A 115,343-nucleotide genomic window follows, 5' to 3' on the forward strand; every position below is an offset into this window, starting at 1 on the left:
GCCTTAAAAGATTGCTCTAAACCTACCTTCGGGATAAGACTTCCCGAAAAGAAAAGGGTGAACAATAAAAGGGCTAACGCGTTTTTCATAGCTCAAATGTAGAAAAAATTCGAAATTTAATTGGATATTTAAGCTCCCATTTTAAAAATTAATGGGAGGAAGGCTAAACCCCGCGCTGGGTTTCAGAAAATATGGATGAAATAAATCTTTTGTGGCATCAGCTCACGGACTCAGAAACGATTATTCGCTCTGGCCTTCTGGTGATTACCCTCATTGTCTTTGCTGAAAACGGTTTATTTTTTGCCTTTTTCCTTCCGGGAGATTACCTCTTATTTCTTACCGGGGTTTTTGGCGGTACAGGTGTCCTTAAAGAACCCTTGTCTACCATTATGATAAGTATTTTCCTCGCGGCGGTTATCGGTTCACTTTTGGGTTATTTATTTGGTCGGTTTTTTGGAAATTCCCTTCAACGCAGACCAGATAGTTTCTTTTTTAAGAAAAAACATCTTGAGTCAACCCGTGATTTTTTCGAAAAATACGGCTTTATGGCCTTAGTTATTTCACGCTTCTTGCCTGTTGTACGAACTTTTACCCCCATTTTAGCGGGCATTAGCCACATGCCTTGGTATAGTTTTATTGTACTCAATATTGTTGGCGCCGCGATGTGGGTAGGTATTTTAGTCGCAGGCGGTTATTATATGGGGCAACATTTCCCTTGGATTATCAATTATGTCCAATACATCATATTGTTTTTCTTGGGGATCACTACATTTACAATTGTCAAAGGATATTTAAAATTTAAAAAAGTAACATGATTGAGCAGTTCGGTTATGTGGCCGCATTTATTTTGGCTGGCATATTATTTGTGGCCATTCTGCTGACGCTGGCTCGGCTTATTCGCCCCAATCGGCCGAATGAGGAGAAATTGAGCACGTATGAGTCGGGTGAGGCGCCAACTGGCAACGCAAATACGCGTTTTAATCCACGCTTTTACGTCGTCGCTTTACTATTTGTCCTTTTTGAAGTGGAACTTGTATTCTTATTCCCTTGGGCTGTTGTATTTCGTGACAAATCACTTACCGCAGCCGCGGCTGGCTGGTCTACTTTTGCACTAGTTGAAATGTTGATATTTGTTGGAATTCTTGCCCTAGGACTCGCTTTTGCTTGGAAAAGGGGCTATTTAGATTGGGAAAAACCGGATATTAAATCCACTGAAATTGAAAGCCCAGTGCCAAACGAAGCCTACGATTCCTTTCGTAAAAGTTAATAAGCAGGATTCGATAAGAAAATCCGATTCCTAAATTTCATCCCCAATACAATTTCGTGCGAGCCCATCGACTGACGCGCATATCCGTTGGAATGCATTTCATACACATAGGTCAAATTCAATGAATTTGAAAGATGCGCACCCACCATGATTCCAATCGCATCTTTATGGCGATACGTACCGCCCACCCAGAATTGCTCATCATACTTCACGCGCATATTGGCCTCCGCCACTAGCGTCGCCCCTTTCATGTATTTGACCAAAACCGCAGGGGAATAAGTCCAATGTTCACCAGACGTGATATCGAGGCCAGCTTGGAAAAAGACGGTGGGAGCGACCGTTCCCATCCATTGAGTGGCCCCATTTTTCTTGAAATTCAATTGGGCTAATAACCAAAGTTTTCGATCCGGATCAATCGTCTCATCTGCTGAAACCTCATTAATCAACGGATCATAAATAGCGTTACGTGTTTCTTGTCCATTATCACCGCTCTTGTTGGTGTAAAAGAAATCCCCAAAAACCGGTTGGTTTGCGGAAAGGCCCACATAAAATTTACGCGTGTAATATAGGGCACCTACATTGATCAACGATTGACCGCCGGAAATCCTCCCCATAGGTAAATTAGACGAATTCATATAGGTAATAAACGGATCCCCAGCATCGCGAACATTCAAATTTGACATATCTATTACCCGTTGGTAATACCCAATCGACCCTCCGGTAGCTAATTTTCGCTCCCCACCCAAAGACAAATGATACGCATACGTACCGCTGAGCGACATGCTGGTGATGGGACCAATTTGATCCGAAAGTAATTGCATGCCTACACCCTGGTGGAAATTTACTTTGCGCGTTTTCTTGCGAATGTACGTAGGTGAATAGTTCCGACGAATCGTCTTGGACATATAGGGCGTTATGCCGGTAGACGTGCGATCTGATTTGTCAAAAGCGAAATTAGCTGTTGTATAAAACGTCCGATTTGCCGTATTAATCCCTGTCCATTGCGTCCGGAAACCTGTTTGTACATCCCAATAATCCTCAAAACCTGCAAAGGCCGGGTTATACAAAAACCGATTCATCATGAATTGGGAAAACTGTGGGGTTTGTTGGGCAAACCCACAAATCGAAGCCAAGAATAAAAAAAGGATGATTAAAAATCTCATTCGCGCTTAATAGAACCACAAATTTCGGCTAAATATATTTAAATTCGTTAGAACTTTTCGGAAATATGCGGGGTTTTTAAAATTAACGCAACAACACCATTCGATATGCCTATTCAAAGCTACCCGCTACAACGCGTTCCAGGCTTCTCAAAATTACTCCTCGATTACCTAGCCGGCAAACCTGAGCTGAAACCTTTATATGGAGAAACGCCTACCTTGGAATCTTTCCGCGCCCAAATAGATCAAAAAAAATCAATTAATAGGCAGGTGCTCGTTGACGTACTTACCGAACAATACCAAAACATTTCAGATGCCCCCAACATCGCCTGCCTAAGCGACGAAAAAACATTTACGGTGACGACTGGGCACCAATTAAACCTGCTCACGGGTCCACTATATGTAATTTATAAACTAGTCTCTACCATTAATTTGGCCCGAAAATTACAGCAGGCCTATCCCGAGTTCAAATTTGTACCTGTCTATTGGATGGCCACCGAAGACCATGATTGGGATGAGATTAACCACTTGCATTTATTCGGTAAAACATATACCTGTACAAGTAAGCATACAGGGGCCGTTGGACGTTTTAAGACAGCCGACCTAGCTGAATTGATCAGCCTGTTACCATCCGGAATTCCAATTTTTAAAGAGGCTTACCAAAGCAGCGAAACGCTAACTGAGGCCGTACGAAAATACATGCATGCCTTGTTTGGCGCTACCGGTTTAGTCTGCATCGATACGGACGATGCCCGTTTAAAAGAATTAATCAGGCCGGTGATGGAGATGGATGTGCTCACGCAAGCCCACCAAAAACCCGTCGAAAATACAGACGCGCAGCTAGTAGACCTCGGCTATAAACCGCAGATTCACGCACGTGAAATCAACTTTTTCTACATGAAAGGGGATCTTCGGGAGCGTATTGAATACAGAAACGGAAACTACCATGTGTTAAACACAGATATCCGTTTCAGCGCAGAAGCAATCAAAGCGGAGATTGCGACTCATCCGGAAAACTTCAGCCCTAATGTTGTTTTAAGGCCCTTGTATCAAGAAATGATCTTGCCAAATTTAACTTATTTGGGAGGACCTGCTGAAGTAGGATATTGGTTTCAGCTTAAAGGGATTTTTGATTTACATCAAGTTCCTTTCCCTATTTTACTGCCGCGAAATTTTGCGTTAATCGTTCCTCCTTTGGTAGAAAAAAGATTGGAAAAACTGGAGTTATCCATATTGGATTTATTTCAAGAGCCGCACGTACTACGGGCGAAATTCATCGATAAGCACACAAAAAATTTATTGGACTTAAATGATGAGCACGAACGATTATCAACCCTAATGAACAAAATTGCGCAAAAAGCTCAGGCGATTGATGAGACATTGGAAGCCGCGGTTCTTGCAGAAGAAACGCGCTGGCAAAAAGGATTGGAACGTTTGACAAAGAAAATGCGCAAGGCAGAGGAGCGAAATCAGGAGACGGGGTTGCGCCAACTAGCCGCCGTGAAACAGGATTTATTTCCCGCGGGTCAGTGGCAAGAACGGCATACGAATTTTCTGGAATTTTATATGGCTAATCCAGCTTTTTTGGATGCATTATTTGCCGCACTTGATCCACTTACCTTTGAATTAACTGTACTCAACCACTAGATGCCTGAAAAATTAGATCCAAACGCATTTGTTACGGCCGCATCCTTGGGGCCGATTCTCGACGTGCGTTCGCCGGGCGAATTCCAACAAGCACATATTCCAGGTGCAATTTCATTTCCACTATTTACGGATGAGGAGCGAGCACGCGTTGGGACAACATACAAACAGGTAAATAAAGATGCTGCCGTTGAACTCGGGCTTGAATTCGTTGGCCCTAAACTTGCCCAATGGGTCAAAAAAGCAAAAAAACTAGCGGTTGACAACACCGTCTACGTGCACTGCTGGCGCGGCGGCATGCGCTCCGGCAGCATGGCATGGCTCTTGGAAACAGCCGGAATACAAGTCAAACTCCTTGAGGGGGGCTACAAAGCCTACCGAAATTTTGTCCTTTCCAAATTTGAAGAGGCCATCCCTTTACGTGTTTTAGGAGGTAAAACAGGTAGCGGCAAGACCGAAATATTGCTTGAAATGCAGCGACGTGGCGTGCAAGTTATTGATTTAGAAGGCATTGCGCATCATCGAGGTTCTGCTTTTGGGCATTTAGGATTGGAGCCGCAGCCTAGCTCAGAACATTTTGAAAATATTTTGGCGAGCCAATTAATTCAAATGGATTATGCAAAGCCCATTTGGGTTGAAGATGAGAGTCGGCACATTGGAAAAGTATTTATGGGCGAATCTTTTTATAACCAATTACGTGAAGCGCCTGTCCTATTTTTGGATATTGAAGCGCAGTACCGATTGCCACACTTGGTTGACGTTTATGCCCATTATCCCAAAGAAGATTTAGCGCAGGCGATTGATAAAATCAAAAAACGACTCGGAGGTGACCATTATAAAAATGCACATGAGGCTTTGGAAGCGGGTAATTTCGCTGAAGTAGCTGCGATAACATTGCATTATTACGATAAAGCCTACGTGCATGGATTAGAAAATCGGGCTACCGAAAAAATTCAGCGTTTGGTGGTTGACACCTGCGACCCCATACAGCAGACGAATGCTGTCATGGCCCATTCCCTTTTTACAAACAACAGATGAACGACGCATTTTTAAAGCAAATATTAGACCGACATGCGCAAACGAAGCCTTTTCCGGCGACGTCTGACATCAAGAAGCTATTTACTAAAATAGTCCTAACACTTTTTCCGGAGCAAACACGGAAACAAGTGGTGAACTTGGCCGACCTGCAATTGGTTTGGGAAAGCATCGAACATGGACTAGAAAGTATCCTGCATACGATGAGCAAAGATTTACCTGGGATGCCGCAAGAAATCACAAAAAGCTATATGGCGCGTATACCGGAGATTTATGCCTTACTTCTAACGGATGTGCAAGCGATGGTGGATGGAGATCCGGCTGCTACGACAGATTATGAAGTCATACGAACCTATCCGGGATTTTATGCGATGGCGTTTTACCGTTTGGCACGTGGATTACATCTGGAAAAAGTACCTTTGATACCACGTATTTTAACTGAATATGCGCATTCTAAAACGGGAATTGATATACATCCTGGCGCGGAGATTGGGCCTTATTTCTTCATGGACCATGGAACGGGCATTGTGATTGGCGAAACGTGCGTGATTGGCGAACGTGTAAAATTATATCAGGGAGTAACATTAGGTGCATTATCCGTTACCAAATCAATGGCCTCCACGAAACGTCACCCAACAATCGAAGATGGTGTGGTGATCTATTCAGGCGCTACGATTTTAGGTGGGGAGACCGTTGTGGGTAAAAACGCGATTATCGGTGGAAACGTATGGCTAACTCGCTCGGTCGCCCCCAATACCAAAATTTACCACCAAGAGAATTTAAAAGTAATCGAAGAATAGGATGTCTACATTATTGGATTTAGTGGGCAACACGCCGCTTGTTGAACTAACAAAATTGCATGCGAATCCGCGCGTACGCATCCTTGGTAAACTTGAGGGAAATAATCCCGGAGGTTCGGTGAAGGACCGCGCGGCCAAAAACATGATTGAATCCGCTATAGCACGAGGAGAAATCAAGGCGGGGACCAAATTAATTGAGGCAACTTCGGGCAACACGGGCATCGCCCTAGCGATGATTGCACGGCTGTTTGGACTGGAAATCGAACTGGCAATGCCTTCTAATTCCACCCGAGAGCGCATACTAACGATGGAAGCTTTTGGTGCCAAAGTAACGCTAACTGAAAGTATCGAATCTGCCCGAGATTATGCCGTAGACAAGGCTGCCTCAGGCGAATATATTTTATTGAATCAATTCGAAAATCCGGATAATTATTTGGCCCACTATAAAAGTACGGGGCCTGAAATTTTTCGTGATACGGATGGGAAAATCACCCATTTCGTGAGTTCCATGGGGACAACCGGAACCATCATGGGGACGTCGATGTACCTAAAAGAGCAAAATCCTGCGATTCAAATTATAGGTTGTCAGCCCACCGAGGGCTCTAAAATTCCGGGGATTCGTCGGTGGCCGATTGAATACCGACCAAAAATTTACCAACCGGAACGTGTGGATCGGATTATGGATATTTCGGAGGAAGAGGCGACAATTATGACGCGCCGACTAGCACGCGAAGAAGGTGTATTTGGTGGGATGAGTAGTGGTGGCGGTGTGGCTTCAAGTGTCCGGTTGGCTTCAGAACTTGAAGAAGGCTTGATCGTGTGCATTATATGCGACCGAGGGGATCGCTATTTATCCAGCGGTTTATTTGGGGAGTAGGATCCCGACCATTTGATAATGGGTAGGCGAACCCCAGCGCATCCGCTGTGTGCCTTCGATGGAATAGGTTTGCACCTTACCATCCGAAAAATTCATGTGCATTTTCTTCTGCGTGTCAAATAGGAAATTCGTCTGAGACATCTCAATTTCAATGGATGCTGGACGGTCGAAAGCGTCCAACTGGATCTTCAATTTTTTCACGGGTAATTTTTCTCCAATCTTCAAAGAATACCAACGAAACCCATCGTCAGATAGTTTGTCATAGCTTTTATCAAAGGCCGGTTTATTTAAATCGGACTCAATAAAGAGCGCCCATTCCTTTTCCCACGCCAAATCTGACAGGACCTTAACCTCTGATTTCCCATCCAAAATCACGGTTTTATGGACCCGCTTAGGATGTTTTTGCAACTGAACAATTTCTTGCTGCAAATAGGTCGCTAACGGAAAATAAAGTTGTTTTTGTGTAGGGGCAGATTCCTCCTGACAGGCACTAGTCATCCACAGAAAAGGGAGGAGAACAAACAGAAAACGAGTGCGGGATTGAATTTGCATAGCAGGCATAAAGGTAAAGAAAAATCCTTGAAGTCGGCCGACTCCAAGGATCGTTCACTCAAGCGGTTAGCATTTCCTCAATGGGAATACTGAGTACTTTTGTCAGATTAAATAATTTTTTTGCGTTGGGATAATGCTTGCCAGATTCCCAGTAATTATAGGCACTTTGACTGACGCCTACGGCTCGGGCTACTTGGTTCTGGGTTAATTTTTTCGATTGCCGCGATTTAATCAACAGCACCGAAAAGAGGTGTTTGGTTTTCATGTATTAGTTGGGTTAGGTAAAAATTTCAAGGAAGATGTCTGCTTGTTTCGAATAAACCAATCATTTGATAAAAAAATACCAAAGAATATAAGCTTACTTATAGCGCCTGTCGCTACGTTGCACGGGAATGCACTGCGATGACAGCATCTGTCGCAATTGGAAAGTTCAAAAAAAGGTCAGCGAGAAATTCCCACCGACCTTTTCAAACATAAACTTGATTACAAATTTCGTTTTTTCAATTCACTAACAGCGAAATCAGCTGCACGAGCTGTCATCGCCATATACGTTAATGAAGGATTCACGCAAGAGGCAGATGCCATCGCGGCGCCGTCTGTCATAAATACGTTTTTCACTTCATGTACTTGGTTATTTTTATTAACGATGGAATTCTTTACTGAAGTCCCCATCCGTGCCGTACCCATCTCATGGATACCCAAACCGATATGCGTATTTTGACCGTTGTAAGCTTTGATATTTTTGAATCCGGCTGCCTCTAGCATTTCGGCAGCGTCATTCATCATATCTAAACGCATTTTCAATTCATTTTCACCAAAATTCGCTTCAAATGAAAGAACAGGTAAACCCCACTTATCTTTTTGGTCACTAAGCGTGAACCGGTTATTGGGATCTGGTAAGATCTCACCAAAACCACCAAAACCTACCGTCCATTGGCCTGGATGTGTTAAGCTTTCTTTGAAATCAGCCCCAAAACCATCTTGGCTTACGCCACGGCCCCAGCCTTCCCGACTAGCGCCACCTTGGTAACCAAAACCGCGTGAATATCCACGCTTATCCTTGCCCCAGTTGCGGTAGCGTGGAATGTATAAGCCGTTTGGCCGACTGCCAAACATATAGTCTTTATTGAATCCATCGACGGTTGCACTAGCGCCCACGCCCAAATGGTGGTCCATGATGTTACGGCCTAATTGGTCCGAATCATTCCCTAAACCATTTTGATAGCGGTTCGATTTCGAGTTCATTAAGATTGACGTAGAACCAATCGCTCCCGCATTCACGAAAATTATTTTCGCAAAATACTCTTTGGACTCGAGCGTATTTTGATCAATTACACGAACTCCCTTTGCTTTTTGTGATTTCTCATCGTAGATAAGTTCCGAAACAATGGCGTTGTGAATCATCGTCAAACGGCCTGTACGTTGTGCCGCAGGCAAAGTCGCCGAAAGTGAACTGAAATACGCGCCATAAGGACAGCCGCGCATACATTTGTTTCGGTAATTACAAGATGACCGACCTAAATCTGTTTGTTGCTTCCCTGGTTTTGTTAAGTGAGCTACGCGGCCAACCGTCACGGGACGACCTAATTTTTTGTTCACTTCATTTTTAAAATGTACCTCGGGAGCAGTCATTTGCATGGCTGGCTGAAAATCAGAATCAGGCAAGACATCTAAGCCTTCTGCTTGACCTGAAATACCTGCAAATTTCTCTACATAGGAATACCAGGGTGCTAAATCATCATAGTTAATAGGCCATGGTGTTCCGATTCCCTCTTTCTCATTGGCCAAGAAATCCTCTCTGTTCCAACGGTACGTCTGGCGACCCCATAACAACGATTTACCTCCCGTGTGGTAGGCGCGAATCCAGTCAAATCCGCCTTTTTTCTCAATGTATGGGTTTTGCTTATCGTTTTCGAATAGGTAGCGATGCTCTTCGTTCGGTGTATATCCGGTACGCATGCCTGCCCAATATTCTTCGGCAGCCATGTTGCTAGGCCGACCGCGGTGGTCGAATTCCCATGGATTTTTATTTGCTGTTTCGTAGCCTTCGATGTGTTTGATCTCGCGACCACGTTCCATCACGGCAACTTTAAGTCCTTTTTCAGTTAATTCTTTCGCGGCCCAACCACCCGAGATTCCGGATCCGATGACAATAGCGTCAAACGTTTGGGTCTTGATTGCATCTATATTTAGATTCATTTTTTGTGTCTTTTGGGATTAATAAGCGAATGATTTTTGATCTGGCTTCATGTCGGATATAACTTCAAAACGGCCTGGAACCGGTTCGTAAACAAAGGAACCTTGTATGCCTTTTTCTGACGTATAATAGCCCAACAGCGTTAACTCTTTCATCACGCGCCAGAATGGAACACCGCCCACGCCTTCTAGAACATCTTTGTCTACGTTGTCGCCAACCTTCACTTTGCTCACAGAATAGCTTCGCATTAATTCGTTGGTGTCTGCTTCTAACAATGTCAACATCGCTATTTGGGCATCGCTTGATTGGTTCAGGAATTTAGCTTTTGCCAAATTATCTACCCCTTTTTTGAAACTAACGTGTTCTGGTTTTTTGTAGCAATCATTCAGCATCATTTCGATGAAGGCAGGAACGCCAGCATCAATCGCGCCAGCCGTTGTTGTTTTCGGAATAATGTGTTCAGCGACAGCAGCAACGACATTACGTTGTATGTCGGTCAGCGAAAATGTGCCCGGTTCAGCAATTAGGCCGGTATTTTTTGCCTCCATGGCGTAAAGGGTTGGTGCGCTAAATACACCGCCCACTAACATCGCAATGCGGGAGACAGCATCTCTTCTCTTAAGCATAGTTATTAAGTTAAATTGTTTAGGCCAAATGCCTATATCAGGTTGAGTTTTGACAAGTAACAAAATTAATCAGTTTCTTCGTTTTTCAAGGAAATATTTAGCTTTTTCATGCTATAACACTAAATCTGCCGATTAGTTAAATCGTTATTTATCAATTAGATGGCTATTTTAATCAGTTTAACAATAGGATTTTAGCGCGTTTTTTTTGTTTTTTGTATCGCGACGAGCGGCGAGACACGCTGCCGAGGTCCCACTTAAATTTTCGTTTATGCAAGAAAGTGCGCCTATTTTTGACAACAATAAAATCCCCGTTAAAAAGCTTTGGCAAGTAATTATCGCCTCATCCGTGGGCACCGTGATTGAGTGGTATGATTTCTATATTTTCGGCAGTTTATCAGCCATCATCTCCCTTTCCTTTTTTCCCAAAGAAGACCCAACTGCCGCGTTTATTTCAACGTTGGCTGCTTTTGGCGCGGGCTTTGTGGCTCGGCCATTTGGTGGGGTGATTTTTGGTAGATTAGGCGATCGCATTGGTCGGAAATACACCTTTTTATTGACCCTCCTCCTCATGGGCGGATCCACATTCGCGATTGCGTTCATCCCTTCCTACTCGGAAATCGGCCTAGTAGCTCCGGCCATTTTACTTTTACTCCGCATTATTCAGGGGTTGGCATTGGGTGGTGAGTATGGTGGCGCGGCTACGTATGTGGCTGAATATGCCCCGGATGCCGAGCGCGGAAAATATACAGCTTACATTCAGACGACAGCAACACTTGGATTTTTCGTGTCCATCATCGTGATTTTGGTATCGCAAAAATTGATGGGAGATGCGGTATTTCGGGATTGGGGCTGGCGCGTACCATTCGCATTATCAGGGATATTAGTAATCGTTTCCTATTTTATTCGTCGGAACATGCACGAATCTCCCCTGTTTTCGAAGTTGAAAGCGGAGGGTCGCTTATCTGAAAATCCGTTGAAGGAAGCGTTTGCGAGTAAAGAAAATCGCCGACTGATGTTGGTGGCCATGTTTGGTGCGATAGTAGGCCAAGGGGTGGTTTGGCATACAGGCCAATTTTACGCACAGATCTTTATCAATAAAATTCTGAAGGTGGACTTCACAACAACGAATCTCATCATTGCGGCTTCGCTTGTCATCGGAACTCCGCTTTTCGTGTATTTTGGAAGCCTATCAGATCGCATCGGTCGGAAAAAGGTGATGCTGGGCGGAATGGCGCTAGCTGCCATTTTCTACTATCCACTCTTCGCGTGGATGTCGGACATCGTGGATCAAGAAGGAACCCTCGTAGGTGACGCCTATTTCTTAACGATGACGGGCAAAGTGCAATTGGCCTTTATTTGTACCTGTTTGGTTACTTTCGCCGCCATGGCTTATGGTCCAATTGCCGCATTTTTAGTTGAATTATTCCCAACCAAAATCCGATATACCTCACTCTCCATCCCCTATCACTTTGCGAATGGGGTGTTTGGCGGATGCGCGCCATTTGTAGCAACGTGGTTAGGCGCCGTGACGCATTCTAATTTTGCGGGGCTTTTCTATCCGATCGGACTCGCTGCCATGACCGTAATTATAGGAGTCATTTATTTGCCAGAGACGAAGGGAAAGGCGTTAATGGATTGATTAGACGCTGGACGTTAGACGCTGGACGTTGGACGTTAGACGCTGGACGTTAGACGTTAGAAATTTAGGCAGGAACACAATTATCAATCTAGTGACCAGCGTCTAAAGTCTAGTCTTTGACGTCTATTTTAAGCGTCTTTCAAGGGCGTGCGTAGGGTAATTTTTGCACCAAATTCATTTCGTAATACGAGGAAAGACCTAACGAAGCCACGCTTCCTGCCATATCTAAATTCAAAAATCCATCAGTTTCCATGCAGGTAGGATCCACAAAGGCATGCTGCAAAGATCCGATCACCAAAAACGTGTTGTTCAGTTCGATAGGAATAATTTGCTCCAATTTCATGGCGTATTGCACCGGGCTCCCACCAACGAACGGCACGGGAAAGTCGGCCTGATACATGGGCTCTAAACCCACTTCCACAAATTCACTCACGCCATCGGCGTATTTGGCACTGGTCTGATGTGCTTGAGAAATCTGGTCTACTGCAATGTGATTGATCGTATAAAACCCTGTCGCCTCTATATTACGCAAGGTATGCGGCGCGGCCTCCAGCGGACGATTCACGAAAGCGATCAAGGCAGGATCTGCGCCGAGGTGCACGATATTACTAAAGATGGCGAGGTTCAGATTTTGGTCTTTATCCTGCGAGGAAATCAGGGAAGCGCTTTTAAACCCAGAAAGCGAGTTCACAAAATTTGCACGCGTAAAGCGATCCCAATTCGCCAAATCGGCTAAAGAAAAATGTTTCATGTTGTCCTAACGCGTTCCCGCCCTTTTTGTTTACACTTTAACAGTCCATTTTAAATACGTAAGCACACGCAAAATTCCACACCATATCACCAAATATATCACCGCTCCCGTCAACGACGCAACGTATGGGTTAGATACATGTCCCGCAATGGTTTATTGGTACTTCCACCCCACAAATCCCTGATCGCCTATTTTAATCATATTCAATGCCCGTGGAATAATCCCCGAAAAGAAAAACACGAGCATCGGATGCATCCCAAATAACAATATGGGGGCAATGAAGGTTGTTAGGTTTTTCTCATCCACGAGGTAGCACAAAATGGCGAAACTCAGTAAGGCCCATCCAGCCGTTACGCCAACAAATGAACTTGTCCACAAGGCTTTGTTCATCGGGAACGCAAGGTCCCAGACAAATCCAATAACTAACAAAATGAGCCCTTAAATGCCTAAAAGGCACGTTTTTCGGAGCTGAGTACCTGCAATTAGTCCGATGATGCCTGTCGCAATCGCGGGAATGGTACTTAAAATTCCTTCAGGATCCCAAGTTTTGGACACCGCCCATAAATGTCCGGGCAGTACTAAATTATCCACATACGCCGCCAAATTAGTTCCCTCGGTGCAGCCATGCCATTTGGCATGTTCAAAAGGCGCATAAATATGTCCCCAATCGCCCGGATTATTTACCAAGGTCATCAACATCACAGTAAGGCCACGAAAAACATCTAGGGAGATGACGCGGTTTTGCATAGGTAATTCAGTTAATTTGTGGGTAAAGCTAAAAAAAATGATTTTAATAACTATCGCCGTGGCCATCCTGAGTTCGCACACACCGGATTCGTCGGCAGTCAACTTGCTCGTAGGTTCGTATACAAGCCAAGGAAATCCTGGCATCGAGATCATCGATCCGCAAACTCAAAAAACGGTAAACTCCATTGCGCAGCCACAGGCCTCTTTTCAGGCCTTATCGAAGGACCAACAATACTTATTTTCAGTTCACGAGGAAGCGGACAGGAAAGGTTCAATTAGTTCATATAAGCAAGAAAAGGGCACTTTTTCACGTCTGAGTACCCAGTTGACACAAGGCGACGCCCCCTGTTATGCCCTATTTCGAGAGGCCAGCCAAACCCTCTACGTAGCGAATTATTTAGGCGGAAATCTGAGTGTATTTCAAACGAAAGCTGGATACATTCAACCCATCAGCCAAAACATCATCTATCCAAAACCGAGTCATGCGCACATGGCAGTGGTCATGCCGGATGGGGGCCAACTGGTCGTAACGGATTTGGCGGCGGATAAAATTCACGTACATGCCTTACTATCCAATGGCCTTGTGGCGACACAGTATGAGGATGTCGAATTGCCCAAAGGAACGGGGCCGCGGCACATGGTATTTAATTCATCGGGAGATATTGCTTATGTACTTGGCGAATTGAGCGGGACGGTGGATGTATTTCGAATTTATGCGAATGAGTTTACGCACCTACAACGGATTGTGATAGACCGAAGTGCCGGGAATCCGAATCATGCCAGCGCCGATTTGCACCTGTCGCCCGACGGAAAATGGTTACTCGCATCGAACCGTAAAACTCAAAATTCAATTCGTGTATTGGCCGTATTACCTTCAGGTGAATTGCGCGACCATAAAGAGATACTCGTTGGGAAGATACCCCGAAACTTTCAGTTTGACCCGAGTGGACGATTTGTTTATGTGGCGAGTCAGGGAGAAAATCGAATCCAAAAATTTACCTTTAAGGATGGAGAATTAAGCGATACGCAGGAGGATATTGAGGTGAAACAACCGGTGGCAATCTTGTTTTTGAGGAAATAAAAAGCCCCAGAATTTCTTCCGGGGCTTTAATCAATATCTTGCTTGGGCCAGCTTTGGCAATGCATATAGCTTTGCCAAAGCGCAAATCTTACTTTCCGAACGAATACCGCAACGCGATCTCATGCGACTGCACACTCACGCGGCTTAGCTGAGACGTTGGCATCTCGAATACATAACCTAGGTAAATGTTCTTTACAGCTTGAATACCTGCGCGGATGCCCCAACTGTCTTGATTGCGGTAGTTGGCTCCTAAGTCAAACCTTCCCGCCAAGTTCACTAACACGTTGGCATCCCAGCTCAAAGGAACACCTGAAGCCGTACGTACTAAAGCACTTGGGTAGATCGTTACTTTCTCATTGGCCTTAATCTTTGTCCCGACCATTCCATAGAAGTAAGCTGCGTCTTTAAAGCCTTCGCCTAAGTCATACTTCAATAATCTCGGTTGCGATATGCTCACAAAGAATCCGTCTCCTTTGGCAATCTTTAATCCCCAACCGGTATTAAACTTCATCGACGAGCGATTAATGAATGTTGGGTCTCCTTGGTGTACTAAGTTCGTCTCATCAAAGTTCAAGGCTAAATTAGCAAGTCCCGCACGGATACCTCCGGAGAATGACCATGCTTCCGAAAGTTTCGTATGGTATGCATAATCAGCACTGAAGGTTGTGATTTTCATTGGGCCGGCTTGGTCTAGCATCGCATTCACACCTAGTCCACTTTGAGCGCCGTACTTGAAGTTACCTGAAAACACGTAGGTCTTTGGGGCTCCATCAATGCCTAGCCATTGCTGGCGATTCATTAAGGTCACTTCACTCGTAGCTGTGCTACCTGAGTGCGCAGGTGAAATAACTTGTGGGTTGAAACGGTACATCGAATAACCTGCTTCTAGCTGACCATACATCGTCGATACGCTCAAAACAAGCAGGGACACAAGAGCCAAAAGGCCCTTGCTCCACTTGAATTGATCTACTCTCTGTTTAAAATCTATGTTATTTTTCATGTCTGTGTTACTTTTGATTTGCGTGTTAAAACGACTCTTTATTTATCTAAACGGTTGATGTACAAATAAGCCTTCAAGTTCGTTTTACGGCCTTTGTAATCGATGATGTAGTAATACGTACCATCTGGTAAATCACCACCGTTCCAATCATTTAAATAGTTTTCTTTCTCGTAAACCAAGTTCCCCATACGGTTGTATACATACAAGGTATATGGAGGAGGTGTCGCTAATAAACCAGGAATAATTAAGAAATCATTTCTACCATCGCCGTTAGGTGAAATTCCTTGAGGAGCAAACACAGGACATGCATCCGCGTCAACACGGTTAGATACCCCATCTCCATCGCAATCCGTCAAACCACCTAAATTAATGTTGTCTTCATTTAAATCTGACGTACCATCATTATCGGCATCGATATCTCGGAAGTCAAAAATACCATCTTTGTCCGTATCTAAAGGTGATTTTGGATCATTTCCTGCCTCTAATTTATCTGTGTAGCTATCGTTATCTGAATCCAAATCACGGTAATCTGGAGTTCTGTCTACGTCTGTGTCAACTGGATTTTTACCATCTTTACCAGCCTCAATCGAGTCTGGAATACCATCGCCATCCGAATCTGTATCACGGTAATCCGCAAGGCCATCTCCATCCGTATCCACTGGCTTCGTTAAGGTGATTGCTTCAACAGCGTCTGGAATCGAATCGTTATCTGAATCTAATTCACGGAAATCAAAAATTCCATCCGCATCAGCATCGGCAGGTTTCGTAGGATCAGTCCCTACTTCAATTTTGTCCGTCAAGCCATCACCGTCTGAATCCAAATCACGGAAGTCGGCCACGCCATCCTTATCCGTATCCACAGGGCTTACGGCATCTTTACCCGCTTCGATTGTATCTGAGATACTATCTCCATCTGAATCTAAATCACGGAAATCGAAGATTCCATCCGAATCTGTATCTACTGGTACTTTCGCATCTTTTCCTGCTTCAATCGCATCTGAAATACCATCATTATCTGAATCCAAATCTTTCGTATCTGGGGTACCATCTTTATCTGTATCTACTGGACTTTGAGGATTAGCACCTGCTTCAATCGCATCTGGTATACCATCATTGTCAATATCAATATCACGGTAATCTGGATCGCCGTCATTATCTGTATCAACAGGTTTCGTCGGATCTGGACCTGCTTCTACAGCATCTGGTACCGTATCATTATCAGAATCCCTATCGCGGAAGTCAAAAATGCCATCTCCATCCGAATCTAAAGGTTTAGTCAAATCATTACCTGCTTCAAATGCGTCTGGAATTTTATCACCATCCGAATCCAAATCACGGTAATCTGGCAAACCATCGCCATCTGTATCCACTGGCTTGGTAGGATCAGCTCCTGCTTCAATGGCATCTGAGATTCCATCTCCATCTGAATCTAAATCTTCATAATCAGCACCTATTTCTGAACCATCATTATCTGTGTTTACTGGCGTTCCACAAGTAACTGCTTCAACAGCGTCTGGAATGGTATCACCATCCGAATCCAAATCACGGAAATTGGCAATGCCATCTTTATCTCCATCACGACCTGATTCAACCGCATCTGGAATACAGTCGGCATCTGAATCTAAATCCAAGAAATCCGGTATTCCATCTTTGTCGGTATCAATAGGTGCAGGAGAATTAAATTGCTTACGATCATCAAAACCGTCTCCATTTGCGTCTTGCAAAACATTACATGCCGCACACTTATCAGCACCTTCCCACGAATCCATAATACCATCTCCGTCTGAGTCAGCGTCTAAATAATTTGGCACACGGTCACCATCAAAATCATTTGTTCCCTCATACCCGTCAGCTACCCAGTCTCCATCAGAATCTAAATCACGGTAGTTGGCAATGTTATCACTATCCAGATCACCAGTCAATTCCACTGAATCTAAAATTCCATCGCCATCTGAATCACGGTCTAAGTAATCTGGCTGTCCATCGCGATCTGTATCTGGCACACCAAAAGGTAGACCACCTGCACGAGGATCAATTCCATCGCCCAAGCCATTGGCATTAGCATCTGACGTAGCGCCATCCAAAAGACCATCGCCATTCCGATCAAAGCTTGCACGGAAATTTTCCATACCTTCGATAACGTCAAAAATGCCATCGCCATCCGAATCTAAATCTTTGTAATTAGGAATGCCGTCGCCATCCATATCGCTTACTTTCTCGCGAATATCTGGAATACCATCATTATCTGAATCTAAATCTAAATAATCCGCATCGCCATCACGGTCTGTATCTACTGCCTTTTCATAGCTATCATTGATGCCATCTTGATCTGAATCAATATCGAACATATTTAAGATTCCATCAAAATCGAAATCTGCATTGTTTGTCCCTCCATTAGTCTCTAATAAGTTAGAAATACCATCTCGATCACAGTCATCTGCTTTCCAAGCGTCACTAACCAACGCTATATTTTGAGAACTTAACTTAAAATCACACCCACTGTTAACGTTCGTGCCATCGATTACCTCTTGCGTAAACATGACACCATCCCCATCGTAATCCGTATCAAAAACAACATTATCAAAGCGGTGATTAAATCTAGCGCCCGATGGAATGGTGATGATTACACGATCTACATTCTTAAACGAGTTACTGAAAGTCTCCGAGGGACTATTTGGATTAGGATATTTAGTTAATGACCCCGAGGCAATATCCGCAATGGATACTTGAGCTACTTGAACACCTGCCCTGAATGCCGTAAATTGCAAAACAGTACCAAATCCAGCACTACTCTTTGGCACAAATTCAAGTGATTTAAAATCAAATTGCGCCCCATATCGATCAACAATATTTAACGTATCTGGAGCTCCACTAGAACCTGAAACGATGTCAAGGACATCGAGATTAGGCGTAGGTGCCGTGGCAAATGTCATCGCATTAGCACTATTGAAGGTGAACGTGTAATTCCGATTTCCAACTCCACCATATGCGTGGAACTCAGAACCAGGAACAGAGATGAACTTGCCATCAAATCCAATTTTGCCTTGTGCAAAACCGTGGTGCCCGCTTAAAAGGCCAAGGATCAGCAAGAAACAAGATAGCACTTGCCCTATTTTAAATCGATTCATAAAATATTATTTAAGAGTAGTTCGCTAAATTATAAAATAAAAATGAAAACAAAGTGATAATAATCAGGTTAACCGACACAATTTTTAGCAAGTGGTTGATAATAACCACTTAATCACTAATATAAAGCTGATTTAAGCAAAAAAATATTCCTGAAATTGGCCGTATTTGGGGCTTGGGCGAACAATAAAAAAGACGTGAAGTTTCACGTCTCATTTGTTTTGTAGCGACGCAATACGTTGCGTCTTTTTTAAATAGATACGAGGTGTCACAGCTCTTACTTTTAGACGCGAAGTTTCGCGTCTCTACTGTAAATTACTTTCCAAACAAATACCGCAACGCGATCTCGTGAGACTGCACACGCACGCGGCTTAGCTGGGAGGTTGGCATCTCGAATACATACCCTAAGTAAATGTTCTTTGTCGCCTGAACACCTGCGCGGATTCCCCAGCTATCTTGGTAACGGTAGTTGATACCCACATCAAGCTTCCCACCTAGGTTCGCCATCACATTTGCATCAAAACTTAAGGGCGCGTCTCCCGCCGTGCGAAACATGACACTCGGATATAACGTAATTTGCTCTGAGGCTTTTACTTTGGTGCCAACCATCGTGTAAAAATAGGCGACGTCCTTAAATCCAGAACCTATGTCATATTTTAACAAACGCGGTTGCGAAACGCTAACAAAAAAACCATCGTTCTTTTGAACTCGAAGGCCCCAACCGGTATTAAACTTTAAACCGGAAGAACGATTTGTAGCAAATAGGACATCATCCGTTTGAGAAAGAGCCAAACCCGTATAGTCTAAATTTAAATTTGCTAGCCCTGCACGAATACCCCCCGAAAATATCCAGTCCCCGGTCAACTTCGTATGATACGCATAATCACCACTGATAGTTGTGATTTTTAAAGGGCCAGCTTGGTCCAACATCATATTAACTCCAATACCACTTTGCTGTTTGAACTTGAAATTGCCCGACAAAACATATGTCTTTGGCGCACCCTCGATTCCTAACCATTGCTGACGACTCATCAAAGAAATCTCACTTGTTTCCGTACTACCTGCATGTGCAGGCGTAACTATTTGAGGGTTAAAACGATACATCGAATACATCGATTCGATTTGGCCAAATGCCGTATTTCCGAAAACCAATAGGGATGCAAGAACCAACAGGTTCTTGCTCCACTTCAATTGATCTACTCTCTGTTTAATGTTTATGATATATTGCATCGTCCTTATTTGTCTATACGGTTAATGTAAATGTAGGCCTTCAAAGTAGGCTTGCGATCCTGATAATCTAAAATGTAATAATAGGTGCCGTCAGGTAGAAGGCCGTCGGTTGCCAACAAATCAAACGCTCTATCAGTTTGACCACCCCACGTATTCTTGTAATCCGCACTTTCATATACGATATTACCCCATCGATTAAAGATTGTCAGTTTGTTTGGACCAGGTGTTGCCAATAAACCTGGGATAGCTAACACATCATTCTTGCCGTCTCCATTAGGTGAAATTCCCTGTGGAGCTATCGATGGACAAACGTCCGCATCTAAGCGATTTGGTATACCATCTTTGTCACAGTCTAAAATATTACCTAATCCTAAGTCATCCTCATTCACATCCAAAATACCATCATTATCCGCATCCGTATCACGAAAATCAAAGATGCCATCTTTATCGGTATCCAATGGACTAGCCGGATTAGTGCCCGTTTCTTCCCGATCGAGTAAGCCATCGTTATCGGAATCCAAATCACGGTAATCGGGTCTGCCATCTCGGTCAGTATCCACTGGAACACGTGGATTAGGGCCCGCCTCAATTCGATCTGATAATCCATCACCATCCGAATCAATGTCTTGGTAATCTGGTTTCGCATCACCATCCGTATCCACAATACCCTCAACTGAATCTGGAATGCTATCATTGTCAGAGTCCAAATCGCGGAAATCAAATATACCATCTACATCCGTATCCACCGGTTTCTTTGGATCAGCTCCAGCTTCTACTTTATCTGAAATCGTATCGTTATCAGAATCTAAATCACGGAAATCATAGATACCATCCCCATCCGTATCAGATGGATTGATTGGGTCTTTACCTGCTTCAATCGCATCTGGAATGCCATCATTATCTGAATCCAAATCGCGGTAATCTGGTGTGCCATCGCCATCTGTATCTGTTGGGTTATTTGCATCTTTCCCTGCTTCAATCGCATCTGGAATACCATCGTTATCTGAATCCAAATCACGGTAGTCTGGTAAGCCGTCGCCATCCGTATCCAACGGATTATTGCCGTCTTTGCCCTTTTCTACGCTATCCGGAATACCATCATTATCTGAATCACTATCACGGAAATCAGGTATTCCATCGCCATCCGTATCCGACGGATTATTTCCATCTTTTCCTTTTTCTACGGCGTCTGGGATTCCGTCATTATCTGAATCTAAATCACGGTAATCTGGTAAACCATCACCATCTGTATCTACAACACCTTCGATGGTATCAGGAATACCATCATTATCTGAATCTAAATCGCGGTAATCTGGCAGACCATCTCCGTCCGTGTCCACTACCCCTTCAATCTTATCCGAAATGCCATCATTATCGGAATCTAAATCTTCAAAATCCGGCTTCCCGTCATTATCCGTATCAATTGGTGCGCCGCAAACAACCGCCTCCACTTGATCAGAGATACCATCATTGTCGGAATCCTCATCCCGGAAATTTGGTTTATCATCGCTATCCATGTCCGCACCTAGTTCTTGACGATCTAAAATACAGTCATTGTCTGAATCTAAATCTAAAAAGTCTGGCGTACCATCTTTATCTGTATCTATTGCCATTGGATTTGGGAATTGCTTGCGATCATCCCAGCCGTCACCTTGGTCATCTTGTAAATTTGTACAAGCGACACAACGATTTGCGCCTTCCCAACTATCCATAATTGTATCTCCATCAGAATCCAAATCTAAATAATTTGGAATACCATCTCCATCAGCATCATTTCTGCCTTCAATACCGTCGCCTAACCAATCCCCATCGGAATCTAAATCACGGAAATTCGCAACGTTATCTTTGTCGGGATCTCCAGCTCCTTCGAACGAATCTAAAATTCCATCACCATCTGCATCTAAATCCAAGAAATCAAGTGCACCATCGCGATCCGTATCTGGAATGGCTAATGGGCGGGCACCTGCAAAAGAATCAACGGCATCGGGCCATCCGTTCGTATTGGCATCTGTTGTGCCTCCGTCTACGCGGCCATCGCTGTTACGGTCAACCGCTGCACGGAAATTTTCAGTGGCTTCAATCACATCCAAAATGCCATCTCCATCCGAATCCAAATCTTTGTAGTTCGGAATACCATCGCGATCCATATCACCTACCATCTCGCGGCGATCTAAAATACCGTCGTTGTCTGAATCCAAGTCTAAATAATCCGCATCGCCATCGCCATCCGTATCGATATTTTTTTCGTAACTATCATTAATGCCATCCTGATCCGAATCCGGGTCAAACATGTTTAAGATGCCATCTCCATCAAAATCAGCATTATTGGTGCCTCCATTTGTTTCTAAGAAATTAGATATCCCATCATTATCACAATCCCCTCCTTTCCAGAAAGCACTAACCGCAGCCAAATTTTGACTTGATTTCTTAAAATCACATCCACTTGCAGGGGATGTGCCATCAATTCGCTCTTGCGCATCAGAAACTCCATCGCCATCTGTATCTGAATTATCAGTTGAAACCGTGATTGTAAATGAAGACGTCGCCGTTAAACTTCCACCGTCGGTTACCGTCAATGTGATTGTCGACGTTCCCGTTTGATCAACTAAAGCGTTGGCGGTTACGGTACGATTCGCACCTGAGCCACCTAATGTTATGTTGGCCAATGGAATTAAAGCTACATTACTTGAAGTTACCGTTAAAGTCAAACTTCCCGCTGCCGTTTCTGTATCACCTACCGTTACTGCCAGTGCGCCTGTAGAGGCAGTGCCCACTACGTTTTGATTAGCAACCGTGGTGATCGTAGGTGGTGTGTTTGAATTATTAATGGTGGCAACAACTACGGAACGAGCGAGAGATACACATGATGTTGTCGTATTTCTTGCTTCGGCATAATAATTTGTTGTCGAAGAAATGCTAGGGGTAACAAATGATAGCGTCCCTGATCCATTAGCTTCCACTGAACCGCCTGTAGCAGCTGCATACCAATCTAAGGTTGCGCCTGAAGATGCTGTACCCGTTAAAGTCACAGTTCCTGTGCCAGTACGAGAACCATCAACAGTTGAAGTCACAGTTGGCAACGCATTAACTGTAGCCGAACCTGTGGCAATTGTTTGAGTTATTACACCTGACACAGCGCTAACATTTCCACCATCACCATTTGTAGCATTTGATTTCAGGCGGATGTATATTGTCGTAGAAGCAACTGCTGAACCTGATAAAGTCAAGGTAATACTATTAGTGAATCCAGAACCAGATGTAGTTGAGATCTCATATCCAGCAGGTGAGGTAATCGTAATATTATTTGATAAAGCCGCTCCTTCAATGGTAAAACTCTGTTCTGCTGAAGGGGCTCCTGCACAAGCGGTAAATGTGCTCAGGGTTCCGCCAATAAAGATATTGGGGGAATCGTTGTCGACAATCGTCAAAACCGCTGTTGGGTCTAATATCGCTGCGCCAACCGGATCTTGTAAGGTGATGTTGATGGTTTCATTCGCTTCCGAGTCAACATCATTGGCGATTGTAACATTAAAAGTTTTTGTGAGATCGCCAGCCGCAAAAGTTAGCGTACCTGAAGTAGTCGTGTAATCAGTACCTGCCGTAGCAGTTCCATTAGATAGAACATACCCAACAGTTGTCGTAGTAGATGCCGCAGCACTTAAGCGAACGGTTACTGTGGCAGTGCCCGCAGCTTCGTTTATAGAAAGGTCAGCTACGGAGAATTTGGGTTGGGAAGCTAAGTAATCATTTAAATCCCCAAGAACACCAGCCGCATTTGTACTAATATCATCACCATCAGTGAATGTTAACGTTTTTCCGTTAAAAATTAACCCGACGTAGTTGAGATTAGAGATTAATTTAATTGTATTGTCTCGATTAGCTAAAGTGGCAGAGCCGGTAGGTTTAAAGCCCATGGCCAACACATTACTTCCGTCGGTAACTCGTATCTGAATGAAACCTGCAATTGAATGCTCTAAACCTAAAAAGTCGGTAATAAGAATATTACCCGGAATATCATTTCCTTGCGCCGTGAAAATAGTTGAAGAGGAGTTTTGACTAAACTGAACATTGGTCCAACCATAAGTTGTAAAACTTGTTGAATTTAGAACTTTATTACTTCCAACACCACCTATAAATCCATTTGAAAACGAAACGGAAATATTGTTTTGCGAAAAGAGAAGTGGGGATGTCACTAACAAGATTAGTAACGATTTAAATAGAACCTGTACGAACTTCTGAGATACTCGTACGCCGGCTACTCTGAGCGAGTTAGTCATTTTAAATGTATTGGTTGAACAAAGAGTTATAGTAAGTATATGGTAATCGAACAATAAACTAAAATCCAAAGCTCATCTAGTAACAAATGAAATTCAGCAAACAAAAAAAAGAAATTAAAAAATAAGACTGCTACCAAGTCAATATGTAGTTGTCCTGTTTTCAATAAAAAGGACAAATTAAATTTTGGTACATCCTCAACAAAAAAAACCAGGATTTCTCCTGAGGCGCTTATTTATATAATTTTCGGTCTGATTTTAAAAATTGATGCCAAATCAAAAAATATACGCTAGACATTAGACTTCGGACTATTTCCCTTCGGACATATTCCCTCCGGACTATTTCCCTTCGGACTATTTTCCTTCGGACCCCGGACTTTAGACTCCGGACTTTAGACTTGTCTCTTACTTTCCAAACAAATACCGCAATTCAATTTCATGCGACGCATAGGCACGCGGATCAATTGGCGACGAATACATCTCGAATACAGACCTTACTTAACTATTCTTAATAGCTTGGATACCTACGCATACTGCTTAAAAGTCGTGATTTCGATAATTAATTCCTAAGTCAAAGGTAAACCTGACGTGTTAAATAAACTTTATCACCAATCATTTGTTAATAAAATAAATTAATTCAAATGCTTATGTCCAAGCTATTCCTTCATTCCGTACTTTTACACTGTTTTCATAAACCCTATCATGAAAAATAGCTTCATCACGTGCTTACTATTGATAATAACTTCCCACGCTTGGGGACAAAAAATCATTCGCGGGCCCTATTTACAAATGGCAGGGCCAACCACGATGACCGTTCGCTTTCGGACTGACGGCCCCGTGAATGCAGAAGTAGGCATTGGTACAGATGTCAAAACATTCACTCGAACAAAAAAAACAGGGACCGCAAGTACAGAACATACCATTCTGATCGACTCCCTCACAGCGAGCAGAACCTATTATTATCGAGTTAAAACCGGCACAAATACACTAGGCGATTCCACGTACTTCTTTAAAACGGCCCCAGCCGTAGGTTCGTCAGAAAAATTTCGTTTTTGGTCCCTAGGTGACATGTATCCCGGAGTGACGCAGGACCGTGTCTATGAAGCCTTTCAGAAATATAACGGAGCTAACTATACGAATTTTTTATTGACCGTGGGCGACAATACCTACAACGGTGGTTCGGATGGAGGTTTCCAAAGCAACTTCTTTGATGTCTATCAAAAAGGAACATTCTTGCGCCAAAGTCCCCTATTCATGGGCATAGGTAATCACGATTACGACGGCTATGCGCAGATACAAGATAATCCTGAGGTGGGTTATTTTCAAATTTTTAATTTGCCTACGAAAGGAGAATTGGGTGGAGTCCCGTCCGGATCTGAGGCTTACTATTCGTATGATTATGCCAATGTCCACTTCGTTAGTCTTGACTCATATGCTCGGGGCCGCGATGGAAAATTACTAACCGATGCCGGTTCTGAACAAATGGCCTGGCTAATTAAAGACCTACAAACCACCAAGCAACGCTGGAAGATTGTCTATTTCCACCATCCCCCTTACACGAAAGGAACCTATGATTCAGACGTTTGGGAGAACTTAAAACAACCGCGCCTAGTTGTCACTCCTGTATTGGAAAAATATAGCGTTGACCTTGTCTTATCAGGGCATAGCCATGTATATGAACGCTCAAAACCGTTGAAAGGGTTTACGGGTTTGGCGGCGGAGTTTAATCCGGCGGTCAACTGGACCCAGACAAGCTCCGGGAAATACAATTCGACGGCGAACTCTTGTCCCTATATGTACACGAGCAGCCTAGCAACGAACGGCGTTGTGTATGTCGTAAATGGTGTGGGTGGAGCGACGGGAGCGATGCGCCCAAGTGCGCCACATCCGGCGATGGAGACGAGCCAGCCGGGTATCGGGGGATCCATGATTTTTGAAATTGAGAGCGGACGGCTCGATGCCAAATTCCTAACGGAGAATGGGACCATCACGGATCAATTTACCATTTTCAAAGATTTAATCGTGACTGATCCGGCGGCGGTGACTGTGAATTACCAAGGTTTGGTCAATTTAACTGCTCCGTGGCAAGGGGAATATATTTGGAATACGGGAGATAAAACGCGTGTCATCCAGAAGAACCCGATTGAGACCCAAAAATTCACGGTTAAAGACCCGCAGAACTGCTTGCAAACGAATTATCAGGTAAATGTGATGCCGCCTTTGGGTATCGACGAACTTCCAGATGACGCTTTTGAGCACTTGAAAATCTATGATTTCAACGGTCGATTGCTGCGTGATATTCAGACACCTGGGAAATTAAGCCAAGTTAATTTGACTGACCTGCCTAGTGGACGCTACATACTTCAACTTCACACAAACGGTCATGACCAAATTATTAAGTTGGCTCGCTAGTTTCCTCCTTTTCTCCCTCCATACATTCGCCCAAGACACCACGCAACATCGGGTTCCTGGCCGGGTAAATTCCCCGGATCAACTTGCAAAACCGTATGTGATATTAATTTCAGCGGATGGGTTTCGGTCGGATTTTGCGGATAAATATGACGCCGAGTTTTTGAAGTCAAAGCGGTCTTTGGGGGTTTCTGCCCCATCAATGATTCCTTCGTATCCGACTTTGACTTTTCCAAATCACTATACTATTGTGACGGGATTATATCCGGCGCATCATGGGCTTGTGAATAATCGGTATTATGATCCGGCGTCACGGCAAGAATACAGTATGGGGAATAAGAAAATGGTGAGTGAGGGGAAATGGTATGGCGGGACACCGCTGTGGGTTTTGGCAGAAAAGCAGGGTATGCTCGCCGCGAGTAATTTTTGGGTAGCCTCGGAAGCGGACATCCAAGGCGTGCGCCCCAGCTATTATTATGTCTACAATGAGGTCACCCCGATTGCGCAACGTATCCAGTCGGTGAAAGACTGGCTAAGTCTACCCGCTGAAAAACGGCCGCACTTCATCACGTTTTATTTCCCGGAGGTTGATCATGATGCCCATGAATTTGGGCCGGAGGATCCGCGCGTAAAGAAATCGGTACAGTTTGTGGATCAGGCGATTCGTGATTTACAAGCGGCTTTAGATCCGTTGAAATTACCGATCAATTATGTGTTTGTTTCGGACCATGGGATGGTGACGGTTGATTCGAAAAATACGATGGGTTTGCCGGCGGAGATAGATACGGCGGCCTTTCGTGTTCCCTCTGGGGATGCGCTTTTGCAAGTTCATGCCAAAGACCCTTCACGCATCACTTCCACCTATGAAGCCTTGAAAAAAAATCAAAATTTCGATACCTATCTAATGTCGGAAACGCCGGAGCATTGGCATTTCCGCCCAACGGATGATCGTTACAATCGCTTAGGTGCCATCTTGCTCGTGCCGAAGCTTCCACGTGTTTTCAACTTAAGTCGCTACCCAACTAACCAAGGTAAACATGGGTTTGATACACGTTTGCCGGAAATGCAGGCGAGTTTCCAGGCTTGGGGACCTGCGCTCAAAGTGGGGAAGCGGATTCCACCGTTTGAAAATGTGGATATTTATCCGCTTGTGGCGCGCATGTTAGGGCTGGAGTTTGATCCCTCTGCGATCGATGGACATCCAGATACGTGGAAAAAGGTTTTACTTACCTTTGCCAATCCTCCAAGGTTTGGCAAAGGTAGGGGGAAAAAGTGATTTTCCCAGTCTAAAAACTGATAAAAACGAGCTTACAAAATCGGCTTAACAACCTCCACATCCACCGAAATTCCCTTAGCCGAAATAACCTTATACTCCTCCGAAGGGAAATAAATCGTGGTCATGGCAGTTAGCCCGCCATCCGCAAACATTTCCGCAGACGCCACATCGGTAATTACTTGGAAATCGATGGTAGCAGATTGGCTTATTCGAGGGGCATAGTCCCGACTTGAAAACTTCGAGCTAAATGAAAAATCTCCTGACTGCCGACGGTCCACAAAATAACGATTAGTTGATTTTTCGTATCCCATGGTCACCTGCTCGCCTTTGGCATTTGCTAAAACAATGGAAAAATCCTGAACAGCTTGCCCCTTTGCGGAAATGCGCAACAAGGCTGAAGAAGATTTCATTGATTTGCCAGATGCTAATTTTTTCACCGACTCCACGGGCAAATCGATCGGAGTGGACGACACAAAATATTTGCCATTGACAATTCTCAATGCTAAATCCCGAGGTAACGTATTCGCACTTCGCCATGATTTCGTAGGCACAACCGTCGCATAATCCCAGTTTGTCATCCAGCCTAAAAAGACCCTCCGTTTCCCTGTTTCATGGAAAGTTACGCCCGCATAATTATCCCGACCATAATCAATCCAGCGCGTTTCCGCATCCTGTGGCACAAACTGATGCCCATCAAAATCCCCTACAAAATACTGCGTACCCGAACCGCCATTTGGGGCACCCGGATTTATGCTCACTAACAAAACCCATTTTTCCTTACCGTATACCTCCATCGAAAATAAATCCGGACACTCCCAAACTCCGCCATGCGCACCAATGCCAGCGCCAAAATCACTTTCCCGCGTCCAAGTTTTCAAGTCCTTCGATGAATAAAATGTCTCACGGTCCTGCGTAGCCAAAGCCATAATCCACTTATTTCCTGGGGCATACCATGAGACATTCGGATCTCGAAAATCTGCAATACCCGGATTTTTCAAAACAGGATTTCCGGCATATTTAGTCCACGTATATCCATGATCGTTACTAAATGCAATGCTTTGATTTTCGCGATCAACACGTCCCGCTTTTTCCCATTCCATATTGTGCGATGTGAAAATGGCAACAAGAGCATTTTCCCCAAAACCAGTCGTATTTTGGCGATCAACCACAGCCGACCCCGAAAAAATCAATCCAAGCGAATCGGGATACAAAGCGATTGGTTGGTGTTTCCAACGCAACAAATCCGTACTAGTCGCATGTCCCCAATGCATCGGACCCCAAACCGTACTTTTCGGATAATGTTGATAATACAAATGATATGTTCCATTTTCATAAATTAAGCCATTAGGATCGTTCATCCACATACTCAGTGGGGTGAAATGAAGGCGTGGACGGTGTTGTTCTTGGGCGAAAGTAGAAAATGCCAGCAGGCAAAAAAGGACGATTTTTTTCATAAAAAAAGGGTGGCCCATGTGCAATGAGACCACCCAACAAAAGTAAAGAAATTATTACAAGCTTTTCAAGTACTGGATGCTCAAAGGAACATATTCCAATTCTTTGTCACTTTCATCTTCAATGAAGCAATGCTCGATGCCATTTTTCTTGGCTAATTTGATAATGGCTTTCCAATTACCCTGACCCGTTCCCACCGGAACATCATTTTCTGCAGGCGTACCACCAGTCAAATTCCCCACCACGCCTTTGCGCAAATCTTTTACGTGCATTAGTTTCCAACGGTTTGGATATTTCTTCAATAATTTCACCGGCATATCCGCGCCACCGCCATGCATCGTCCAAAGCACATCCATTTCAAAGGAAACATATTCCGGATTTGTATTTTTGATGATGTAATCCATCAAGGTCCCGTCCTCGTAAGCATGAAATTCATAGCCGTGATCGTGGTAGCAAAAAGTAATACCATTCTCCTTAAAAACCTTTCCAGCCGAATTGAAAAGTGCCACCGCTTTTTGCGCGTCTTCCAAAGTGAAGTCGGTGCCTTTGTGCGGAATCCAAGCACACATAACAAATTTCACCCCAAGAATTTTAGCCCGTTCTACGGCCGCTTGCGGATTCGCAAGTTCACTATAATCTACTCCTGTGGATGGGATGCTTATGCCTCGATCAGTACATAATTGCTTGAATTGTTCCGGCGTGTAGCCTTTCGGAGCGCCGCCTTCCAGCTCCTTAATTCCCATGTTTTTAATGATGTCCAATGTTTTCTCTGTTCCATTAGGAAAATGTTTCCGGAAAGTATAGGCCTGAACACCCATTGGATAAGTGTATAATTTTTGTGCCAATGTGGGCAAGCTGACCACGAGGGCCAAGAGTAACATGTTGATTTTCATAGTCGTTGGTTTTTTGTAAAAATGCGTGTTTTTTTTGATATTCAAACCAAGGCCTCCCCTGAATTTTAGTATTTTTGTCGGATGGAAAAACCGTACGTCGCCGACCAGCTTTTCGAAAAATGCACTTCGCTTGCCTATGCGGAATATGAACATTGCACCTTTCGTTCGTGCAATCTTGAGGGTGCTGATTTAAAGAATTTTCAGTTTGTGGATTGTCGGTTTGAGGACTGTAATCTATCACTGATTAAGTTAGGCGGTGCTTCGTTACAGCAGGTAGTATTTGAGGGATGTAAAATGCAAGGGCTTCATTTTGAGGCTTGCAACCCGTTTTTATTAGAATACCAATTCACGCAATGTGTCCTAAATTTATCCTCTTTTTATCAAACTAAGAGTAAAAAAACAAGTTTCCAGGACTGCGTATTACATGAAGTTGACTTTACCGAAGCCGATTTTTCAGAGGCGAAATTTGACGCATGTGATTTGGCTGGGGCTTTGTTTGATCGGACGGTATTGGAGAAGGCCGACTTCCGTTCGGCGGTTAATTACACCATTTCCCCGGCATTGAATCGATTGAAAAAAGCCAAATTTTCTTCGGATGGCTTAGCAGGTCTGCTTAGCGACATCGGAATCGAAATCAGTTAGTTGATAAATTTTTTAAGAGGTATTTGAAATTGTTTTTTTCCCTTTAGCTTTGTCAAACCTCAAAGGATTGACAAAGCTTATGTCGTTCTAAACCTATGAAAAAACTAATCTTATTCTGCCTTTTAGGCATGATCGCGCCTTGGGCGCAAGCTCAGCAGATTGAACAATCTGCATTTATCTACGAAAGTGCCCCGTTTCCTTCGTGTCATGCGTCTACTTTGGTGGAAACACCAGCTGGGATTGCCGCTGCTTGGTTTGGGGGAACCCATGAAAAACATCCGGATGTGGGCATTTGGTTTAGCTTTTTCCGCAACGGGTCCTGGACTACGCCGGTAGAAGTTGCCAATGGTGTCCAAGATACTGGTAAACGCTATCCAACTTGGAACCCTGTTTTGTTCCAAATGCCTGGCAAAGAACTCATTTTATTTTACAAAGAAGGACCTGCTCCGGACACATGGTGGGGTATGTTAAAGCGTTCCATCGATGGCGGAAAAAGCTGGTCGGCAGCGGAGCGACTACCAAAAGACATCTACGGACCTATTAAAAATAAGCCCGAATTAATGGCAGATGGCACCTTATTGTGTCCTTCGAGTTCGGAAGATCATGGCTGGCGACTGCACATGGAGTTTACAAAAGACGGGGGGAAAACATGGTCGCGTACGGACGCGTTGAATGATGGGGTGACAACATCCGCGATCCAGCCAAGTATTCTGAAATTACCAAACGGAAAACTACAGCAGGTTTGTCGGTCCAAAAACGGCTTCGTTCTACAATCCACTTCAGATGACAATGGGAAAAGTTGGACAGCTTTAACGCCCACCAACATGCTCAATCCAAACTCGGGTACTGATGCTGTGACATTGCGGGATGGCAGGCACATCATTATTTACAACAAGACAAAAAAGGGACGCAGCCCATTAAACGTCGCCATTTCGGCTGATGGCCAAACCTGGAATGACGTTGCCATTTTAGAAAATGAGCCGGGTGGCGAATTCTCCTACCCAGCCGTTATCCAAGCTTCAGATGGAAAAGTTCACATTACATATACATGGAAACGGAAGAAAATCAAACACGTTATCATGACCCTTTAATATGTCAAATCTGGACCTAGCCATTATCGGAATTTACCTCCTCAGCATGATTGGGGTGGGGGTTTACTTCTCTCGGAAAAATAAAAGTTCGGAACAATTTACAACGGCATCTGGGAAAATTCCTGGCTGGGCGCTTGGATTAAGCTTTTATGCCACATTTTTGAGTGCGATTACCTTCTTGGGGGATCCGGGAAAGTCATTTGGAAGCAATTGGAATCCCTTCGTTTTTAGTCTTTCTATTCCTTTTGCGGCACTTGTAGCCACTAAACTTTTCGTTCCTTTTTACCGAAATGGAGAAGCGATCAGCGCCTATTCACACTTGGAAGAGCGCTTTGGGGCTTGGGCGCGTACGTATGCCATGGTTTGTTTTATTATGACCCAATTGGCCCGAATGGGGACTATTTTTTACGGATTAGCGCTGACGATTAATGCGTTGACGGGTATTCAAATGGAGGGAATTATTCTTGTTTCTGGCTTTGTGATCATCTGTTACACGGTATTGGGGGGAATGGAGGCTGTCATTTGGACGGAGGTAATTCAGGCTATTTTAAAAACATTGGGGGCGCTTTTGATTCTAGTCATCATTACGAGTCAAATCGGCTTTTCCGATGTACTTACAATTGGGCAGCGTGATGCCAAATTTAGTTTAGGTAGCTTTTCCCCAGATTTGACCACGAGTTCATTTTGGGTCATTTTGAGTTATGGGTTTTTTATTAATTTAACCAATTTTGGGATTGACCAAAACTACATTCAACGGTACCATACGGCAAAAAATACACAGGATGCCGCCAAAAGTATTTGGCTTTGCGTGCTTTATTACTTACCTGTTTCCTTTTTATTTTTCTTTATAGGAACGGCCCTTTATGCCTATTATGACTTAAATCCAACCCTTATTTTAGAGTTAAAAAAGCAGGTCGCTTTGGAAAGAAACATGGGCGTAGAGGCGTTGAAGGCCACTGATTATGCGGATCAGGTATTGCCTTTCTTCATGAAAACACAAATTCCCAAAGGTCTGCTTGGTCTTTTGCTAGCTGCGCTTTTATCGGCAGGAATGAGCACGATGAGCTCGGGCATGAATAGTTCGGCCACGGTGTTTTTGAAAGACATTTACTTACGGTATGTACAGCCCGATTTGGCGCCACAAAAACAATTGCGTGTATTACTTATTTCCACGGTGGTCATGGGCTGTTTAGGGATTGTATTTGGTATTTGCATGATTGGAGTAAAAAGCCTGTTAGACGTTTGGTGGAAACTATCGGGCATATTCGCAGGAGGCATGTTGGGTATATTTTTACTTGGTTTTTTAGCGAAACATGTATCGAACATGGCGGCAAAAATCGCGGCGATCGGCGGTGTTGTCGTGATCGCTTGGATGTCGTTTAAGGATTTGTTGCCTGCCAACTACCAAAGTCCGCTTGACGCCAAATTAACTGTAGTTGTAGGGACATTAACGATTGTAGGACTGGGACTTTTTGCACAATTTTTCATGAAAAAAAGATGAGAATACCGAATGGATTTATACCCGTAATGTTAACGCCATTTACCCCTGAGATGGCATTAGATATGCCTGGATTACGCCTATTAACTGAATTTTACCTTGAGCAAGGCGCGGTGGGGCTTTTTGCAAATTGCTTATCGAGTGAGATGTATGAACTAAGTTCAGCAGAACGCTTGTTGGTGATCGACACTGTTGTCAAGCAAGTGGCAGGCCGCGTACCCGTTGTCGCGACGGGAACTTTAGGCGGCAGTATCGAGGAAATGGCTGATTTTTCAAAGCAAGTATATGCGCTTGGGGTTGATGCCGTGATCATTTTAAATAATCAGTTTGCGTCTGCTGAGGAGTCAGATACGGAATTTTTGGCGCGCGTCCATGCCTGGTTAGACTTAACTCCGGGCATTCCGTTTGGTATGTATGAATGTCCTGTTCCCTATAAACGATTGATAAGTTTACCGGTTTTGGAGGATTTATTGTTGACCGGCCGACTATGCTATCACAAGGATACGTCGCTTTCACTCACCGATGTTCAAGCGAAAATTAATGCGGGGAAAGGGCATGTTTTTGGGGTATATGACGCGTACATTGAACATGCGATAGCCTCGTTACAGGCAGGTTCAATGGGGCTTTCTTGCATTCAGGGCAACTATTTCCCAGATCTCATTGTTGAATTGTGTCGGACACCTGAGCAGGGACAACACATTCAAAAATTTATGTGTAAACATATGCAGCTGATGCATGATGTGTATCCTACAAGTGCGAAATATGTATTGGCGAAAATGGGATTTCCAATCGGATTAGAAACTCGTAGAGATGTGGGGAAATTAACCCCAGAATTATGCGTGGCATTAGATAAATTAATTGAAGAACGCAAAAATCTATTGGATTGATAGACTTTTATTTTTACTTTAAACCGATATTTAGTTTGTTGATGAAGTATAGTTCAAAAAACGCTGTCTGAAATTCGGATAGCGTTTTTATTTTTTCAGTAGGTCTCGAGCGATTTTCAGGTGATGTTCTGTGTGAATCACCAAAAACTGGATGGTTTTCCTTTGATTTAAATCACCAAACATGGGGTGTGAGAAAAACTGATTTTTCTCTACGCTCATCAGGTTAATTATCGCAATACTTGCTCGTTCAAGCGCTTCCTTTAAATCCATGTCTTGCGCTGGTTCAACGACTTTGGGGGCTTTCACTTTCCCGCGAGGAATGCGCTTTGTTAAAAATATGACCCATTTAATAAATGTTTGCTTTGGTCGGTAAAGTGCAGGATCTGATATCGCAACGGCGGAAATGACTTGATTGATCACTAAGATATTGTGAGCAAGATGCCAGCCGACGGAGCCATTCGAAACAGCCAAATTTTCTACATGGGCATCTGGAATCATGGATTCCATTTCAGCGAGTTGTTGGGCGAGTTGTTGGATCATAAGCGCATTTGAAGAAATAAACCGTGATTTGATTTTTCGGATTTTAGTGGGCCATAAGCATCGAAGTTGGAGCCTAGGCCAACAGTATATTTATCAAACGTTAGGCCAGCGCGAAGCGTGACGCCACTACGCGCGTGAACTCCACGTTCAATGTCGCGAACAAATAACCCTTGAAGACGCGTATAAAAGCGTAGTTTATCGGATAATTTGGGTTTGAATTCGGCAAGAGCAACCGTTTCAATGGCTGGTCCAGGTTTAAAATTATAGGTGGGGAAAATGACAATTAAATAATCCGGACTGGCCTTCAGAAACTGAAAGCCGACGGTTGGCACAAGCCCTAATTTATAATGCCATTGTAATCCTGATGCGGCAGAAAACCCTTTTCCGAGGCCGTAGGTGATCGAATTGTTAATTACCATCTCCGTTTCGGACGGCGTATTTTGATAGTCGGCCGCTCCCACCGTCACATTGAAAAAATTGAATTTCCCGGCCGCGTCGATAGGCCGATTGATGATAATGAGTAGGTTGGCGCGGTTATTGCCGGCCATCACTTCAACTGGCAAAGGGGCCTTTTGGCCTAAAGCAGGATATAACAAGCAGGTGCAAGCAATTAATATTAAGAAATTTTTCATGGCCACAAAAATACAAAAAGGTTAATTGACAATTCTCTTTTGCGACCAAAATGCAAAAATCGCCGCTGTAATAAACATGATAAGGCTATACATGACGGCGGGAATGGTCATGGTTCCATTGTGCAAAATGCTGAGTGCGATGTAAATCGCGAGTGAGCCGTTGTGAATTCCCACTTCCATGGAGATGGCGACGGCTTGTTTTGGTGGGAGCTTGAAAAGGCGTGGGATACCGTAGCCGATTCCAAGACAGCCTAGGTTAAAGAGTAGTGCGGCACCTCCAACAATCCCAAAATCTTCCCATAAATGATCAATTTCTTTGAGGCCAGCTAAGATAATAAGGAGCGCCAAAAACGCTCCAGAAGCCATTTTTACATACTTTTCAGCTTGCAGTGCCTTTGCTGGGAAATAGAATTTTAGGATCATTCCAATCGCAATAGGAGTCACGATGAGAATAAAAACTTCAAGTAATTTTTGGAATTGCAGAGGTACGTAAGTGTCAGCTTGCATGAAATAGGCCATCGAAAAATTGACGATTACCCCGATGGAAATGATGGATAAAAGACTATTGAGTGCGGTAAGTGAGACGTTTAGTGCCACGTCGCCATTAGCCATGTGGCTATAAAGATTCGCGGATGGCCCACCGGGTGCAGCGGCTAACAGCATGAGACCTACGGCGAGTTCAGGGGGAAGGTTTGTTATAAGGGCAATGCCAAAACAGAACGCAGGTAGGATGATCATTTGGGTAATTAGGCCAACGATCATCGCTTTGGGATAATTAAAAATCCGTTTAAAATCGGCTAAAGTCAGCGACAGACCTAGGCCAACCATAATAATAGCGATAGCTAGGGGTAAAAGGACAAGGGATAGAAAACTTGCTTGCATGCGGAAAATTTTGAACCTTGCTGGAAAATAAGTTAAAATTTGATTGCTATCCTAAAATTCGTGGCGCGTCTTGCTTTGTGGATTTTCTGTCCGCGGGTTCGGATTGAGGGTGCGGAGTTGATGGCGGCGCGGGGACCTCTGCTGATCGTAGCTAATCATCCTGATTCGTTTCTAGATGCTGTGATTTTAGGTGCATATTATCCGCGGAAGCTTCATTTTCTGGCCCGCGGGGATGTGTTTCGAAAACCGTTATTTGGATTTTTATTACGGTCGATGGGGATGATTCCGATTCATCGGGCTCGTGAGGGCCGCGAGCATTTACATTTAAATGAAGGTACGTTTCAGGAATCGGTCGAAGTGCTTAGTCGGGGAGATGGGCTGTTGATTTTTATCGAAGGGATCTGTTTATTAACCCATGAAATCCAACCCTTCAAAAAAGGAGCTACTCGTATATTGGAGTCGGCTCAAGCCACGGGCATTCAGCCCATGGTGCATGTGGTGGGATTGGGATATTCGAATTTTAGGTCATTTGGAAAAGTGATTCATGTGGCGATTGAGTCTTTTTCGGAGGAAGCGATTTTTGATCATGCGCGGCATCGGTTGGATTTTAATGCGGCCGTGCGGGAGCAAATGGTTCGTTTGGTTCGCGTGCCTGATGAGGTAGTGGTACTTCGAAAAGGGCTGTTTTACTACCTAAACCTACCTTTATTTCGTTTGGTCAGTAATTATGTTTGGAGTCGTACGGCGGGTACCGTTTTTTATGATTCGGTGCTATTCGGGGTTTTGTTGGTTACGTATCCCATATATTTGGTTGCGCTTTCAGCTCTTTTTCATGGGCTATTTTCCATCCCGATAGTCATGACTATGCTGGCACTTCCGGTGGGGTTTCGTTTGACTGGGATTAGAGTGGTTAAAAAATAATCAATAAACGCATGAAATAGGTTTGCGTATAGAGCACATTCCCCCTTACCTTTGCCAAACCTTGGAGGATTGGCAAAGGTAGGAAAAGATGGGTTCGTTGAAATGCGAAAATTAGCTAATTTTGACATTGAATAATTGAACAACATGACTAAAAAGTATGATTTCCTGATTGTGGGCGCTGGATTTTTTGGCAGTATTTGTGCCCGCGAATTAACGAATCAAGGATATTCATGTTTGGTCATCGAGAAGCGCGAACACATTGGCGGTAATTGCTACACCGAAAAACGGGACGACATTAACTTACATGTATATGGTGCGCATATTTTCCACACGTCAAATGAGCGCGTTTGGAAATGGATTAATCAATACGCGACTTTTAATCATTACACGAATCGGCCAATTGCGAATTACAAAGGGGAATTATTTGCCTTGCCGTTTAACATGTGGACGTTTAACCAACTTTGGCAAGTAAACACGCCGGAAGAGGCCCAAAAAATCATCGCCGAACAAGGAAAAGATATTGTAGATCCACAGAATTTAGAAGAACAAGCCATCAAATTAGTAGGTAAAGACATCTACGAAAAATTGATCAAAGGCTATACAGCCAAACAATGGATAAAGGATCCAAAAGAACTTCCAAAAGAGATCATAAAACGTCTTCCTGTTCGTTTTACCTTTGACACAAACTATTTCAACGATCGATTTCAGGGAATTCCAGAAGGTGGATATACGCAGATCTTTGAGAAATTACTAGATGGAATTGAGGTGCGCTTGAATGTGGATTATTTAGCGGATAAGGAAGCATTTAACACACTGGCAAATAAAGTAATTTATACAGGCCCAATTGATTCATATTTCGACTATCAGCACGGGGAATTAGAGTACAAGACCACGCGTTTTGATCATGTTAAAAAGGAATATCCCAATCACCAAGGTGTTGCGGTTATGAATTATACAGATGCCGAGGTTCCATATACACGCATTATTGAGCACAAACATTTTGAGTTTAATGAGACTGAAAAAACCTGGATTAGTTACGAATATCCAGAGCCGTATCAAGCGGGAAAAACGGAGCCGTACTATCCGGTGAATGATGCCGTAAACAATGAGTTATTTAGTAAATATCAAGCATTAGCCGCTGCAGAATCGCAGGTGTATTTCGGTGGGAGACTTGGTGAATATAAGTATTACGATATGCACCAAATCATCGAGCGTGCATTAACGATGGTGGAGACTTTTACCCCTTAGTTTTCACTACCTTTGCCAATCCTCCAAGGTTTGGCAAAGGTAAGGGGGAAAGCCTACCCAAGCAAGGCCTTCATTTTTTTGCGAATGAAATTCGTGGCAAATTCAGGGGCGATTCGGCATAAAATATCCATGAATTTCGAGTCAGACCCCACAAAAACATGAAACTGATTATTTTCCATACCCGCTAAAATAATCCGTGCGGCATCCGTTGCAGGCAAGGCCACCATCGCTGAGGAACCCGGAGAAGAAGGACCCTCAACCCCAGAATTACCCGTAATATTCGTCGCAATCGCACCAGGAAAGACAACCGTAACCCGAACGGAAGTCTCTTTCAGTTCCGCATATAATCCTTCTGAAAATAACTTGATAGCGGCTTTGGAGGCACCGTAGATGCTTTGGCCGGGAACGGGCAGAAAACCACCCATACTAGAAATATTTACGATATGCGCCTCAGGGCGAACTAATAAATGTGGTAGAAATGCCTTTACCACCGCCACACTCCCATAAAAGTTAACATCCATCAGGCGCTCAATCGCGTCAAAACTTAACTCATTCACCCGCACAAAAGGCTGAATGATCCCGGCATTATTGATAATTCCATCCACATGCCCAAAATGAGCAATCACCTGATCTGGTAAAGCAAGCACAGCAGCTCGATTGCTAATGTCCGCTTCCAGCGTTAAAAAATTAGCGTCATCCGCCGAACAAATTTGTTTTGTCTCCAGCAGCTGAGGCAAGTGTATGTCCAATGCAGCAACTTTAGCCCCTTTGGCGATGAGCTGGTGCGCCATTTCGCGCCCCAGCCCACTGCCTGCTCCTGTGAGCAAAAATACTTTTCCGGCGATTTGCATTATTCTTTCACGCGCATCCCCTTCGCCTCAAACATACCCATCAAAGAGCCTTTCAAGTTGTCAGAATCAACTTTCGTCAACTCTAAATTCACATCGTACCCTTGAATTGTGAAATAAACAACAACTTTATCCTTGTCATCTTCCACTTTCGCAATTTGAATAGGCTCTGCTGCAGTATCACCAACAATCTTTAAGACACCCGTTAACGCGCCATCTTTACGAACCAAATCCGCGGAAAAAGTAGCATCACCATTTGGGGTGCCTAAAACTAGAAACTTCCATTTCCCAGCGAAAAAATCAGTTGGATCTGGAAGCTTAGCAAACGATGTTGCAGAACACAATGACATTAAAACAAACACAAACGCAACTAACTTTTTCATTTCATTAAAATTTAAGGGTTTATACTAAAAGCAAATATAGAAACATTATTAATATTGTCTAATCTTGATACAATATGAATTGGCCAAAAAGGACTTCATGCTTGAGCTTTGGCAAACCTGACAGGTTTGCCAAAGCTAAGGAGAAAAAAGATCCTTTGAACCTAAAAAACTGATAAATACCCAATCAAATTTATCCATCCACTTTAAAGCAAGTACGCATATTCCCAAACATTGGGCGTACCTTTGCGCTTTCAAAAATTCCCCCCAACATGCTTACTTCTGCGAACCGCACGAAAATTATCTTAATACTTGGCATACTTTCGGCGATCGGGCCATTGTCCATCGACATGTATTTACCTGCTTTCAAAAATATTGCACACGCCTTAAACTGTTCACAAGAGGAAATGGGCTACACCCTTTCCAGTTTCTTTTTTGGAATTTGTATGGGCCAATTAATTAGTGGCCCCTTACTGGACCATTTTGGCCGAAAAAATGTCTTATACATCGGGCTTTCAATCTACGTAGTAAGCTCCATTGCCTGTGCATTTGCCCCCTCTGTGGAAGCATTAACCATCTTTCGCTTATTTCAAGCCTTGGGCGGTAGCGTGGGAATGGTTGCCCCAAACGCCGTCATTCGGGAAACCTTTGAGGAAAAAGAACGACCAAAAATCATGTCTTTCATGATCTTAATTTTAGGGGTTTCGCCCATTCTTGCTCCCTCACTTGGAAGTTTATTATTGACATTAGCCAGCTGGAAAGCTATTTTTCTTGTTTTGGCAGGAATCCTATTAGTCATCATATTCTTAATCAAGTCATGGCTTCCAGAGAAAATTAATCACGAGAAAAAAGGGGCATTCAAAATAACGACCATTGCCAAAGCATATCGCGCACTTTTTAAAGAAAAAGAATACCTGATTTTCGCTTTTACCGGCGCAATTGGCGCAGGAAGTATTTTTACTTATGTTGGAGGGGCGCCGTTGACATTTTTAAACTACTATGGAGTCAGTGAATCGAAGTTTGGATTATTATTTGCGATTGTGGCATCGGGGATTATTTCGGCGAGCCAACTGAACCGCGTAGTTCTTAAAAAGTACACAAGTTTACAGGTGTTACGCGTTACATTGCCTACGCAATTGGCCTTGGGACTCTTATTGTCGATTTTAGCCAAATTCGAATTGCTGAACTTGGAGCTCAACATATTCCTATTGTTTTTAATTATGGGTTGCCAAGGATTCAATTTTCCAAACGTAGCCACATTGGCATTACGCCCATTTCACCGGGGTGCAGGTACGGCATCAGCTATGCTAGGATCCATTCAAATGGCCTGGGGAGCGGTGTGCTCGGTAGTCGTTGGGTTGTTATTTGACGGGACACCTTTCACCATGTCAATCATCATTTTTAGCTGCGCAGTTATAGCGAATACCATCCTGTTTGGCCTAGGAAATAAAATCATTTTGACACCAAATACACATGCGTGAAAACCAGCGATGTAACTACCCTCAAATTTAACTCAAAATGGTCCAAAAACATATAAGGATTATAAAAAAAATTTATGATTCATAAGTAGCTATATAACGTCTATTACGTAAAGTATTTTTAATTTTGTACTTCAACAATTAAAAAATGGCACCATCCAATCCGTTAAAACGAATTGCCCAACTTGTCAAATTGCATAAAAAAGAAGTCGTTTCTATCTACCTCTTCTCCATGCTCAGTGGTCTAATCAATTTAAGTTTACCCTTGGGCGTTCAAACGATCATTGGTTTAGTGATGGGTGCGACGATGGTCAGCTCCATTTATGTACTTATTTTCCTCGTTGTCTTGGGCGTATTTTTGGTAGGTATTTTACAAATCAACCAGATGAAAATCATTGAGACGATTCAGCAGCGCGTCTTCACAAGTTATGCCTACACATTTGCTGACACGATACCTCGCATGGACTTAAAGAAAATGGACCACTATTTCATACCCGAAAAAGTGAACCGATTTTTCGATACGGTAAATATCCAAAAAGGATTTGCCAAGTTACTTCTCGACATACCTATTGCCACTGTTCAAATCGTATTCGGAATTTTACTTCTTTCCCTATACCACCCGCTCTTCATTTTATTAGGTATTTTCCTTATTACACTTCTCCTTCTTATTTTTAATTTTAGTAGTAATAAAGGGATTTCAACTAGTATTGAAGAATCAAATTACAAATACGAGGTAGTTGGCTTTTTTAACGAAATGGGCCGTACGTTAAAATCATTTAAATTTAGTCAAGGAACTCATCTGAACTTGGAAAAAACAAACGTTCACACCCGAGGATATTTGAACGCACGTACGCAACATTTTCACGTGCTATTATTTCAATACAAAACATTGATTTTTTTCAAAGTAAGTTTGACACTTCTGATGTTAACGTTGGGGACATTTTTATTGGTCGAACAACAGTTAAACATTGGGGAATTTATTGCCGCTGAAATCGTCATCTTAATCGTGATTGGGGCTGTCGAAAAACTAATTACTAGTTTAGATAGTGCATACGACGTGATCACCGGACTAGAAAAAATTGCTAGCGTAACCGAAAGCCCCTTGGAGCAATCCGGAACGATGGAACTGGGCGTCGACAAAGGATTAGATGTGCAGTTGGCCGACTTCTCTTTTTCATTTGACTCAAGTAAAAAAATACTTGATTCCATAACACTTCGATTTACGCCAGGCCAAAAAGTAAGTATTTTTGGCCCTGAAGGTTCCGGCAAATCCATGCTACTCCGCATATTGACTGGAAATTACCAAGATTTTGAAGGCAGCTTTCAAATCAATCACTTCCCCATACAAAATTACTCCTTACAAAGCCTTCGCAAATACACAGGTATTTTACTTCACGGACAGGAAATATTCGGTGGGAGTCTGTGGGAAAATATTAGCTTAGGGAAAAAGGAAATTACAAGTGAAGTGATTCTCCAAAAAGCAAATGAACTTGGATTTGATGATTTATTAACTCATTTTCCTTTGGGTTTCAACACACTCATGGAGCCCATCGGGAAGAAAACGCCACAAACCATTATTCGCAAAATTCTCTTACTTCGTGCACTTTGCGGAAATAAAAAACTACTACTACTAGAAGAGCCTTGGGCAGGTTTAGAGCCAAGCAACAAAGAGATAATTAAAAAATACCTTTTGAATTTACCTGCTGATACGACCGTGATTGTCGTTTCAGATGATGCCGATTTTAATAAATTGACAGACCAACAAATTAACATGACCCATGGAAAAGTTTAACTCGTTTGACCACATCTACCAAGAAGAGAAAGGCACGGCAGTTAAACCTTGGTTATACACCTTGCTTTTTCTTAGTCTTGCGCTTATATTTTTACCTTGGACTCAGAACATTCGTAGCAGAGGAAATATTACAAGCCTTTTTCAAGAACAAAAACCTCAAAAAATTTATAGCCCAATCGCCGGGAAAATTTCTAGGTGGTGGGTCAAAGAGGGGGACACTGTTCGGGCTGGAGATACCCTTGCCAAAATCACGGAGATTAAGGGCGAGTACCTTGACCCTAATTTGATTGCACGTACACAAGACCAATTGAATGCCAAAGTGGGATCCCTCAGCTACTATGAACAAAAGATTTTAGCCACCGATGCCCAGATTAAAAACCTGAAACGTTCATTGACCCTGAAACAAGAGCAGGTAGGAAACAAAATAAAGCAGCTCCAACAAAAAATTACGGGAGAGCGGGCCGAATTAGAGGCGGCTAAAAATGACTATGCTTTAGCCAAAGACCAATTTGACCGAAACCAGAAAATGTACCGGGAAGGCTTGATTTCGCAGACGCAATTCCAACAAAGAAATGTGGCCATGCAAAATGCCCTGGCGAAAAATACAACGGCGGAGAATAAGGTAAATCAAACCTTGCAAGATATAGCAAACGCACAAATTGAGTTAGGGGGTATTGACCAAGAATACCGCGAAAAAATCAATAAGGCAGAGAGCGAACGGTTTCAAAGTTTAGGACAGGTGGAAACCAACAAAGGAGATGTGGCCAAACTAAAGAATTTGGTAACCAATTATACCATTCGAAATGGCATGTATTTCATCATCGCACCGCAAGCCGGTCAGATTATACAGGCAACAAAATTCGGACTTGGTGAAATTATTAAAGAAGGAGAAGACCTATTGACGATTGTTCCAAACGTTAATAATGTTGCGGCGGAAATTTTCGTCCGTCCCGTAGATTTACCCCTCATCGTACGCGGGGAAGAAGTCCGTTTAATTTTCGATGGTTATCCCGTAATTTTATTTGCTGGAGGCTGGCCTAATCAAAGCTTTGGAACCTTCCCCGGCAGAATTCGCGCAGTGGAAAATACCATCAATGAGCAAGGACTGTTTCGCGTCATTGTGGAAGAGGACCCGCAAGGAAAAAGATGGCCCAAGCAACTTCGAATCGGTGCGGGCGCTCAAGGAATTGCCCTACTAAACGACGTGCCTGTTTGGTATGAATTGTGGCGAAATATTAATGGATTCCCTGCCGATTACTACCGTGGCAAAACAGCAAAAAAGGAAAAGAATGAAAAATAAAGTCTTGCTTTTTCTGCTGGTTTTCAACGTCAGTTTTGGCCAACAAAAAACGCTGAGCTCGACGGATTATTGGCAAATTGTTCAAAATTTCCACCCCATTGTCAAGCAAACTTTGATTGAAATTAAACAATCGAATGCCTCGCTGACGATTGCACGTGGCGCTTTTGACCCTATATTGGAACATTACAGCACACAAAAAACGTTGGATGGCAAAAATTACATTGAATATCACGCGCCATCCCTAAGTATCCCTACCTGGTACGGCATCGAGTTCAATGCAGGTATAGAAAATATCAGAGGTTCGCGGCTTGATGAAAGCCAAACTATGGGCCAGACGAGTTACCTCGGTGTTCAAATTCCGTTAGCTAAAAACCTGCTCATGGATAAGCGACGAGCTGTACTTCAGCAGGCTAAAATTATGCAAAAAATGGCAATTCAAGATCAGCGTAGCGAACTGAACAAATTACTGTTAGATGCCATGGAAAGTTACATCTCTTGGGTGAGGAACTACCAAGCTTTTCTATTAGTAAAGGCTAATTACCAAAATGCAATCAATCGATTGGAGTTCGTAAAAAAGAGTGTCGAATTTGGAGATAGACCCGCAATTGATACCCTAGAGGCGCTAACACAAAAACAGACTTTTGAAAATATGTTGACCACAAAGGTCTTAGAAGTTGCCAATGCCCGCATCGGCCTGTCTGCTTACCTTTGGAATGCAAATAATAATCCCGTTGACCTAGCCGAAGATGTAATCCCAACACCAAACGATGAAGTTCGCTTACTTACCAATGCCGACCTTAATCTGCAAAGTCTCATTGAAAAAGCCATGCAAAATCACCCGGAACTTAATAATTACCGAAATAAATTAGATGTATTGGGGATTGAAAAAAGGTTAAAATTTCAAAGCTTATTGCCTAAACTAGACCTAAGCTATAACCATTTGTCACGAGGTGGCCCATCACTTTTGGGAGCTGCCTTCTTAGAGAATAATTATAAATACGGCGTTAAGTTTGAAATCCCCCTTCGGCTTTCCGAAGGTCGCGGTGCGTATCAAGCGGCCAAGTTAAAACTCGAAAATGAGCAACTTAATTTGAATCAAAAACAGGTTCAAGTTGAGATCAAAATCCGAAATTACTTCAATGAATTCGAAGCCTTACAAAAACAAATTAGAACACAGGAATCTGCTTACAAAAATTTTCAATCGCTTGTAAAGGCTGAGGAACTACGATTTGATAATGGAGAGTCTTCGTTGTTTTTAATCAATAGTCGGGAAATGAAATCCCTAGAAGCAGCAGAAAAGTTGGTGGACCTAAAAGCCTACCTACAAAAAACCACCTTTGCCATGCAGGCGAGTGCGGGTATCTTATATGAAAACTAGATTTTTCGGTTTTTGACCTGATCAAAAGCCGCATCATAGTCAGTTCGTATCGTTCCCATCACACGGTCCCAAAACAAGGTATATAAACCGTAATTCCCCTTAAAATATTTGTGGTGCTGATTGTGTGCCACGGCTGTATTTACCCACCGACCGATCTGCGTTGTATTAAATCCTTTGGGATATAATTCCCAACCCATGTGTCCATAAATATTGTAGATAATGGAAAAAAGGAAAAAGATTGGCACATGTGTAACATGCATGGGTAAGGTGAAATAAAACAAAATGATAATCCCATTTTCCAGAATCGCTTCCAAAGGGTGAAAGGCATACGCCGCCCACGGCGAGGGATTCGTAGATTTATGATGCACTAAATGAAACCATTTGAATAATACAGGATGGTGCATCATTCGATGAATCCAATAAAAATAGGTGTCATGTATCACAAACATGATTGGGAAAGCGAGTAGATAATAAGCCAATCCGTATTCAGCAATTTCTCGGTAAATCGTGGTATAAGGCCTTACGGAAGGATTGAAAACGATCGCTGTCACAATCAAAGAAAAAATGATCATACTCGAGAGCGAGTATATCATTTCGCGGAGATAATCTGTGTTTTTAGGAAAAGAGACTTGAATTTTTTTGGCTGCTATTCGATTTCGCAAGAAAAAATAACATAGGATAAATATGATGCCTGCCAGAATAAAATAGCGACTGCCTACATTACGAAGGATTTCAAGAAATTTATCGGTGGAAAAATTCATCGTGCAATATTACAAGAAATTTTTCCTTTTTAGAAATATCCAATTGTTCCGCATTAGATTTAAAACAATTCATAAAAAAAGGGCGCCTTCACAGGCGCCCTTCCATTACTTTAATTTCATATTGACAGGGTCCCACTGGATAATCTTCTTGCTGAAATAACTTTCATTACAAGCCAAAGCAGGCGCGGCCGCTCTAAATCCAAAGGTCGCGTCTTCCACCACTTGCTTACCCGTACGAATCGCATCAAAGAAGTTTGTGAAGTGATCCACATGTTCATCGTAACCCGCTGGCGCTTTGAAAATCACATCTTCTTTGATCGGGCGCTTGCGTTGAGACTCCGACCATTTGGCATTGTATTCCTTCGTCATCTCCTCCTGCATACTTTTCGGGAACGTAAATACCGAATCATATCCGCCAAAACCTGGCGCCTCTGGCATGATGCTATGAGTCACAGTTATCGTATTTCCCTTCACGTTCATCACTCCTTCTGAGCCGATCAAACGAGTCACCTCTTGACCACCCGTTCCGCTGACAAAGTTCACCTGCAAGGTCAATTGGAAGGCAGGGTGTTGAGGAGTATCCGGATATTGCATAACACCCGACATTACATCTGGTAAATTGCGCCCATCTTTCCAATAGCTAAATTGACCCGTAGAGAAGATGGTTTCTGGACCATTTGAGTTCGTCATGAAGTGGGTTCCACTCAATAAGTGAATAAATAAATCACCTGCAACACCAGTTCCTACTTCTTTAAATGCACGCCACCAGAAGAATTTCTTCGCGTCAAATTCCATTTTGGCCGTTGCTTCGATGAAACGATTCCAATCACACGTAGATGCATCTGCATCTTTTGGAATGGTATATTCCCACGCACCGATGGAGCTTTGGCGATCGTATACGGCGTTAACCATGTTGAGCTTTCCGATTTCGCCTTTGGCCAACATCTCCTTCGCTTTTGCTAAGCCTAAGCTGCTAACGCGCTGGGAGCCTACTTGTAATACCTTATTGTATTTCTTTTGCGCATCGATCACGCGTTGTCCTTCGCTGATTTTGTAGACCATCGGCTTCTCTATATACACATGTTTTCCTTTAGCTAAGGCATCGATGGTGATGCGTGCATGCCAAACGTCATGCGTCGCAATAATGACCGCGTCGATATCCGAACGGTCTAACAACTCTTTATAGTTACGGGTGGTATATAAATCTTTGCCGTAAAGTTCTTTGGCATTTTCGATACGACCCGTGTATAAATCACAAATTCCGGCTAATTCTACGCCTGGAACTTTTAGGGCAGATGCTAAATCGAAATGGCCTTGTACGCCAAAACCGATAACGCCCAGGCGGATTTTATCACCAATGGATATAGGTTTTTCGTAACGTAAAATTCGTTCTTCAGCTTTTTGCTGTGCTGCGAATGATTGTAAAGGTGCCGCGGCGGCTACCATACTTGTTGCACCGATTTGCTGCAGGAATCTTCTGCGTGATGCGGAACTGTTATCTTTCATAAATAGGTTATTTTTTCGAGTGCTAATTTACAAATCTTCTAATGCGTAACGCACATAGGCGAACTTTTTCCCATCAGGACTCCAAGATGGAACATTGATCGTGCCCTGTCCGCCATAAAATTCCTCCGTCAAATCTCTAATTTTTTTCGTTTTCAAATCTAATAAGCGCAATTTAATTTGTCGGCCAAACGGATGTGACTGAGCCTGGTCTTTCATATAGGTAATGATGGTCGCAACTTTATTATTGGGTGCAATATGCGCAAACCAATTCGAGTAGTTGTCAAATGTCATTTGTTCCGGCTCAGATCCGTCAGGTTTGATTCGCCAAATTTGCATCATGCCTGAACGGTACGAATTAATGTAAATGTATTTCCCATCGGGCGAATATTCGGGTCCATCATCCAACCCTTCCGTGCTTGTCAACCGAATTTCTTCGCCGCCATTCGTCGACATGGCGTATACGTCAAAATTACCATTTCGTTCTGCGCAATAGACCATCGTTTTCGCATCTGGCGATACACCGTGCCAGTACGATGGCGTCAAAGGGGTTAACTGAACTGGCTCTCCTCCCGCTGCGCCAACCTTATAAATGAAGGACGATCCGCCTTTTATCTCCGGTTTCCCGCTCGAAATAAATAAGGTTTTCCCATCAAAGGTATACCCATGATCATTGTTGGCCTTCTGCACCGTCCCCGTATTCAGCCCGCCTAATTTCTCCCCTTTCGGGCTGATTTTTTCCAGTTTTCCGTAGGCGTTTATCAAGAGGAATTTTCCATCGGTTGACCAATTAGGTGCCTCAAAATGTCGTTTTTCTTCTAAAATTTTCTCTGATTTACCGGACTTGAGGTCGTAAATGTATAAGGAGCTGATGACTTTTTTACCCGCGGGAACCTGTGCCGAAAGCGAGCTGGCGATGAGCGCCAGGGCGAGGATTTTTTTCATGGTAGGTTTAGATTCACGTAAGTTTACGCAGAATCGGAAAAGATTCCTATCCTGACTTTCCCCCTTACCTTTGGGACCCCTTACCTTTGGCAATCCTCCAAGGTTTGCCAAAGGTATGGCTTTGGGGGCTAAATTTCACCATGAAAACTGATAATCGAAATCAGTTTACTGGAAATAAAATGCCAGCGGAAATACAAAACTTACGATCGCTGCCCAAAGTGCATAATAGGGCAAAAACCAGGTCATTCCTGCCTCTACATCAGCGAGATTTTTTTGCCCTTTGAGCAATCCGAGCAATTGGCGCGTAACAAAAATTAAGTTCAACAAAACCAGTACATTACTACCTAGAACAGCCAATCGATTTGGCGTAACCCCCAATTCATACAATCGAAAGACGATAGCCGAAAGCGCAATCCCATTATTGATAATCGCAAGGCAGGCTAAGCCAATCAACGAAAAACGTTGAAATGACGAGGCTGAATCTTTCGTCGCTTCGCTGACTGAGAATAACAACAAAGCCATCACCCCGATCAAAATCCCATTAAAAATTAGCAGGAACTCGCGATCGTTGTAGGGATCTTTTCCCGCGTAAATGAATGCCGCGAGGAAAATCACCAACATACCCGTAACTAATGGCGTAAAGATCCGCGCAATCACGGGGGAAATTCGGCTAACTAACGAAGGGTTTTGTTGGATTACTAATGTGGCCAACAAAGGCACCGATGGAAGCGCGGAAAGGACTAAATAACGGAAGTAAAAATCCTCGATTTTGATGTCGATCAAATTGAAGAGATTAATCGTCAAAGCTGTGAATAGGCCCCCCGCTAAAACAATCACGGCACACATCACCAATAAATCTCCATGAAAACGCAGAAATTCAATTCGCTTTGAGGTGATAGACAAATTTGCCCCACTGTAAATAAACCCTACTAACATCCACAGTAAAATTGGCAAATGAATACAACTTAAAACCAAGGTGTCACTGGCCGGACCAACAGGCAATACATTGATAAATACCATCGAGAAAAGCAGAATCCCTACAGGTGTAATTAAGGATTTAAATGGCAAGCCTTGTTTATATGTCAAATACGCTGCCATCCCCGGCATCACAATAAAGGCCATATTTCGTGGAAAATAGACATCATGTGAGATGGAAAGTATATCCGGTAGCTGCATAAAAAACGCCACAAAAAGCGCGATAAGACCCACAAAAATCCAATCCTTTGAACTTCCCCAGCTGATTTCATCTTGCGTATTTCGAAGGCGCTCATGCCATATTTGAGCCGTTAATTCCGTCTGAATTTCAGGATAAACCGCATGAAATGCGCGCGTAAATGCAACAGGATTCGACCGGTATAATTGCTCCAAATTTGCCGGATTCGTTAAGTTATCGGTAATATGTTTTATCATAGAACAACAATTTTACTATATAGCCGACGAATTTAAGTGTTTTTTCACTTCGACGGTAATCTCATCGGCTAAACGGTTGATAATATTCCATTTGGCATAGGGACGGTAGTAACAAATACTTACCTCCCGCTGTAAGGATCCGTCGACGATATCAAGTAAATGTTGCCTCCGCGATTCGCTCAACTGCCGTACATACAACGAAGGCAATAAGGTCATTCCCTGAAACGTATCGACCAGATTCAATAAGGTATCAAAGGTATTCGACTCAACAGACAAATTCGTAGGTAAGGATTTATTCTTCTTCAAATCGCACAATTGAATAATTTGATCGCGTAAACAATGACCCTCCTGAAGTAAAAAAATTCGCTGTTGGCTCAAGGCCAATTTACTTATTTGCTTCTCCCCACTACTCATGTAGCCATACAGCAGCAAATCTTCCACATACAATAAAGAGGTCTCCAAATCCGAGGCCGATATGGGCGTACTTAAAATCCCGACGTCCAATTTCCCCTCTCGTAAATCTTTCACCAACTGATTTGTCGTCACCTCATGAATTTCCAAATGCAACAGCGGATATTTTTCCACCAATGGTTTCATGATCAAAGGCAAAACCGAACTGGCGATCGTTGGGATAATTCCCAACTTCACCTTCCCCTCAATTTTCTGATTAATGGCTTTAGAGGACGAAAGTAGCGCATTGGCATGTGCGACTACTTGTTGGGCCTGCACCAATACCTCCCGCCCATTTTCCGTCGTCGCAATCGGATTCGCCTTCCGATCAAAAATCACGATATCCAGCTGCTCCTCCAGCTTTTTCACCATCGCGCTCAAAGTCGCCTGCGTAACATGACAATAATCAGCTGCTTTGGAGAAGCTTTTTAATTGGTCCACCGCCAGTATGTACTCTAATTGCTGTATATTCACCGTTATAGATTTTATCTATGCCAAATATAGAAAATTTCAGTTTTCTCTATTCAATTGCTTCACCTAATTTCGAAACCTAATCGGAATAAAATCAACACAATCATGAAAAAACTACTTATCCTTTGCGGCTTGTTAGCTTCCACTGCTACCATTGCCCAAGACTACGCTAACCCACACGGTGGTGCGGCTGCTAATCCTCATGGAGCTAACCCGCATGCGGCAGCTGGCACAAATCCACACGCAGGCATTAACCCACACACGGGAATGAAGACGGCCAACACGAATAAAGACTGGTGGCCTAATCAATTGAACGTAGGCATGCTTCGCCAAAACTCAGAGAAGTCAAACCCAATGGGCCCAGACTTCAATTACATAAAAGCATTTAAGAGTCTTGACTACTTTGCCTTGAAAAAAGACATCGCGGCAGTTTTGACAAAATCACAAGATTGGTGGCCGGCCGATTTCGGTAACTATGGTCCACTTTTCATTCGTATGGCTTGGCACAGTGCAGGAACATATCGTACAGGTGATGGTCGTGGCGGTTCTCGCGCAGGTCAACAACGTTTCTCTCCATTGAACTCTTGGCCGGATAACACAAACCTAGACAAGGCACGTCGTTTGTTATGGCCAATCAAGCAAAAATATGGTGATAAAATCTCTTGGGCCGACTTAATGGTCTTAACTGGTAACGTATCACTAGAGCAAATGGGCTTCAAGACATTTGGTTTTGCAGGTGGTCGTACAGACGTATGGGAGCCAGAAGCGAACGTATATTGGGGATCTGAGAAGAAATGGTTAGACGATAAAAACCGTTATTCAGAAGGTCGCAAATTAGAGAATCCTTTAGCAGCAGTTCAAATGGGCTTAATTTATGTAAACCCAGAAGGACCTAATGGTGTGCCAGATCCGGCAGCATCAGCAAAAGATATCCGTGAGACATTTGGTCGTATGGGTATGAATGATGAAGAAACTGTGGCGTTAATCGCGGGTGGTCACACGTTTGGTAAAACACACGGCGCTGGTCCTGCAACAAACGTAGGGGATAATCCAGAGGCAGCTAGCATTGAGAAGCAAGGAATGGGCTGGGAAAGCACCTACAAATCAGGTAAAGGTAAAGATGCGATTACGTCTGGTTTAGAAGTGACATGGACATCAACGCCTACCCAATGGGGTATCGGATACTTGCATTTATTGTTCAACAATGAGTGGTCTTTAGAGAAAAGCCCAGCAGGCGCAAACCAATGGATTGCGAAAAATAGCGCAAACATCATTCCAGATGCATTTGACAAAAATGTCTTCCATAAGCCTACGATGTTGACAACAGACATCGCTTTGCGCGTAGATCCAGCTTACGAGAAAATCTCTCGTAACTTCTTAGACAACCCAGAAGTATATGCGAAAGCATTTGCCAAAGCCTGGTTTAAATTAACGCACCGCGACATGGGTCCTAGCTCAACTTATTTAGGACCAGAAGTGCCGAAGGAGCAATTGGTTTGGCAAGATCCAATTCCTGCATTGAATCATGAGGTGATCAACGCAGCGGACATCGCAGCTTTAAAAGTTAAATTGTTAAACTCAGGTTTATCGATCAGCGAATTAGTAGGAACTGCTTGGGCTTCTGCTTCAACGTACCGTCATTCAGATCGCCGTGGTGGTGCAAACGGAGCACGTATCCGTCTTCAGCCACAACGCAGCTGGGAAGTTAACAACCCGAAGCAATTGGAAAAAGTATTAGCGGTTTTGGAAAAAATCCAACAAGATTTCAATACTAAATCAGGTAAGAAAAAAGTATCTATCGCTGATTTAATCGTCTTAGGTGGTTCTGCAGCGGTAGAAAAAGCAGCTGCAAACGCAGGTGTTAAAACAACTGTTCCATTTACTCCAGGACGTATGGATGCAACACAAGCGCAAACAGATGTAGCTTCTGTAGGCTTATTAGAGCCAATGGCTGATGGTTTCCGTAACTACTTGAAAACACAATACACATTATCGACGGAAGAATTATTCGTAGATAAGGCGCAATTATTAACCTTGACAGCGCCAGAAATGACGGTATTAACGGGTGGTATGCGTGTGTTGAATACGAACTACAACGGTTCGAAGCACGGTATTTTCACGGATAAAAAAGATGCGTTGACAAATGACTTCTTCTTGAACTTATTAGAGATGGGAACGACTTGGAAGCCAGCAAACGCAACGAAAGAAGAGTTCGCAGGAACGAATACAAAGACCGGTGCAGCAGTTGCGACAGCAACACGTGCCGACTTGATTTTCGGTTCGAACTCAGAGCTACGTGCACTTGCTGAAGTCTATGCAACGAAGGATTCACAAACTAAATTTGTGAAGGATTTCGTAGCAGCTTGGACGAAGGTGATGAACCTTGACAGATTTGATTTGATGTATAAATAGATTGTTTAAAGGTTTGAAGAAAAGCCGGCTCATTGGGCCGGCTTTTCTTATTGCTTCGCCTTCAACTTATCATATTCGCTTTGCTCTAAGGACTCACTAATCGGGTGGTACGCTTTAAAGTATTGAATCACTAATCCAATACCCCAGCCCAACATAGGCCAAATAGGCCATGGTATAGGATTTTGGTGGGGAAATGAGTTATCAGGAAAATACCAAATAGCCCATAAAACAGGAATGACAAGTAAATAAGAGCCAAGGCTCCGCTTAAATTTGGCACGCATACGCGCAAGCTGCCATAATTGTTGGTCCGTACTTTCCATGATATTTCGTTTTTCGGTTTCATCATCCGGAGCATACAACAAGGTCAAATTCACACCAAGTACTTCGCCAATCGAATTCATCGAATATAAGCTAGGCTTACCTTCATTACGTTCCATGCGTTGCACGGTGCGTAGGGCGATGCCTGACTTTTCCGATAACTCGTTTTGCGTAAGGCCCTTCGATGTGCGGATTTCCTTGAGTTGTTCTCCAAAATTCATGGGGCAAAATTGAGGTTAAAAATGGTAGTAACAAACGCCTTTTATATGACTTCTTTGCGTCATCGCTTAAAATTCTCGATGGCTCTATGCGACCCATCACAACTTGGTTTTCGCTTTGTTAAGCCACAAATACAATCGGTGATACCAATACCTCTCAAGATATATTTTTCATTTTTCTCGATACGTGCGGTGCGTGTCGCCGACTGCTTGCCGTCAGAAAAATGCATGAGATAAGCGCGCTGTCTACCGGGGGTGAGTTTTTCAAAAGCCATTTTTACAGCAGGATTTTTTTCAAAAATAGCTGTTAATTCTTCTGGATAAGGGATTTCTTGCGGCTTTTCCATTTTCAATCCCAGTTTCTCTACCTCGATGGATTCGTAGACATAGGCTTTGATGAAGTCTTCTTTGGCCAAAATCTCCTCCACCGAACTAAACTTCATCCAGCGACCCACTTGAGTATATGTGCCGGGTTTAATCAACATCCCCTCTTCGTCCTGCAACAACGCACCGTTAAAAAAGCTTAATGCGCAATGTCCCTTTAAACTTCCAATGGCAATGATATTTTTCGTGCCTACCATATACACCGGCGTCCGCCACTTATAGGTTTCTACTAGCAAGCAGTCGAGCAAAATGCGTCGCAAACAAGCCATTTCTGCAGACCAATGGTCGGCACTTAGGATGAATTCGTCTACATTCGGGTCTTTCATATGATTAGAATTGGCTACAGATATGCTTTACCTTACAAAGAAAGAAAAAACCCATGAAATCACGAATGCTTGTTGCGCTGCTTTTTGCTTCTAGTTCGATTCTAGCCCAAACGCAGCCCGTCCTTGTCGCCATGAAAACGCCTACGCTTCGTGTAGGAAAATTGTCATTTAAAGATCTTAACAAGAACAACAAACTTGACAAATACGAAGACTGGCGATTGCCAGTTTCTGAACGTGCGAAGGATTTAGTTTCGCAGATGACAATCGAAGAAAAAGTAGGCTTCATGCTAATAAGTACGACTAGAATGGGTGGAGATAATGCCTTGGGAGGAGGCCCTCAGGCTGGTCCAAGGGCCCCAATTACGGAAGCATTTACCGAGGAAGATCAGGTTCAAAGTACCAATATGTTTACCCGAAAACCATTAAGTATGCCCAATATGGCAGCCGCGGGGACCACTAAAGGGGTCAAACAATTTAACTTGCGCCATTTTATTTTGCGCGCGAACGCCTCCCCCAAGGTAATCGCGAAATGGTCCAATAACTTACAAGAACTCTGCGAATCAACACGACTAGGAATCCCTGCAATAGTCGCTTCAAATCCGCGAAATCACGTGACTACAGATGCTGCCGTAGGACTAAGTGTGGGTGTTACCGCATTCTCTAAGTGGCCGGGCGAATTAGGTTTGGCGGCGATGCGCGACTTTGCACTTACTCGAAAATTTGCTGAAACGGCTTCGGTTGAATGGCGAGCCGTAGGGATTCGCAAAGGCTACATGTATATGGCGGATTTAGCAACGGAACCTCGCTGGGGACGTGTCGAAGGAACATTCGGTGAAGATGCAGATTTGGCATCAAAAATGATTACGGAAATTGTATTGGGATTTCAAGGTAAAAAAATATCAACTACCTCAGTAGCGATGACCACGAAACACTTTCCAGGAGGTGGGCCGCAAGTAGACGGACAAGATTCCCATTTTGATTGGGGAAAATTCGCACACTATCCGGGAGGAATGTTTGACTACCATGTGAAACCATTTAAAGCAGCGATTGCGGCTGGGACTTCAGCGATTATGCCCTACTATTCCGCACCCAAAGGCAACGAATTTGAGGAGGTAGGTTTCTCGTTCAACAAAGCAATGATAGGCGATTTATTGCAAGGCAAATTAGGGTTCAGCGGAATCATCAATTCCGATACCGGCCCGATTGAAATGATGCCTTGGGGCGTAGAAAATTTAACAATTCAAGAACGCTACCAAAAGGCTTTAAATGCTGGTGTAGATATTTTCTCGGGATCAGCAGACCCCACAAACTTGATTGAGGTAGTGAAGAAAGGCTTAGTATCAGAAGACCGAATCAACCATTCGGTTAGTAAATTACTAAAGGAGAAATTCGATTTAGGGCTTTTCGAAAATCCATATGTCAATGTCGAGGATGCAGTGAAAACGGTGGGAAATAAGGAGGCAGTTGCGGCGGCTGATTTGGCCTTGCGGAAATCAATTGTGCTTTTGCGCAATGATGAAAAGCGTTTGCCACTAGCTAAGAAAACTAAGGTTTATTTTGAAACCTACTTCCAATCCGGGCGTAATGCAGGAGAGGCCATCAAAGTTTCGAAACCAGTATATCCGGGTCTTGAGTTTGTGTCAACGAAAGAAGAGGCCGATGTCGTTTTACTGTGGTTGGTTCCTACAGCCGGTGGATTATTCAGTTCCCAAGGTTCAAAAATCGACCTGAACTTGTCTAAAAACCGCATTGACGTTAATCATGTTAATGAAGTTTTGAATGCTAAGCCAACGGTCCTTGCGATTAATTACACGAATCCATGGGTGATCGAGGAAATCGACAAGGGTAAAGCTTCATCCATTATTGCGACTTTTGGTACGACCCAAGAAGCTTTGTTGGACATCGTGACGGGGGCCTACAAGCCAACGGGCAAAATGCCATTCACGACTCCTGTGAATCAGGCGGCTGTTGAAGCGAATAAATCCGACGTTCCGGGACACATGGAAGGTCCGGGATATGGATTGTTTGCCTTTGGGCATGGGTTATCCTTTTAGAGATTAAATCAGAAATGTTTCCATGAATCTTCTTCTACGGAGACGAATTGACCTTCTGAATTATAACGAAAAATATATCGCGTAAATTCATCTTCGATTTTAACCCGTATCACCTGATCGTTTTGGCTAATGATTTCAAAGTGCATACGTGTTAATTTCAGAGATAGCTCATTCAAAGATAAGTGGGTAAAGTTTCCCATAGTCCCCAATTCGGAATACCTATAATATTTATAATTAAACCAGGAACGGGTTCGGGCCAGTAGGTTAAGCATGAATGTTTATTTTAAAACTTGTTTGGTAAAAAAAGTTCAATACTTCTAGAAAGTAAAAAAATAAACCACCTAATATGTCCGAAAAATTTATTTTTGAACTTGATTCATAAACTAACCAACATGTCAACTGAAAAGGAACGAAATCGGGCGAATAACTAGCCTATAAATTATATTTCAACCCCACGGTACCAATCACCTGACCATCTGTGATTGTATAATTGCCAAAGGCTTTGGCCTGAAAATGCTTGTTGATGTCATAGGAAATCGTCTTAGCAACACCGGTTAACTCACCCACCGACAAATAATATCCTTGTGAGAAAAAATTCCATTTCTTGTGATGGTAGTTGGCATTCCCCGACACCAGCGTCACTTTAAAATCCGTATTTCGCGCATTGCCATTCAGGATAAATGAGCCCACATTCCAGGAAGCGTTTACCGGGTAGGACAACGTTAATTCCCGACCATAGAAACTCGTTACCTTATACTGCTCTGTCATTTGAAAAGCTGGAATATGTATGCCAGCTGTCGCTTTAAATTTCTTATCAATAAATCGATAACGTGTAAATAAGGCCACCGTGGTGGGCGTCATACTTTTCATCCGCATCATGTACATCAATGATCCGGTCAGCCTTCTTTTCGGATTCGTACTGGCATTGATAATCAAATTGGGCTCCTTTGACGTAAACGCAGGAATAAATGAGAAACCACCAGTACTCATTTCAATACTTCCGGTTTGTGCGCTTAATGTAAATGAGGCTAAAATAAGGCCTATAGCTGTCAATTGTTTCATTTTGATACATTAAGGGATTTGAAGGCACAAAAGTAGCCCTTTTCTATTCTGAAAACAACCGAAGGCTATTTTCAGTTTACATAATATGCCTAAATCTACCATCAATATCGTCTGGTTTAAACGTGATCTCCGCTTTACGGACCACGAGCCTTTGTGCCGAGCATTGGAGGGAGATATTCCGGTATTGTTGGTCTATTTTTTCGAGCCATCGATGATTTCATTCCCGGATAGCGATGTGCGTCATTGGCGATTTGTGTATGAATCACTTGTTGAAATGCAGGGGCGTTTGGAAGATCGAAATGGTATTTTGTATCTCTTTCATTCCGAAGTACTGCCTGTTTTTCAGGCTTTATCTGAGCAATTTAGTATTCACCAAATTTTCTCTCACGAGGAAATTGGAAATGATTTAAGTTATAGACGAGACAAAGAAGTAGCTGCTTTTTGCAAACACGAAAAAATTACTTGGAAAGAGACGCCAACGGGCGGCGTGATTCGCCGTTTGAAATCACGCAAAACTTGGCAACAACGCTGGCAGGAAACGATGCGGCATGAGCCCTATTTAGTTCGCGAGGATAACTGGAACTTGCTACGTTTCCCCTCTGAATTTTACACGGCTATTAAAGGTCCAGAACTACCCATTGAATTCAAAACGCGTAACCCTGTTTTCCAAGAAGGGGGCGAATATTGGGGTTGGAAATACTTGAAAAGTTTCATCGAAACCCGGCATCCCGCGTACAGTTCGTCCATCAGCAAACCTGAGGCCAGTCGGCGCGCATGCAGTCGCATTTCACCGTACCTAACCTACGGAAATATCAGCATGAGAATGGCTTATACGTTCACGATGCAGCATTATAAAACGGCGGCCAACAAACGAGCGCTTTCAAATTTCACATCCCGACTACATTGGCAGGGGCATTTCATGCAAAAGTTTGAGGATGAATCTCGGATGGAATTTGAACATGTAAATAAAGCATATCAAGGCCTTGAAAAACAGCGCGATGAGTCGTTGATACAAGCTTGGCAAAACGGCCAAACCGGCGTTCCGCTCATTGATGCCTGCATGCGTTGCGTGGTTGCGACGGGCTATTTGAACTTCCGCATGCGAGCGATGGTGGTGTCATTTTTCGTGTTTAATTTATGGCAGGATTGGCGGGATTTGGCACATTTTCTGGCACGTCAATTTCTCGATTACGAACCGGGTATTCATTACCCGCAAATTCAAATGCAAGCCGGCGTCACGGGTATTAATACCATCCGGATTTATAACCCAATCAAGAATTCCTATGCCCACGATCCAGAAGGAGTCTTTATTAAAAAATGGGTGCCTGAATTAGCGGCGGTTCCTTCTACCTTAATTCATGAACCCTGGAAATTAAGTGACATGGAACAAACGTTATATGGAGTCAAAATCGGGGTGGATTATCCAGCGCCGGTGGTGGATTTGAGTGCCACACGCAAAACGGCATCCGACCAAGTTTGGGCGATGCGGAAAACGAAAAAGGCCCGACAAGAGGGGGCGCGAATCCTTGAAAAACACGTGAATAAATGAGCGCATTCCTAATCTTTCCACACCAATTATTTGAGCAAACGCTAACTCAGGAAGCGGATGTTTTCTATGTGGTGGAATCAACTCTTTTCTTCAAACAATACGCCTTCCATAAACAAAAGCTAATCTTCCACCGGGCTAGCATGCGGGCTTTTGCGGATCGACTACGCGCCGCAGGGAAAACCGTAGAATACATTGATGCGCAGGATCCTCGAGCTTCGGAAGTCGCACTGGTCTCCTCCATCGAAGGCGCGATAATGTTGTTCGATCCGAATGATTATTTGTTGGAACGCCGACTTCGCCGAGCGGGTGATATTCATTTTTTAACAAGCCCAAATTTCCTAAATACCGACACCTCACTACTCGGAACCCGCAAGCCCTATTTCCAAACAGCCTTCTACACCCAACAGCGAAAAGATCGCGGAATATTGCTCGAGGAAGATGGAAAACCGATGGGCGGCCAATGGACTTTTGATGCAGATAATCGCAAAAAGATTCCTAAGAATTCATTCATTCCGGCGCCCTTTCCGGAGACACCGACTAATAAATATATTCTTGAAGCCGTCGATTATGTTTACACGTATTTCCCTGCAAATCCTGGATTGAGCGAAAAGCCTTTTTCAGGGGCATATTATCCGGTAACTCATGATGAAGCACAGGGAGCATTGGACCAATTTATTCAAGAGCGAATACACTTGTTTGGCGATTATGAGGATGCGATCAAGGCGCAAGAAAAGACCTTATTCCATAGTATTTTAAGTCCGTTGATTAATGTGGGATTATTGAATCCGACTCAGGTGATCGAACGTGTCGCGGCCTCCGCTGCGCCATTAAATAGCGTGGAAGGTTTCATTCGCCAGGTTGTGGGGTGGAGGGAATTTGTGCAATTGTTGTATCGGAAAATTGGGGTCCAACAGCGCACCACAAATTACTGGGGATTCACCAACGAAATTCCTGCGGCCTTTTACACAGGAACAACCGGATTGGAACCCATCGACCAAACGATTCACAAACTTCTAAAAACCGGTTATAATCACCACATTGAACGCCTGATGGTGTTGGGGAATTTTATGTTATTGTGCGAGATAAAGCCTGACGCAGTTTACCGTTGGTTCATGGAAATGTACATCGACGCATACGATTGGGTGATGGTTCCAAATATCTACGGCATGTCGCAATTTAGCGATGGCGGTTTGATGACGACGAAACCCTACATCTGCGGATCCAATTACATTCTGAAAATGAGCGATTATCCGAAGGGCGAATGGCAGGAGATTTGGGATGGCTTGTTTTGGCGATTCTTAGATAAACAGCGGGAAACTTTCCGCAAGAATCCAAGATGGGCGATGCTGATTAGTACCTGGGACAAAATGCCTTTAGAGAAAAAGTCAACCCACTTAAACAACGCTGAAGCGTTTCTAGCTAAGCTGTTTACTTAGCTTATTCCAAAAAGAAAAGAAGCTATTGAACTCGCCTACTAGGCCAGGGGCAAGTGAGGGGTGTGCCTCGCGAACCCCATTAAAATGGGTATTGATGGGGTGGTCACGGAAAATTCCACTTACGTTAAGGGTGGCATATTCCCCGTAAAAAACTTGAATCCCAGGGATGTTTGCGGCTAAATCCAATATGAATTGTATAGTCTTTGGCGCCATCGGATGTTTCGCAAAATGACTAGGCTCTAAGACTAAAATTCGATTGCCCTCTTCGCCTTCGTGGAAGGTTGGGTCGAGCGTGTAATGGGTATAAATAAACGTAGGTACTCCTTCCTGTAAAACCGGTGTTTTTGTCGCGGGTGGAGTAAAAACTAGTTCGGCCTCCACGGAACTACGTAAAACTTCGGGAACAGCCTGAAGAGGCAAATCCTCATAATCAAAATCTAAAAAAGATCCTCTTTGGTCGCTACCCGTGTACCGATTTATATTTTCTTGATTGGCATAATACAGCTTATTGCTGAAGGTACCGGCGCACCATTGCCAACTCAGCGCATTGCTGGCTAAATCACCGTCCAACAAATGGTAATACATCCACTGAGCAGGTTCCAACCAATGGTATTTGGCCACATTACAAATGGTACCGGAGAGATACATTCGTAAATGATTATGTAAATATCCTTGAGCAGAAAAAGATGCCAAATGTTTATCCAACGCTTCTATTCCAGTCGATGCTGTTAAAATAGCTCCTGGAATGCCAAAACGCTCAATTCCCTCTTGTGGGTGGCGAATATCTTCAAAAATACCATCGCCCTTTTGAAACCAGGTGCGCGTATAAAACTCACGCCAAGCTAATTCTTGGATGAATTTCTCAGCTTGGTCCAAACCAATTCCACGGTCTTTCAGTCGCTGAACGACCTGAGGAACGGTGATAAAACCCCGGGATAAATACGGAGAAAGGTAAGACACGCCGCCCGTGATAAAATTACGTGAGCGCGCGTATTTCTGTGTATCGAATCGGTCGATTTGGGCATAGACCTCCTCGCGTTTTGTGGAAAATTTCATTAGCGCTTACTGATTTTATTCATGCTGATTCCACGCTGTAAGGTGCACTTAAAGCGTGGGTCTAAAGCAACACGCTTTTGTAGATGTTTCGTATTTCGACCGGCCATTCGTTTACGCCACATGCGGAAACTGGACTCTTTGCTATTCAAGCGCATAAATTCGATGACCTCTTTTTCTTTCAGGCCAAACTGGAATTCGATGGCCTCAAAGGGCGTACGATCTTCCCATGCCATTTGAATGATTCGGTCGATGTCTTGATCGGTAAACTTATTTGCTACGTCTGCACTTTTCACCACAGTAGATGATTTGGTCCCAATTCTTTTCCCATTTCTTGCGCCAGGCGAATGGGCGATTGCAAACGGGACAGGTTTTGGAAGGTAAATGTTGTTTTTTAACGCCTTGCATAAAAAAAGGGCTTGCCTACAAAGCAAACCCTTTTCTTTAAAAAATGTTTAGGCTATACTAATTTCTCATCTGTAGGAGTAGCACCGGCTAAACGAATGTAAACCGTTGTTTGACCTCAAATGTGCACGTAATTTTGACAATAGATAAAAAAATCAAAGGAATTATTTACGCAACCTCCTCGTAAACCGAATCTAAATAATCGTAAATCAGATTAAAATAATTAACCGCCAAATCTCCTGCATCGTTGTCATTTGACAAGTCGAATACATTCGATTGAAAAATACACGTTTCAAAAATTTGATCAATATAATAATCGACATCAAAAATCGATTTAACCCGAATTGAGTACGATTCAAAAACGGCTTTAACAAGCTCCATTTGCGGTTCTGAAAGACTTAAAGCTAATTCCATAGTCTATTTTATTTAGGTGATTTTCTATTCAAAAATAGGGAAATAGCTCAGTCTGAATTTAATCAAATGGTTAAGGAATTAGGTGATATCTGTTAAAAAAGTAGAAAGTTTGGACCCCCTATTTTTGGCCAATTTTGAGACTTTAATCATTAAAATATTGTCTAATTTATCTTAATGTGTATATGCAAAATTTAACAATTCGATTACATATATTCCAGGTAAAAATGGGAGATTGCTTGCTTATTCAAACTATTAAAAAAATGAAAAAATTAGTTCTATTAATGACCGTATTTTTTGCCGTCATCGTTCATGCAAATGTTCATGCGCAGTATGCATCGATTCAATTAACGAATGAGTCAGATACCATCCGTTTGGGAGACAATCCTAAGACAACTATATCACGTTTATTAACTTTTACATATGATCCGAAAATGGAAGCAGCCTTTGCACAGGTAAGTATGGATGCGCATCATATCAATCCATTTGACTTGCCTGAAATAATTGTTAACGGCAGAGCAATTCATGCAAACATCTTCTTTCCAGTAGTTAATCAAACGGCCAAATTCTATTTCTTTAAAGTCAAAGGAATCAAAGACCTTATTGTTAATTCCCCTGTTGGACAAAATAGTGCTAAGTTGAGTTTTTTACTTAACCCTGCCGATCTTATCCCTGGAAAAAATTTCATCCGTATCACTATCGGAAATCGTTCGATTGAAAATTTAGATGATTTCGCGTTAACAAATCCAAAACTTGAAATCAGAACGAAAGCTGCCTCTGATTTATTTACCGATTTTACCAAGTAATTTCATTGAAACGACTACTCTTTGTTTCACTTTATACGTTATTCTGTTGCGGAACGATATCCTTCGTTTCCGCACAGGTAACAAATAATCAATTGCGTATTTCTGCACACCGTGGAAATACGGGATTGGCTCCTGAAAACACATTGGCTACCTTCGAAAAGGCCTTAAAGCTTCATGTTAATTTTGTCGAAATAGATGTGCGAACTACGGCTGATGGGGAGTTGATCATTCTGCATGATGGGTCTCTCAATAGGACAACAAATGGGGAAGGCCCAGTAAAAAATGTGACCTTTTCTGAATTGAAAAAACTATCGGCAGGAAAAGGCCATGTAGGATTTGAGGAAGAAAAAATTCCAAGTTTAGTAGAGGTTTGCCAACTCATTTCTCGTTGGAATAAATGGCACTCGAAAAAAACGTACATCTATGTAGATTGCAAGGAAGTAGCACCAAAGCCTTTGGTGGAAATTTTACAAAAATATGGTCTAGCGAAAGAATCCTGCTTTTACGGAAGTGATGCGTTTCTCCTATCGTTAAAAACTGAATTCCCAGAAGCTCGTCTAATGCCAAGTCTCCGAAAAAAAGAAGACATTGCGCTTAAAATCGCAACGCTTCATCCATTTGCCTTTGATGCCAGTTGGCTTACATTAACACCTGAAATAATTAAGGAAGCGCATGCGAATGGCATTCAGATTTTTACGGATTTATTAGGCCCCTTAGATCAAGAAACGAATTATCAAAAGGCTGCCAAAATGGGCGTAGATTTAATTCTGACTGACAAGCCTACCCTAGTCCTTAAAACCCTTCACCGTTAAATAAATCCCCAACGAAAACTCCCAAAGGGCCGACCACTTAGATTCAACATGCATTATAATCCGCTAGTACGCTTAAGGAAAGTTTTCCTTTTATTTCACTACCGTAATCAATCCCGGAATCTCGACCATTTCGTTCGCCTCCGCTGCGTAATCTACGCCATCAAAACCGAAGCCAAATAAATTAGAGAAATCCGATTTATATCCATTTAAATCGCCGATCGCCGGAAGGTTTTCTGTCGTAGCGCTTTTCCACAATTCAGCCACTTCTTTTTGAACTGCTTCATCCATTTCCCAATCGTCGATGCGGATACGTCCTTTCTCGTCCACTGGAATAGAACCATTCATATATAACCGCGCACTGAATAAGCGTTGGATCTGCTCGATACAACCCTCATGCGTGCCTTTAGCTTTCATGATTTTATACAACAACGAGATGTACAATGGAATCACAGGAATCGCTGAACTCGCTTGGGTTACCAATGCTTTATTAACAGAAACAAATGCTTTCCCTCCAATATTCGCTAAGCCTTCCGTGATCTTAAACGCTGTTGATTCCAAATGATCCTTCGCCATTCCGATCGTTCCCTTACGGTAAACGGGCTCGGTAACTTTTGGCCCAATGTATGAATAGGCAACCGTCATCGCGCCATCCGCTAGAACGCCGGCATTCAATAAGGCATCCATCCACATCTGCCAATCTTCGCCACCCATCACGGCTATCGTATTGGCAATATCTTCTTCGTTACAAGGTGTAATTGTCACCTCAGAAACAATACCCGTATGAAAATCAACCGTTTTTTCCGTAAAGGTATCGCCGATAGGCTTCAAAACCGAACGGTGCAAAACGCCCGAAACAGGATGCTGACGAACTGGTGAAGCCAAACTGTAAATGACTAAATCGATTTGGCCTAAATCAGCTTTAATTAAATCAATTGTTTGTGCTTTTACTTCATTTGAGAATGCGTCGCCATTGATGCTCTTCGCATAAAGACCCGCTTTGCCCGCCGCTGCTTCGAAAGCATGGCTATTGTAATACCCTGGAGAAGCTGTCTTGCCTTCTGCAGGTGCTTTTTCAAAGAAAACTCCGATTGTCGCTGCATCTGAACCAAATGCACTCGTAATGCGAGAAGCTAAACCAAAACCCGTCGAGGCTCCGATCACAAGCACTTTTTTCGCCCCAGTAATTTTGCCTTTGGACTTCACATAGTCAATTTGATTTAATACGTTCTTTTCGCAACCTTTTGGGTGTGATGTCAAACAGATAAACCCTCTCATTCTAGGTTCAATAATCATAGTGCTCGAATTTTGTTTGTGCAAATATAGTCAAAGCCCCTAATTATCCATAGTAATGAGGAAAAGGTCCTACGGTTTGATAAATTTGCGAATACATTTAAAATATTACTAATGGCTTTCATTACTGTAGAAACTATAATTAATGCCCCCTTAAAGTCTGTTTGGAAAAAGTGGACTTCCCCGGAGCATGTCCAACAATGGAACTTTGCATCGCCGGATTGGCATTGTCCAAAGGCGACAATTAACCTACAGGTAGGTGGCGAATTTCATTACGAAATGGCCGCGAAAGACGGCTCGATGAGCTTTGATTTTTGGGGGACCTACCTTGAAATTAACCTGGAAAAATCACTTCACATATTTATTGGAGATGGCCGCAATATGCAGGTTATTTTCGCCTCCACCGAAATGGGAACGAAAGTAACCGAACACTTTGAGCCCGAAAATGAAAACCCCGAGGATTTGCAAAAGGAGGGCTGGCAAATGATTTTAGATAACTTCAAAAGCTACGCCGAAAGCGCTACTTCTTAGGATTCAAAATCAAACTTACACGCTCCAAACAATCATCTAGATGATAGCGTACTTCCTTGTCCGCATACTTGCCCTTCGCTAAAGCTAAACTCGCCTGAAGCGCCTTTAACTCGCCACGAACAATCGAGCGTACGTCCGACTGTGCCACCGGATACGTTTCCCGCGGAGGTCCATAAGAACTAGCAGGAGGTGCTGGCGCTTGATCTGTCATCAAAGCTTTCAGTCGTTCGATGTATGCTTTCTGTAAATTCCGACGATACCGATCGATGTTTTTCCCTGCAGCTAATTCAGTCCAAATGCCTCCACGTAAGTCTTGAAAAAGCTCAATCGTCTTGTAGTTATTTGGCGTAGTCAAGCCACTATTATCCAAACGCGCAAAAGTCTCTAAACTCAACATGCGGTTCAATGGGCTAACCTGCAGACTACGAATACGATCCGTATAACCTGCCATGTGATGCGTGACTACTTCTTTGTTAATCAACCAGTCAACATTCGTGAATACATTGGTAATCAACCAGTTGACAGCAGCTTGTTGGCTCGCCTTTGGAACCGGATTGTACGACGAAATATTTTGATTTGGCTTCGTATATTGCTCATATACACCACCCACCATCGTCGTTACATGTCCCACATAACGTGACCATGAACCTAAAAGCTCATCATTTAATTCAATCAAATCTTCGTAATCATTTGTCTTTTTACTTGTCCAATCAGCCAAATTCTTAGCCACATATTTCAAGTTTTTCACCGCATACGTACTTGCGCGAATCGGATCGTTACCAATATCCTCGGTCTGTGAACTTGGATCAAAATTCGTTCCCTGATTTCCAAAACGAAATCTTGGATCCCCTGCTTTGGCCTCAATCCATTTGTCTAATATAGGCACTTCATCTTCCGGACGAACCGCATCGGGTAAAACGCGATAGCCCCAATTCACCGCATAATTATCATACGGCCCCATTTGGCGAATATAACGAACCCCCAGGTCACCCGGCTGCGCGATGTAATTGAAACGGGCATAATCCATGATACTCGCAGAGATTCCCTCCTTGTTGGTAAAATCCGCCTTGCGGTAATTCTCCACCTCGTATGATCCACTCGCTCCCATATTGTGCGGGAAACCAAGCGCATGTCCTACCTCATGTGAAATCACCATTTCCATCATTTCACCAATGTCCTCTTCACGCGTATCTAGGGTCCTAGCGTTCGGATTTGAAGCTCCTGTTTCTAATAAAAAACGGTTCCGATATGAACGCAAATGGTTGTGGTACCAAATAATATCACTCTCAATAATCTCCCCTGAACGCGGATCGCTGACACTTGGACCCGTGGCATTACGCGTTGTACTTGCCACATACCGAATCACGGAATACCGAATATCTTCAGGTGAAAAATCTGGATCCTCCGCGGCGGTTGGTGGATCTTTGCAAATAATCGCATTCTTAAATCCGGCCACCTCAAAGGCTTTTTGCCAATTCTCCACACCCTTTTTCATGTGCTTGCGAAGCTTCATTGGCGTAGCTGGATCTAAATAATACACAATCGGTTTGATCGGTTCTACTAATTCCCCACGCTTATAGGCTGCCATATCTTTTGGCTCCAAACGCCAGCGTTGAATAAACGTTTTTTGGTCTGACTTTAATTCCTCACTCGAATAATCATATTGCTTTTGTGTAAAATATCCTACACGTTTATCGAACAAACGCGGCTTCATCGGCTTTTCAGGCAATAAAATCATCGACTGATTCATCTGCATACTCAGCGTTTCCGTGTAGGGAGTTACCGATGGCTTCGAGGCGTTAAATGTAAAATCTTGTAAGACCTCAATGTTCAATGGGAAAGATTTAACCGAACGAATAAAGCTTCTGCTCGGATCTAAATTTCTGACTTTGTGTGCTTCACGCAACGACGCATCCAAACCACTCATCGCTGGAATGTCACTGCTGTAAAACTTCGTTACATCGATCACCACATGGCTCGAATCTTTGCTATATGTTTCAATGTCAAACATGTACAAGGTAGGCTCGTAATTATTGGCTTTCACCGACAAGCTTATCGGTAAGGAATCAGCCGCCACCGACGCATACGACTTTACTTTTATTAAAATCTTTTCTTGAAATTTCTCCCACACAATTAACTGTTCACGCGAAGTCGTTCCGGCATTGACATAGCCTCCGCCGATGCCACTTGGAAGTTTGGCGATTTGGCTGACCAACAACATGTCTTTGCCCAAATGTTTTTTCGGAATTTCGAAGTAATATTTATCGCCAACTTGATGCGCTGTAAATAATCCTTTCTTGGATTTAGCTTCCTTCGTAATTACTTGTTCGTAAGACTTTGCCTTCGATGCCGGTTTTTTTGCAGCAGAAGAATCTGCCGGTTTTACGGGAGGAGTTGCGGGGGCTTTCGCCGACTGCGCAAAACTAAGGAAGGACGCTGCACTAAGGCATATGATGAGTGAAAGTACTTTTTTCATAGATACGTTTAAATTTCAAAAAGGTAAACCAAATGTAAGGCTTCTTGTTTAACTTTTAATCTGCCTTATCGTGGGCGGAGTTGGAATATTGAAGAGGTTTTTCCAACTTCGCTATTCAAGCATATAAAATACTATGAGTATTTGGCTCCTCATTGGCGCGGCCATCATCGTATTAGTGACCCTCATCTCGGTCATGAAACTACAGCCTTTTATTGCTTTTCTAGTTGTTTCGCTCGGTTTAGGCATCACAGGTTCACTAACGACCGAACAAACCATCGCCGCCATGCAAAAGGGAATTGGCGGAACATTGGGATCGATTATTCCCATCATTATTCTAGGGTCCATGTTGGGCAAAATGGTTGCAAAAAGTCGGGCTACCTTCGTCCTCTCCGAATATTTTGTGGGGCTTTTTGGCCCGAAAAACCTACCAATCGCCTTCATGCTGATTGGCTTTATCGTGGGGCTTCCCTTGTTTTTTTCCGTGGCCTTTTTATTGCTCACCCCACTCGTGCTGTCCACGGCAGAGCGCTATAATTTACCCCCCGTATATTTAGGAATTCCGATGTTGGCCTCACTTTCCATCACCCAAGGATTTCTCCCACCACATCCCGCTCCCTATTATTTAGTGACGCATTTACCCGGAGCAGAAATGGGAACGACACTAGGCTATGGAATTCTAATTTCGATTCCAGCCATGCTCGCTTCTGGTTGGCTGTTTGGCAAGACAATGAAAAATATCCCTGCCACGCCCATGTCGTTTGTGGAGTCTGATGAAAGTGGAAATAATCCTTCGGTAGGAATTAGCTTATCGATTCTATTATTACCTGTGGCACTGATTGCGATTAAATCTTTTGTCCATTTTCCCGGTATTAATTTGATCGGCGAACCGATGGTTGCCTTATTGATTTCTGTGTTTGCGGCTGTCTATTTTCTCGGGATTAAACGCGGTATTTCATGGGCTGAAATCAGCAAGTGGTTGGTGGATTCCATCAAAGATGTATCTCCGTTGATGTTAACTTTTGGTGGAGCTGGCGCATTCAAGGAAATCTTACAAGAGATGCATGTGGGAGACGCCATGCATGAAATGACGCAAGGTTCCTCCCTAAATCCACTGATTATTGCCTGGGGAATTGCTGCTGTATTACGTATCGTGACGGGTTCATCCACGGTTTCCGGCATCACCACAGCCGGATTGATTTTGCCTTTACTAGCCTCCTCGGGGGTAAATCCTAACCTCCTTGCCTTAAGCATCGGGGCTGGGTCCATGGTCCTTTCGCATGTCAATGACGCGGGCTTCTGGCTCTACAAAGAATACTTCGGCGTTTCGATTAAAAACAGTTTGCGCTCCTGGACCATCATGGAAACCATTCTTGCTGTCGTGGGTTTGCTAGGGGTACTCGGACTCGAATTAGTGCTGTAATTGGACTTTTTTGCCCGTTTTCGCCGACTCCCTTGCTGCCTCTAAAATTTCCACGACGACCTGATTAATTTCAAAAGAGGATAAATCTTTTTGAGGTTTAATTCGCCCTTGTACGACAGCAGCTAAATATGGAAATACATTCGAAACATCATGAGGTAGAGGATTCAGCGAAAGCATGCCTTCCTTACCAAATCGATCTCCCGAAACATAGCGCATTTTGTTTGTTTTGTCAGCCACCAAAATTCCTTTCGTCCCATACACTTCGGTATCTTTTCGGTCAAATGGCCAATTCCAAGAAGCCTGAATAATCGCTTGGCAATCCGGATACGTCAAAATAATACTCGCCTCGTCATCCACTTTCGGGTACACATCCGGTTTTAATTGTTGGGTCACCGCCGTCACCGCAAGTGGCTTCCGGCCATCCATCAACCACGTCATAATATTCGCCCCATAACAACCAAAATCAATCAGAGCACCACCCCCATTAAGCACAGGATCTGTCAACCAATTCAAAAACTCCGGCGAACATCCTATTTCCTGCGGTCCGCGGTGGCCATCCATAATCACCACTTTGCGAATCGTTCCCAAGGCTTTTTCTTCCTTGACCAGCTGCCACATTTTCGCATGGGATGGATACCAGGTTGTTTCAAAATTCGTCAACAAGTGTATGGGGTGTTTGGCAACGAGCGCCCTCATTTGATTGAGGTGATCCATGTTGACTGCCAACGGCTTTTCCACGATGACATGGATTCCTTTGGGAGCGCAAACTTTGACCACTTCGAGGTGCTCATAAATACTATTGAATGCGGCAATTGCCTCCGGTTTTGTCTTTGCGATAAGTGCCTCCAAAGTCGGAAACCAAAGCGAATCCGGCAGATTTTGTTTCTTTAAAAGTGACAAGCCTAATTCCTTGTTTGGCTCGGCAAAACCCACGATGATCACATCTTGTTGGGGCTTTTTTAGCGCCGTATACACCTGACCCACATGTCCGTGCGTCATGCCTGCGATACCTACCCGAAGTGGTTTGGCTTGAAAAACAAAGGGCAATAAAATCAAAAAGAATAGCTTTTTCATAATTGTAGTATTTTGGCAGGAAATTATAAAAAATATCCTACATATTAAGTAAAATAGTATATTTGAAATTGTGGTTTATCCGACATCCCCTGATTTAGGCAACATGAACAATTTAGTCAAAGAAGCAATCGAAAAAGAAGCCATTTTGGCGACAAGAAGGCATTTTTTGCAGTCGCTCGGTACGGGCATTGGTTCCATTGCTTTTGGTTCTGCCCTTTGGGGCTGTTCTTCGGATACAAAAAGCCAACAAGCCTCCACGCGTATTCCGCCTCATTTTGGGAAAGCGAAATCGGTCATATTTGTCCACATGGCTGGGGCGCCATCGCAATTGGAATTATTCGACTATAAACCCACATTAGCCAAATTCGACGGGAAAGAGTGTCCCAAAGAATTGCTCGAGGGGAAAAAATTCGCTTTTATTCGTGGAGTCCCTAATTTATTAGGGCCAAAAGCTAAGTTCCTCCAACATGGAAATTCGGGGCATTGGATCTCCGACCACATGCCGCATTTGGCTACACAAGCAGATAAAATCACGTTTTTGAAGGGCATGTACACGGATCAATTTAACCATGCGCCGGCCCAATTACTCATGCATACCGGTTCCGCGCGACTCGGTCGGCCGTCTCTAGGTTCCTGGGTTTCATATGGCCTCGGGTCTGAAAACGAAAACTTGCCTTCCTTCATGGTGCTCGCCTCAGGTGGCAAAAACCCCGACGCAGGGAAGTCGGCCTGGGGAAGCGGTTTTCTCCCGTCCGTCTACCAAGGTGTACAATGCCGCTCGGCAGGTGAACCTGTCCTCTTTATTAAGAATCCAGCGGGGGTCAATGCCGACATGCGCAAAGCAAGTATCGATGTGATTAATTCGGTCAATGAAGAAACATTTGCCGAATTTGGTGATCCGGAAACCGTGGCCCGTATGGCCCAATACGAGATGGCCTACAAAATGCAAAGTTCGGTTCCTGAGGTGATGGACATCAGCAAAGAACCTGAATACATTCACCAATTATACGGGACAAATCCTGGGAAAGAATCTTTTGCCAATAACTGTTTATTGGCCCGCAAAATGGTCGAAAAAGGCGTTCGTTTTGTCCAGTTATTTGATTGGGGCTGGGACTCGCATGGAACGAGCAAAGGTGGTTCAGTAGATTTTGGTTTACACCAAAAATGCATGGAAACCGACCAAGCCGTATCCGCATTATTGATCGATTTAGAACAACGTGGTTTATTAGACGAAACGTTGGTTGTCTGGGGCGGCGAGTTTGGTCGGACCCCGATGCAAGAAAATAGAGAAGGGAAAACGCAAAGTTATTTTGGTCGTGATCACCACACGGAAGCATTCACCATGTGGCTGGCCGGCGGCGGAATTAAACCTGGCATGTCCCTAGGCGAAACAGACGATTTGGGCTATTCGACAGTAAGTGGAAAAACATCCGTTTATGATGTTCAAGCGACTATTTTGCATTGCTTGGGCATTAACCACGAAGAATTTACGTACCCATTTCAGGGGCGAAATTTCCGGCTGACCGACGTATATGGAAAAGTAATTAAACCAATTTTGGCATAGACTAATGAAAAATTTATTTATTTTTCTGGGCCTTTGTATCGCGGGAATGACCGCCTACTACGTATCGAACAAGCAACAAAAAGTTGATTACAGCACACAGATAAAACCCATCTTAAATAAGAATTGCATTTCATGCCATGGAGGAGTAAAAAAGCAAGGCGGATTTAGCTTACTTTTTCAAGAAGAGGCTTTAGGAAAAACCAAATCCGGAAAACCAGCCATCATTCCTGGGCACCCAGAACAATCAAGTTTCATCCAGCGCCTACATAGTCAAGATGCTGAGGAAAAAATGCCGTATCAGCGCCCAGCTTTGTCTGAGGAAGAAATCGATTTATTAACTACTTGGGTGAAAGAGGGGGCTAATTGGGGGAGTCATTGGGCGTACCAACCGCTGGAAGCGCCGAGTATCCCAACGGGCAGTTGGCTTGAAAAAGCATTATCCTTTATCGGTATTCCAGCCTCTTGGGCACAAAATGACCTCGACTATTTTGTCCAAGCGGAACAAAAAAACCAAGGACTTACGCATACGGACCAGGCTGAAAAAGCCGATTTGCTTCGTCGGCTGTATTTGGATTTAACGGGGCTTCCGCCTTTAGCGGCCGACTACCAAGCATTTGAACAAGATGATTCAAAAGACGCGTATGAGAAGCAGGTAGACAAACTTTTAAAATCGCCACATTTTGGCGAGAAATGGGCGGCGATGTGGATGGACCTCGCCCGCTATGCAGATACAAAAGGCTATGAAAAAGATGATGCACGCAACATCTGGAAATACCGGGATTATGTGATCACATCCTTCAATCAGAATAAGCCATACGACCAATTTATTAAAGAGCAATTAGCCGGGGACTTGCTTCCAAACCCAAAAGAAACTGATTACATCGCCACGGCCTTTCATCGGAATACAACGAATAACGATGAGGGAGGAACAGAAGATGAGGAGTTCCGTACGGCGGCGATTTTGGACCGTGTCAATACGACTTGGGAAGTGCTGCAAGGAACAAGTTTTAGCTGCGTACAATGCCATTCGCATCCCTATGATCCCATCCGGCATGAGGAATATTATAAATACATGGCATTCTTCAATAACTCGCGCGATGAGGATATACCAGATGAATCACCAACATACAAGCACCATACGCCGGCTAATGAAAAAACGATTGCTCAGCTAAAATCCTTCTTAGTCAAGCAGCCCCTCGCAACCCAAAAAGCATGGGATCAAATGATCCGGTTTGTTGAGCCCAAAATACATCCACATTGGGCAGACCAATTTGAAAATGGGGCATTGGCCGACAATAAATATTTAGCCATGCGGAATAAGGGATTTACGCGCTTTAAGGCCGTGCCGATGATGGGAAAAACAAAGATCTTGATCGCTTGCAAGAACTCCGGTCCAGCTCCTACCTACTTAAATATTCACCAAGGGACTAAAACGGGACCGATTATTGCGCGCATTAAACTAGACACGACACTGCAAGAAAAATATGCGAAACCCAAAGGTCAGTGGGTAAAAGGTTGGGCTTATACGTTTGTTAATATTCCCTCTTTGCCCGGAAAGCAAGACCTCGTTTGGGAGTTTTTGAACACCAAAACAAAGCCAGACCAGACGACCGTAAGTATTGGATTTTGGGCCGTGTTGCCGGAAGTGCCAGGCCAACTGAAATCCACCGATTTTGAAAAATTAGCCTTGCAAGCCATTGCCACCGAACCTGAGCAAACGACACCCATTATATTGGAAAACCCGGCCGAATATACGCGAACGACACGTGTCTTCACGCGCGGTTCTTGGTTAAATCAAGCAGAAGCCGTTCAACCCGGAATTCCAGGATTATTTAAAAACACACCCGTAACCAATCGATTAGAATTAGCGGATTGGATTGGAGGCAAAAACAACCCCTTGACCGCCCGCGTAGCCGTGAACCGCTTTTGGGAGCAATTATTTGGAATTGGAATTGTGGAAACGTTAGAGGACCTGGGAAGTCAAGGGCTCGCACCCGCAAACCAGGCATTATTGGACCATCTAGCGCATAAATTTCAAGTTGATTTTAAGTATCAAACCAAGGCGTTTTTAAAGTATGTGGTGATGTCGGCAAGTTACCAGCAGTCCTCCATTGTGGACGAATCAACGCGTGAAAAGGATCCGAACAATCGCTACATTACGCGTGGGCCGCGCGTTCGTTTGAGCCCAGAACAACTCCGCGATCAGGCCTTGTACTGGTCAGGAATATTGAGTCAAAAATTAGGCGGCCCGAGTGTGATGCCGGAACAACCGGATGGCATTTGGAATGCGCCGTATAGTGGAATGGAGTGGAAAAAAAGTGATGGGGAAGATCAATGGAGGCGCTCGCTTTATACCTATTGGAGGCGTAGTAGCCCATACCCTACGATGGTGACTTTTGATGCAGGAACGCGGGATATTTGTCTTTCAAGACGGATAAGAACGAATACGCCGATGCAAGCGCTAAGCACCCTGAATGATCCCGTATTCCTTGAGGCCTCCCAATTTTTCGCACGTAAATACCCTGAAAATGGGATTGCATTTATCCAAAAAGGCTATGCAGATTTATTTGGAAGGGAGATTTCTACATCAAAAGCTGAAAAATTGAATGCCTTTTACACCAAAACATTGGCCCATTATCAAGCACATCCACAAGAGACCATGGCCTTTTTAAAACTTTGTTCGGATAATGAGAAACCGCGTAATCCGGCCAACCTAGTTGCCAAAACCATGGTGGCTAATGCCCTATTTAATATTGACGAAAGCGTGAATAAACCTTAATAACATGAACGAACACATTCCTCGTAGAGACTTTTTAAAAACCAGTTCCGCACTCCTCGGAACATCTTTATTAACCAACAACACTATGAAAAAAATTGCACCGAAAGCTGGGGAGATCACCCTTGGTCATGGCTCATTCACCTACAAGGTTGTCCCTAATTGGGGATTATTAGACGCTGGGAAAAACCCAGTTAACGACTGCCATGAGATGGTGGAAGATGCGAAAGGCCGACTATTCTTGCTAACGAACGAAGTGAAAAACAACGTCCTTATTTATGATAAATCAGGTAAATTACTTGACTCATGGGGCCATTCATATCCAGGTGCGCACGGCTTAACCATACTGAATGAAGGTGGTGAGCAGTTTTTGTTGATCTGCGATAATAACCGCCACCAAGTCATCAAAACCGATTTAAAAGGGAAAGAGATTTTTAAAATTGAGTACCCAAAAGAAACTGGCGTTTACGATTATCCGCGTCAATTTGTGCCTACTGAAACAGCCGTCAACCCAAAGAACGGTGACATCTATGTAGCCGATGGATATGGCTCAAATTACATCATTCAATACGATGCAAAGGGACGGTACATCCGTCATTTTGGAGGATCAACTACCGGGTATGCGGATGACAAATTCAATTGTTGCCATGGGGTTTTAGTGGATACGCGCGACCCAAATAACTGGACTTTATTAATTACGGATCGGGTGAATAACAGCTTGAAAAGATTCACCTTGGATGGAAAATTCATCACGCGTTACCACCTTCCTGGATCGTTTGTTTGTCGGCCTGTCCTACACGGCGACTACATTCTCGCCGCTTGTTTCCGGAGTACTGACGGATCCTGGGCAGGCTCAGGCTACTTACAAATTTTAGATAAAAACATGAAGGTAGTATCGACACCAGGAGGCTCTGAACCGATCTACAAAAATGGTGTTTTGCAGAAGCAGCGAAAAGAAGATGAACACAAAGTGTTTATTCATCCGCATGATGTTTATGCCGATTCAGATGAAAACATATACGTACCACAGTGGGCTTCGGGAAAAACCTATCCGATTAAATTAGAACGAATTGGCTAAATGATGGTAGCGGAGGCGGGCCAGTCGTGGCTGATTTTTTGGGGACATTTCCATCCGATGCTGGTGCATTTGCCCATCGGGATGTTTTTCATTGCGGGGATTTTGCAATTTTTTTCCAAACAAACGACTGAAAACCATGAAGTTGTTGTCCGCATTTTAATTTGGACCACCGTCTTTTCCATACTTTCTGCGGCGATGGGTTGGAGCCTGGCGCAATCAGGTGAATATGATCCGGAGGCGTTACAAATTCACCAATGGCTCGGGATAAGCACCTGCGGGCTGTCGGCAGTTTTAGCTTTTGCCATGCGCTCGGGTATGAATCCTCGGCCAACTAATACCCTATTTATTTTGGGTCTAACTTGCCTCACGATCACCGGCCATTACGGGGGAAATTTAACGCATGGTTCTGATTATTTAACCGCTAGTTTGCCGGGTTCAGCGCGCAAAATGCTGGGCATGAAAGAAGCAGAAGCCGAGCGTAAGGAGGTGCCCAAAATCACCAACCTTCCCGAGGCGATCGTGTACACCCAACTCGTGAAACCGCTGCTTACCCAAAAATGTACCTCTTGCCACAATGACCAAAAACAGAAAGGGAAACTTCGCTTAGATACACCGGATTTTATCTTAAAAGGCGGGGAAGATGGCCCCATCATTTCTGAAGGAAAACCCTTGGATAGTGAGCTCATCAAGCGTCTATTGCTGGACGAGAACGATGAACACCACATGCCACCCAAAGGTAAAACCCCGCTGACCGAAAATGAGATTGCCTTGCTCCACTGGTGGGTGCAACATGGGGCCGACTTTACTAAAAAAGTAGCCCAATTACCTGCTGATGAAAAGATTAAAAAAGTGCTCACTGCGTATATAAAAATGGAAGAGACGCAGGAGTCGCCTGTTTTTAAACTTACAATTAAGGCTGCCAACGAGGCGGATCTTGAACGCATTCGCAAACATGGATTATTGGCAAATCCCATTTCGAAAGACCAGAACTTCATCGAAGTTAATGCCATCAATGCTCCTCGCGTGACGAGCAAAGAACTCGCAGATTTACGGGCTATTCAAGAGCAAATTGTCCGTCTGAAATTAGGAAATACGCGTGTTGGTGGAGATTTTATTCAAGAAATTGCCGCCATGCCGCTGCTTATCCATCTCGATTTAAATCACACAAAAATGGCAGATAAGGACCTAGAGGAACTCAAAAACATGGCCTATTTGGAATCAATTAATTTGGTAGGAACCCAAATTACTGATCGAGGTTTAGTACATCTCGCCAAAATAAAATCACTCAAACGCGTCTACTTATGGCAAACACGTGTGACCGAACAAGGTATCCTAACCCTAAAAAAAATAAATCCTGCTTTAACCGTTAAGTCAGGCTTTAAGGGTAAATGGCCATTAGAAGTAGACAGTACGCAAATGGTATTAGCTAAATAGAAATTTTCAAAGAAAAAATTTAATCGTATATTAACCGACTAAATAGAATTACCCAAAATGAATTTTTTTAAAACGCGTTCTTGGCTTATTTTACTTATTGCCATTGGAGGCATTTTTACCTACACGCGCTGCACGGAAACGCAAGCACAAGAAACGGTAATGCCGGATGTCATCGACTACAATTACCACATTCGTCCTATTTTTTCCGACCGCTGTTTTAAATGCCATGGGCCGGATGCCAATAAGCGCAAGTCTGGTCTGCGCCTTGACACTCCGGAAGGAGCTTATGCCGCGTTCAAGGATAATCCATCGATGCATGCCATAGTACCGGGACACCCGGAAAGTTCAGATGTTTTTCAACGTCTAATTACAAAAGATACTTCCTTGCTCATGCCTACGCCAAGTTCACACTTGAGTGTTTCAAAACATGAAATTAATCTCATTGAAAAGTGGATCAAACAAGGTGCGGTTTATAAGCCACACTGGGCCTTTATCAAACCCGTGAAAGGGGCATTGCCAGATGCTGATGAGGAATGGGTGCGCAATCCCATCGACTATTTTGTCTATGCAAAAATGGCGGAGAAATCGCTGAAGCCTAGCCCAGAAGCGTCGAAAGAACAATTATTGAAACGCGTTTCCTTGGACTTGACGGGTTTGCCACCAAGCCTTGAGATGCAAGATCGTTTTCTAAAAGACAACAGTCCACAGGCGTATGAAAAAATTGTCAACGAGCTTTTGGGTAGTAAACATTACGGCGAAAAGATGTCGGTACAATGGTTGGATTTAGCCCGGTATGCGGACTCACATGGCTATCAAGACGATGGACTGCGTACAATGTGGCCTTGGCGAGATTGGGTGATTCACGCATTTAATTCGAATTATTCGTATGCCAAATTTGTCACTTGGCAATTAGCCGGTGACCTATTGCCACGACCTTCCAAAGAAATGTTACTCGCCACCGGGTTCAATCGCAATCATAAAATCACGCAAGAAGGCGGGGTTATCGACGAGGAGTACCGGGTGGAATATGTGAACGATCGGACAAATACATTTTCGAAATCCTTCCTCGCACTGACTTTTGAATGCGCGCGCTGCCACGATCACAAATACGATCCCATTTCGCAAAAAGACTATTACAGCACCTATGCTTTTTTTAATCAGGTGCCTGAAAAAGGATTGTTTGGGACCATCGATGCATCATTTGCAGATCCCCCAAATATGAAAATTACGACCAAAGATGTTCAGTCTATTTTGACGTTTATTCATAAAAAAGATACGGCTTCCGTGGACGTGATGGTCATGGCAGACTCAAGTAAGCGCAGACCTACCTATGTCTTGTCGCGTGGCAATTACGATATGCCCGGTCCTGAAGTGGGTGTCGGAATTCCCAAAAGTATTTTACCCTACTCTGCCTCGAAATATGGCCAAAATAGGCTTGGTTTAGCTCGCTGGCTACTAGAACCTCAAAATCCATTAACATCGCGTGTCTTTGTCAACCGACTATGGACTCAAATCTTTGGACGCGGCATTGTAAAAACCGTTGGGGATTTTGGCATGCAAGGCGAACTGCCCACCCATCCCGAATTATTAGACTGGTTGGCCGTAGATTTCCAAACTCACGGCTGGAACATCAAACGATTAGTGAAACAAATGGTGATGTCGGCGACGTACCAACAATCCTCCACGGTGACTTCTTCGGCCCAACAAGTTGACCCGGAAAATATCTACCTATCCCGCATGTCACGAATTCGCATTCCAGCGGAACAAATTCGGGATCAGGTTTTGGCATCTGCTGGTATTTTAAATCCGGAAATCGGCGGGCCAAGTGTGAAGACCTATCAACCCAAAGGCTTGTGGGAAGTAGCCACTTCCGGCCGTGGATCGTTGATGAATTACATTCAAGATCATAACCAAGATTTATATCGCCGCGGGATGTATGTGTTCATTAAGCGTACCGTTCCTCCGCCCACCATGTTGATTTTCGATGCGAGTAATCGGGATCAATGTGAGGTGCAGCGTGGCCGAACAAACACCCCATTACAAGCTTTGGTGATGATGAATGATCCACACGTATTGGAAAGTTCACGCGTTTTGGCTAGTCAATTTTCACGTGAAAAAGGAAGCATCGATGAAAAATTAAAGCGAGCGTTTAGACGCATTATTTGTCGGGCCCCGAACGAAAAAGAGCTCGCCATGCTCAAAAAATATTATGCCGCTGAGCAAGCATCCTGCACCCAGAATCCTAAAAAGGTTCAGAAACTCATGAAGATTGGGGAATACAAACAGGATAAGGCGACGGTCACGGGATCTACTGCAGCGATGATGCTGACAATTCAATTAATCTATAACATGGAGGAGGCCATCATGCGGGTTTAATATGGAAAACGAATTCTTTAAAAATCGACTGAATATTACGCGCCGGCATTTCTTTGGTCAGGCGGGTGCGGGCATTGGCGGATTGGCACTAGGGTCACTTTTAGTGCCTGAGCTTTTTAAAGGCGATGCGTCCAGCCAAACACTTCCTTTAGGCGTTGCACATTTTGCACCTAAGGCGAAGCGGGTGATTTACCTCTGCCAGAATGGTGCGCCATCGCAATATGAGAGTTTTGATTATAAGCCAACCTTGAATAAAATGGCCGGGCAAGATTTGCCAGCTTCGATTCGGGGGGGCCAACGGCTCACCGGGATGACTGCCTCACAGGATAAATTCCCACTCGTAGGTTCGTTTTATAATTTCAAACAATACGGAAAATCAGGGACCTACATCAGCGATATATTTCCACATATTGGATCGGTGGCTGATGATATTTGTGTCATTCGCACCATGAGTACGGATGCGATTAATCACGATCCGGCATTGACCTTTTTACAAACGGGGGCACAGGTGGGCAACCGACCGAGTATGGGTGCGTGGATGTCTTACGGGTTAGGAAGTGAGAATAAAAACCTGCCGGCATTTTGTGTGTTGCTCTCACGCGGACGCGGAAATGGACAGGGCGTTTATTCCAAACTTTGGACAAATGGATTTTTAGATTCCACACATCAAGGGGTAGTTTTTAGTAGTTCAGAGGACCCGATTTTATACTTAAATGATTCGGATGGAATCGATAAAGCGGGCAGACGACGTATGCTCGATCAGTTAGCTGAATTAAACCACGAGGGCTTTGCGGAAAATAAGGATCCGGAAGTGGAGGCCAAAGTACAACAATATGAAATGGCCTACCGCATGCAAACGGCGGTCCCGGAATTAACGGATTTATCCAAAGAGCCAGATCATATCATCAAAATGTATGGGCCAGAATGTTTGGTTCCGGGCACCTATGCAGCCAACGTTTTACTGGCTCGTAAACTCTCTGAATCAGGGGTTCGCTTCGTGCAAATTTATCATCAGGGTTGGGACTCCCACGGCAACTTGCCGAAAGAAATGGCGATGCAAGCAGAGGATGTGGACCGATCGTCAGCAGCATTAATTTCAGATTTGAAACAGCGGGGATTGTTGGACGAAACGTTGGTTATCTGGGGAGGGGAATTTGGTCGGACGAATTATTGCCAAGGGAAATACACGGTTGACACCTACGGCCGCGATCACCATCCCCGAGCATATAGTATTTTTATGGCCGGTGGCGGCGTAAAGCCAGCAACCGTTTATGGAGAAACAGATGAGTTTGGTTACAATGTGGTGAAGGACCCCGTGCACATCCACGATTTTCATGCGACTGTGCAGCATTTGATGGGCATCAATCATGAGCAATTAACCTACAAACATTTAGGTCGGCGTTACCGATTAACCGATATCGCAGGAAATGTTTTACCCGGATTAATCGCGTAATGGGGAAGGTCGAAAAGATAGGCAATTTGATTTTGTGGAGTCTCCAAGGCTTCCTCATTTTTCTCTTGATTTTCCAGTCAAGCTTTGCTTTGCCGCTTGCAGGTATCGGCCATTTGCATCCCTTGATTTTACATTTACCTATTGGATTTGGGGTCTTGTTGCTGGCCTTATTTGGTCTTAAAAAACACCTTGGCTCATTTGAGGTTTTAACTGAATTTTTGCTCATACTCACCGCCATCTTTTCCTCAATCACAGCTATTTTTGGTTTGTTTTTGGCCAAAGAAGGTGGTTACGAAACGAGTGCGCTTGACTGGCATCAATGGTCGGGCATCGCCGTTTCATTTGTATATTTTGCTTGGGTAATTATTCGTCGAAATCTTATTTTGGGCGCCTCACTTGGGTTCATTGCCTTAGTGATTGCCGGCCACACGGGAGCTAGCATTACGCATGGAGAGGATTACTTGCGTTTTGGAACACAAGCCTCAGAAATTACATCAGAGAGTGTGGTGTTTGAGGACATTGTCCAGCCGATTTTAAAAGCTAAATGTGAGTCGTGTCACAATGACCAAAAAACCAAAGGCGCGCTCAAGATGAATAGCATAGCGAACTTGATGAAAGGCGGAAAACATGGTGCGATTTGGAAGGCGGGCGATGAATTGAATAGTCACTTGGTCCAACGAATCAAATTACCCATGAATGCGAAGGAGCACATGCCTCCGCTGGGGAAGGCGCAATTAACTCCTGATGAAATTACGATCTTACGTTTGTGGGTTAAAGAAGGTGCTTCATTTGAGAAAAAACTGGGGCAATACAGTCCTGATTTTCAGAAGCTAATTAAGCCCGCTGAACTAACAATTAGTACAAAAACGTACGATTTTTCTACTGCTTCGGCGTCCACCATCGAATCCATGAACACGCCTTATTGCACGGTATATCCGATCGCAAATGAGTCCCCAGCTTTGCAGGCAGATTTTTATGTCGCGGCTAAATTCGATCCTAAAACACTATCGGATTTATCACAAGTCAGTGAGCAGTTGGTGGGTTTACAACTCGCTAAAATGCCAATTACCAATGAGTCATTAACTCTTGTTTCGAAGTTCCCTAATCTAGAAAAATTGAACTTGAATTTCACGTCCATCGATGATGCAGGAATAAGCCAGTTGGCCGGCCTAAATCACTTGGAGCAACTAGCCATTTCCGGAACAAAAATTGGGCGGTCGGGAATCGAGAAACTCCTCCCCAACCTTCCGGCCTTGCAAAAAATTCATGTGTGGAGTTCGGGGCTTTCGGCTGAGGATTTAACGGCCTTACGCAAAACATTTCCCAAAGTAATTTTCGATGCGGGATATATCGCGAAAGAAGAAACCTTGCAAATCAATCCGCCGATTTTGGTTAATGAAAATTTGATATTACGACCGGGCGAAAAACTTACATTTAAACATACGTTGCGTGATGTGTTGTTCCGATATACCTTGAATGATTCATTACCGGATAGCTTGCAAAGTCCGGCGACAAAAGCATCCATCGCGATCACAAACTTTATGAAGGTTCGCATTTTAGCCACAAAGGGCGGTTGGCGCGCCAGCAAACCCATCGATCTCCGCGTATATAAATCGCAATTCATTCCAGCGCGCATGGATTTACTTTCTAAGCCAGATCCAAAATATCCGGCAGCAGGTGGGGCGAGTTTAATGGACTTTATTGCAGGTGCACGCGAGGTGAAAGGCGTTCCTAATTTTACGTGGCTGGGATTTAAAAATGCCGACTTAGATGTGGTGGCGAGTTTCGAAAAATCAACGGCGATTCATGGCGTGACGCTTTCGTATTTAGAAAAGACGGATACAGGTGTTTTTCCGCCAACTCGGATTGAGGTTTGGGCAGGGGATTCGCCTACTAACTTGCGCATGGTAGCTACGGCGAAACCGATTCAGCCTACAGAGAAAAAAGGCTTTTCCCCGCGCGGGATTAATATTCCGTTGGCAAATAATGCATACACATATTACCGAATTAAAGCCGTGCGCTTAAAAAATTTACCAAGTTTTGTAGATGAAAAAATCAAAGATTCTTGGTTGCGGGTGGATGAGTTATTGTTTTATTAAACTATTTCAAGCGCAATATTTGCTTAGCTGAAAGTGCCTGATTAAATACAGCCAATCCCCCGATTTTGCCTTTAAAAAAATTCCCCATGCCTTTCTTTAATAGGACGGCACCTACTGTAAAGTCGGATCCATTATTCCCCATCCCATCAGGAAAATAATACGGGTTTTTAGATTGTATTAATCCGTCGGGGTATCCCTTGAAACCTTTTGTATTTAGGATTAATTCTTTTTCTCGGGCAATGAATTTGCCATTTACATACGAGCGGATATATTGTCCATCATATGTGAATGCAACGCAGGTCCAGGTATTCGCTTTCACCTCTTGGGCGCTTGCTGAATAATCGATGGAATAAGGGAATGGCGGAGTAGGTCTGCCCGTATAGGAAATATGCCCACAAACTTGATTTTTGCCATTATAATGAGGCAGAGACACAAATAATCCATATTGGCGCTTGCCCCCATCTTGGTATTCATTCCACATCCCTCCTATAAAACCTGTTTGCTCGCCTGTCCATTTTACCCAGGCCATGACGGTAACGCCTTGACCGGGTCCGAAAATATTTAAGTCCGCTGTTTTTGAGTTTGATAGGGCAAGGTAAGCCTCATTGCCGAATACTGCAGAATATCCACTTAAAGGTCCTTCATCGATTCGAGGTATGTTCCCATTCATTTCAATTAAGGCAAAATCACCTTTCAATGAATTACGAGATTGACCAGCCAATTCTTTAAAGTCCCATAAAGCAACTAGGTTTTTATTTTTCAAAGCATACTTAACAGGTGACTGTGCCCATAGTTGAGCATATAAACATAAAAAAAGCACTAAAAATGTAACTTTGGCTTGCGTAGAAACTTCCATAAGATTAATGCATTTGACCCTTTTCTGTGAGTAAAGCGTACGCCTCATCCCAGCTTGGAATGGTCTCCGACTCATACCCATAAGTTGGCCCTGTCGCAATTTGCTTAAACGCTTTCATGGCCTTAAGATGTGCGCCACTTCGCAAATATTTGAGCATGATTTCTCTACTTTCCCACGCCGTAATTGTGCATTGATATTCATTTACTTTTTTAACATCACAATGCAGATTTCCTTCCGCTATTTGAGCCTGGCGAAATGACGGAATGGCTAATAGCCAAAACCGAAGATAAGCGAAGAAGCCTTTGGGCTTTAAACCCGTGAGTGAGATGTACATATTATTTACCGTTCCAGCCGTCTTTTATTCCCTTGACTAAATCCTCAGAGCTCCCTAATTCATAGCCAAACAACCCTGCGACTACCGCTAAATGAAAAATAAGCACTCCCTTTTGCCACATCGGACGCTCTTTCCAAGGCTGAGCTTGATCAAATGGATCAAATGCTAATGCAATTCCGAATCGAGTAGCAGCTTCAAAAGCCGAGTGTTTTACGATTAATTCATATAGTCCAAAAAGGACGAAACCGATGTATAAGTATTTGTTAAAAGATGTTTTCATGTTTTTTTATATTTAACAAATATATTTGCAAAAATTGAATTTGTAATCACACCTACTTATGTCATTCCAAGCCTACCTAGATAACATTCAGGCCAAAACAGGAAAAAGCGCTGAAGATTTAAAATCACTAGCCGAACAAAAAGGTTTTCTAAAAAACGGTCAACTGATTGCATCCGTAAAAGCAACCGATGTGACGAACTAGCTTAAAGAAGAATTCGATTTAGGCCATGGGCACTGCATGGCAATTTGGGCATTGTTTAAGGGAAAAGCTTCCTAGTGATCTAGCAATCGTCTGTGGTAATTTATTTGGCCTAAATGATAGGCTAAATGAGTCTCCAAATGGATAAAAATATAGGAGACTGTTTTCTCTTCGTCGAAGATTTTAATCGGATAAATACTTCCCAAATTCTCTTCTGGGAACTCACGCAAAACACGTAATACAATCGGGTGAATTTCTTCCAGCATCGCTAAAAGTATAGCGCGGGATAAACCCGTAGAAGAAAACTCAAGCGGACGATCTCGAACATAGCCCGTGTTCGCATAAACCGCACCGAAAAATGTATTCAAATTCCCCATCAAGTGGAGAAATACATTTCCTCCAGAATTATTTATCCCCAGTGCTATTTTCCAGATGGATGCTTCATCCACATAGGATTCAATTTCAATACGCAGCGCTTTTAGATCGCGATCGTACAAAGGGATTAGTTCATTTATAAGCATGTTAGGAATTTAATTGTCGTATGGACTCATCTAATCGGTGTTGATTTTTCAGAGATGAAAGTTCATGATGGGGGCTTTTCAATGAGTTACATTCCTCCAAGGACATGATTACAACTCCTGTATCCTTCCCTCGATTTATGATCAATATATCTACATTTTCAATGACACGACCGAAGTAGTTTTTAATGTCTTTTCTGAAATCTGAAAGAGTCGTTGTTAACATATTGTGCAATCATATATACTTAAATTTACAAAACCAAAAATTTATCGCTTTGCCCACATATAGACAAATGCTGTCAACACCTGAAAATCTCTCCTATGCGCGCGGCGAAATTTAGAAAACCCACACCGCAAGCGTTCATTATTTTTTTATATTTACCTACACTATTTAACTCACCTATGAAAAATCGATTAGCCGGAATCATCTTCCTATTGATCCCATTACTTGGATTTTCTCAATCCAAAATTAAACCCGAAAATGCCTTAAAAAATTACCTTACGAATGGCGACCAAAACTATGCTTGGGAACTAAAGGATTCTGCCAACTTCGGTGGCGCCAAAGCATATCAGCTCGTATTGACTTCGCAAAAATGGCAAGGGATCATGTGGCGGCACCAACTTACCATTATCATTCCGTCAACCGTGCAATACGACGGCGCACTACTTTTCATCACGGGCGGAAGTAATAAAGATGAGCAACCGAACTGGAGTAAAGAAGATAAATTATGGCCTGTTTTAAATGCGATTGCGTCAAAGAATAAAGCGGTGGTTGCCCTAATCAAACAGGTACCTAATCAACCGTTTTATGGTGGAAAAACAGAAGACGAATTGATTACGTATACCCTAAACGAATTCCGTAAAAATAAAGATTACACATGGCCCTTGTTATTCCCAATGGTGAAGTCCACTGTTCGTAGCATGGATGCTATTCAGGAATTTGTTGCCAAAAAGACAAAACATGCCGTCACAAATTTTGTGATTGCTGGCGCATCGAAGCGCGGATGGACCACCTGGTTGTCGAGCGCCATCGACGATAAGCGCGTAAAAGCAATTGGGCCCATGGTGATCGACATGTTAAACATGCCAAAATCCCTAAGTTACCAACTTGAAACTTATGGCGAATATAGTGACCAAATAGAAGATTATGTCAAAATAGGTATCCCACAAAGCACAGAAAGCCCTGACGGTAAGGCGATTACAGCAATGATTGATCCTTATTCCTATCGGGAGAAACTGACCGTTCCCAAGATGATATTTGTTGGCACAAACGACCCCTACTGGACTGCTGATGCCATCAAGCTTTATTTCGATCAAATTCCTGGAAAAAATTTAATCCACTATGTACCGAATGCCGGACATGATTTGGCGGGTGGAAAACAAGCGCTTGAAGGATTGAGTGCGTTCTTTGGTTTGACTTTACAAAACAAGGATTACCCAGTAAGCACCTGGAATGTGGTGAAAGGTAAGGATGGGTTTGAATTAACGGTGCAAGCAAAACCGGAAGAATTAGTAGAGGCTGCAATATGGGCAACGACTTCGGCTGATCGGGATTTCCGAAATAATTTATGGCAAACGCGTCGGGTAAAATATGAGGGGTCAACAGTAAAATATACGATTCCTTTTGTGAAAAAAGGATACCAAGCTTTTTACATGGATTTGAAATACAAAGACCCGAATGGGGGAACGTATACGGTAAGCACGCGTTTGTTTACAACGGATACAGAAAAGGTTTTATAAGATTTGTTGGGGCATTGAACGTGCCCCAACAAATCTTTAATAAAAAACAGTATATAGTGCGGCTACTATTCCCATGACTAAAATGGAAATAATCGCAAACTGCTTCGATACAAGGAAGTCGGCGCGCTCCACATCCAATCCTTTTGGATTATCTTTTGAATTGCGATCTGCCAAAGAGATCACTACCATCAATGCGACCAAGAGCAGATAGACCCACATCGTCACATTCAGGAATGGAATAGGATTCCCGCCGATAAACGTGTGTAAGTTTTTGAACAAAACGACGAGTGGAATGGAAGCGACTGCGGCGACGATGGCGGCCGACGAGGTAGTCCGCTTCCAAAATAGGCCCAAAGAGAACAAAGCGAAGGCTCCTGGCGTCAAGTAATTAGAATACTCTTGGATAAACTGATAGGCTTGTTCGAGTTGGCGTAATTGCGGAGCAATCAACAAAGCAATCCCAAATGATACCCAAATTGCGATGCGTCCAACCCAAACTGTTTGGGCCTCTGTAGCATTTGGGTTAAGGGATTTTTTATAAATATCTAAACTAAAAATAGTTGAAATACTGTTACTTTTCCCGGCCAATGAGGCCACGATTGCAGCCGTTAAAGCTGCAAAAGAAAGCCCTTTTAGTCCGGCAGGTAACAAATTCATGAGGGTAGGATACGAATGGTCCGGCTTCACGATTCCGGCAATAGTCATTTCATTTTGGAAAGCGCCATTTTGGTATAAGACATACATCGCGATCCCCGGGATGACACAAATAAGTGGCATCAATAATTTTAAAAAGGCGGCAAACAAAATTCCCGCTCGGGCTGTTGGTAAATCCGCTCCCAAAGTCCGTTGGACAATGTACTGATTACATCCCCAATAGTTTAGGTTATTAATCCACATACCTCCAAATAAAATCGCAAAGCCGGGTAGTACGTCGTAGTACTTATCTCCCTCCGAAAAAATCATATGAAAATGGTCGTCGGCCTGCGTGCGTAACTCCAACAATCCTCCGAAAACGCCTCCGCTGTTAAATCGATCAGAAACCATATCGAGAGACAAATAAGTCACCACGAGGCCACCAATAATCAAGACAATTACCTGAATAAAATCCGTGTATCCGATCACCTTCATCCCACCCAAGGTGATGAAAATAGCGAATAAAGCGAGACCTATCATGGCATATAAAAAGGGAATGGATGTGATGCTTTCGATCGCCAAAGCTCCCAAGTACAGAATCGATGTTAGGTTGACAAAGACATACAACAACAACCAAAAAACAGCCATAATTGTCGCGACGGTATTGTTGTAGCGCTGCGACAAAAACTGTGGCATTGTATAAATTTTATTCTTTAGGAAGATGGGAACAAAGAAAATGGCAACGATTACGAGTGCGGCTGCCGACATCCATTCGTAGGAGGAGATGGCTAAACCAATCGCAAATCCGGAGCCGGACATGCCGATGAAGTGTTCGGCAGAAATATTGGAGGCTAATAAAGATGCACCGATGGCCCACCACGTTAGTGATCCTTCAGCAAGGAAAAAATCTTTTGTGGAAACCTCTGTTTTCTTTTTTCGTTGGTATACCCAATAGCCATAACTGGTGACGGAGATAAAATATAATAGAAATACGACGTAATCGAGTGATTGTAATTGTTTCATGAATGGTCAATAGGTTCAGAGCTCTAAAGCTCACATGTTTCAAACTTACCGAAATTCAATTAAATATCACTTGGATACTACATTAATTTCAGTGAATCGATATTCATTTCTTTGATGAATTTACTGATGACTTTCGGGCTAATTTCCGGGAGATCTCCTACCCGAAAAAGAACAGGAAGCTGGCTATATTTCTCGATGAATGTTTCCGTTGCGGCATTGGGTTCGCCATTAAAGACAATTCCGGCAATCGCAATCTGACGATGCTGCAAAGCCTCAATGGATAACATGGTATGGTTAATGCTTCCTAGGTAATTTCTGGAAACAAGAATAACAGGAATTTGTATTTGTTGGATGAGATCCAGCATCACATCTTGATCATTGAGCGGAACCATCAAACCTCCGGCTCCCTCGACAATTAAATGATTAGAAGTCTGCGGTAATGTAAAATCAGAAAGCTCAATTTGAACTCCATCTAACGCAGCCGAGGCATGTGGAGAAAGCGGGGCGTTTAGTCGGTGCCTCTCCGGATGAAACACCGATTTTGTATTTGATATGAGTGATTGAACTTTCATGGTATCGGTCCAATGTAAATCTCCGGATTGTACGGGTTTCCAATAATCCGCTTGAAGGTATTCAGTTAAAATGGCTGAAACAACGGTTTTCCCAATCTCCGTACCTATTCCTGTGATAAAAAATTGCATTGTCTGATTATCTAATTTTGGCAAATTGTAAGCGTTTTCCAGATTTTTCTGGATTGAATTTTCCTGCCTCGTATGCGAGGTGACCGCTCACAAACGTGCGCTTAATTTCATGTTCAAATGTTCGTCCCACGACAGGTGCCCACCCACATTTATAAGCGAGTGAATCCGAAGTAACGGTCCAGGGATTTGAGGGAGCCACTTCGACGAGATCAGCGAAATAACCTTCCCGGATGTAACCGCGATCTACCATGCGGTAGCAATCTGCGACGCGGTGACTTGTCTTGTTCATTAAGGTTGTGAGGGATAACTCGCTGCGGCCAACTAGTTCGAAAAGCATTAATAGGGCGTGCTGGACCATCGGAGCACCCGATTTGATTTGAAGATACGTGCCGGATTTCTCCTCGAGGCTGTGGGGCGCATGGTCCGTAGCGATGAGGTCTATGCGCCCATCTTCTAATGCCTTTACTAATTCCAATCGATCGGCTTCCGATTTCACCGAGGGATTCCACATGATTGTACTTCCCAACGAAGGGTAGTCGGCATCCGAAAAACAGAGATGGTGAATACACGCTTCTGCGGTTACGCGTTTTTCGGAGATGGGTCCCGGGCTAAACAATTTTGCTTCGGCGCCGGTCGAGATATGAAAGAAATGGAGGCGGTTATTGTGCCGCTTTTGAATTTCGAGTACCCGCTTTGTCGCCACTTCGCAGGCTTCGGATGAACGAATGGCGGGGTGGAATTCCACGGGAATATCGTCCCCATAGACTTGTTGGTAATGACGTAAGTTCTTTCGAATAATTGAATCATCTTCACTGTGTAGGGCGACTAAAGTTTCTGCGCGGGAAAATAATTTTTCGAGGTATAGCGGGTTATTGGCTAGAATTTCTTGATTTTCTAGGTAAAGCCCGTCGTCGGTAATTCCACAAACACGTTCGTTATCTACTCGAAGAGCTTCTTCCAAATTTGCGGCGGTGACGCCCATAAAAAAGGAGTAATTGGCCGATGATTTTTGTGCGGCGAGCTGGTACTTTTCTTCTAACAATTCGCGAGTGAGCGTATTGGGAATGGTGTTAGGCATATCCATAAATGACGTAATTCCTCCGGCGACGGCGGCCATGGATTCGCTTTGGATATCTGCTTTGTGGGTTAAGCCGGGGTCTCTAAAATGGACTTGATCATCGATCATGCCGGGAATTAAGTAATTCCCAAGTAGATCAATAACCTGAGCGTGGGGTTCGGAAATCCAAGGGCTAATGCGTTCGATACGTTCGCCGGATACAAGCAAATCCGTTTGAATTAATTGGCCCTCGTTCACAACAAGGGCATTGGTGATTACATATTTCATTTGTTGGCTGCGCGATCTAAGCGATCATTAATGGTAATTCCCAACCCATAGGCTGGAAGTCGTTCGACAATAATTAAATCTAACTCCATGTTATCTAAGGTATGAAGTGCTGCAAATAGATTTTTTGCGGCTTCTATTGGATCGCCACTAGGGGCGAGCACGAGATTCACGTCCACATGGATACTTTCTATTTGTATAGATTTAAACCACAGAATACCTACCCTTTTTTGCTTAACGGCACTAAGCATAAATAGCGGCTCATAAGTCACAATCAATTCACATGTTGGCGCATAATGCTTGGCGTGTTGGCCCGGCAGCGAAGCATGGGTTAAAGCGCCTGTTCGATTTAAAATTCGGCCTACTGATTCTTCAATTGTCTCGATTGAAATCGCGCCATGTCGTAGCAAAACAACATCATTCCCTTCGAACCCGACGATTGTTGATTCCACGCCTGATTGACAAGCGCCACCGTCTAGGGTATAAATAGCGGGAAAATACGCCTCCACATGTTCAGCGGTGGTTGGGCTAATGCGATTAAATGGATTAGCGCTGGGCGCTACAAGCGGAAAATCTAGTTGGTTTAAAAGACTCAATGCCGCAGGGTGATTCGGAATACGAATAGCCACATTTTCTTGATTTGCTGTGACTAATTGGCTAACCGATTGATTTTTAGGCAAAATCATTGTTAAGGGACCAGGCCAAAACTGTTTGGCAAGTTGGTCCGCTTTATCAGGAAATCGTTTGACCAAAGTACGTGCTTGACTGATGGAAGCGACGTGCACGATAAGCGGATTTGTCGTTGGCCTTTTCTTTGTCTCAAATATCTGGGAAACGGCTTTTGAATTGAATACATTGGCTGCTAAACCATAGACGGTTTCGGTGGGTAAGCCGATTAGCTCCCCTTGATTTAGTTGCTCACAAATAAGCGTAATATCAGTCGTAATCATATTTTTTACGGGTTACAAAAATCACAATACATGGGATCCTCTTTCAACATTTTATGCCCGGCTGGGCGATTTTCGGTACAGGTGCATGATTGGCAAGCATAAATTTCTGCCTTGACACTTCGTGTAGGTTTGCCACAAAGTGCACAAGGTAAACCGCGCACTTTTTCTTGAAGCCGAAAACCGGGTACTTGACAAGCGGGACATACGGTTTTCATTTGTTGGATCAGTGAAGCTGTCATCGTTTCAATCACGCCCATGCGGGTTTCATTGTGCATGGCCCGCATATCGGTTTCAACTGTACATTGACCAAACCGACTAAAAAAGTGTTCAATGGTTTGGAGAAGCACCTGTTTATCATGAATCCCTTTCACACAAACGGAAGCGTCTTTTTCGCTTTTCTTAACAATGAGGGCGTGGGTCGGGAATTTTACTTGCGTTAAAAAAGCGTCTAAAGGTTCGAGCGAGTTCAGTGTAATTTGGCGGTAATTGGTGTTACTTTCTAGCTTTCGCACAACAAATTCCCAATTATTTTTCTTGTCGGTGACGAGTAAAAACTCCTCATGAGCCGGCATGAACGGAATACTGGGATGGGGTCCAAATGAACCCTCGGAAGCGATGGCTAGGTCTACTGAAGCGATGTCCATGGCCATTTGGCATTTCTTTCGCGCGGCTTCAAGCGGGCTATCTATCCGATTTATCTCTCCTGAAAATGTCCCTAGTTGGTCCGTATCCAACTGATCTGTCACAAAGCAATAAACGCCTAATTCCTTAGTTAGCTGTGGGGCAATTGCCTGTTCTTTACCATGCATGGTGGCAATTACGATTCTACGGCCCTTGAAGTGGGATACACTATCCATGATTAATTTGAAGAAATGGTGGCATCCCTATGGTGATGTTGAACGGGAAGGTAACCTCCATGATAATGGCGGGGAACTCCAAGTCACTTTTAACTAGTTTGGCAAGAACTCCTATCAGAAAAAATAGGCGTGTTGGGTTTTTTAGATTAAAAATTAACAGTTCAAAATTAGACATCTATTCGTTAATGATTACCTAGAAAAAGGCGGAAAAGATTCAACAAAAGAATAATTAATACACAAACGATAAGCTTACCGGTAATTGGATCGGGTGAGTAAATGCTACAAATAAGACCGACTACGATACCTAAAATATGTAACAAAATTAAAATGCTTAGGTAAGCTTTCTTCACATTTTGAAATTATTTACAAAGTAATGTGACATTGTATGATAATTTTTATTTAAGTTTATAATACAATACATTAAGCTCTTTTATGAACTATACACTAAATCAATTACAGATTTATTTAAAAGTTGTACAAACCTTGAGTATAACTAAAGCGTCAGAAGAATTAAACCTGACGCAGCCTGCGGTATCTATTCAGATAAAAAACTTTCAAGCGCAATTTGAAATCCCTTTGATTGAGATCATCGGAAAAAAAATTTACGTGACTGATTTTGGCATGGAGATTGCGAAATCAGCTGAAGGTATAATTGATCAAGTATATGCGATTAATTTTAAAACAATGGCATTTAAAGATCAATTGTTGGGCCGACTTAAAGTTTCAATTGTGTCAACAGGTAAATATGTTTTACCTTATTTTTTGACGGAGTTTTTGAATACCAATCCAGGGGTTGAGATAAGTATAGATGTGACGAATCGCGAAAAAGTATTTCATAACTTGGAGAACAATGAAGTCGATTTCAGTCTCATCTCGACGGATGTCAATAGCCCTAGTTTTGAATACATTGATATCCTAGAAAACGATCTTTACTTGATTGGTAATGCAGAAACTGCCAAACGAAATCCCACTTTTTCATTACGCGAGTTTAATAATGAACTCCCTTTAATTTTTCGTGAAAATGGATCAGGAACACGAAAAATCATGGAAAATTATTTGAAAAAACAAGGAATACATATCTTGAAAAAAATTGAGCTGGTATCCAATGAGGCCGTTAAACAAGCCATCATGGCGGGTTTAGGCTATTCCATTATGCCCATGATCGGAATAAAAAATGAATTAAAAAGTGGTCAATTGGTGATTATTCCACGAAGTGGACTTCCAATAAGTACGACATGGAAATTGATTTGGCACAAAGAGAAAAAACCGTCGCCTGTGGCTAAGGCATTCATGGATTATATCATTGCTAAAAAAGATGAAATCAGAATAAACCACTTTAATAAATAAAGCCAAACAAATCTGCTTGGCTTTAATGTTACCCCTTTTTCATTAATTAAATATCTAACTGAATCTAAACAGTCAAATGTCTATGGCACAAACTTAAAAGGGATGATTGATTAAAAAAAATTAATTTCATTATGCTTTTTATAAAGAAAATTAATGTTCTTAAGCTTTCACGCGTAAGGTAAGACCTGTGATTTCCACATCATATTTGGTTAAGCCTACCGTAGCCGGTCCCTGCGTAAGAGCTCCCGATGAACTGAATGTTGACCCGTGTGCCGCACACAAAAACGAAGATGAACTTTCTTTATATTCAACCGTCGCCCCGGCATGTGGACACACAGATGAAAAGGCGACAAAGCTAGCAGCCGTATTTCCTGTCGCGGTTCGGATAACAATAAACCCATTTTTGGCAATAAAATTATTGACCGCCTTTAATTCGGTTTCTAAGTTTATCGTACTCCCACTTGTGGCTCCAGCCGGCGTATTCATTGCGCTAGGAGCTCCCATTTGATCTTCCGAACATGCAGTAGTCATGCATGCCAAACACACAGCAGAAAAACTGCCCGTCAGTGTCGTCAAAAATTCATCTCTTTTCATAAGAATGTCATATTTATATACGATGTAGTAACGATTATGTGCGCACTTTGTTTAAAAAAAAATAAAAAATAAACCCCTATAGCATTCATTTTCAAGAGATTAGACCTAGTCATTTAAAAACAAATCAATTAGATTGGCTGTTACACACTAAAATCATGTCATGAACAACTGGCTTACAACGGGAAATTGCTTAGAGAAAACGTATACATTCGCCAGCTTTGAGGCAGCGATGCTATTTATGCAACAAGCCACACTAAAAATTACGGCTTTAGACCATCATCCCACGTGGACAAATACCTACAATCGAATTCACGTATCTCTACAAACGCATGATGCGGGAAATCAAGTAACGCAAAAAGATTTGGCCTTAGCGAACGAATTAGATGAGCTTTTTCAAAATTTTGATTAATCGCAAGCTTCCCCCACAATTACTTCTCCATTAAAAGAGCCACCATAAATCTTATTTAAAATAATTCTAAATAGTGTTGCAGAATTAGATTTGCCTCCCTACATTTGTGCTCTATTTAAAATTAGTCTAAATAAAATTTGTGTGAAAAAAGTGCTATTCGTCTTTGTATTGCTACTTTCCTTTTCCTCCAATGCTCAATTAGGGTCGATTTCTGGGTTAATTACCTCGGAATCAAATGAGGCCCTTCCAGGCGCAACGGTCGTTTTAGTGGGTACCGTTCGCGGGGTAGAAAGCAATGTCAAAGGGAATTATGTCCTGAAAGGCCTGAAGCCCGGATCCTACACCGTCAAGGTTAGTTTTGTGGGCTATGAACCAAGCACAAAAGAAGTCACCATCCTAGGTGGAGAGCAACGCGAAATTAATTTCAGCCTAAGCGATGTAACCGAACTTCAAGGGGTCTCTGTCTTCGCACAATCTGGTGTAAAAGGCAATACATTTTTACCGCAAGTAAATGATTACACCATCACAGCAGGTAAAAAAAATGAAGTCATTGTGCTTGATAACCTTCAAGCGAATTTAGCGATGAATAACTCGCGTCAAATTTTCTCCAGAACTCCTGGAATCTCGGTCTGGGAAAGTGATGGTTCCGGCATTCAATTAGGTGTGGCTTCTCGGGGGCTTTCGCCCAATCGCTCCTGGGAATTTAATGTGCGCATGGATGGGTACGACATCACGCCTGACCCCATGGGCTACCCAGAAGCCTATTATACGCCACCCATGGAGGTAGTTGATCGCATCGAAATCATTCGTGGTGCGAGCTCCTTACAATACGGCCCGCAGTTTGGGGGACTGATGAATTTCGTTTTACGCAAACCTGATTTATCTACCAAGCTGGTCGTAGAAAGTCAAAATACGACCGGAAATAATGGGCTATTTAGTTCATTTAACTATGTAGGAGGTACGTCAGGCCGACTGTCCTACACGACCTATTATCAAAAAAGACGTGGAAATGGTTGGCGCCAAAACGCTTATTTCAATACCGACCACTCGCACGCTGAGGTTTCCTATGCGATATCGAACAAACTAAAAATAGGTGGGCAGTTGACCTACATGCAAACAGAAAGCCAACAAGCCGGCGGGTTAACCGATGTGGCTTTTGCGCAAAATGCCCAACAAAGTTTGCGGGCTAGAAACTGGTTTAGTAACCCTTGGTTTATCTATGCCTTGACGGCCGACTATGTCGTTAATGCAGAATCTAAACTTAGCTTGAAATATTTTGGTACTACGGCTGAGCGCAATTCCATTGGATTTACACGAGCCATCACAGAAATTGACCCATTGGGAAATCGACAGGTGGACCGCGATCTTTATCAAACCAATGGTGCTGAATTACGCTACCTCGTAAATTATCGATTGGGCGCTTGGAAAAACACCGTGGCAACGGGGCTTCGTTATTTTCACGGCGCAATGCAACGCAAACAAGTGGGGGTAGGCAGCAAAGGAGATGACATGGATTTTGCGATTCAAGGTTTGTATACCCGTGATTTAGCCTTCCAAAATATCAATTATGCCGCATTTGCAGAAACCATTCTACGGCCCACCGAACCCTTGCTCATTACACTTGGAGCACGTTTAGAAAAAATTGACACCCACATGGCTGGTCAGTCGGGATTAAGTGCTGCTGGTTTGCCAATAGCCGCTACACCGAGTAGCCGTGGAAGATCCTTCGTTTTACTGGGTGCAGGAACTGAATATAAAGTTAGTCCAAACACAAAATTGTACAGCAATATTGCGCAAGCATATCGCCCTGTTTTGTCCTCTGATTTATTGCCTCCGGCAACAACGGATATCATTGATCCTAATTTATCAGACGCGAAAGGTTTCAATTTTGACCTAGGTTACCGCGGGGAAATAAGCAATTATTTGACCTTTGATATAGACTATTTTTATCTGGATTATGCCAATCGCGTAGGGACTATTGCGCAAACAAATAACGAAGGAAAAATTTACCAATACCGAACGAATCTGGGGCATTCGGTTTCAAAAGGGGCGGAGGCGTACATTGAATTTAGCCCTACGACTGCCTGGTTAAAACACCAGCGTTTGGGAAACATTTCCATTTTTGCATCGGTAGCAGTCATTCGTGCGCGCTACTTAGACTTCAAAACTACTTCCGTCGTTAATGGCAAAATTGTCGAAGCAAACCTATCAGGCAAACAGGTGGAGAATGCGCCCGACAAAATTAACCGCTATGGGATAACCTATTCCAAAAAGGGCTTATCGGTCAGTTGGCAAATCAGCGACATCAGTCAAGCCTTCGCTGATGCGAGCAACACCGTAAAACCGAACGCGGCAGCGACCACTGGACTAATCCCGGGCTACCAAGTTCAAGATATTTCTGGATCTTATAAGTTTAAGAAATATGCTCAATTGATATTTGGGGTAAACAATCTGACAGATGCGCGCTATTTTACCAGAAGATCAGGTGGATATCCGGGTCCTGGTATTTTACCAGCTGACGGTCGGACTTGGTATGTAGGCTTGAATGTGAAGTTGGTGAATTAACCTAGCGAACTTTGGTAATTCTAAATCAAACATAACATCACTACAAATAAAAAGAGAGGCATCATGCCTCTCTTTTTATATCAAACCCAAAACGAATTTGAATTTATTGAACAGACCAATCGATGTAACTTCCAGAAGTTGTTCCCAACTTATTTAATTCTGCGTCAATAGAGGCAAATTTGGCTGCTGCAGCTTTACCGGTATCATTTAATACACCATCTGAAACATAAAATTTATCACGAGCAGCTGCACTCTTGTAGATAAATAGAAGGCCAATTTTATTATCAGACTTGCCTCTAACATGATTCAAAATATGGACTTCGCAATCAAATGCTTTTGATGCTGCAGGAATCCACTTTGACTTAAAAAGCGCCAAATATTGCGCTTGCGTAGCAGATCCTTTAAGCTTAATAGAGACATTGTGAATGCCAATTAAACTTCCCTTTGGTAAGCTTACAGCAAATGTGTTTGCACTGAATAATACGAAAGCGCAAAGAATTAATAGATTTTTCATTTTGATTATTGTTTAATTAGGTGAATTATTTCTTTTGAGATGCTGCAACCTCAGCATACAATGCCGTTGGGTCAAAAAAGCGGTATTCACTAACGATTTTATCGCCTTCCCAAATAAAGGCAAGATGCAATGGAGCCGAAATGTCTTTATTAGTAAACTTTCCTTTACCAGTCCACATACACCAAACTCCGGTATGAACTCTTCCGTCAGCAAAAACAAACGTCTTAATGTTATCCGTCGTTACCTTTATATCCGAGAAAAAATCATGGTTCATGCGCTCATTCGCTACAAAACCTGCACGTCCACCAGGATTTGGCTTTGTTTTTCCGCCTTCTTGATTAGCGGACATTTGATCATAAATCTTAACCGTGTCAACATAGATTTCATAAATCTTTGTTGAATCATTTTTCATGTAGGCTTCCAAGGCCTCTCTTACTTTTTGAGACTTTTCATTTTGTGAAGAAAATGTTCCAGTATCTGGATCAGATGGGGATACCTCAGCTTTTTTTTCTGGTGCAGTACAAGCAAACATCATTGCCATGACCATCAGGGGAAATAGTAGTAATTTTTTCATAATAAATAGTATTTAGAATAAGTTAGTTTGGCTAAATATAAGTATCATTTTGAAACCAAAAACAAATTCCACTTTATTTTTTGAAAAAAATCAACAAAAAAGCCCCCAGTATAGTACCGGGGGCTCTGCAAAATAGCGATACGATTTTCTAAATAATGATTGATTCTTTAAATGACTTATACCTTTCGATCATCTCGTTAATATAATTCAACTTATCATTTTTCATTCTTGTTTTTACCACACCTGTATACGTATCACCTAAGTGATCATAATAAAAATCAGTTGTAAATAGAGCAATATCAACCATAATGGGAAATGTTTCCATCCCTTTAACTTCTAATAAATAATGAACTTTCTTCTTATTTTGTTCACCCTTCTTCCGGCTCAAAAATCCCATAGATTCCAGTTTTTTCAACCGATTTGATAACATTTTACTAGGCATCAACTCTGGGGCAGCTTTAAATTCATTAAAAGTAGACTTATGAAAAAATATCATGTCTCTCAATATCAATAAAGTCCATTTATCCCCTATAACATCCAAGCCGGTTGCGATAGGGCACAATGACCTAAACTTCACTTTATTATCATTTTCCATTAGGCGGTAAAAATACTAGAAGATTATTTAAATCCGATTTTTTCCAATCCTTTATGGCTAATCACAATTGCTTCTAATGCCGTTTCGTTGAAACAAGCATCTTGCTCCACGAAATAATACGCCATACCCGACAATTTTTTGTTGGCTAAAATACGCTTGAAATCAATCTTTCCGTTCCCTACTGGAGCAAACCGACCTTGATCATCCATATCTTTCACATGCCAAATCTTAAAACGCCCTGGGTAGCGATTGAAATACGCCACTGGATCTGCCCCCGCTTTGGTCACCCAGTATAAGTCCATTTGAAAGTTGACATACTTAGGATTGCAATGCTCCAAAAGGTAATCTATGGTAACAATACCTTCGGCATCTTTCATAAACTCAAAATCGTGATTGTGATACAATAACTGCAAACCAGCCGCAGCACATTTCTCGCCTAATTTGTCTAAGATTTCGGCCAAATTCTTTGCACCACCTTTCATGGTCATCCGTTTGTTCACATTGTCAAACCCAAACAATCCCATCGGAGGAACTGGAATTACGAAATACTTGAATCCAGCTACTTTTAAATCAGCGATTTGTTGGTCTACATTTTCAAAATTAACCGTTCCTTGATGTGCTGAAATAGGCGTTAATTTCATTTCGTCCAAAAGCGCCTTGAAATCTGCTGGAGATAAATTGTAAAATTTGCCGTTGTTGTAACCCGCTGATTCAACGTTTACATAACCCGCTTGAGCTACTTTTTCTAAGGTTGCACGCGCATCTTTCATCGCATCGCGAACTGTGTACAAGGCTAAACCGCCAAAAGGTTTTTCAGATTGAATCGCTTGATTTGACGGTCCAAAAGAGAATAAGGATACGGCCATCAGGACACATACCACTACAAATGATTTAATTTTCATGAATAATTAGGTTAAATTCAATAAAGGCACAATTTAATGTATTTATTTGATAAAATAGAACTGGTCTATAGTTTATGTAAAGTTGGCCAAGCTATAATAACTTAACATTCGAAAAAGTAAACTAGTCATGGAATAATTTAATATCCCACCTATCTCAATAGAATTTAAATCCCGTATTTTTGGCCTTTCAAAACGTACCCACATGAAATTAGCTAGTAAAATTATCGGCGGCATATTCGCTTTTTTATTCCTTGTCTTAATCATCATTTGCGAAAGAGATCGGCCTGTGGACGAGTTAATTCCTTTGTATGCCAATCAGAATTCCAAGTTCATGCCCATCTTAGGGATGAACGTGCATTACCGCGACGAAGGTATTCAAACGGATTCTATACCCATGATTTTATTGCATGGCATGTCGTCATCCTTAAATACATGGGACAGCGTAGCGATGGGTTTAAAAGCTGAGCGGCGCGTAATTAGTTTGGATTTGCCGGGCTTTGGCTTAACCGGCCCTTCCCCAGAAAATGCCTATAATTTTACTTACTACAACAAATTCATTGATTCATTTACAACCCGTTTAAAGATCAAGCGCTTTATCCTGGCAGGCAATTCCATGGGCGGCGCCATTTCTTGGAATTATGCGTTGCACAATCCACAAGGTCTTGCCAAAATGATCTTGATCGATGCCGCCGGGTATCCTAAAAAAGGGGAGAGTGGATCATTAGGTTTCAAAATAGCTTCCACACCGGTTATCAATAATTTGTTGCTTTACGCGACCCCAAAATTTCTAGTGCGCAAAAGTTTAGAGACCGTTTATTACGACCCTGCACGTGTAACGGATGCGCAGGTGGAACGTTTTCATGATGTGGCCATTCGGGAGGGAAACCGAGCAGCTGCTTTACAAATTTTTAAAGGTTCGTTTACAGGTAGTTCCCAACGATTCTTGAATTCGCCAGTTCCAAAAATTAAAGATATCAAAACCCCTACATTAATCTTGTGGGGCGATAAGGATAACCTAATTGGCGTAAATAATGTGGATAATTTCCTACGCGATATATCAGGAAGCCAAGCAGAAATCTACCAAAACGTGGGCCATGTTCCCATGGAAGAAGTCCCCGGGAAAGTTGTTGCGTCTATGTTGAAGTTTGTCCGATAACTACACGAATAATGGCTTTTTGGCGCATTTCCGTGGCATTCAGATCGACAAATATATGTGAAAAATAGTCGTTACCTTTACCCAAATTTTTCCCTTTCTTGCACCTAAGCGCATCATGCTAAAACGCCTAATTTATCTCTCCTTGGTCATTTTCATATCCTGTGAAAAGCCTACCGAAACCCCAGTTTCTATTCCAAAAGGAGATGATGGCCAGCGATTCGCGGTTGAAGTTGGCGAAAGCGACGTCCCCTACCTCGTCATTACCACCGAAGGAAAAGAGGTGAAATATGGGTCAGATGTGGTGGGCCAACTGAAAATTTATAAACAAAAAAAGCTCGCACAAGAGCAGCGTATTTCCATTTCATACCGGGGTAAAACGAGCTTCCGGCTCTCCGACAAAAAAGCGTATAATCTCGAAACGATTACGCCAACAGGCGATGGCGTGGATGTGTCTTTATTAGGTATGCCTGCAGAAGAAGATTGGCGGTTGATTGGTCATATTGTTAATTTTAAGGACAAATACCAAATTGACAAAAGCCTAATTCACAACTATGTAGGGTATGAATTCTCCCGAAAAATAGGCAAATATGCGAGCCGTGGCCAGCTCGTCGAAATCGAAGTCAATGGCGTTTATCAAGGAGTCTATTATTTCTGTGAAAAAGTTAAACGGGACAATAACCGGGTAAACATTAAATCATTAAATGCCACCTCAACAAACCTAACCGGCGGATATATCTTAAAAATTGACAAAGCAGACGCGGGCCCCGAACATGACGGAAAACCAGATAGTTACTTTATGACCAACTGGAATGATGATGCGCTATATAATGAGTTCAATAGCTTCAGAAGTAAATTTGACATCTTCGCAAAAGAAATTAACTTTTCGCCGTTTTTGGCACCCTATCATCCACAAAAATATGTAGAAACCTATTTCACCTACGATTACCCGAAAGCCGAGGAGATTACCAAAGCTCAAAAAGAATATATCGCTAAATACATAGACCAATTTGAACGGGCACTGATAGCAGACGACCTCACAGGAAATACACGTACCTATACCAATTTTATCGTATTACCCTCTTTTGTTGATTATTTCATCATTAATGAGTTGTGCAGAAATGTAGATGCCTATCGCATTAGTACATTTCTGGAGAAAGACCGTGACGGTCGCTTAGCTATGGGGCCGGCTTGGGATTTAAACCAAGGGTTTGAAGATGGAAGCAGGGTTCCTATGAATGATTGGGTGGCCAATTATAACCGAATTGTGACCAATGATGCCTGGATGGTGCCGTTTTGGTGGGATCGCTTATTAGCTGATCCACTCTTTAGAAATGCAGTAAAAGTTAGATGGCAATCCTTACGCAAATCTGAACTAGCCACAGCTTCCATGCATGCCGTCATAGACGAAGCCGGACAAACCCTTAAAAAATCTGGCGCCGCGACACGAAATTATGCCATTTGGGACAAAGGCATCGTGGTCAATCATGACGTTTCGATCCAAAAACTTAAACAATTTGTCACCGACCGGTCCGCTTGGATGGATAGTAAAATCAACGCTTGGTAATTAAATAGGCAGTTAACTTAAGCACACCGCAGCTTAAACATTCAGAAAATGTGTCACTAAATTCGCCCATTCATCCTCCAAGGAACACGAAGGCCGCGTTTTCTTAGCGCGCGTATACCAGTAATCCGCATTCCAAATATCACCTTCCTTGCGATGCAAATAGGCATGAACCCAAGCTGCATCTAAACCTGGTGATTGATCCACTAAATCATGTGCTCTTTTCCAATCACCTTTGGCGTCATACCAGAGGCTTTTTAAGATGGGCGAAATTAGCGAGTCTGGCGAATCTTTTAACAGCGACTCTTCGAATGATTTAAGCATATACCAATAGTTTATCAACCTTCAAAAATAGTAGGACATACACCAAAAGCTGCCAATTATTTAAAAAAATACATACCCCCAAAATAAGGATAGAGGCAAACAGAAATTTTATGTAATTCGCTAAATAATTAATGAGTATCATAAAAATTTTAATTATATTTTATAACTACAAATGTATAATTTCATGAGTCATGCTTTTAAACGTATCCATTTTAGGATTTATTTTAGCCTTAATTATTTTGGTCTTTTCTTCTTTTAGAAAAAGCCGTAGCACATTTTTGGCAGCTTATTTTTTACTAATAAATTTATTTTCCCTAGTTTATTTCATCATTTTCGAGAATGAAAGCCCAACGTTAGCAGCAATTTTCGCAATTAATTTTACCCCCTTCTATTTCCTGACAAAACCTGTCCTCCATTTATATATCATTAGCCACCGTAAAGACTTTAGTTTCAAGCCACGCTATTTCCTGCTTTTTGTACCTTTCTTACTAATTCTAATTAATGTTAGCCCCTACCTTCTCGTACCTTTTTCTGAGAAATTAATTTTGGGAAAAGAAATAATACGAAATTCCGCTTCCCTGAATCAGGAGAAATTACTTTTCTTACCTTATCTATATCAATCAACGCTAAGGCCCATATTTAACCTATTTATGATACTGTATACCAGTTATACTTTTTATATGGAAAGAAAAACATTAGAGTTTCTCCCAGCTAAATTCAGTCAGAAAAATTTTATCGTTATTATCTTAATCATTTCTGTCATTTTGAATAGCCTCTCTTTTTCGATCGGAATGAATTCCCTAATTATTAAAAATTTTGGTGTTGACCTGTTACCAAATATTTCCTATGATGCTGTAAATTCAATCGTTAATTATTTATCGACATTACATAATGTATCCGTTCTATTTTTTCCGCAAATTTTGTTTCGAGAATTTGTTGCAATTTCCAAATCTGTACAAAGAAAAAAATATCAAGTACATATAGAAGATAGTTCCATATCAAAAGACCGCTTGATTGAAATAGAGCAATTATTAAAGGCCTATTTGGAAGACCAACCCTGTCTAACTAAAGGATTTGCTATGTCTTATGTTACAAAAAACACGGGTATTCCTGTGCACCAACTATCCATTTACTTCAACGATTATTTGAAAATAGGGTTCAATGATTGGAAAAATAAGTTGCGCATTGATTATGCCGTATCTGAAATCAAAGCAGGGAAATTGACCCGTTTTACCATTGAATCCATTGCCCTAGCTTCAGGCTTTTCATCTCGTTCTAATTTTAACAACGCGTTTGTTTCAATCATGAACCAAACGCCATCTGAATTTATAAAAGGATTAAAAGAATAAATTCAGGATTGGCTACTCTTTAAATCATGATGGGCCTACCCATTCGAAATCAGTTGGCTTGGCTACTAAATTAAGACCATTTTTCGATTTAAGGGGGCAAATCAAGTTATGACTCCTAACGTAAAATCTTTTCCATTTTTTTCCCCTGAGCCAATTCATCCACCAATTTGTCTAAATAGCGAACCTTTTGGGTAAGTGGATTTTCAATATCTTCCACGCGGTAACCACAAATGAGGCCTGTGATGAGCAAAGCATTGGGGTTCAATGTTGCTTTATGAAAAAAGCTTTCAAAGTTTGTATTCGATGCAACCAGCTGACCTACATCTTTCTCATTAAATCCTGTGAGCCATTTAATTACTTGGAGTAATTCGGCTTCGGTCCGACCCTTGCGCACAACTTTGGCAAGATAAAGCGGATAAACCGTTGCAAAGCTCATCTTAGCAAAACGATCATCGTGATTTTTAACTACAGACATCCAATAAATTGCTTTACGTTTTTTAAAATACCTTGAACCTATCTAGATCTGGTACATGTTTTCCTTTTTTGTCTTTATAATTAGTTCAACATCAATCAATTCCAAAGACAGCACCATATCCTTCACAGCCTCTTTGTATTTCTTGAAATGGGCGGTAAGAATGTGGGATTGATAGGCTTCTTGATTCGCATATACCTCGAAAATCGTCATGCTTGACGCATCTTTCTTGTCGGCAACTACCGTATAGGACAAAACCCCTGGCTCCAATTTAATCGCCGTAAGCATCTGCTCATTTAATAGGAATTTATACAAATCAAGCTGCTTGGGATCCACTTTAATTTTAGCCATTCGAAAAATTTGATTTGAGTCCTGAGCGTAAATTTGACAAGTAAAAAGAAGAATTAAAATTGATAAAAATATAGACTTCATTAGTATACGGATATTGATAAGCATTTAAATTAGCTGATAATCTAATTAGATACCAGCAACTTGACAATTTGATATATGAATGACTTTTGCAATTCAGACAATTGGTAAATTATTATAATTTCTTCTAATTTACTTCACAATCGAATAAAACCTAAACTATGAAATCTAAACTTTTGGCCTTTTGCCTACTGGTGACCCTCGCCGCTCAAGGCCAAATGTTAAACGACAGCCCCTTTGATGCTAGCGTCGCACATCCTAAATATACCCAAGGCAAGGGCCCAAAGGTTTTATTCGACAAAGGCCATTACAATTTTATCGTGGACATGGGTTTGGCAAAACCATTGATGGATGTCGCTACTGCCGACGGATATCAAGTGAGTGTCGATTCGATGAAATTTACCAAAGCCTATTTAGCTCCTTATAAAATGCTCGTCATCTTTCCTGCCATGCCATTTAAATTTGGGTCAAAAAGTCAGGTAATGGATGAAATTACATTTACTGCCGACGAGCTAAATGCGTTATATGATTGGGTTTCTGCTGGCGGCTCTTTACTCATGTTCGACGAACATGCGCCTATTGATAAATCGGTGACACCTCTGTTTAATACATTCGGGATTCAACTATCGATTGGGATTGTATCCGATTCGCTCAACTATGAGACCAAATTTACGATCCCCAACAAAGAAACGCTGCTTAAATTTACCCGAAGCAACGGACTTTTAAACACGGATCATCCCATTACGCAAGGCGAGAAAGCGGGCGAACAAATAAACAATATCATGGGCTATAGCGGTGGCGGATTAACGGGTGCAGGCTATACCAATCTTTTCAAGCTTTCGCCATCGGCCACCATTAAAAAGTACAGTGGCAGTGCACCCTCCGGCACGGCAAATTCGCAGGGTTTGGCGGGGAAATTTGGCAAAGGAAAAGTAGTTGCCCTAGGCGATTGTAATGGTTTTACAGCCATGTATGTGATGATGAAATCCGTCAAATTTTCAGCGGGTATGCAAGTGGCAGACTACGATTGGAAGCAATTTGCATTGAATACCTTACATTGGCTTTCCATTTAAACTCAAGTATTTATGACGAACCGACGGGAATTTTTAATGCAAAGCTCAGGACTCTTAGGCCTATCCGCCTTGGATTTCGCTGTTCCAACTAAACCGCTTTTGTCCTTTTCCACACTCGGTTGTCCAGCTTGGACATTCTCACAAGCCCTACAACACGCCTCCGCAAATGGCTACAACGGTATTGAAATCAGGGGGATAAAAGGCGACTTAGACCTCCCCAAAAATCCCATCTTTTCAGCGTCGAACTTGGCGGCTACAAGACGGGAAGCGGAGGATAAAAAACTTAAAATTGTCAACTTAGGTTCGTCGGCCAACATGCATTTTCTGGATCCTGCTAAACGGCAAAAAAATCTGGATGAAGCCAAAAAATACATTGAATTAGCAGACCAATTAGGCTGTCCGTTTATACGTGTTTTTCCGAATGACTTACCTAAAGATCAAGATGAAAAAGCGACTTTCGGCGCAATCATTTCAAGCTTAGTTGAATTAGGAGATTATGCAAAAGCGAGCGGTGTCAAAGTGTTGCTGGAATCACACGGAAAAGTCATCAAAAGCGACATGCTTTTGCACATCATGCAAGAAGCAAATCATTTGAACGTTGGCCTTGTTTGGGACTTCTTTAATATGTGGTCGGTGACGAAAGAATCCCCAACCTACATGTATAGCCAGTTGAAAAAATACATCTTCCACACACATATCAAGGATGCGCAATTAACCGAAAAAGGCGAAACTTATACCCTATTGGGCGAAGGAAATGCCCCGGTTCGTGAAGCACTGCATGCGTTGAAAGCTGGTGGTTATGAAGGTTATTACAGTTTTGAATGGGAGAAGCTTTGGCATATGGAAATTGCGGAACCCGAAATTGCCTTTCCACATTTCGCTAAAAACTTCAACGCTAATTGGATTTAACTTATGAGTCAAAAAGATAAAAATACATTTGACGCCATCGTCATCGGATCCGGAATCAGTGGCGGTTGGTCCGCCAAAGAACTCACCGAAAAAGGCCTAAAAACCTTGCTTTTAGATCGTGGGCGCGACGTCAAACATGTAGCCGATTATCCCACCATGATGCATAATCCATGGGATTTCCCGCACAGGGGCCAAGTTCCAATAGAGCTCAAAAAGGAATATAAAACCGCCAGCAAGAATTTTATTTTTACCGAAGCAACTTCCCATTTTTTAACCAAAGACGGCGAGCAACCTTACATTCAAGATAAGCCCTATGATTGGATTCAAGCCTATCATGTGGGTGGTCGCTCATTGTTATGGGGTCGACACACCCAGCGATGGAGTGATTTTGATTTTACGGGACCAGCGCGTGATGGCTTTGCCGTCGACTGGCCCATTCGCTACCAAGACATCGCGCCTTGGTATAGTTACGTGGAAAAGTTTGCTGGGATATCAGGCAATAAAGATGGGTTAGAAACTTTACCCGATGGCGAGTTTCTAAAGCCCTATGAATTGAATTGCGTAGAAAAACATTTTGGCCAAACAGTTAAAAATAAATACCCCGACCGGCATGTGATTAGTGCACGCACAGCGAACCTAAGTCAAGCGGATAAAATTCATCAAACAGTGGGTAGAAGCCAATGCCAAAGCCGAACGCTCTGTGAGCGCGGCTGTCCGTATGGAGGGTATTTCAGTAGCAATTCGGCGACTTTACCAGCGGCCTACCAAACAGGGAATTTGATCTTAAAACCGCATTCGGTGGTACATTCGATTATCTACGACGAGAAGAAAAATAAGGCAACGGGTGTCCACGTCGTGAATGCATTGACTAGTGAAATGGAGGAATATTATGCTTCTATCATTTTTGTGAATGCCTCGCCTTTGGCAACGAATTTAATCCTACTAAATTCCATTTCGTCCCGCTTCCCTAATGGCCTTGGAAATGACTCTGGCGTCTTAGGAACGCACATGGCTTTCCATAGTTACCGCGGTAGAATCACGGCGGAATATGATGGAGAATTGGACAAGACTACGGGGGGCAAAAGGCCAACTTCCGGATACATTCCTCGATTCAGAAATGTCTACAAACAAGAAACAGATTTCTTGCGTGGCTATGCGAGTAACCTGACGGCTAGCCGAAGTATCGTAAATGCCAAAGAACTTGTGGGCGAATCCTTAAAAAATGCATTGCTGGCACAAAAATTGGGCAATTGGCACATCAACGTAGGCATGATGGGAGAGACGATTCCGAAGGCACATTCGACGGTTCGCCTTGACTCGGAACTAAAAGATAAATACGGCATTCCGCAACTTCGCGTTTCGATTGGATATGATGAGAATGACGAGAAGATGTTAAAGGATTTTCACCAACAATTCACTGAGATGTACACCGCCGCCGGCTTTCATAACATTCAACCCATCGATACGAAGCGTATGCCCGGAAATGAGAACCACGAAATGGGGGGAGTGCGCATGGGTCGCGATCCTAAGACCTCAATGCTGAATGCGTTTAACCAAGTACATCATTGCAAAAATGTGTTCGTCACAGATGGATCCTGCATGACTTCGACATCTACACAGAATCCATCCTTAACGTATATGGCAATGACAGCGAGGGCTGTTGACTATGCTGTAAAAGAAAAGAAGCGATTTAATTTATAACTTAATCCCCCACGTTTTATTTAATTTTCGGCCAAGCAATGCGTTTGCACCAGCGTCATTGAATTTTTCAGATTTTGGATTCCACGTCAATGATTTATTAACCTCATAAGCAATGTTTCCGATGTTACAAACAGAGGCTGTTCTGTGACCAATCTCAACATCGCATACAGGACTGGTACGATTGCGCATCGCAGCTAAAAAGTCCTTGTAGTGATTTGTGCTTTCGTACACGTGCTTTTCATTTGGTCCGATAACACGATCCTTCAAGGCCGCATTCGATGTTTCCAATTTTTTTCTTTGCACACGTAGCGTTCCCTCCGTACCCACAAACTCGATGGCATTATTCCACTCCCAAGGCTGGTGTGTCATCTTAATTCCATTCGCGTACGTATATGTCAAAAATTCATTCCCATTGGTTTTTGGCGCATCCACTTGAACTGGGCCACTACCGTCCATATCCAGTGCCCATTGCACAATATCAAACATGTGAGCGCCCCAATCCGTCATACCGCCACCACCAAATTCCTTGTATTTCCGCCAATTAGGGAACACATCTTTTGAAATTGGAGGAGCTAATTCAGCATTAAACGGAACCGCGTCATTCGGTCCTAACCACTTCTCAAAGTCTAAGCCAGTTGGCAATGCTTCAGCCGTTAAATCATAGGCTATGGGTGGGGGGCCAACATTCACTTTAATCGATTTCACTTCCCCTATGTAGCCATTACGAATTAACTCAGCCGTTTGTCTAAACTCTGGCCACGAACGCTGCATGGATCCCGTTTGAAAAACACGCTTATATTTTCGCGTCGCATCCACCATGGCACGACCTTCTTTTACGGTCAATGAAAGTGGCTTTTCGCAATAAATATCTTTGCCTGCAGCTGCAGCGCGCACAGACATCGCCGCATGCCAGTGGTCTGGGCTAGAAATTACAACCGCGTCAATATTTTTAAGTGCGAGTAACTCTGTAAAGTCTTGATATTGGGCTATTTCGGAATAACTACCCAGTGTAGATGATTTGGAATAAATATCTTTGACCCGATCTAAAAACTGATTGGCCTTTGCTTGATACACCTCAGAAATAGCCGCTATGCGAACTTCGCCCGTGCTCAAAAATGAATTGGATAATCCTCTTCCTTGCTTTCCTGTTCCAATAAATCCTAAGTTAATGAGATCACTTGGTGCTGTATAATGAGATCCATCTGGACGAATACCTCCCAATACATGGCGAGGAACGATGAAAAATGAGCCGATGGCAAGACTCGATTTAGTTAGAAAATCACGCCTTTTAATCGAATTTGAGTTTGAGCTTTTCATAGCGAAAATTTATTTTTTTAAATGTATACTTTTTTCAAAAAATCACCTTGTTTTATTCTACTAAATTCATGAATTAAAACATCTTTTACATCACAAGCCCTATTCCAAATCGCTTACATTTACTTACCCATATATATTTCAAAAGGAATCAACATGGTTGACTGCGAAATTTTCTGCTTTTTAGCTAAGGCAATTGCCAAACGCAACGATTCCGAACCTTGCTTCTCCGCATTTTGAATAATCGTCGCATTTAAAAATCCTTGATCGACCGATTTGCGCGCATCTTGAATTCCATCAATACTGACCACATACACCTTTGGCTTGATTTTGGCATCCATCAAAGCTTGTACAGCACCCATACCCATTTCATCATTCTGTGCAAATACCGCCTGTACATCATTTCCATACGATTGAATCCAATTTTCCATAAGCGACATGGATTTGGCACGATCCCATTCTCCTGTTTGGGAGGCCAGTAATTTTAAATCAGGATATTTCGCTAATACGGCTTTTGCCCCACGTTCCCGGTCCAATTGAGCCGCTTGTCCCATGTAGCCTTGTATCATCAAAATATTTCCCTTCCCCTGAACATGTTTCGCGATTAATTCCATCGCCATCTTCGCCGATTCCGCATCATCTGAACCCACAAATGCATCAGGCTTCGATTTGGTAGACGAGTTAACATTGACAATTGGAATCTTCGCTTGTTGGGCTTTTTCCACCGCAGGAGAACTCGCCTCAAATTCACACGGATTCAGAATGATCGCATCGACTTGTTGGCTTATGAAACTCTCCACCTGTTCCACTTGCTTTAAAGAAGACCGCTCCGCATCCACAATAATTATTTCCACCTCAGCCGTTTTACCCGATTTCTCAATGGCATCCGCTACCTGCTGGATGAACTCATTTTGCATGCTTAACATGGAGACTCCGATCACCAACTTATCATTTTTCTTTTCCGTGCAGGCCATACAGCCAACAAAAAGCAATAGCGCGAAAACCGACTTTATATTCATTATTTTTTTAATTTTTGGTACACTAAGTCTAAAACCACCGCTAAAATAATTATTCCGCCCATAATAACCTGCTGCCAGTATGCAGAGACATTAATTAAATCCAATCCATTGTTGATGACACCAATAAACAACACCCCCAATAAAGTCCCTGTAATCGTACCTTTGCCTCCACGCGTACTTGTACCGCCAATTATCACCGCAGCAATGGCATCCAGCTCAAAGCCCAAACCAGCGTTCGGCTGACCTGTGTTAATGCGGGCCGTTAACAAAATACCCGCCAAAGCTGCAAAAAATCCACTCAGCATATACACATATATTTTAATTCGATTCACCCGAACGCCAGAAACAAAAGCGGCCATTTCGTTTCCTCCAATCGCCTTAACGTAGCGCCCAAAAACAGTTTTTGTTAAAATAATTTGGCAAATAATAAAGGACCCAATCAAAAATAAGATGGGAATCGGAATTCCTCCTACGGTTCCATTGCCCAATACATTCAGTGATTCGTTTAGATCTGAAATAGGCCGACCATTACTTAATAGCAAAGCGAGGCCGCGACCAATTGTCATCGTCCCCAACGTTACAATAAAGGGGGGAACTTTCGTAAGTACAACAACAAACCCATTAAATGCTCCCATCAAAACACCCACCACAAGTGTTAGTAAAAATGCGAATGCAAGTGGAAATTCGCCTTGTTGGGATAGCAGGGCCACCACAACGCCACAAACAGCTAATAAAGACCCCAGTGACAAATCAATTCCGCCCGAAATAATCACAAACGTGACACCAAACGCCAAAATTGCATTGACCGAAACCTGGTTTAAAATAACCGAGAGGTTCATAGGAGTAAAAAATTTGGACGTCAGGCCACTAAATAAGAGGCAAACAAAAACCAACGCAACAAAAATTCCACCTGTAGGACTCTTTAAAAAAATCTTTTTCATGTTCCCGTTTATAATGCAAGTTGTAAAACACGTTCTGCGGTGGCATCTTTCCGCAAAAGCTCTCCGCGCTGTTTGCCTTTCGAAATCACCACAATTCGGTCGCTCATCTGTAATAATTCCGTCATATCCGATGAAATCAATACGATGCCTTTCCCATCTTTTTTCATTTCCTGTATCAATTGATACATATCAAATTTCGAAACGACATCAATCCCGCGCGTGGGCTCATCCAAAACCATACAAGCAGGATTATTGATGAGCATCCGGCCAAACAAAACTTTTTGTTGGTTCCCTCCACTCAATTGTTCCATTTTTTGTTGGCCACTTTTCACCCGAATATTGAATTTCGTTTGCAGCTCTTTGGTCTTTGCTTGTTCCGGATTTGGTAGGATCCACTGAAATTTTTGGAAAAACTGCATAAGTCCTAAGGTCATGTTTTCGCCAACAGACATTTCGGGAATCATGCCCAATTCTTTTCGGTCTTCTCCTAAATATCCCATGCCTAATGCAATTGCTTCAGCGGGATGTTTCGGGGTAAATTCCTTTCCTAAATACGTCATTTTCCCCTCCGTATGTGGTTTGATTCCCAACATACTTTGACCGATATCGGTACGCCCTGCGCCAACCAACCCCGCTAAACCAAGAACTTCGCCAGCTCTGACCTGTAAATTAATCCCTTCAAAGACTCCCGAAAGTCCTACATTTTCCAATTCCAATAATACGGCTCCGGGAATCGTTTCCGTAAAAGGATAAAAATCCGCCATGTCTCTACCCACCATTTTTTGAACTAAAGTCCGCGCATTTAACGCATGAACATCATAGGTTCCCACCATCTCGCCATCACGAAGAACTGAAATCACATCAGCAAATTCAAAAATCTCTTCCAGTTTGTGCGAGGTAAATAAGATGCCTACGTGTGCATCCCGTAGCGTGCGAATCAATTGGCCAAAAAATTTCACTTCAACATCCGTCAATGAGGACGTTGGCTCATCCATCAGAATGACCTGAGCACCTTGGGATACTGCCCGCATGATCTCTACAATTTGTTGGTTCGCAATCGACAATTCCTTCACCGGAATATCCACGGGAATATCCAACCCATATTGATCAAATAGCTGCTGAACGCGGCCATTGATATCAGAAATGCCCCAAAATTGGCCCTCTGAAAATTCCCTTCCCAAGTAGATATTTTCAGCCACAGTCAATTCGGGAATCAATAACAGCTCTTGGTGAATCATGGAGATTCCTGCTGTTAAAATTTCCCGAATTGAGCTGTTCTGAATTCTATTGCCTAAAAAGGAAATATCCCCTGAACTAGGGGATATAATTCCCATGATGCATTTAAATAAAGAAGATTTACCCGCTCCATTTTCCCCTACAATAGCCTGTATTTGGCCTTTGTCTAAGGTCAAACAAATTGATTTGAGGACCTGAGACTCGGAAAAAGATAGCGAGAGGTCCTCAATTACGAGTAAACTCGTACTCAAGGCCATTCAACATGCGTATCTTTCCAAGACTTCGTGTTCGCCGATTCAATCACGGCTTCGCAAACACGTTGTGTTTGTAACGCGTCTCTAAATGTAGGTGCACAAGGCGTATTCTCTCCTAATGCTTTGAAAAAATCAGCGGCTTGATGAACAAAACTATGCTCATATCCAATGATTAAACCAGGAACCCACCATTTGTCCATGTAAGGTTGGTTGCCATCAGTAACCAATATGGATTTCCACCCACGCGTTAACGAGTCATCGGCATGGTCAAACATTTCTAAGCGATTTAAATCATGCAAATCCCAACGCAATGAAGCATGCTCGCCGTTTATTTCAAATGTATAAAGGGCCTTGTGGCCACGTGCATACCGCGTAGATTCAAAAAGGCCTAAAGAGCCATTATCAAAGTGGCAATGGAAAATACATGCATCATCAATGCCTACTTTTTTCACTGCGCCTGAACCAACGTGAACACGTTCTTTAATAAAGGTTTCCGTCATCGCGGATACATCGGCAATACCACCATTTAGCCACATGGCTGTGTCAATGCAGTGGGCTAATAAATCACCCGTAACTCCTGAACCGGCCGCCTCAACATCCAATCGCCAAGTTCCAGCACCTCCCTGTGGTAAATCAGGTGAAATAGTCCAATCTTGAAGGAAATTGGCCCGGTAGTGAAAAATCCGTCCCAATTTTCCGGAATCTATGATTTGCTTCGCTAAGCTAACCGCAGGTAAACGTCGGTAATTATACCAAACCGTA

General features: G+C 42.9%; 105 protein-coding genes (2 of these 105 running past the window's edge). 46 read left to right on the top strand and 59 right to left on the bottom strand.

Annotation, left to right across the window (positions count from 1 at the left end):
- On the bottom strand, positions 1 to 89 hold the beginning of the coding sequence (locus AC1W6K_RS00320; protein ID WP_481946000.1) for a hypothetical protein. It extends 295 nt beyond the left edge of the window; the window shows 89 of its 384 coding nt (coding positions 1-89); its start codon is at positions 87 to 89; its stop codon lies beyond the left edge, outside the window.
- 102 nt (positions 90 to 191) lie between these two features.
- Between AC1W6K_RS00320 and AC1W6K_RS00325 the strand changes: the two genes are divergently transcribed.
- Together AC1W6K_RS00325 and AC1W6K_RS00330 are read left to right on the top strand one after the other, a co-directional pair.
- On the top strand, positions 192 to 815 hold the full coding sequence (locus AC1W6K_RS00325; protein ID WP_481719085.1) for a DedA family protein: 624 nt from the start codon (positions 192 to 194) through the stop codon (positions 813 to 815).
- Entirely contained in the window at positions 812 to 1,267 is a 456-nt protein-coding gene (locus tag AC1W6K_RS00330; protein WP_481946001.1) for an NADH-quinone oxidoreductase subunit A, read from the top strand. The genes AC1W6K_RS00325 and AC1W6K_RS00330 overlap by 4 nt, the downstream gene beginning before the upstream one ends.
- Here the strand turns inward: AC1W6K_RS00330 and AC1W6K_RS00335 are convergent.
- Complete coding sequence (locus AC1W6K_RS00335) at positions 1,264 to 2,430, bottom strand: PorP/SprF family type IX secretion system membrane protein (protein WP_481946002.1); 1,167 nt, start codon at positions 2,428 to 2,430, stop codon at positions 1,264 to 1,266. The genes AC1W6K_RS00330 and AC1W6K_RS00335 overlap by 4 nt on opposite strands.
- Before the next feature lie 105 nt (positions 2,431 to 2,535).
- Between AC1W6K_RS00335 and bshC the strand changes: the two genes are divergently transcribed.
- Genes bshC through cysM form a run of 4 tightly spaced genes read left to right on the top strand, consistent with a single transcriptional unit; the run spans position 2,536 to position 6,783 of the window.
- Positions 2,536 to 4,074, top strand: a complete 1,539-nt coding sequence (gene bshC / locus AC1W6K_RS00340) for a bacillithiol biosynthesis cysteine-adding enzyme BshC (RefSeq protein ID WP_481946003.1) — start codon at positions 2,536 to 2,538, stop codon at positions 4,072 to 4,074.
- The gene (mnmH, locus tag AC1W6K_RS00345) at positions 4,075 to 5,109 is read left to right on the top strand and encodes a tRNA 2-selenouridine(34) synthase MnmH (RefSeq protein WP_481946004.1); all 1,035 of its coding nucleotides are present in this window, start codon (positions 4,075 to 4,077) and stop codon (positions 5,107 to 5,109) included.
- The gene (locus AC1W6K_RS00350; RefSeq protein ID WP_481946005.1) at positions 5,106 to 5,906 is read left to right on the top strand and encodes a serine O-acetyltransferase; all 801 of its coding nucleotides are present in this window, start codon (positions 5,106 to 5,108) and stop codon (positions 5,904 to 5,906) included. The genes mnmH and AC1W6K_RS00350 overlap by 4 nt, the downstream gene beginning before the upstream one ends.
- Before the next feature lies 1 nt (position 5,907).
- Positions 5,908 to 6,783 carry a cysteine synthase CysM gene (gene cysM, locus AC1W6K_RS00355; RefSeq protein ID WP_481946006.1) on the top strand — a complete coding sequence of 292 codons (876 nt, stop codon included), beginning with the start codon at positions 5,908 to 5,910 and terminating at the stop codon, positions 6,781 to 6,783.
- Here cysM and AC1W6K_RS00360 read toward each other — a convergent pair.
- From AC1W6K_RS00360 to AC1W6K_RS00375, 4 genes are all read right to left on the bottom strand, one after another.
- A complete protein-coding gene (locus AC1W6K_RS00360) occupies positions 6,769 to 7,335 on the bottom strand; it encodes a hypothetical protein (RefSeq protein ID WP_481946007.1) in 567 nt (188 codons plus the stop codon). The genes cysM and AC1W6K_RS00360 overlap by 15 nt on opposite strands.
- 58 nt (positions 7,336 to 7,393) lie before the next feature.
- Positions 7,394 to 7,600, bottom strand: coding sequence for a helix-turn-helix transcriptional regulator (locus AC1W6K_RS00365; protein ID WP_395785944.1), 207 nt, complete (start codon positions 7,598 to 7,600; stop codon positions 7,394 to 7,396).
- Positions 7,601 to 7,818: 218 nt separating this feature from the next.
- Positions 7,819 to 9,534: a GMC oxidoreductase gene (locus AC1W6K_RS00370; RefSeq protein WP_481946008.1), complete on the bottom strand. Its 1,716-nt coding sequence runs from the start codon at positions 9,532 to 9,534 to the stop codon at positions 7,819 to 7,821.
- An 18-nt stretch (positions 9,535 to 9,552) separates the two neighbouring features.
- Positions 9,553 to 10,158: a gluconate 2-dehydrogenase subunit 3 family protein gene (locus tag AC1W6K_RS00375; protein WP_481946009.1), complete on the bottom strand. Its 606-nt coding sequence runs from the start codon at positions 10,156 to 10,158 to the stop codon at positions 9,553 to 9,555.
- 268 nt (positions 10,159 to 10,426) lie between these two features.
- On the opposite strand from AC1W6K_RS00375, the gene AC1W6K_RS00380 reads away from it, so the two are divergent.
- Positions 10,427 to 11,797, top strand: a complete 1,371-nt coding sequence (locus tag AC1W6K_RS00380; RefSeq protein ID WP_481719075.1) for an MFS transporter — start codon at positions 10,427 to 10,429, stop codon at positions 11,795 to 11,797.
- A 139-nt stretch (positions 11,798 to 11,936) separates the two neighbouring features.
- Here the strand turns inward: AC1W6K_RS00380 and AC1W6K_RS00385 are convergent, their stop codons facing one another.
- From AC1W6K_RS00385 to AC1W6K_RS00395, 3 genes are all read right to left on the bottom strand, one after another.
- A complete protein-coding gene (locus tag AC1W6K_RS00385; protein ID WP_481946010.1) occupies positions 11,937 to 12,548 on the bottom strand; it encodes a flavin reductase family protein in 612 nt (203 codons plus the stop codon).
- 153 nt (positions 12,549 to 12,701) lie between these two features.
- Complete coding sequence (locus tag AC1W6K_RS00390) at positions 12,702 to 12,977, bottom strand: hypothetical protein (RefSeq protein WP_481946011.1); 276 nt, start codon at positions 12,975 to 12,977, stop codon at positions 12,702 to 12,704.
- 9 nt (positions 12,978 to 12,986) lie between these two features.
- A complete protein-coding gene (locus AC1W6K_RS00395; protein WP_481946012.1) occupies positions 12,987 to 13,295 on the bottom strand; it encodes a hypothetical protein in 309 nt (102 codons plus the stop codon).
- Positions 13,296 to 13,332: 37 nt separating this feature from the next.
- On the opposite strand from AC1W6K_RS00395, the gene AC1W6K_RS00400 reads away from it, so the two are divergent.
- Positions 13,333 to 14,376 carry a lactonase family protein gene (locus tag AC1W6K_RS00400; protein ID WP_481946013.1) on the top strand — a complete coding sequence of 348 codons (1,044 nt, stop codon included), beginning with the start codon at positions 13,333 to 13,335 and terminating at the stop codon, positions 14,374 to 14,376.
- Between the two features lie 88 nt (positions 14,377 to 14,464).
- Here the strand turns inward: AC1W6K_RS00400 and AC1W6K_RS00405 are convergent, their stop codons facing one another.
- From AC1W6K_RS00405 to AC1W6K_RS00420, 4 genes are all read right to left on the bottom strand, one after another.
- Positions 14,465 to 15,376, bottom strand: coding sequence for a PorP/SprF family type IX secretion system membrane protein (locus AC1W6K_RS00405; RefSeq protein ID WP_481946014.1), 912 nt, complete (start codon positions 15,374 to 15,376; stop codon positions 14,465 to 14,467).
- Between the two features lie 38 nt (positions 15,377 to 15,414).
- Entirely contained in the window at positions 15,415 to 18,504 is a 3,090-nt protein-coding gene (locus tag AC1W6K_RS00410) for a T9SS type B sorting domain-containing protein (RefSeq protein ID WP_481946015.1), read from the bottom strand.
- Between the two features lie 313 nt (positions 18,505 to 18,817).
- Positions 18,818 to 19,732, bottom strand: coding sequence for a PorP/SprF family type IX secretion system membrane protein (locus AC1W6K_RS00415; RefSeq protein ID WP_481946016.1), 915 nt, complete (start codon positions 19,730 to 19,732; stop codon positions 18,818 to 18,820).
- Between the two features lie 5 nt (positions 19,733 to 19,737).
- Positions 19,738 to 24,009 (bottom strand): T9SS type B sorting domain-containing protein, encoded by a 4,272-nt coding sequence (locus AC1W6K_RS00420; protein WP_481946017.1) that lies wholly within the window; start codon positions 24,007 to 24,009, stop codon positions 19,738 to 19,740.
- Between the two features lie 699 nt (positions 24,010 to 24,708).
- Here AC1W6K_RS00420 and AC1W6K_RS00425 point away from each other — a divergent pair.
- Together AC1W6K_RS00425 and AC1W6K_RS00430 are read left to right on the top strand one after the other, a co-directional pair.
- The gene (locus tag AC1W6K_RS00425; RefSeq protein ID WP_481946018.1) at positions 24,709 to 26,418 is read left to right on the top strand and encodes a metallophosphoesterase; all 1,710 of its coding nucleotides are present in this window, start codon (positions 24,709 to 24,711) and stop codon (positions 26,416 to 26,418) included.
- Complete coding sequence (locus AC1W6K_RS00430; RefSeq protein WP_481946019.1) at positions 26,390 to 27,691, top strand: alkaline phosphatase family protein; 1,302 nt, start codon at positions 26,390 to 26,392, stop codon at positions 27,689 to 27,691. The genes AC1W6K_RS00425 and AC1W6K_RS00430 overlap by 29 nt, the downstream gene beginning before the upstream one ends.
- Before the next feature lie 32 nt (positions 27,692 to 27,723).
- Here AC1W6K_RS00430 and AC1W6K_RS00435 read toward each other — a convergent pair whose 3' ends face one another.
- Together AC1W6K_RS00435 and AC1W6K_RS00440 are read right to left on the bottom strand one after the other, a co-directional pair.
- A complete protein-coding gene (locus tag AC1W6K_RS00435; protein ID WP_481946020.1) occupies positions 27,724 to 29,145 on the bottom strand; it encodes a glycoside hydrolase family 32 protein in 1,422 nt (473 codons plus the stop codon).
- A gap of 54 nt (positions 29,146 to 29,199) precedes the next feature.
- Entirely contained in the window at positions 29,200 to 30,036 is an 837-nt protein-coding gene (locus AC1W6K_RS00440) for a sugar phosphate isomerase/epimerase family protein (RefSeq protein ID WP_481946021.1), read from the bottom strand.
- An 81-nt stretch (positions 30,037 to 30,117) separates the two neighbouring features.
- On the opposite strand from AC1W6K_RS00440, the gene AC1W6K_RS00445 reads away from it, so the two are divergent.
- The 4 genes from AC1W6K_RS00445 (at position 30,118) to AC1W6K_RS00460 (ending at position 34,154) form a co-directional block, all read left to right on the top strand.
- Positions 30,118 to 30,678 carry a pentapeptide repeat-containing protein gene (locus AC1W6K_RS00445; RefSeq protein ID WP_481946022.1) on the top strand — a complete coding sequence of 187 codons (561 nt, stop codon included), beginning with the start codon at positions 30,118 to 30,120 and terminating at the stop codon, positions 30,676 to 30,678.
- 95 nt (positions 30,679 to 30,773) lie between these two features.
- The gene (locus AC1W6K_RS00450) at positions 30,774 to 31,769 is read left to right on the top strand and encodes a sialidase family protein (RefSeq protein WP_481946023.1); all 996 of its coding nucleotides are present in this window, start codon (positions 30,774 to 30,776) and stop codon (positions 31,767 to 31,769) included.
- 1 nt (position 31,770) lies between these two features.
- On the top strand, positions 31,771 to 33,270 hold the full coding sequence (locus AC1W6K_RS00455) for a sodium:solute symporter family protein (RefSeq protein WP_481946024.1): 1,500 nt from the start codon (positions 31,771 to 31,773) through the stop codon (positions 33,268 to 33,270).
- Positions 33,267 to 34,154, top strand: a complete 888-nt coding sequence (locus AC1W6K_RS00460) for a dihydrodipicolinate synthase family protein (protein WP_481719065.1) — start codon at positions 33,267 to 33,269, stop codon at positions 34,152 to 34,154. The genes AC1W6K_RS00455 and AC1W6K_RS00460 overlap by 4 nt, the downstream gene beginning before the upstream one ends.
- Before the next feature lie 87 nt (positions 34,155 to 34,241).
- On the opposite strand, the gene AC1W6K_RS00465 is transcribed toward AC1W6K_RS00460, so the two are convergent.
- The 3 genes from AC1W6K_RS00465 to AC1W6K_RS00475 are packed head-to-tail and all read right to left on the bottom strand — an operon-like array spanning position 34,242 to position 36,208.
- Positions 34,242 to 34,694 carry a DUF1569 domain-containing protein gene (locus AC1W6K_RS00465; protein ID WP_481719064.1) on the bottom strand — a complete coding sequence of 151 codons (453 nt, stop codon included), beginning with the start codon at positions 34,692 to 34,694 and terminating at the stop codon, positions 34,242 to 34,244.
- Positions 34,691 to 35,326, bottom strand: coding sequence for a hypothetical protein (locus tag AC1W6K_RS00470; RefSeq protein ID WP_481946025.1), 636 nt, complete (start codon positions 35,324 to 35,326; stop codon positions 34,691 to 34,693). The genes AC1W6K_RS00465 and AC1W6K_RS00470 overlap by 4 nt, the downstream gene beginning before the upstream one ends.
- A 21-nt stretch (positions 35,327 to 35,347) precedes the next feature.
- Positions 35,348 to 36,208 carry a bile acid:sodium symporter family protein gene (locus tag AC1W6K_RS00475; RefSeq protein ID WP_481946026.1) on the bottom strand — a complete coding sequence of 287 codons (861 nt, stop codon included), beginning with the start codon at positions 36,206 to 36,208 and terminating at the stop codon, positions 35,348 to 35,350.
- Positions 36,209 to 36,247: 39 nt separating this feature from the next.
- On the opposite strand from AC1W6K_RS00475, the gene AC1W6K_RS00480 reads away from it, so the two are divergent.
- Complete coding sequence (locus tag AC1W6K_RS00480) at positions 36,248 to 37,129, top strand: 1-acyl-sn-glycerol-3-phosphate acyltransferase (RefSeq protein ID WP_481946027.1); 882 nt, start codon at positions 36,248 to 36,250, stop codon at positions 37,127 to 37,129.
- Between the two features lie 144 nt (positions 37,130 to 37,273).
- Positions 37,274 to 38,377, top strand: coding sequence for a UDP-galactopyranose mutase (gene glf, locus AC1W6K_RS00485; protein WP_481719060.1), 1,104 nt, complete (start codon positions 37,274 to 37,276; stop codon positions 38,375 to 38,377).
- A gap of 53 nt (positions 38,378 to 38,430) precedes the next feature.
- On the opposite strand, the gene AC1W6K_RS00490 is transcribed toward glf, so the two are convergent.
- Positions 38,431 to 39,228 (bottom strand): SDR family NAD(P)-dependent oxidoreductase, encoded by a 798-nt coding sequence (locus tag AC1W6K_RS00490; RefSeq protein ID WP_481946028.1) that lies wholly within the window; start codon positions 39,226 to 39,228, stop codon positions 38,431 to 38,433.
- Positions 39,228 to 39,608 carry a hypothetical protein gene (locus AC1W6K_RS00495; RefSeq protein WP_481946029.1) on the bottom strand — a complete coding sequence of 127 codons (381 nt, stop codon included), beginning with the start codon at positions 39,606 to 39,608 and terminating at the stop codon, positions 39,228 to 39,230. The genes AC1W6K_RS00490 and AC1W6K_RS00495 overlap by 1 nt, the downstream gene beginning before the upstream one ends.
- A gap of 269 nt (positions 39,609 to 39,877) precedes the next feature.
- Between AC1W6K_RS00495 and AC1W6K_RS00500 the strand changes: the two genes are divergently transcribed.
- The 4 genes from AC1W6K_RS00500 (at position 39,878) to AC1W6K_RS00515 (ending at position 45,553) form a co-directional block, all read left to right on the top strand.
- Entirely contained in the window at positions 39,878 to 41,086 is a 1,209-nt protein-coding gene (locus AC1W6K_RS00500; RefSeq protein ID WP_481946030.1) for a multidrug effflux MFS transporter, read from the top strand.
- A gap of 145 nt (positions 41,087 to 41,231) precedes the next feature.
- Positions 41,232 to 42,875, top strand: a complete 1,644-nt coding sequence (locus tag AC1W6K_RS00505) for an ATP-binding cassette domain-containing protein (protein ID WP_481946031.1) — start codon at positions 41,232 to 41,234, stop codon at positions 42,873 to 42,875.
- Positions 42,862 to 44,175, top strand: a complete 1,314-nt coding sequence (locus AC1W6K_RS00510) for an HlyD family secretion protein (RefSeq protein ID WP_481946032.1) — start codon at positions 42,862 to 42,864, stop codon at positions 44,173 to 44,175. Before AC1W6K_RS00505 ends, AC1W6K_RS00510 begins: the two co-directional genes overlap by 14 nt.
- Complete coding sequence (locus AC1W6K_RS00515) at positions 44,165 to 45,553, top strand: TolC family protein (protein WP_481946033.1); 1,389 nt, start codon at positions 44,165 to 44,167, stop codon at positions 45,551 to 45,553. Before AC1W6K_RS00510 ends, AC1W6K_RS00515 begins: the two co-directional genes overlap by 11 nt.
- On the opposite strand, the gene AC1W6K_RS00520 is transcribed toward AC1W6K_RS00515, so the two are convergent.
- From AC1W6K_RS00520 to AC1W6K_RS00540, 5 genes are all read right to left on the bottom strand, one after another.
- Positions 45,550 to 46,125, bottom strand: a complete 576-nt coding sequence (locus AC1W6K_RS00520) for a sterol desaturase family protein (RefSeq protein ID WP_481946034.1) — start codon at positions 46,123 to 46,125, stop codon at positions 45,550 to 45,552. The genes AC1W6K_RS00515 and AC1W6K_RS00520 overlap by 4 nt on opposite strands.
- Before the next feature lie 294 nt (positions 46,126 to 46,419).
- On the bottom strand, positions 46,420 to 47,820 hold the full coding sequence (locus AC1W6K_RS00525; RefSeq protein ID WP_481946035.1) for a Gfo/Idh/MocA family protein: 1,401 nt from the start codon (positions 47,818 to 47,820) through the stop codon (positions 46,420 to 46,422).
- A gap of 27 nt (positions 47,821 to 47,847) precedes the next feature.
- Positions 47,848 to 48,762: a TolB family protein gene (locus tag AC1W6K_RS00530; RefSeq protein ID WP_481946036.1), complete on the bottom strand. Its 915-nt coding sequence runs from the start codon at positions 48,760 to 48,762 to the stop codon at positions 47,848 to 47,850.
- A gap of 165 nt (positions 48,763 to 48,927) precedes the next feature.
- Complete coding sequence (locus AC1W6K_RS00535; protein WP_481946037.1) at positions 48,928 to 50,172, bottom strand: hypothetical protein; 1,245 nt, start codon at positions 50,170 to 50,172, stop codon at positions 48,928 to 48,930.
- A gap of 15 nt (positions 50,173 to 50,187) precedes the next feature.
- Positions 50,188 to 51,096, bottom strand: coding sequence for a LysR substrate-binding domain-containing protein (locus AC1W6K_RS00540; protein ID WP_481946038.1), 909 nt, complete (start codon positions 51,094 to 51,096; stop codon positions 50,188 to 50,190).
- Between the two features lie 102 nt (positions 51,097 to 51,198).
- Between AC1W6K_RS00540 and katG the strand changes: the two genes are divergently transcribed.
- Positions 51,199 to 53,505 (top strand): catalase/peroxidase HPI, encoded by a 2,307-nt coding sequence (gene katG / locus AC1W6K_RS00545; protein ID WP_481946039.1) that lies wholly within the window; start codon positions 51,199 to 51,201, stop codon positions 53,503 to 53,505.
- A 47-nt stretch (positions 53,506 to 53,552) separates the two neighbouring features.
- Here katG and AC1W6K_RS00550 read toward each other — a convergent pair whose 3' ends face one another.
- Together AC1W6K_RS00550 and AC1W6K_RS00555 are read right to left on the bottom strand one after the other, a co-directional pair.
- The gene (locus AC1W6K_RS00550; protein WP_481946040.1) at positions 53,553 to 54,044 is read right to left on the bottom strand and encodes a 2TM domain-containing protein; all 492 of its coding nucleotides are present in this window, start codon (positions 54,042 to 54,044) and stop codon (positions 53,553 to 53,555) included.
- A 59-nt stretch (positions 54,045 to 54,103) separates the two neighbouring features.
- Entirely contained in the window at positions 54,104 to 54,751 is a 648-nt protein-coding gene (locus AC1W6K_RS00555; protein ID WP_481946041.1) for a YdeI/OmpD-associated family protein, read from the bottom strand.
- A gap of 53 nt (positions 54,752 to 54,804) precedes the next feature.
- On the opposite strand from AC1W6K_RS00555, the gene AC1W6K_RS00560 reads away from it, so the two are divergent.
- Positions 54,805 to 56,805: a glycoside hydrolase family 3 protein gene (locus AC1W6K_RS00560; RefSeq protein WP_481946042.1), complete on the top strand. Its 2,001-nt coding sequence runs from the start codon at positions 54,805 to 54,807 to the stop codon at positions 56,803 to 56,805.
- An 8-nt stretch (positions 56,806 to 56,813) separates the two neighbouring features.
- Here AC1W6K_RS00560 and AC1W6K_RS00565 read toward each other — a convergent pair whose 3' ends face one another.
- Together AC1W6K_RS00565 and AC1W6K_RS00570 are read right to left on the bottom strand one after the other, a co-directional pair.
- Positions 56,814 to 57,077 carry a hypothetical protein gene (locus AC1W6K_RS00565; RefSeq protein WP_481946043.1) on the bottom strand — a complete coding sequence of 88 codons (264 nt, stop codon included), beginning with the start codon at positions 57,075 to 57,077 and terminating at the stop codon, positions 56,814 to 56,816.
- 160 nt (positions 57,078 to 57,237) lie between these two features.
- Complete coding sequence (locus AC1W6K_RS00570; protein ID WP_481946044.1) at positions 57,238 to 57,867, bottom strand: hypothetical protein; 630 nt, start codon at positions 57,865 to 57,867, stop codon at positions 57,238 to 57,240.
- Between the two features lie 85 nt (positions 57,868 to 57,952).
- On the opposite strand from AC1W6K_RS00570, the gene AC1W6K_RS00575 reads away from it, so the two are divergent.
- Positions 57,953 to 59,416, top strand: a complete 1,464-nt coding sequence (locus tag AC1W6K_RS00575) for a cryptochrome/deoxyribodipyrimidine photo-lyase family protein (protein WP_481946045.1) — start codon at positions 57,953 to 57,955, stop codon at positions 59,414 to 59,416.
- Positions 59,413 to 60,852: a cryptochrome/photolyase family protein gene (locus AC1W6K_RS00580; RefSeq protein ID WP_481946046.1), complete on the top strand. Its 1,440-nt coding sequence runs from the start codon at positions 59,413 to 59,415 to the stop codon at positions 60,850 to 60,852. The genes AC1W6K_RS00575 and AC1W6K_RS00580 overlap by 4 nt, the downstream gene beginning before the upstream one ends.
- Here AC1W6K_RS00580 and AC1W6K_RS00585 read toward each other — a convergent pair.
- The 4 genes from AC1W6K_RS00585 to AC1W6K_RS00600 form a co-directional block, all read right to left on the bottom strand.
- Positions 60,832 to 61,908 carry an FAD-binding domain-containing protein gene (locus AC1W6K_RS00585; RefSeq protein ID WP_481946047.1) on the bottom strand — a complete coding sequence of 359 codons (1,077 nt, stop codon included), beginning with the start codon at positions 61,906 to 61,908 and terminating at the stop codon, positions 60,832 to 60,834. The two genes, AC1W6K_RS00580 and AC1W6K_RS00585, sit on opposite strands and share 21 nt — an antisense overlap.
- Positions 61,908 to 62,201: a TIGR03643 family protein gene (locus AC1W6K_RS00590; protein WP_481946048.1), complete on the bottom strand. Its 294-nt coding sequence runs from the start codon at positions 62,199 to 62,201 to the stop codon at positions 61,908 to 61,910. Before AC1W6K_RS00590 ends, AC1W6K_RS00585 begins: the two co-directional genes overlap by 1 nt.
- Entirely contained in the window at positions 62,176 to 62,313 is a 138-nt protein-coding gene (locus AC1W6K_RS00595) for a DUF2256 domain-containing protein (RefSeq protein ID WP_252624661.1), read from the bottom strand. Before AC1W6K_RS00595 ends, AC1W6K_RS00590 begins: the two co-directional genes overlap by 26 nt.
- Before the next feature lie 165 nt (positions 62,314 to 62,478).
- Positions 62,479 to 62,724: a hypothetical protein gene (locus AC1W6K_RS00600; protein WP_481719039.1), complete on the bottom strand. Its 246-nt coding sequence runs from the start codon at positions 62,722 to 62,724 to the stop codon at positions 62,479 to 62,481.
- 260 nt (positions 62,725 to 62,984) lie between these two features.
- Between AC1W6K_RS00600 and AC1W6K_RS00605 the strand changes: the two genes are divergently transcribed.
- Entirely contained in the window at positions 62,985 to 63,527 is a 543-nt protein-coding gene (locus tag AC1W6K_RS00605) for a hypothetical protein (protein ID WP_481946049.1), read from the top strand.
- Between the two features lie 5 nt (positions 63,528 to 63,532).
- Complete coding sequence (locus AC1W6K_RS00610) at positions 63,533 to 64,339, top strand: glycerophosphodiester phosphodiesterase (protein WP_481946050.1); 807 nt, start codon at positions 63,533 to 63,535, stop codon at positions 64,337 to 64,339.
- 90 nt (positions 64,340 to 64,429) lie between these two features.
- Here AC1W6K_RS00610 and fabV read toward each other — a convergent pair whose 3' ends face one another.
- Positions 64,430 to 65,632 (bottom strand): enoyl-ACP reductase FabV, encoded by a 1,203-nt coding sequence (fabV, locus tag AC1W6K_RS00615; protein ID WP_481946051.1) that lies wholly within the window; start codon positions 65,630 to 65,632, stop codon positions 64,430 to 64,432.
- Between the two features lie 111 nt (positions 65,633 to 65,743).
- On the opposite strand from fabV, the gene AC1W6K_RS00620 reads away from it, so the two are divergent.
- Positions 65,744 to 66,160 carry an SRPBCC domain-containing protein gene (locus AC1W6K_RS00620; protein WP_481719035.1) on the top strand — a complete coding sequence of 139 codons (417 nt, stop codon included), beginning with the start codon at positions 65,744 to 65,746 and terminating at the stop codon, positions 66,158 to 66,160.
- On the opposite strand, the gene AC1W6K_RS00625 is transcribed toward AC1W6K_RS00620, so the two are convergent.
- Positions 66,150 to 68,636, bottom strand: coding sequence for a zinc-dependent metalloprotease (locus tag AC1W6K_RS00625; RefSeq protein ID WP_481946052.1), 2,487 nt, complete (start codon positions 68,634 to 68,636; stop codon positions 66,150 to 66,152). The two genes, AC1W6K_RS00620 and AC1W6K_RS00625, sit on opposite strands and share 11 nt — an antisense overlap.
- A gap of 133 nt (positions 68,637 to 68,769) precedes the next feature.
- Here AC1W6K_RS00625 and AC1W6K_RS00630 point away from each other — a divergent pair, with 133 nt between their 5' ends.
- Positions 68,770 to 70,056: a GntP family permease gene (locus AC1W6K_RS00630; RefSeq protein ID WP_481946053.1), complete on the top strand. Its 1,287-nt coding sequence runs from the start codon at positions 68,770 to 68,772 to the stop codon at positions 70,054 to 70,056.
- On the opposite strand, the gene AC1W6K_RS00635 is transcribed toward AC1W6K_RS00630, so the two are convergent.
- Complete coding sequence (locus tag AC1W6K_RS00635; protein WP_481946054.1) at positions 70,045 to 71,130, bottom strand: Gfo/Idh/MocA family protein; 1,086 nt, start codon at positions 71,128 to 71,130, stop codon at positions 70,045 to 70,047. The two genes, AC1W6K_RS00630 and AC1W6K_RS00635, sit on opposite strands and share 12 nt — an antisense overlap.
- Before the next feature lie 103 nt (positions 71,131 to 71,233).
- Between AC1W6K_RS00635 and AC1W6K_RS00640 the strand changes: the two genes are divergently transcribed.
- The 7 genes from AC1W6K_RS00640 to AC1W6K_RS00670 all read left to right on the top strand — a co-directional run bounded on the left by AC1W6K_RS00640 (position 71,234) and on the right by AC1W6K_RS00670 (position 83,910).
- Complete coding sequence (locus tag AC1W6K_RS00640; RefSeq protein WP_481946055.1) at positions 71,234 to 72,694, top strand: DUF1501 domain-containing protein; 1,461 nt, start codon at positions 71,234 to 71,236, stop codon at positions 72,692 to 72,694.
- Positions 72,695 to 72,698: 4 nt separating this feature from the next.
- The gene (locus AC1W6K_RS00645; protein WP_481946056.1) at positions 72,699 to 75,473 is read left to right on the top strand and encodes a PSD1 and planctomycete cytochrome C domain-containing protein; all 2,775 of its coding nucleotides are present in this window, start codon (positions 72,699 to 72,701) and stop codon (positions 75,471 to 75,473) included.
- Positions 75,474 to 75,558: 85 nt separating this feature from the next.
- Complete coding sequence (locus AC1W6K_RS00650) at positions 75,559 to 76,548, top strand: NHL repeat-containing protein (RefSeq protein ID WP_395783750.1); 990 nt, start codon at positions 75,559 to 75,561, stop codon at positions 76,546 to 76,548.
- Positions 76,549 to 77,982 carry a c-type cytochrome domain-containing protein gene (locus tag AC1W6K_RS00655; RefSeq protein ID WP_481946057.1) on the top strand — a complete coding sequence of 478 codons (1,434 nt, stop codon included), beginning with the start codon at positions 76,549 to 76,551 and terminating at the stop codon, positions 77,980 to 77,982.
- Between the two features lie 57 nt (positions 77,983 to 78,039).
- Complete coding sequence (locus tag AC1W6K_RS00660) at positions 78,040 to 80,358, top strand: PSD1 and planctomycete cytochrome C domain-containing protein (protein ID WP_481946058.1); 2,319 nt, start codon at positions 78,040 to 78,042, stop codon at positions 80,356 to 80,358.
- 1 nt (position 80,359) lies between these two features.
- Positions 80,360 to 81,811: a DUF1501 domain-containing protein gene (locus AC1W6K_RS00665; RefSeq protein ID WP_481946059.1), complete on the top strand. Its 1,452-nt coding sequence runs from the start codon at positions 80,360 to 80,362 to the stop codon at positions 81,809 to 81,811.
- Complete coding sequence (locus tag AC1W6K_RS00670) at positions 81,811 to 83,910, top strand: c-type cytochrome domain-containing protein (RefSeq protein ID WP_481946060.1); 2,100 nt, start codon at positions 81,811 to 81,813, stop codon at positions 83,908 to 83,910. The genes AC1W6K_RS00665 and AC1W6K_RS00670 overlap by 1 nt, the downstream gene beginning before the upstream one ends.
- A 1-nt stretch (position 83,911) precedes the next feature.
- Here AC1W6K_RS00670 and AC1W6K_RS00675 read toward each other — a convergent pair whose 3' ends face one another.
- Genes AC1W6K_RS00675 through AC1W6K_RS00685 form a run of 3 tightly spaced genes read right to left on the bottom strand, consistent with a single transcriptional unit; the run spans position 83,912 to position 85,380 of the window.
- A complete protein-coding gene (locus AC1W6K_RS00675) occupies positions 83,912 to 84,766 on the bottom strand; it encodes a LamG domain-containing protein (RefSeq protein WP_481946061.1) in 855 nt (284 codons plus the stop codon).
- Between the two features lie 4 nt (positions 84,767 to 84,770).
- Positions 84,771 to 85,100, bottom strand: a complete 330-nt coding sequence (locus AC1W6K_RS00680; protein ID WP_481719022.1) for a hypothetical protein — start codon at positions 85,098 to 85,100, stop codon at positions 84,771 to 84,773.
- Position 85,101: 1 nt separating this feature from the next.
- Complete coding sequence (locus AC1W6K_RS00685) at positions 85,102 to 85,380, bottom strand: hypothetical protein (RefSeq protein WP_481719021.1); 279 nt, start codon at positions 85,378 to 85,380, stop codon at positions 85,102 to 85,104.
- A gap of 58 nt (positions 85,381 to 85,438) precedes the next feature.
- On the opposite strand from AC1W6K_RS00685, the gene AC1W6K_RS00690 reads away from it, so the two are divergent.
- Positions 85,439 to 85,582 carry a DUF4287 domain-containing protein gene (locus AC1W6K_RS00690; protein ID WP_481719020.1) on the top strand — a complete coding sequence of 48 codons (144 nt, stop codon included), beginning with the start codon at positions 85,439 to 85,441 and terminating at the stop codon, positions 85,580 to 85,582.
- A gap of 71 nt (positions 85,583 to 85,653) precedes the next feature.
- On the opposite strand, the gene AC1W6K_RS00695 is transcribed toward AC1W6K_RS00690, so the two are convergent.
- Together AC1W6K_RS00695 and AC1W6K_RS00700 are read right to left on the bottom strand one after the other, a co-directional pair.
- On the bottom strand, positions 85,654 to 86,100 hold the full coding sequence (locus AC1W6K_RS00695) for a DinB family protein (protein ID WP_481946062.1): 447 nt from the start codon (positions 86,098 to 86,100) through the stop codon (positions 85,654 to 85,656).
- A 1-nt stretch (position 86,101) separates the two neighbouring features.
- Positions 86,102 to 86,323, bottom strand: coding sequence for a type II toxin-antitoxin system Phd/YefM family antitoxin (locus tag AC1W6K_RS00700; protein WP_481719018.1), 222 nt, complete (start codon positions 86,321 to 86,323; stop codon positions 86,102 to 86,104).
- A gap of 176 nt (positions 86,324 to 86,499) precedes the next feature.
- Between AC1W6K_RS00700 and AC1W6K_RS00705 the strand changes: the two genes are divergently transcribed.
- Positions 86,500 to 87,837, top strand: coding sequence for a PhoPQ-activated pathogenicity-related family protein (locus AC1W6K_RS00705; RefSeq protein ID WP_481719017.1), 1,338 nt, complete (start codon positions 86,500 to 86,502; stop codon positions 87,835 to 87,837).
- 36 nt (positions 87,838 to 87,873) lie between these two features.
- On the opposite strand, the gene AC1W6K_RS00710 is transcribed toward AC1W6K_RS00705, so the two are convergent.
- The 5 genes from AC1W6K_RS00710 to AC1W6K_RS00730 form a co-directional block, all read right to left on the bottom strand.
- Positions 87,874 to 89,493: a sodium:solute symporter family transporter gene (locus AC1W6K_RS00710; RefSeq protein WP_481946063.1), complete on the bottom strand. Its 1,620-nt coding sequence runs from the start codon at positions 89,491 to 89,493 to the stop codon at positions 87,874 to 87,876.
- A 77-nt stretch (positions 89,494 to 89,570) separates the two neighbouring features.
- The gene (bioD, locus tag AC1W6K_RS00715; RefSeq protein WP_481946064.1) at positions 89,571 to 90,194 is read right to left on the bottom strand and encodes a dethiobiotin synthase; all 624 of its coding nucleotides are present in this window, start codon (positions 90,192 to 90,194) and stop codon (positions 89,571 to 89,573) included.
- A gap of 7 nt (positions 90,195 to 90,201) precedes the next feature.
- The gene (locus tag AC1W6K_RS00720) at positions 90,202 to 91,539 is read right to left on the bottom strand and encodes a dihydroorotase (protein WP_481946065.1); all 1,338 of its coding nucleotides are present in this window, start codon (positions 91,537 to 91,539) and stop codon (positions 90,202 to 90,204) included.
- On the bottom strand, positions 91,536 to 92,486 hold the full coding sequence (locus AC1W6K_RS00725) for an L-threonylcarbamoyladenylate synthase (RefSeq protein WP_481946066.1): 951 nt from the start codon (positions 92,484 to 92,486) through the stop codon (positions 91,536 to 91,538). Before AC1W6K_RS00725 ends, AC1W6K_RS00720 begins: the two co-directional genes overlap by 4 nt.
- Positions 92,487 to 92,491: 5 nt before the next feature.
- On the bottom strand, positions 92,492 to 93,343 hold the full coding sequence (locus tag AC1W6K_RS00730; RefSeq protein ID WP_481946067.1) for a DUF6671 family protein: 852 nt from the start codon (positions 93,341 to 93,343) through the stop codon (positions 92,492 to 92,494).
- A gap of 432 nt (positions 93,344 to 93,775) precedes the next feature.
- Here AC1W6K_RS00730 and AC1W6K_RS00735 point away from each other — a divergent pair, with 432 nt between their 5' ends.
- A complete protein-coding gene (locus AC1W6K_RS00735) occupies positions 93,776 to 94,690 on the top strand; it encodes a LysR family transcriptional regulator (RefSeq protein ID WP_481946068.1) in 915 nt (304 codons plus the stop codon).
- A 159-nt stretch (positions 94,691 to 94,849) separates the two neighbouring features.
- On the opposite strand, the gene AC1W6K_RS00740 is transcribed toward AC1W6K_RS00735, so the two are convergent.
- A complete protein-coding gene (locus tag AC1W6K_RS00740) occupies positions 94,850 to 95,284 on the bottom strand; it encodes a QcrA and Rieske domain-containing protein (protein WP_481719010.1) in 435 nt (144 codons plus the stop codon).
- A 160-nt stretch (positions 95,285 to 95,444) separates the two neighbouring features.
- Between AC1W6K_RS00740 and AC1W6K_RS00745 the strand changes: the two genes are divergently transcribed.
- Together AC1W6K_RS00745 and AC1W6K_RS00750 are read left to right on the top strand one after the other, a co-directional pair.
- Positions 95,445 to 95,693 carry a 4a-hydroxytetrahydrobiopterin dehydratase gene (locus AC1W6K_RS00745; protein WP_481946069.1) on the top strand — a complete coding sequence of 83 codons (249 nt, stop codon included), beginning with the start codon at positions 95,445 to 95,447 and terminating at the stop codon, positions 95,691 to 95,693.
- 141 nt (positions 95,694 to 95,834) lie between these two features.
- Entirely contained in the window at positions 95,835 to 98,258 is a 2,424-nt protein-coding gene (locus AC1W6K_RS00750; protein WP_481946070.1) for a TonB-dependent receptor domain-containing protein, read from the top strand.
- A gap of 103 nt (positions 98,259 to 98,361) precedes the next feature.
- On the opposite strand, the gene AC1W6K_RS00755 is transcribed toward AC1W6K_RS00750, so the two are convergent.
- The 4 genes from AC1W6K_RS00755 to AC1W6K_RS00770 form a co-directional block, all read right to left on the bottom strand.
- Entirely contained in the window at positions 98,362 to 98,772 is a 411-nt protein-coding gene (locus AC1W6K_RS00755) for a hypothetical protein (RefSeq protein WP_481946071.1), read from the bottom strand.
- Positions 98,773 to 98,797: 25 nt separating this feature from the next.
- The gene (locus AC1W6K_RS00760) at positions 98,798 to 99,346 is read right to left on the bottom strand and encodes a nuclear transport factor 2-like protein (RefSeq protein WP_481946072.1); all 549 of its coding nucleotides are present in this window, start codon (positions 99,344 to 99,346) and stop codon (positions 98,798 to 98,800) included.
- Between the two features lie 148 nt (positions 99,347 to 99,494).
- Entirely contained in the window at positions 99,495 to 99,941 is a 447-nt protein-coding gene (locus tag AC1W6K_RS00765) for a winged helix-turn-helix transcriptional regulator (protein ID WP_481946073.1), read from the bottom strand.
- Between the two features lie 23 nt (positions 99,942 to 99,964).
- The gene (locus tag AC1W6K_RS00770) at positions 99,965 to 100,843 is read right to left on the bottom strand and encodes a sugar phosphate isomerase/epimerase family protein (protein ID WP_481946074.1); all 879 of its coding nucleotides are present in this window, start codon (positions 100,841 to 100,843) and stop codon (positions 99,965 to 99,967) included.
- A 202-nt stretch (positions 100,844 to 101,045) separates the two neighbouring features.
- Between AC1W6K_RS00770 and AC1W6K_RS00775 the strand changes: the two genes are divergently transcribed.
- Both AC1W6K_RS00775 and AC1W6K_RS00780 read left to right on the top strand, forming a co-directional pair.
- Positions 101,046 to 101,999: an alpha/beta fold hydrolase gene (locus AC1W6K_RS00775; RefSeq protein ID WP_481946075.1), complete on the top strand. Its 954-nt coding sequence runs from the start codon at positions 101,046 to 101,048 to the stop codon at positions 101,997 to 101,999.
- Positions 102,000 to 102,114: 115 nt separating this feature from the next.
- The gene (locus tag AC1W6K_RS00780) at positions 102,115 to 103,563 is read left to right on the top strand and encodes a CotH kinase family protein (RefSeq protein WP_481946076.1); all 1,449 of its coding nucleotides are present in this window, start codon (positions 102,115 to 102,117) and stop codon (positions 103,561 to 103,563) included.
- A gap of 33 nt (positions 103,564 to 103,596) precedes the next feature.
- Here the strand turns inward: AC1W6K_RS00780 and AC1W6K_RS00785 are convergent, their stop codons facing one another.
- A complete protein-coding gene (locus AC1W6K_RS00785; protein ID WP_481946077.1) occupies positions 103,597 to 103,884 on the bottom strand; it encodes a hypothetical protein in 288 nt (95 codons plus the stop codon).
- Positions 103,885 to 104,564: 680 nt separating this feature from the next.
- On the opposite strand from AC1W6K_RS00785, the gene AC1W6K_RS00790 reads away from it, so the two are divergent.
- Positions 104,565 to 105,233: a helix-turn-helix domain-containing protein gene (locus AC1W6K_RS00790; protein ID WP_481946078.1), complete on the top strand. Its 669-nt coding sequence runs from the start codon at positions 104,565 to 104,567 to the stop codon at positions 105,231 to 105,233.
- Positions 105,234 to 105,348: 115 nt separating this feature from the next.
- Here AC1W6K_RS00790 and AC1W6K_RS00795 read toward each other — a convergent pair whose 3' ends face one another.
- A complete protein-coding gene (locus AC1W6K_RS00795) occupies positions 105,349 to 105,708 on the bottom strand; it encodes a DUF2200 domain-containing protein (RefSeq protein ID WP_481946079.1) in 360 nt (119 codons plus the stop codon).
- A 42-nt stretch (positions 105,709 to 105,750) separates the two neighbouring features.
- The gene (locus AC1W6K_RS00800; RefSeq protein WP_481946080.1) at positions 105,751 to 106,056 is read right to left on the bottom strand and encodes a putative quinol monooxygenase; all 306 of its coding nucleotides are present in this window, start codon (positions 106,054 to 106,056) and stop codon (positions 105,751 to 105,753) included.
- A gap of 239 nt (positions 106,057 to 106,295) precedes the next feature.
- Between AC1W6K_RS00800 and AC1W6K_RS00805 the strand changes: the two genes are divergently transcribed.
- From AC1W6K_RS00805 to AC1W6K_RS00815, 3 genes are read left to right on the top strand one after another with little or no spacing between them, the layout of a single operon-like run.
- Positions 106,296 to 107,207 carry a hypothetical protein gene (locus AC1W6K_RS00805; protein ID WP_481946081.1) on the top strand — a complete coding sequence of 304 codons (912 nt, stop codon included), beginning with the start codon at positions 106,296 to 106,298 and terminating at the stop codon, positions 107,205 to 107,207.
- A gap of 12 nt (positions 107,208 to 107,219) precedes the next feature.
- The gene (locus tag AC1W6K_RS00810) at positions 107,220 to 108,116 is read left to right on the top strand and encodes a sugar phosphate isomerase/epimerase family protein (RefSeq protein WP_481946082.1); all 897 of its coding nucleotides are present in this window, start codon (positions 107,220 to 107,222) and stop codon (positions 108,114 to 108,116) included.
- A gap of 3 nt (positions 108,117 to 108,119) precedes the next feature.
- A complete protein-coding gene (locus AC1W6K_RS00815; RefSeq protein ID WP_481946083.1) occupies positions 108,120 to 109,817 on the top strand; it encodes a GMC oxidoreductase in 1,698 nt (565 codons plus the stop codon).
- On the opposite strand, the gene AC1W6K_RS00820 is transcribed toward AC1W6K_RS00815, so the two are convergent.
- The 5 genes from AC1W6K_RS00820 to AC1W6K_RS00840 all read right to left on the bottom strand — a co-directional run.
- Positions 109,812 to 111,134, bottom strand: coding sequence for a Gfo/Idh/MocA family protein (locus AC1W6K_RS00820; RefSeq protein WP_481946084.1), 1,323 nt, complete (start codon positions 111,132 to 111,134; stop codon positions 109,812 to 109,814). The genes AC1W6K_RS00815 and AC1W6K_RS00820 overlap by 6 nt on opposite strands.
- Positions 111,135 to 111,253: 119 nt before the next feature.
- Complete coding sequence (locus AC1W6K_RS00825) at positions 111,254 to 112,150, bottom strand: substrate-binding domain-containing protein (RefSeq protein WP_481946085.1); 897 nt, start codon at positions 112,148 to 112,150, stop codon at positions 111,254 to 111,256.
- Positions 112,150 to 113,091, bottom strand: coding sequence for an ABC transporter permease (locus AC1W6K_RS00830; RefSeq protein ID WP_481718998.1), 942 nt, complete (start codon positions 113,089 to 113,091; stop codon positions 112,150 to 112,152). The genes AC1W6K_RS00825 and AC1W6K_RS00830 overlap by 1 nt, the downstream gene beginning before the upstream one ends.
- An 8-nt stretch (positions 113,092 to 113,099) precedes the next feature.
- Positions 113,100 to 114,584, bottom strand: a complete 1,485-nt coding sequence (locus AC1W6K_RS00835; RefSeq protein ID WP_481718997.1) for a sugar ABC transporter ATP-binding protein — start codon at positions 114,582 to 114,584, stop codon at positions 113,100 to 113,102.
- A protein-coding gene (locus AC1W6K_RS00840; RefSeq protein WP_481718996.1) for a Gfo/Idh/MocA family protein crosses the window boundary here: on the bottom strand, positions 114,575 to 115,343 show its 3' portion. The gene runs 380 nt beyond the window's last position; 769 of the gene's 1,149 nt are visible here — the last part of the coding sequence; its start codon lies off the right edge, out of view — the gene reads right to left on this strand; its stop codon occupies positions 114,575 to 114,577. The genes AC1W6K_RS00835 and AC1W6K_RS00840 overlap by 10 nt, the downstream gene beginning before the upstream one ends.

Source organism: Aquirufa sp., from assembly GCF_964796385.1.

Bases quoted from the DNA above. Each gene is read 5' to 3' on its own strand.
- AC1W6K_RS00660 (WP_481946058.1), top strand. From the start codon at position 78,040: ATGAATTTTTTTAAAACGCGTTCTTGGCTTATTTTACTTATTGCCATT.
- AC1W6K_RS00585 (WP_481946047.1), bottom strand. From the start codon at position 61,908: ATGAAATTTTCCACAAAACGCGAGGAGGTCTATGCCCAAATCGACCGA.
- AC1W6K_RS00500 (WP_481946030.1), top strand. From the start codon at position 39,878: ATGCTTACTTCTGCGAACCGCACGAAAATTATCTTAATACTTGGCATA.
- AC1W6K_RS00620 (WP_481719035.1), top strand. From the start codon at position 65,744: ATGGCTTTCATTACTGTAGAAACTATAATTAATGCCCCCTTAAAGTCT.
- AC1W6K_RS00365 (WP_395785944.1), bottom strand. From the start codon at position 7,600: ATGAAAACCAAACACCTCTTTTCGGTGCTGTTGATTAAATCGCGGCAA.
- AC1W6K_RS00740 (WP_481719010.1), bottom strand. From the start codon at position 95,284: ATGAAAAGAGATGAATTTTTGACGACACTGACGGGCAGTTTTTCTGCT.
- AC1W6K_RS00785 (WP_481946077.1), bottom strand. From the start codon at position 103,884: ATGCTTAAATCATTCGAAGAGTCGCTGTTAAAAGATTCGCCAGACTCG.
- AC1W6K_RS00405 (WP_481946014.1), bottom strand. From the start codon at position 15,376: ATGAAAAATAACATAGATTTTAAACAGAGAGTAGATCAATTCAAGTGG.
- AC1W6K_RS00805 (WP_481946081.1), top strand. From the start codon at position 106,296: ATGAAATCTAAACTTTTGGCCTTTTGCCTACTGGTGACCCTCGCCGCT.
- AC1W6K_RS00835 (WP_481718997.1), bottom strand. From the start codon at position 114,584: ATGGCCTTGAGTACGAGTTTACTCGTAATTGAGGACCTCTCGCTATCT.
- mnmH (WP_481946004.1), top strand. From the start codon at position 4,075: ATGCCTGAAAAATTAGATCCAAACGCATTTGTTACGGCCGCATCCTTG.
- AC1W6K_RS00470 (WP_481946025.1), bottom strand. From the start codon at position 35,326: ATGAAAAATTTCTTAATATTAATTGCTTGCACCTGCTTGTTATATCCT.
- AC1W6K_RS00515 (WP_481946033.1), top strand. From the start codon at position 44,165: ATGAAAAATAAAGTCTTGCTTTTTCTGCTGGTTTTCAACGTCAGTTTT.
- AC1W6K_RS00435 (WP_481946020.1), bottom strand. From the start codon at position 29,145: ATGAAAAAAATCGTCCTTTTTTGCCTGCTGGCATTTTCTACTTTCGCC.
- AC1W6K_RS00795 (WP_481946079.1), bottom strand. From the start codon at position 105,708: ATGTCTGTAGTTAAAAATCACGATGATCGTTTTGCTAAGATGAGCTTT.
- AC1W6K_RS00775 (WP_481946075.1), top strand. From the start codon at position 101,046: ATGAAATTAGCTAGTAAAATTATCGGCGGCATATTCGCTTTTTTATTC.
- AC1W6K_RS00770 (WP_481946074.1), bottom strand. From the start codon at position 100,843: ATGAAAATTAAATCATTTGTAGTGGTATGTGTCCTGATGGCCGTATCC.
- AC1W6K_RS00640 (WP_481946055.1), top strand. From the start codon at position 71,234: ATGAACAATTTAGTCAAAGAAGCAATCGAAAAAGAAGCCATTTTGGCG.
- AC1W6K_RS00710 (WP_481946063.1), bottom strand. From the start codon at position 89,493: ATGAAACAATTACAATCACTCGATTACGTCGTATTTCTATTATATTTT.
- AC1W6K_RS00800 (WP_481946080.1), bottom strand. From the start codon at position 106,056: ATGGCTAAAATTAAAGTGGATCCCAAGCAGCTTGATTTGTATAAATTC.
- cysM (WP_481946006.1), top strand. From the start codon at position 5,908: ATGTCTACATTATTGGATTTAGTGGGCAACACGCCGCTTGTTGAACTA.
- AC1W6K_RS00780 (WP_481946076.1), top strand. From the start codon at position 102,115: ATGCTAAAACGCCTAATTTATCTCTCCTTGGTCATTTTCATATCCTGT.
- AC1W6K_RS00525 (WP_481946035.1), bottom strand. From the start codon at position 47,820: ATGAAAGATAACAGTTCCGCATCACGCAGAAGATTCCTGCAGCAAATC.
- AC1W6K_RS00695 (WP_481946062.1), bottom strand. From the start codon at position 86,100: ATGCTTATAAATGAACTAATCCCTTTGTACGATCGCGATCTAAAAGCG.
- AC1W6K_RS00755 (WP_481946071.1), bottom strand. From the start codon at position 98,772: ATGAAAAATCTATTAATTCTTTGCGCTTTCGTATTATTCAGTGCAAAC.
- fabV (WP_481946051.1), bottom strand. From the start codon at position 65,632: ATGATTATTGAACCTAGAATGAGAGGGTTTATCTGTTTGACATCACAC.
- AC1W6K_RS00520 (WP_481946034.1), bottom strand. From the start codon at position 46,125: ATGATCATTTTTTCTTTGATTGTGACAGCGATCGTTTTCAATCCTTCC.
- AC1W6K_RS00605 (WP_481946049.1), top strand. From the start codon at position 62,985: ATGAAAAAATTAGTTCTATTAATGACCGTATTTTTTGCCGTCATCGTT.
- AC1W6K_RS00395 (WP_481946012.1), bottom strand. From the start codon at position 13,295: ATGCAAAACCGCGTCATCTCCCTAGATGTTTTTCGTGGCCTTACTGTG.
- AC1W6K_RS00820 (WP_481946084.1), bottom strand. From the start codon at position 111,134: ATGAAAAGCTCAAACTCAAATTCGATTAAAAGGCGTGATTTTCTAACT.
- AC1W6K_RS00575 (WP_481946045.1), top strand. From the start codon at position 57,953: ATGCCTAAATCTACCATCAATATCGTCTGGTTTAAACGTGATCTCCGC.
- AC1W6K_RS00475 (WP_481946026.1), bottom strand. From the start codon at position 36,208: ATGCAAGCAAGTTTTCTATCCCTTGTCCTTTTACCCCTAGCTATCGCT.
- AC1W6K_RS00415 (WP_481946016.1), bottom strand. From the start codon at position 19,732: ATGCAATATATCATAAACATTAAACAGAGAGTAGATCAATTGAAGTGG.
- AC1W6K_RS00675 (WP_481946061.1), bottom strand. From the start codon at position 84,766: ATGGAAGTTTCTACGCAAGCCAAAGTTACATTTTTAGTGCTTTTTTTA.
- AC1W6K_RS00630 (WP_481946053.1), top strand. From the start codon at position 68,770: ATGAGTATTTGGCTCCTCATTGGCGCGGCCATCATCGTATTAGTGACC.
- AC1W6K_RS00810 (WP_481946082.1), top strand. From the start codon at position 107,220: ATGACGAACCGACGGGAATTTTTAATGCAAAGCTCAGGACTCTTAGGC.
- AC1W6K_RS00790 (WP_481946078.1), top strand. From the start codon at position 104,565: ATGGAAAGAAAAACATTAGAGTTTCTCCCAGCTAAATTCAGTCAGAAA.
- AC1W6K_RS00595 (WP_252624661.1), bottom strand. From the start codon at position 62,313: ATGCAAGGCGTTAAAAAACAACATTTACCTTCCAAAACCTGTCCCGTT.
- AC1W6K_RS00535 (WP_481946037.1), bottom strand. From the start codon at position 50,172: ATGATAAAACATATTACCGATAACTTAACGAATCCGGCAAATTTGGAG.
- AC1W6K_RS00375 (WP_481946009.1), bottom strand. From the start codon at position 10,158: ATGCTTAAGAGAAGAGATGCTGTCTCCCGCATTGCGATGTTAGTGGGC.
- bshC (WP_481946003.1), top strand. From the start codon at position 2,536: ATGCCTATTCAAAGCTACCCGCTACAACGCGTTCCAGGCTTCTCAAAA.
- AC1W6K_RS00745 (WP_481946069.1), top strand. From the start codon at position 95,445: ATGAACAACTGGCTTACAACGGGAAATTGCTTAGAGAAAACGTATACA.
- AC1W6K_RS00655 (WP_481946057.1), top strand. From the start codon at position 76,549: ATGATGGTAGCGGAGGCGGGCCAGTCGTGGCTGATTTTTTGGGGACAT.
- AC1W6K_RS00565 (WP_481946043.1), bottom strand. From the start codon at position 57,077: ATGCTTAACCTACTGGCCCGAACCCGTTCCTGGTTTAATTATAAATAT.
- AC1W6K_RS00455 (WP_481946024.1), top strand. From the start codon at position 31,771: ATGTCAAATCTGGACCTAGCCATTATCGGAATTTACCTCCTCAGCATG.
- AC1W6K_RS00705 (WP_481719017.1), top strand. From the start codon at position 86,500: ATGAAAAATCGATTAGCCGGAATCATCTTCCTATTGATCCCATTACTT.
- AC1W6K_RS00600 (WP_481719039.1), bottom strand. From the start codon at position 62,724: ATGGAATTAGCTTTAAGTCTTTCAGAACCGCAAATGGAGCTTGTTAAA.
- AC1W6K_RS00625 (WP_481946052.1), bottom strand. From the start codon at position 68,636: ATGAAAAAAGTACTTTCACTCATCATATGCCTTAGTGCAGCGTCCTTC.
- AC1W6K_RS00765 (WP_481946073.1), bottom strand. From the start codon at position 99,941: ATGGAAAATGATAATAAAGTGAAGTTTAGGTCATTGTGCCCTATCGCA.
- AC1W6K_RS00495 (WP_481946029.1), bottom strand. From the start codon at position 39,608: ATGAAAAAGTTAGTTGCGTTTGTGTTTGTTTTAATGTCATTGTGTTCT.
- AC1W6K_RS00690 (WP_481719020.1), top strand. From the start codon at position 85,439: ATGTCATTCCAAGCCTACCTAGATAACATTCAGGCCAAAACAGGAAAA.
- AC1W6K_RS00650 (WP_395783750.1), top strand. From the start codon at position 75,559: ATGAAAAAAATTGCACCGAAAGCTGGGGAGATCACCCTTGGTCATGGC.
- AC1W6K_RS00440 (WP_481946021.1), bottom strand. From the start codon at position 30,036: ATGAAAATCAACATGTTACTCTTGGCCCTCGTGGTCAGCTTGCCCACA.
- AC1W6K_RS00505 (WP_481946031.1), top strand. From the start codon at position 41,232: ATGGCACCATCCAATCCGTTAAAACGAATTGCCCAACTTGTCAAATTG.
- AC1W6K_RS00635 (WP_481946054.1), bottom strand. From the start codon at position 71,130: ATGAAAAAGCTATTCTTTTTGATTTTATTGCCCTTTGTTTTTCAAGCC.
- AC1W6K_RS00410 (WP_481946015.1), bottom strand. From the start codon at position 18,504: ATGAATCGATTTAAAATAGGGCAAGTGCTATCTTGTTTCTTGCTGATC.
- AC1W6K_RS00760 (WP_481946072.1), bottom strand. From the start codon at position 99,346: ATGAAAAAATTACTACTATTTCCCCTGATGGTCATGGCAATGATGTTT.
- AC1W6K_RS00685 (WP_481719021.1), bottom strand. From the start codon at position 85,380: ATGAAAACATCTTTTAACAAATACTTATACATCGGTTTCGTCCTTTTT.
- AC1W6K_RS00670 (WP_481946060.1), top strand. From the start codon at position 81,811: ATGGGGAAGGTCGAAAAGATAGGCAATTTGATTTTGTGGAGTCTCCAA.
- AC1W6K_RS00700 (WP_481719018.1), bottom strand. From the start codon at position 86,323: ATGTTAACAACGACTCTTTCAGATTTCAGAAAAGACATTAAAAACTAC.
- AC1W6K_RS00530 (WP_481946036.1), bottom strand. From the start codon at position 48,762: ATGAAAAAAATCCTCGCCCTGGCGCTCATCGCCAGCTCGCTTTCGGCA.
- AC1W6K_RS00425 (WP_481946018.1), top strand. From the start codon at position 24,709: ATGAAAAATAGCTTCATCACGTGCTTACTATTGATAATAACTTCCCAC.
- AC1W6K_RS00350 (WP_481946005.1), top strand. From the start codon at position 5,106: ATGAACGACGCATTTTTAAAGCAAATATTAGACCGACATGCGCAAACG.
- AC1W6K_RS00825 (WP_481946085.1), bottom strand. From the start codon at position 112,150: ATGAATATAAAGTCGGTTTTCGCGCTATTGCTTTTTGTTGGCTGTATG.
- AC1W6K_RS00555 (WP_481946041.1), bottom strand. From the start codon at position 54,751: ATGAAAGACCCGAATGTAGACGAATTCATCCTAAGTGCCGACCATTGG.
- AC1W6K_RS00450 (WP_481946023.1), top strand. From the start codon at position 30,774: ATGAAAAAACTAATCTTATTCTGCCTTTTAGGCATGATCGCGCCTTGG.
- AC1W6K_RS00645 (WP_481946056.1), top strand. From the start codon at position 72,699: ATGAAAAATTTATTTATTTTTCTGGGCCTTTGTATCGCGGGAATGACC.
- AC1W6K_RS00665 (WP_481946059.1), top strand. From the start codon at position 80,360: ATGGAAAACGAATTCTTTAAAAATCGACTGAATATTACGCGCCGGCAT.
- AC1W6K_RS00325 (WP_481719085.1), top strand. From the start codon at position 192: ATGGATGAAATAAATCTTTTGTGGCATCAGCTCACGGACTCAGAAACG.
- AC1W6K_RS00510 (WP_481946032.1), top strand. From the start codon at position 42,862: ATGGAAAAGTTTAACTCGTTTGACCACATCTACCAAGAAGAGAAAGGC.
- AC1W6K_RS00420 (WP_481946017.1), bottom strand. From the start codon at position 24,009: ATGACTAACTCGCTCAGAGTAGCCGGCGTACGAGTATCTCAGAAGTTC.
- AC1W6K_RS00385 (WP_481946010.1), bottom strand. From the start codon at position 12,548: ATGAAACATTTTTCTTTAGCCGATTTGGCGAATTGGGATCGCTTTACG.
- AC1W6K_RS00335 (WP_481946002.1), bottom strand. From the start codon at position 2,430: ATGAGATTTTTAATCATCCTTTTTTTATTCTTGGCTTCGATTTGTGGG.
- AC1W6K_RS00735 (WP_481946068.1), top strand. From the start codon at position 93,776: ATGAACTATACACTAAATCAATTACAGATTTATTTAAAAGTTGTACAA.
- AC1W6K_RS00570 (WP_481946044.1), bottom strand. From the start codon at position 57,867: ATGAAACAATTGACAGCTATAGGCCTTATTTTAGCCTCATTTACATTA.
- AC1W6K_RS00380 (WP_481719075.1), top strand. From the start codon at position 10,427: ATGCAAGAAAGTGCGCCTATTTTTGACAACAATAAAATCCCCGTTAAA.
- AC1W6K_RS00330 (WP_481946001.1), top strand. From the start codon at position 812: ATGATTGAGCAGTTCGGTTATGTGGCCGCATTTATTTTGGCTGGCATA.
- glf (WP_481719060.1), top strand. From the start codon at position 37,274: ATGACTAAAAAGTATGATTTCCTGATTGTGGGCGCTGGATTTTTTGGC.
- AC1W6K_RS00460 (WP_481719065.1), top strand. From the start codon at position 33,267: ATGAGAATACCGAATGGATTTATACCCGTAATGTTAACGCCATTTACC.
- AC1W6K_RS00720 (WP_481946065.1), bottom strand. From the start codon at position 91,539: ATGAAATATGTAATCACCAATGCCCTTGTTGTGAACGAGGGCCAATTA.
- bioD (WP_481946064.1), bottom strand. From the start codon at position 90,194: ATGCAATTTTTTATCACAGGAATAGGTACGGAGATTGGGAAAACCGTT.
- AC1W6K_RS00430 (WP_481946019.1), top strand. From the start codon at position 26,390: ATGACCAAATTATTAAGTTGGCTCGCTAGTTTCCTCCTTTTCTCCCTC.
- AC1W6K_RS00830 (WP_481718998.1), bottom strand. From the start codon at position 113,091: ATGAAAAAGATTTTTTTAAAGAGTCCTACAGGTGGAATTTTTGTTGCG.
- AC1W6K_RS00360 (WP_481946007.1), bottom strand. From the start codon at position 7,335: ATGCAAATTCAATCCCGCACTCGTTTTCTGTTTGTTCTCCTCCCTTTT.
- AC1W6K_RS00490 (WP_481946028.1), bottom strand. From the start codon at position 39,228: ATGCAAATCGCCGGAAAAGTATTTTTGCTCACAGGAGCAGGCAGTGGG.
- AC1W6K_RS00730 (WP_481946067.1), bottom strand. From the start codon at position 93,343: ATGGATAGTGTATCCCACTTCAAGGGCCGTAGAATCGTAATTGCCACC.
- AC1W6K_RS00550 (WP_481946040.1), bottom strand. From the start codon at position 54,044: ATGAATTTTGGAGAACAACTCAAGGAAATCCGCACATCGAAGGGCCTT.
- AC1W6K_RS00580 (WP_481946046.1), top strand. From the start codon at position 59,413: ATGAGCGCATTCCTAATCTTTCCACACCAATTATTTGAGCAAACGCTA.
- AC1W6K_RS00725 (WP_481946066.1), bottom strand. From the start codon at position 92,486: ATGATTACGACTGATATTACGCTTATTTGTGAGCAACTAAATCAAGGG.
- katG (WP_481946039.1), top strand. From the start codon at position 51,199: ATGAAAAAACTACTTATCCTTTGCGGCTTGTTAGCTTCCACTGCTACC.
- AC1W6K_RS00680 (WP_481719022.1), bottom strand. From the start codon at position 85,100: ATGTACATCTCACTCACGGGTTTAAAGCCCAAAGGCTTCTTCGCTTAT.
- AC1W6K_RS00370 (WP_481946008.1), bottom strand. From the start codon at position 9,534: ATGAATCTAAATATAGATGCAATCAAGACCCAAACGTTTGACGCTATT.
- AC1W6K_RS00815 (WP_481946083.1), top strand. From the start codon at position 108,120: ATGAGTCAAAAAGATAAAAATACATTTGACGCCATCGTCATCGGATCC.
- AC1W6K_RS00445 (WP_481946022.1), top strand. From the start codon at position 30,118: ATGGAAAAACCGTACGTCGCCGACCAGCTTTTCGAAAAATGCACTTCG.
- AC1W6K_RS00400 (WP_481946013.1), top strand. From the start codon at position 13,333: ATGATTTTAATAACTATCGCCGTGGCCATCCTGAGTTCGCACACACCG.
- AC1W6K_RS00465 (WP_481719064.1), bottom strand. From the start codon at position 34,694: ATGATCCAACAACTCGCCCAACAACTCGCTGAAATGGAATCCATGATT.
- AC1W6K_RS00560 (WP_481946042.1), top strand. From the start codon at position 54,805: ATGAAATCACGAATGCTTGTTGCGCTGCTTTTTGCTTCTAGTTCGATT.